Genomic DNA, 111714 nt, shown 5'->3' on the forward strand with positions numbered 1-111714 from the left:
CCAGCTCGGCCTGGAAGTCGACGTAGTGGGGCAGCTTGAGGTGCTCGACGAAGCCCGTGGCCTGGAGCGCATCGCAATGCGCCAGCACGAATTCCTGGTCCTGGGCCGGGGAGGCGACCGGCTCGCCGAGTTCCTCCGCCCGCAGCGCGCGGTCGACCAGCGCCATCGCCATCGCCTTGCGCTCGCACTGGCCGAAGGCGAGGCCGTAGCCGCGGGTGAACTGCGGCGGCACGGCGGCGCTGCCCTTGAACTGGTTGACCATCTGGCACTCGGTGAGCGCGACGCGCCCGAGCGGGACTGGGAAGCCGAGTTCCTCGGGCGTGAACTCCACCTCGACCTCGCCCACCCGCACCTCGCCGACGAAGGGGTGGGTGCGGCCGTAGCCGCGCTGGGTCGCGTAGCCGAGCGCGAGCACGAAGCCTTCGTCGCCGCGCGCGAGCGCCTGCAGGCGCACCGCCCGGTCGGCGGGATAATCCACCGGCTCGCGGGTGAGGTCGCCCACCGGAGCGCCCTCCTCGGGCGGCGAGGGCTCGATCAGGCCGTCGCCCGCCAGCAGGTCCGTGACCCGCGGCGCCGGGCCGGGTTCCGGCTCGGCCTGTGCGGCCGCCGGCACCTCGCCCCCGGCGGCGAGCGCGAAATCGAGAAGGCGGTGGGTGTAGTCGAAGGTCGGCCCGAGCACCTGCCCGCCGGGCAGGTCCTTGAAGGTGGCGGAGACGCGGCGCGCGAGCCGCATCGCCCCGGTATCGACCGGTTCGCCGGCGCCGAAGCGGGGCAGCGTGGTGCGGTAGGCCCGCACCAGGAACACCGCCTCGATCAGGTCGCCGCGCGCCTGCTTGAGGGCGAGCGCCGCGAGGCCGGGATCGTAGAGCGAGCCTTCCGTCATCACCCGGTCGACGAGCAGGCTCAGCTGCCCGGCGATCTGCTCCACCGCGAGGTCCGGCACCCCGGGGTCGCCCCGGCGCGCCTCGGCGAGCAGCCGGTGGGCGTTGGCGATGGCGGCCTCGCCGCCCTTCACGGCCACGTACATATCACGCCTCCGTGACGCGGGTGGAGCGCGGCAGGCCGGCGAGCCGGCCCGGCGCGGCGAGCAGGAGGTCGATGCCGAGCGGGAAGCGGGCATGGTTCGCGGCGAGCCGGGCGGCGCAATCCGGCGGCAGCGGTGCGGCGGACAGGTGCGCCCGGCCGCGGATGCCCGGCCCCTCCAGCACGAGCCGCCCGTCCTCCCCCAGCCGGTCGAGCGCGAGCACCAGGGTGGCGGAGCGGTCCGGATAGGCGGGCGTGCCCTGCGCGAACTCCGCGAAATCCGGGCAGCGCGCCGGATCGGAGACGAGGGCGAAGGCGGCTTGCCCGGGATCCGCCACCACGGGCGCTCCGGTGTGGAAGCGCAGGAAGGCGGCGACCTCCGGGCTGGCAGAGAGCGGCGCGTCGAGCCAGAGCGGCGCGTCCGCGTCGGCGAGCGTCAGCGCCAAGGCGGCGAGTTCGGGCGTGAGCGGCGCCGGGGGCGATAGCGTGAGGGTGAGCGCCTGCACCCGGCCCGGCCGGGCGAGCGCGTCCATCACGGCGCGAAAGACGCGCTGCGCGTCGTGCACGGGATCCCGCAGCCCGGGGGCGAGCGCCATCAATCCTCTCCCCGCACCATCGTGAAGAAGTTCACCTTGGTCGCCGCGCTCCGCCGCGCCGCTGCCGCGTCCTCGGCCGCGCGCCGGCCGGCCGCCGGCGCGAGCGCCGCCTCCACGGCCGCCCGCCGCTCCGGCCGCTGCCAGACCGCGTCGAGGATCGCGGCGAGGCGCGCCTTCTCGCGGTCGCGGCCGAGATGGTAGGCGAAGCCCGTCTCCCCGCCGGAGAGCCGGACCGCGGCGCGCGTCACCGTCATCTCGCCGAGGTTGAAGGCGCGCCCGTCACCGCCGATGCGCCCGCGCGCCATCACCAGCCCGGTCTCGGCCGGGCGCAGATCCTCCGCACCGTCCACCGGCCCGAGCCGGTCCAGGGCCGCCCGCAACTCCTCGCGCGTGGCGAGCGCGCAGCGGGCCATCACGGCGCGGCGCTGCTCGGTCTCTGGCGTTCGCGGCGGAGAGCGTGTTGAGGTGGCGGTCGGCATGGCGTCCGGTGGTCCTGACTTGTCTAATGGTATAGACAAGTGAGCGTGCGCGGGCAAATGAAGTTTGGATGACGGTATGGGCGAGGGCGGCGACATCCGGGTGACGGCGCTCAGGCGCGGCGAGGGGCTGGCCGCGTGGCGGCAGATCGCGGACGGCCTGGAGGCCGAGATCCGGACGGGCGCTCTCGCGGCCGGCGCGCAGCTGCCGACCGAGGCGGCGCTGGCGGCCCGCTTCGGCGTGAACCGCCACACGGTGCGCCGGGCGCTGGCGGTGCTGGCCGAGCGCGGCCTCGTGCGGGCGACGCAGGGGCGCGGCACCTTCGTCGAGGCGCCCCGTCTCGCCTACCCGATCGGCCCGCGCACGCGCTTCTCGGAGATCGTCTCGCGGGCCGGGCGCGAGGCCTGGGGCGACCTGATCGCGAGCGCCGAGGTGGCGGCGGAGGCCGAGATCGCGGCCGATCTCGGCCTGCCGCCGGGCGCGCCCGTGCTCGATCTCCTCACGCTGCACCGCGCGGACGGCACGCCGATCTCGACCGCCCGCACCTGCCTGCCGCTGCCGCGCTTTGCCGGCTTCGACAGGGCCTACGCGGCGCTCGGATCGATCACCCGGGCCTACGCGGCGTTCGGCGTGTCCGACTACACCCGCCTCTCGACCCGCATCGGTGCCCGCTTGGCCGCCGCCGAGGAGGCGGCCCGGCTCGACCTCGCGCCGGGCCGGGTGCTCATCAGCCTCGCGAGCGTGAATGCGGACGCGGCGGGCACCCGCATCCAGGCCACGCGCGGGCTGTTCGTGGCCGACCGGGTGGAGCTGGTGGTCGAGGGCTGAGCCGGATCAGGCCCCGTCCTTGAGGCTCTTGAGCCGTGAGAACGGCGTCTCGGGCGCGTCTCCGGCCGGGGGCTCGAAGGCGACGCCGGGCTTGCGCGGGTAGGGATCGAGCCCGAGCGCCAGGAACTCCGCCGTGAGGCTGCCGAGGTCGACGCGGCCGTTGACGATCGGGTCGGGAATTTCCGCGTCCTCGGCGGCCGTGCCCGCGAAGGCGTCGGGCGCGGCGAAATCCACGTCGACCTCCTCGCGCATCGTCGAGTCGAAGGGATCGAGCGTGACCACGCAGGTCTGCGCGATGGCCGCCTCGACGGTGCCGGTTACCTGCAGGCGGTGGAGCGAGCCGGCGAGGCGGAAGCGGCCGACGAGGCTGTGGATGGCCGGCAGGCCGAAGTCACGGGCGAGCGCCTCGCGCTCCTCCGGGCTCGCCTCGACCACGACCTCCTGCCCCGCCTTGAGCGCGCGCTCGACCGCGACCGGGCGGGACAGCGGGCCGACGGTGTCAGGTGTCATGGTGTCCTCCTCGTCTGAGCCTCATGCGCCGAATGGGCCGCCGGTTCTGCGGCGGCGATGACGCGAGAGCGGATGGCCGCGCCGACCTGACGATTCACGCGGGGCGGTGCCCCGGGTTCCCGGCCGGCGACGCGAAGGCGGCGGGGTCGGGCAGCACCGGGCCGTGGCCGAGAAGGGCATCGAGATCCTGCCGGCCCAGGGCCTCGGCGGCGGCGGCCACGTAGGCGGCGAGCGGCGTCCCCGCCTCCGCCTCGTCGCGCGCCAGCACGTTGCGGGCGAGCGCGACGGCGAGCGCCGGGCGGTCGCCCGCATCGAGCGCCGCGTCGTAGGCCCCTGCCCGGCCGTAGAAGGCCTGGGCGAGCTTCTTCATGCGCTTGGCGACCCCGAGATCGCCGACCCCGAGTTCGCGCAGGGACGAGTCGAGCTGGGCGAAGACCGAATCGACGAGATCCTGCGCCACGTCCTCGGCCGGTGCCGGCAGCTGCCGCAGCCGCCGCAGCACCAGGATCACGTGCAGGCACAGGGTCTCGAAGCGCCCCTCCACCGTGTCCGGCACCCCGAGGGCGAGGTAGAGGCCGGGCTGGCGGGCCGCCGCATTGATGCGCACGTGCAACGCCTCGATGACGCGGCGGCGCCCGTCGTCGCGCCGGAAGAGGTTGCGGATCATCATGCCTCCGTCGCCCAACCCGCTGGGCGGCCTGCCGGAATCCGCGCCGCGGCGGCCGCCGCAACGCCTGTGGCCGAACCTTGGCCGTGCCTTGCCAACGCCACAACCCCGGGGTACGGCAGCGGTCCGTCCCGGCGCAAGGCCGGCGTCCGCTTGCGTGTTCCAGAGGTCGCGATGCCGCGTCGCTTCTCCCCGTCGCTTCTCCGCCTCGCCGCGGCGGGTCTCCTCGGCCTGTCGGTGGCCGGCTGCGTGATCGGCGAGGAATTCCGCCGCGGCTACCTCATCGACGAGGCCGCGGTGGCCCAGGTGAAGCCCGGATCGAGCGCCGAGCAGGTGCTCCAGCTCCTCGGCACCCCGACCACCGTCTCCACCGTCGGCAACAAGTCCTGGTACTACATCAGCCAGAACACCCGCCGCACCGTGATGTTCTTGGGCGAAAGCACCCAGGATCAGCGGGTGCTCGCCGTCTACTTCAACCAGGGCTTCAAGGTGGAGCGCGTCGCGCTCTACGGCCAGCAGGACGGCCGGGTGTTCGACTTCATCTCCCGCACGACGCCGACCAGCGGCGGCGAGCAGGCCTTCCTCGGCCAGCTCCTACGGGGCCTGACCAAGTTCGAGCCCTTCCGCAACGCGCAGTAGGCGCGGCCGCCGCGGCCCCGTCTCGCGACGGCGGGGCCCCTACTCCGCCGCCTCGAAGGCCGGGTCCCCGGTCCCCAGGAACCCGCCGGACTGGCGCGCCCACAGCCGCGCGTAGAGCCCGCCGCGGCGGATCAGCTCCGCGTGGCGGCCCTCCTCCACGATGCGGCCGCGGTCGAGCACGATCAGCCGGTCGAGGGCGGCGATGGTCGAGAGCCGGTGGGCGATGGCCAGCACGGTCTTGCCCTGCATCAGGGTGTCGAGCGAGCCCTGGATCGCCGCCTCCACTTCCGAATCGAGCGCGGAGGTCGCCTCGTCCAGGATCAGGATCGGCGCGTCCTTCAGGATCACCCGCGCGATGGCGATGCGCTGGCGCTGCCCGCCCGAGAGTTTGACGCCGCGCTCGCCCACCTGGGCCGCGTAGCCGGTGCGGCCCTTGTGGTCCTCCAGGCCCAGGATGAAGTCGTGGGCGTGCGCGAGCTTGGCCGCCGCGACGATCTCCTCCTCGCCCGCCTCGGGGCGGCCATACGCGATGTTGTCGCGGATCGAGCGGTGGAGGAGCGAGGTGTCCTGCGTCACGACCGCGATCTGGCGCCGCAGCGAGTCCTGGGTCACGCCCGCGATGTCCTGGCCGTCGATCAGGATGCGCCCGCCTTCGAGGTCGTGCAGGCGCAGCAGCAGCGACGTGACGGTGGTCTTGCCGGCGCCGCTGGTGCCGACGAGCCCGACCTTCTCGCCGGGCGCGATCGTCAGGGTCAGGCCCTCGATCACGCCGCGGTCCTCGCGGCCGTAATGGAAGGTCACGCCCTCGAAGGCGATGCGCCCGCGCGGGACCGTCAGCTCCCGCGCGTCCGGCCGGTCGACGATGCCGTGCGGGCGGGCGATGGTCTGCATGCTCTCCTGGATCACGCCGATGTTCTCGAACAGGCCGCGCACGGTCTGCATCACCCAGCCCGACATGGCGATGAGGCGCAGCACCAGGGCGAGGCCCGCGGCCCCCTCCCCGGTCGTCATCTGCCCGCGCGACCACAGCGCCAGCACCGCCCCGGCCGTCGCCACGATGAGCACGCTGTTGAGGAGCGACAGGGTCCCGGTGGTCGCCGTGATGAGCCGGAACGAGTGCAGGTAGGCGTCGGTGTGGGCGGTGGTCGCCTCGCGCACCGCCGAGCGCTCCTCCCTGTCGCGGGCGAAGAGCTTGACGGTGAGGATGTTGGTGTAGCTGTCGACGATGCGCCCGATCAGGGTCGAGCGGGTGTCCGCCACCTTGAGCGAGCGGGCACGGGCGCGGGGCACGAAGTAGGCGGTGAGGCCGGCATAGGCCACGATCCAGAGCGCCACCGGCAGCACCAGCCACGGGCTGATCGAGGAGAACAGCCCGACCGCCGTGACGGCGAAGATCGCCACGTAGAGCAGCGTGTCGATGAACACCACCGCGAGTTCGCGCACCGCCGGGCCGACCTGCGTCACCCGGTTGGCGAGCCGCCCGGCGAAATCGGCCTGGAAGTAGGAGAGCGAGTGGCCGAGCGTGTAAAGGTGCGTGCGCCAGCGGATCATGTTCGTGGTCTGGGGCACCACGAGCTGGTTGGAGAGCGCCTCGTGCAGCCACGACAGGCAGGGGCGCACCACGAGGATCAGCGCGGCGGCCAGCGTGAGGCCGGTGGCGTGGTTCGCCCACAGGGTCGCCGGCTCCGACTTCGCCAGGATGTCGACGAACCAGCCCATCAGCAGGTAGAGCGACGCCTCGACGATCCCGGCCGCGAGCCCGACGAAGAACAGGATGACCAGGGCCGTGCGCACCGGGCGCAGGTAGTGGCCGGCGAAGCCCGTGACCGTGCCGGGCGGCTGGCGCCCCTCGTCGCAGGGCGCGAACGGGTCGATGCGGCGCTCGAGCCAGGCGAGGAACATGCGGGAGCCATCCGTGGGGGATCGGACCCGTTTAGGTATCGTGCGGCGGCGCCCTGCCAACCGGGGGGCGATGCCGCACGTCGTTGACCCTTGAACCACTCCACCCGATGCTGCGCCTCGCCCTCTACCAGCCCGACATCCCGCAGAACACCGGCACCATGCTGCGCCTCGCCGCCTGTCTCGGCGTGGCGGTGGAGATCATCGAGCCGGCGGGGTTCGACGTCTCGGACCGACACCTGCGGCGCTCGGGGCTCGACTACCTCGACCACGTGGCCATCACCCGCCACCGCTCGTGGGCCGCGTTCGAGGCGTGGCGGGCCGAGGCCGGCATCCGGCTCGTGCTCGCCACCACGGCGGGCGCCCTGCCCTACACCCTCTTCGCCTTCGCGCCCGGGGACTGCCTGATGGTCGGGCGCGAATCCGCCGGGGTTCCGGAGGCGGTGCACGCGGCCGCCGACGCCCGGGTGGTGATCCCGCTCAAGGCCGGGATGCGCTCGCTCAACGTCGCGGTGGCGGCCGGCATGATCCTGGGCGAGGCGGTGCGCCAGACCGGCGGCGTCGCACCGGGCTGACGCTCCGCGTCCCTCGACTCCGGTGCCTCGCAGATCGTGCCTCTTGGCCCAGGCGCGCCGGTGTGGGATGGAACGAGCCATGAGCATCGACGCCTCCCTCGACCTCGACGCCCTCAAGCAGGACGCGACCGCGTGGTTCGCCACGCTGCGCGACCGGATCTGCGCCGCCTTCGAGGCGCTGGAGGACGAGGCGACCGGGCCGTTCCCGCCGGAGACCGATGCGCCCGGCCGCTTCGTGCGCACGCCCTGGGAGCGCACCGACCATTCGGGCCAGCCGGGCGGCGGCGGCGTCATGGCGATGCTGCGCGGCCGCGTGTTCGAGAAGGCGGGCGTGCACGTCTCGGCGGTGCACGGCGAGTTCGCCCCCGAGTTCCGCGTCCAGATCCCGGGCGCCGCCGAGGATCCGCGCTTCTTCGCCACCGGCATCTCGCTGATCGCCCATCCCTGGAACCCGCACGTGCCGACCGTGCACATGAACACGCGCCTCGTGGTCACCACGAAGGCGTGGTTCGGCGGGGGCGCCGACCTCACGCCCGTCCTCGACCGGCGCCGCACGCAAGACGATCCCGACACGGTGGCGTTCCATGCGGCACTCCAGGCCGCCTGCGAGCGGCATCCGGGGGCGGATTACGCCCGCTACAAGGCGTGGTGCGACGAGTACTTCCACCTCAAGCACCGCAACGAGCCGCGCGGCATCGGCGGCATCTTCTACGACTATCACTGGACCGGCGATCCGGCGGCCGACCTCGCCCTGACCCGGGAGGTCGGCGAGGCGTTCCTGTCCGTCTATCCCGGCATCGTGCGGCGCAACCTCGCCACGTCCTGGACCGAGGCCGACCGGCGCGAGCAGCAGGTCCGCCGCGGGCGCTACGTCGAGTTCAACCTGCTCTACGACCGCGGCACCATCTTCGGGCTGAAGACCGGCGGCAACGTCGATTCCATCCTGTCCTCCATGCCGCCCACGGTGCGCTGGCCTTAAATCAGCCGGTGAAGCCCGCCTCGGACATCGCCGCCGCGATCCTCTGGATGGCGGGTGCCCTCCTGTCGTTCTCCGCCACCGCGCTCGCGGTGCGCGAACTCGCGCCCGCCCTCGGGCTGTTCGACATACTGGCGGCGCGCGCGGGCGCGGGCGTCGTCATCGTGGGTGTCGTGGCGCTCCTGCGCGGGGCCGGCGGGGTGCTGGTCCCGGTGCGGCGCTGGCCGCTGCACCTCCTGCGCAACGTCGTGCACTGGTTCGGCAACTACGCGTGGTCGCTCGGCGTCACGCTGCTGCCGCTCGGCATCGTCTTCGCGCTCGAATTCACCACCCCGGCCTGGGTGACGCTGCTCGCCGTGCTGATCCTGCGCGAGCGCCTGACACCGAGCCGGGCCGGCGCGGTGGCGCTCGGCTTCCTCGGCGTGCTGGTGATCCTGCGTCCCGGTCTCGCGGCGCTCCAGCCGGCGAGCCTGCTGGTGCTCGGGGCCGCGCTCTGCTTCGCGCTCGTCGCCATCGCCACCAAGGCGCTCACCCGCACCGAGCCGACGCTGGCGATCCTGTTCTGGATGAACGCGATGCAGCTGCCGATGAACCTCGCGGCCTCGCATCTCGTGCCCGCCGCGCCGAGCGCCGTGTTTCTGGCCGGCCATCACGGCCTCGCCCTGGCGGTGGTCTGCCTCGCCGGGCTCTCCTCGCATTGGTGCCTCACCAACGCCTACAAGCGCGGCGACGCGATCCTCGTCGTGCCGCTGGATTTCCTGCGCCTGCCGCTCATCGCGGTGGTCGGCTGGCAGGTCTACGGCGAGGCGCTCGACCCGTGGCTGTTCGTGGGCGCGGGCCTGATCGTCGGCGGCCTCGTCTGGAACCTCACCCGCGAGACGCGCCGCGCCCCGCCCGCCGCTCTGCCCGCGAGCCCGCCCGCGCGCGGGACTTGACCTCGCGCGCGACCTCGCGCGTTGATCGCGCATGCTGCTCACCTTCTTCACCGAACTGCGCGCCGCCAAGGTCCCGGTCTCGCTGCGCGAGTACCTGACCCTGCTGGAGGCCCTCGACCGCGACCTCGCCGACCAGCGGGTGGAGGACTTCTACTACCTGTCGCGCACCGCCCTGGTGAAGGACGAGCGCAATCTCGACAAGTTCGACCGGGTGTTCGGGCAGGTCTTCAAGGGAATCGAGTCCCTCGGCGAGGCCGTGGACCCGCAGGCGATCCCCGATGAGTGGCTGCGCAAGCTCGCCGAGAAGTACCTCACCGAGGAGGAGCGCAAGGAGCTGCAGGCGCTCGGCTGGGACAAGCTGTTCGAGACCCTGAAGCAGCGGCTCGCCGAGCAGAAGGGCCGCCACCAGGGCGGGTCGAAGTGGATCGGCACCGCCGGCACCTCGCCCTTCGGCGCCTACGGCTACAATCCCGAGGGCATCCGGATCGGACAGGACGGCAACCGCAACTTCCGCGCCGTGAAGGTCTGGGACCAGCGCACCTTCAAGGATCTGGACGACGCCGAGGAACTCGGCTCGCGCAACATGCGCCTTGCGCTGCGGCGGCTGCGCCGCTTCGCCCGCACGGGGGCGGCCGAGGAACTCGACCTCGACGGCACCATCCGGGAGACCGCGAAGGCCGGCTACCTCGACCTGCGCCTGCGGCCCGAGCGGCGCAACGCCGTGAAGGTGCTGCTGTTCCTCGACGTCGGCGGCTCGATGGACTGGCATGTCGGGCTCGCCGAGGAGCTCTTTTCCGCCGCGCGCTCGGAGTTCAAGCACTTCGAGCACTTCTACTTCCACAACTGCCTGTACGAGTCGGTCTGGACCGAGAACCGGCGGCGCCACACCGAGCGCACGCCGCTCCTCGACGTGATCCGCACCTACCCGTCCGATTACCGCGTGGTCTTCGTCGGCGACGCCTCGATGTCCCCCTACGAGATCGCGATGCCGGGCGGCTCGGTTGAGCACTGGAACGAGGAGGCCGGGCAGGTCTGGCTCGGCCGGGTCCTCGATCATTTCCCGAAGGCGGTCTGGCTCAATCCGGTGCCGGAGGCGCACTGGCCCTACACGCAGTCGATCGCGATGATCCGGCAGATCGTGTCCGGGCGGATGTTCCCGCTGACGCTGGAGGGGATCGACGAGGCGATGCGGGCGCTGGTGCGATAAGAGGCCGGCCCGCTTCGACCGGGGCGTGCCTTACCCCTGCTGACGCGGCGTCGTGACCTTCAGCCCGTCCAGTTCGGGCTTCACGCGGATCTGGCAGGAGAGCCGGGAATTCGGGCGCACGTCCGAGGCGAAGTCGAGCATGTCCTGCTCCATCGGCTCGGCCGGCCCCACCGCCGCCTCCCATTCGGGATCGACGTAGACGTGACAGGTGGCACAGGCGCAGGCCCCGCCGCACTCGGCGTCGATGCCCGGCACGTTGTTGCGGATCGCGGTCTCCATCACGGTCGAGCCGATCTCGCCCTGAACGCTGCGGGGCGTGCCTGCGGCATCGACGTAGGTGATCTGGACCATCGGGCTCTCCGCCTTTCGCACCTCGCGGCCCGTTCGGGGCGCCGCGGCGGTGACTGATTGGCGGGAGGTCGGGCGGAAAGCAAGCGCGCCATTCGCCGCCCGGGCAGGCTGAAGCGCGCGCGGGCGCGGACGGGCGCGGTTCATCACCGGCCTGCAGGCATTTGCCGCACGGGGAGGACGGATCAGAGGAGCGCGAGCGTCGCCGCGACCGCGTCCGCGAGATCGGCGAGCGGGGGCTCGGCCGGCACGTTCGTCCGCAGGGCCTCCTCCAGCGCCGCCGCCGCCGCCGCGACCCGGCGCGCGCCGATGCCGAGCGCGGCGCCCTTCAGGGTGTGGGCGAGGTCGGCGCGCTCGGCCGCCGGGCGGCCTGCCTCGGCCAGCGCCGGCAGCAGGCGGTCGCATTGTAGGCGAAACAGCACCAGCACCTCGGCGGCGAGATCCGCATCGCCGAAGGTCTGCCGGGTGAGGTGGTCGCGGTCGAGGAGCGGTTCCGGTTCGGTCATCGGCTCGCCTCCCTGTGCGGCGTCATCCACAGCCCGCTGCCCGCGCCGGCCGCCGCATGGATGCCGGGCGGAATCGTTGCGGGGCCGTGAGATAGCGGGGTCTCGGAGCCCCGTCCCGCAGCATGGTAACCATTCCGTTAAGGTTTTTGGCGGGCTTCGAGCCGATCGGGTATCCGGCTGGTACTCCTTGCGTCTAAGGTCCGCGTGGTAAACGGCGGAGCCTCGCGCCACGCCCCTGTTTCTCGGGGCAGGGCCGGGGGTCCCGGGATGGCGCGGCAGCGGCCTTCGTGGCGGCGCCCGCCGGCGTTGACGGCGTAACGAGGCGTTCGATGGCGACGGACAAGAAGCTCAAGGATCCGACGGAAGCGGCCCTGTCGGCGATTGAGCAGGCGCTGAACCTGGACCAGACGCCCGCCGGGCCGGAGAGCGCCCGCGTGGAACCGCGCCTTCCCGACGTGGAGGATGCCGATCCCCTCGCGACCTCGGCCCGCCGCCCCAACGAACCGGTGTTCGACGGCAGCGTGATGCCGGAATTCGAGCGCGAGGCGCGGCGCGAAGGCGGCCTGCTGCCGCCCGACCGCTCCCTCGTCGCCAACGACGACCGCCGCAGCATCGGCGCCATGCGCCAGAGCCTGCGGGTCAAGCCCTCGCGCACGCCCTACGTGCTCGCCGTCCTGGCCGCCGCCGTGTGGCTCGCGGGGTTCGCGGCGCTGGCCTGGGGCCAGGCGAACGGCGACATCCGCGGCTTCCTCGCCGGGCTCTCGGGCTTGCAGGGGGCGGTGGGCGCGGCCGCGGTGCTCGCGCCCGTGCTCCTGTTCTTCATCGCCGCCATGCTGGCGGTGCGCGCCCAGGAGATGCGCCTCGTGGCGCGGGCGGTGGGCGACGTAGCGATCCGGCTCGCCGAGCCGGAGGCGTTCTCGACCGACGCCGTGCTCACCATGTCCCAGGCGGTCCGGCGCGAGGTCGCGGCGGTGGGCGACGGTGTGGAGCGGGCACTCGCCCGGGCGGGCGAACTCGAGACGCTGGTGCGCGGCGAGATCTCCACCCTGGAGCGGGCCTATTCGGACAACGAGATCCGCATCCGCGCGCTCGTCGAGGAACTGGTCGCCCAGCGCGAATCCATCGTCGCCAATGCCGAGCGGGTGCGCGGTGCGATCCAGGGATCGCACCAGTCCCTCGCCCAGGAACTCGACACCGCCTCCGAGCGCATCGTGGCGGCCGTCACCGGGGCCGGCGAGCGCGTGACCGCCTCCCTCGGGAGCCGCGGCGACGAGATCACCGCGGCGCTCGGCCGCCAGGGCGACGCCGTCACGGCGGCGCTCGGCGAGACCGGCGAGCGCGTGGCCAAGGGCGTGGCGGCGCAGGGCGACGACCTCGTGCAGCGTCTCGCCGCGACCACCGAGAGCCTGACATCCGGCCTCGGCGAGGTCGGCGACGCGCTCCAGACCGCCCTGCAGGCCCGGACCCAGGACGTCACCCAGGCCATCGCCCACACCAGCGGCCTGCTCACCACCACCCTGGCGAACAATGCCGGCGAGGTCGCCCGCATGCTCGGCCAGACCGGGGCGGGCGTGATCGAGGCGCTCAACCGCGAGGGCGCCCAGGTCCGCGACACCTTCGAGCGCTCGACGCAGGCCCTGGAGGAGCGGCTCCTGGCCCGCGGCAACGATCTCACCGACCGCTTCGCCGAGACGGGCGACGCCATCACGCAGCGCTTCGCGGCCTCCGGCAGCGCCATCAGCGCCCACATCGCCGACCGCGGCGTGGTCCTGCGCGAGGAGATCGACGAGGCCGGCCGTCGCGTCGCGGCGCAATTCGAGGAGCGCGCGCGGGAGACCGGACAGGCGCTCGCCGCGGCGGGCGACGACGTGGTCGGCGCCTTCTCGGCGCGCACGCAGCTCCTGCGCGAGGAGGTCACCGCCCTGGTCGTCGAGGCCGCCCAGGTCATCGGCGTGCGTGGTGCCGACCTGACCGAGCAGCTCGAAGGCACGATCGGGCGCATCGAGGAAACCCTGACGACGCGCGGCGGGGCGCTGGAGCGCAGCCTCGCCGAGACCGGCGACCGCGTCACCGGCCTGATGGCCGAGCGCACCGCCGCCACCGCCGCCGCCTTCACGGCCGCCTCCGAGGCGCTGCACGGCACGCTCGACGAGCGGATGCAGGCCGCGGTGGCCGCGCTGCGTCAGGCCGCCGACGCCGTCGGGTCCGAGATCGACGCCCGGGCGGCCGAAGCCGTCGCGGGCTTCCGCCGGGCGGCGGAGGCGGCCTCGGGCGAGGTCGGGACGCGCACCGCCGAGGCGGTCGAGGCGTTCCGCGGGGCGTCCCAGACCGTGGCGGGCGAAGTCGGCACCAGCACGGCGGAGGCGATCGCAGCACTGCGCGGCGCGGCGCAGGCCGCGTCCGGCGAGGTCGGGACGCGCACCGCCGAGGTCGTTCAGGCGTTCCGCGGAGCCGCACAGGCGGCCTCGGGCGAGGTCGGGTCGAGCACCACGGAGGCGGTCGAGGCCTTCCGCGAGGCTGCGCAAACGGCCTCGGGCGCGGTCGGCGCGCGCACCGCGGAGGCGCTGGAGGCGCTGCGCGGCGCGGCCGAGACCCTGTCCGGCGAGGTCGGTACGCGCACGGTCGAGGCGGTCGAGGCCTTCCGCGAGGCGGCGGAGGCGGCGTCCGGCGCGGTCGGCATGCGGACCGCGCAGGCCGTCGCGGCGTTCCGCGACGCGGCCGAGGAGGCCACCGGTGCGCTCGGCGTGCATACGGCCGAGTCCGTCGAGGCGGTCCGCAGCGCCGGCACCGGCACGGCCGCCGCCCTGGCGGCGAGCACCGCGGCGGCGGCCGCCGCCTTCCGCCAGGCGGCCGAGGAGGGCACGCAGGCCGCGACCCTCTCGGGCGACAGCGCTGCGGCGGCGTTCCGCCGCGCTCTGGAAGAGGCGGCGGTCGAGCTGGACGGGCGCGCCGCGCGGGCCGTCGAGGCCATCCGCGCCGCCGCCGAGGCGGCGACCGGCGCGCTCGGCACCCGCACGGTGGAATCCGCCCACATCTTCCGCCGCACCCTGGAGGCGACCGGGACGGATCTCGGCGACCGCTCGGCGCAGGCCGCCGAACTCTTCCGGCAGGCCGCCGAGACCGCGACCGGCGAGATCGGCGTCCGCACCGCCGAGATGGCCGACGTGCTGCGGCGCGCGGCCGAGACGGCCACGGGCGCGGTCGGCGCCCGCACGGCCGAGAGCGTCGAACTCTTCCGGCAGAGCGCCGAGGAGGCCGCCGCGGCGCTCCAGGCCCGCAGCGACGAGGCGGCCCTGCGCTTCCTCGGCGCGGCGGACGAGAGCGTCCGGCTGATCGGCGAGCGGGTGGGCGGCACCGACGAGGCGCTGCGCACGCTGCTCACGGGCTTCGCCGCCCGGATCGAGGCGGCGACGAACACGGTGGCCCAGGTCGCCGAGGACGCGACGGGTGCCCTTGACGTGCGCACCGCCGGGGCGGCGGCGGCCTTCCTGGCGGCGGCCGAGGAGGCCTGCGCCCGCATCGGCACCCGCATGGGCGAGGCGGACGAGACGGCGCGCCTCGCGATGGGCGCGCTGGCGGCCCGGGCCGAGGAGGCCTCCACGGTCATCGCCCGCTCGGCCGACACCGCGACCGAGACGCTCGACCGGCGCCTGGCCGGTCTCGCCGTGAGCTTCGCGCAGGCCGCCGAGGCGGCCGGCGGCCGCATCGGCGACCAGACCGGTGCCGCCGACGAGGCGCTGCGCCGCTCGCTCGACGCGGTGGCGGCCCGGGCCGAGGCGGTGGCCGCGGCGATTGCCGAGGCCGCCGAGACGGCCGCCGGACGCATCGACCGGCGCAGCGTCGAGGCCAGCGCCGCCCTGCTCCACGCGGCCGAGGAAGCCGGCGAACGGCTCGGTGCCCGCACGGGCGAGGCGGATGCGGCCCTGCGCGCCTCCCTGGAGACCCTGGCGGCCCGGGCCGAGGAGGCCTCCGCCCTCCTGGCCCGGTCGGCGGACGGCATCGGCGGCGACCTCGCCGCCCGCCTCACCGCGGTGGCGGCCGCCTTCGAGGGACACGGCCGCGACCTCACCAGCCTGATCGACCAGCACGCCGACGAGACCCGCACGCGCCTTGCCACGGTCGGCCGGGACATCGTCCTGGCGGTCGCCCATCAGGGCGCGCGGGTCAACGACGCCCTCATGCAGACCGGCGAGGGCCTGACCAGCGCCGCCGAGACGAGCGGCCGGACCATCGACGCGGTGCTGACGAACCGTCTCGCCGCGCTGCAGGAGGTGATCGCCCGCGGCGACATCCTGGCCGAGCGCATCTCCCGCGACACCGGCGCGCTCACCGACACGGTGGCGACGCGGCTGGAGGAGATCGACCGCGTCATCACGGTCCAGGGCCGCGCCGTGGCCGAGACCATCGCGGACCGCACCCGCGAGGCCCGCGAGACGGTCGCGACGCAGCTCGGCGCCCTGGAGGAGCATTCCGCCAAGCGCAGCGCCGAGATCACCGCGACGGTCGGTACGCTGGTGGAGACCATCGACCGCGTCATCACGGTCCAGGGCCGTGCCGTGGCCGAGACCATCGCGGATCGCACCCGCGAGGCCCGCGAGGCGGTCGAACTGCAACTCGGCGCCCTGGAGGAGCACTCGGCCAAGCGCAGCGCCGAGATCACCGCGAGCTTCGGCACGCTGGTGGAGACCATCGACCGCAACCTCGGCGCCCGCGCCACCGCCCTCAACGAAGCCCTGATCGTGCGCGCCGGCGAGATCGCGCGGGCCATGGCGGAGGGCGGGCGCGAGGTGGCGCAGGCCCTGGACGCCCGCGCCGACGAACTCGGCCGGGCGCTCGGCGCCCAGAGCCTCGCGATGAGCGACGCGCTGACGGCCAAGGCCGGCGAGATCGGCAGCACCTTCGGTCGCCGCACCGACGAACTGGCCGACCACCTCGACGCGAGTGCGGCCCGCTTCGACGAGCGCGTGCTGGTGCGCCTGGAGGGCGTCGCCGAGGCGCTCGCCGAGCGCAGCCGCCTGATCGAGGAGACCTTCGGGGCTCAGGCCCGGGAGATTCTCGCGCGGATCGAGGAGCGCACCCGGGCCATCGACGAGGAACTCGCCGGCCGCACCCGCGATCTCGTGAGCTTCGTGGAGGCCCACGGCGAGGCGGCGACCCGCGACCTCGGCGGCCATGCCGAGTCGATCCGGGCCGCCTTCGAAGGGCGGGCCGACAGCCTCGGCCGCCTCGTCGAGGAGCGCACGGCGGCGCTGGCGGCGGAACTCGACGCCCGCGGCCAGGCGATGTTCGCCACCGTCGGGCAGCGGGTCACCGATCTCGCGCGCCTGTTCGACCGGGGCGGCGCCTCCCTGGCCGAGCTTCTGGAGCGCCGGGGCGAGACCATCATCGGGCGCCTGCAGGACGCCACCGCCGAGGCCGATCGCGTCCTCGATGCCGGCACGGCCCGGCTCGCGGCCGGGGCCTCCGAGCGCACCACCGCCCTCACGACGCTGCTCGACGAGCGGGCCGCGGCGGTGGACGGCCTGTTCGAGCAGCGCCTCAGAGCGCTCGCGGGCCTCGTGGACGAGCAGGCGGCGACGATCCACGCCGTTCTCGACGGCCAAGCCGAGACCCTGCGCGGCAGCCTCGACGAGCGGGTGCGGGCGATGCACGCCCTGCTGGACGAGCGCGCCGCCGAGGTGCGCGGCCTGCTCGACGGCCAGTCCGACGTGCTGCGCACGGTGCTGGACGAGCGCGTCGGCGCGCTGCAGGGCCTGCTCGCCGAGCGCGGGCGCGGTCTCGTGGAGGAGCTGGAGGCGCAGGTCGGCGGCCTCACCGGCGCGGTGGACGAGCGCACCCGCGCGCTGGGCTCGCTGTTCGACAAGCGTCTCGCCGCCCTCGACCTCCTGGTCGAGCGGCGCGGCACGGCCTTCGCCGAGATGGTGGAGGAGCGCGCGAACGCGCTTGCCGTGCTGGTCGACGGCCGCACCGACGCCTTCGCGCGCACGGTGGACGAGCGGACCGAGGCGCTGGCGCAGCGGCTGGCGGAGCGGATCGACGATCTCGGCACGGCGATCGAGCTGCGGGCGCAGGCCTTCGCCGGTCTCGTCGACGGCCATCGCGCCGCCATTGCGCAGGCCCTCGACGGCGGCGCGACGCTGAAGGAGGTGCTGGAGCAGAACGAGCGGGCGATCACCGCCCTCCTCGACGCGCGCCAGACCGCGCTCGCCCGCGAGATGAGCGTGCGCACCACCGCGCTCGCCGAGCTTCTGGACGAGCGCACCCGGGTCCTGTCGGGCGCCCTCGACGAGCGCGGCGACGCCCTGGCCGCCCTTCTGGCCAGCCGCGCCCAGATTCTGGCCGACGTGATGGGCGAGGGCGATGCCGCCGCCCGGCAGATGCAGGAGCGCGTCGCGGCCCTCTCGGACGCCGTCGCGCGCAGCACCGAGGCGCTCGCCGACCTGTTCGACGGCCGCGCCGCCGACTTCCTGCGCCTGATCGAGACCCGCGGCGGGGCCCTGGGCACCCAGCTCCAGGCCCGCATCGCCGAACTCGCCGCGGCGGTCGACCAGCGCAACGCCTCCGTGGCCGGCCTCATCGACGGCCGGATCGAGGAGTTCGGCCGCACGCTCGATGCCCGCGGCGAGGACCTTGCTGCGCGCCTCCAGGCCCAGATCGAGGCCCTCGGCGGCACCGTTGAGACCCGGGCGGAGGCCTTCGCGGCCCTGGTGGAGGATCGCGGCCAAGCGCTCGCGGCGCTGATGCAGGAGCGCAGCGAGGCTCTGTCGGGCGCGGTGGACGAGCGCAGCGCGGCCTTCACGGCGCGGATCGACGGACGGATGCGCGCCTTCGCGGCCCTGGTGGCCGCCCGGGGCGAGGCCCTGGCGGACGCCTTCGACGACCGCAGCGACGCCTATGCGGCGCTGGTGGATGCCCGCACCGCCGCGCTCACCGGCGCGCTCGACGAGCGCCTGACTTCGCTGCAGACCACGCTCGACGAGCGCCACGACGCGCTCGCCACCGGCTTCGACCGGCGGGCCGCGGCTCTGGCCTCCCTCCTCGACCAGCGCAGCGCGACGCTGGCCCGGGAGCTGGCCCAGGCGGCTCGGTCGCTCGCCGGGGCTCTCGACGGCCCCGGCGCCGACCTCGCCCGCACCCTGGGCGAGCGCATGGGCGAGCTGTCGCAGCTGATCGACGGGCGCGGCGGGGACCTCGCCCGCAGCCTCGACGACACGGCGCGCCGCCTCCACGACGCGATCGACGGGCGCGGCGCGGCGCTCGTCGCCAGCCTCGAATCGACCGGCGGCACGGTGGTGGAGGGCCTCGACCGGCAGGTCGCCTCTCTGCAGGCGGTGGTGGAAGGTCCCGGCACCGCCCTGGTGGCGACGCTCGGCGAACGCTCGCAGGCCCTGGAGCAGGTGCTGACCGAGGGGGTCGGCCCGCTGATCGACAATCTGCGCCGGAGCACGCAGGACCTCGCCGCCGTGGCGGCGCGGACCGCCGAGGAACTCGGTGCGGCGGCCGACCAGGGTGCCGCCCGGGCGGTGGCGGCCCTCACGCAGGTCAACAGCCAACTCGGCGGCGACCTCGGCGTCCTCCTCGGGCGGGTGGAGAGCGCGTGTCACGGCCTGCAGGACCTCCTCGGCAGCACCGGCGACAATCTCGCGGCGATCGAGGACGGGCTGTCGACCCGCATCCAGCAGATCCAGGCGGCGATCGCCGAGGTGGCGGGCGAGACCGGCCGCGCCTCCGATCAGCTCGCCGGACAGGTGGAGGCGCTGCAGGACGCCGCGACGGGCGCGCTGCGGCAGGCCGCGAGCCTCGCGACCTCGCTCGACGCCCGCGGCCGGGCGCTCTCCGATACGACGCGCCAGCACCTCGCGGTGCTGACCGATGCGGCCGGAACGCTGGAGGGCGCCGAGGGCCGCATGGCCGCCGCGCTCGCGGCGCGGCGCGGCGCGATCGAGGACCTGCTCGCGCGGATCGACGAGCGCTCCGCCGCGCTGTCGGGGGCGAGCGAGGGCCTCGGCGGACGGCTGGAGGAGACCCTGCGCGGCATCGAGGCCCGCACCCAGGCGCTGAGCGCAACGCTCGGCGAGAGCGCCCGCGCGGCCGGCGAAGCCCTCGCGCAAGCCTTCGAGCAGCTGCGTGCGAACGCCGACCAGGAGGGTGCGCGCGCGGCAGACACGGTGCGCGAGGCGGTGACGGGGGCGTCGGGCGAGCTGAAGGGCGCGCTCGGCGACGCCACGGGCCGGTTCCAGGAGACGGTGGAATCCCTGCGCGGCATGGCCGCCGACATCCGCCGCACCCTCGATGAGATCCGCGGCGACCTCCAGCGCGGGGTGGCGTCGATCCCGCAGGAGACGCAGGACGCGACGGGCGAGATGCGCCGCGTCGTGGCCGAGCAGATCAGCGCCCTCAACGAGCTGTCGGCCCTGGTGGCGCGCTCCGGCCGCAGCGTGGATGTGGCCGCCCCGAAGGCGGCCGCGGCCGGTGCGGCCAAGCCCGTCGAGGCGCGCCGGCCGGCCGCGCCCGCGGAACCCGTTCGCCCGGCGGCGGGTCCGGCCGTGCCGCCGGCGGCGCCCCCCTCGCCTGCTCCGGTGGCGCCCACGGCCGCGCGGCCCGAGGCGCCCGCGCTGCCGGCCCGCCCTGCCCTGCGCCCGGCCTCGGGTCCGGCGCCGGAGGCCGCCAAGCCGGCTCCGGTGAAGCCGGCCGCGCCGCGGCCCGGCCTGCCGAAGGCCGGCGGGGCCGGCTGGTTGTCCGATCTCCTGAACCGGGCCTCGCAGGAGGAGCAGGCCCCCACGGGCGAGGCGACCGAACCCGGCAAGGCGACGCAGGCCGGCAGCCTCGGGGCGATCGACACCATCACCGGCAACATCGCGCGGATGATCGATCACCCGGCGGCCGTGGAGTTGTGGGAGCGTTATCACCGCGGCGAAACCGGCGTGTTCAGCCGGCGGATCTACACGGCGCAAGGTCAGCAGACCTTCGACGAGATCCGCCGCCGCTATCAGGCCGAGCCGGAGTTCCGGCGCACGGTGGACCGCTACGTGCGGGAGTTCGAGCGCCTGCTCGGGGACGTGTCGCGCGCCGACAAGGATCCGAAGCGAGCGAACGCCTACCTGACCTCGGAGACCGGCAAGGTCTACACCATGCTCGCCCATGCGAGCGGGCGCTTCGAGGGCGCGTGAGCCCGCGCTGAGGAGGCCCTGCGCGCCTGTCCGGGACACCGGACGGGTCACAGGGGCTTCGTCATCGGGGCGGGGGCAGGAGGATCCGACACTCCTGCCGCTGTCCCGCTCTGACGTGCGGCATCACCGCCCGAGGTGAGCCGCATCTCCGCCGACGAGCGGATCCACGGCACCCTGTATCGCCGGGCGAAGCGCCGGCCCCAGCCCCTCCCCCGGGTGGGGCAGACGGGCAGGCGCGAGGGTCGGACGCTTCTGTGAGGAGCGGTGAGCGACGCGGAACGGATGAGGTTCACGCACGAACCTCGGGGCCGCTCACGGCAGCGCCCCCTGCCCTTGCTGATCCCTTGTCGGGCTGTCGCATTCACCCATCGTCGAGGAAACGCGGTTGGCTCCTGTCCCCGCAGGCGGGGAGAGGAGGTGCTCGCAACATCCGGCTCTTGAATCCGTCACGCGTGCGGCGAGAGGGAATGCCGCGCCTCCAGTCCAGAAGCCGATCGACCCGGACCGGCGTCGAGCTGCGACGGGGGCTGGGAAGAAGGCAGACGCGCGGCGGGGGCCGACCGCCGTAGGCGGCCGGGAGCGGATCCCGGTGCGCCTGGAGGAGGAGGAGCCGCGCTCAGCCCGCCCGCGCCTCCTCGCGGCCGGGCGGAGCCTGGGGCGTGCGGACCTTGGGGGCCGCGTCGTTGTAGGGCGCGTTGTAGCAGCGCCGCACCGAGGCCCAGTAGGCGTCGCGCTCGGTGGGAGAGAGGCGGCTGAGCGCCGCGTTGAGGGCGGCCTCGCCGGCGGCTTCCAGACCCTGGAGATCGGCGGGATCGAGATGGATCGAGGACATGCGGGGGCGCGTCCGGGTGGGTTGAACCGTGGCCGGATGATGCCACAGCGGCCGGGATGCTGCACGCGCGAACAGCCTGCGGCATCGCGCCGTGCCCGGCGCCTTCAGTCGGAGGCGGTCGGGCTGCCGCGGCGGCGGCCGGGGACGAGCCGCAGCCGGTCCTTCACCTCCAGGATGCGCTGCACCTTGGCCCCGAGGGAGAGGAGTTGCACCAGCCGGTCCGTGTCGAGCCTGCGCACGTCCGTGTACCAGCCGGAGAACAGCTCGAAGAGGTCGTGCATCTCGCGCAGGCGCGCCTGGGCGTGGCGCTCCTCGGGCGAACCCGGCTCCTGCATCAGGATCTCGCGCAGGAGGGTCAGGGTCGGGTCGACCTCGCGCTTCTTGCGCTCCTCCACCAGCGTGCGGACGATCTGCCAGATGTCGTCCGGCGTGGCGAAGTAGTCGCGCCGGTCCCCGGGCACGTGCTGCAGCCGGACGAGGTTCCAGGCCTGCAGCTCCTTCAGCCCCATGCTGACGTTCGAGCGCGACAGCCCGAGCCGCTCGACGATCTCGTCGGCGTTCAGGGCCCGCTCGGCGACGAAGAGCAGGGCGTAGATCTGCCCGACGGTGCGGTTGATCCCCCAGCGCGAGCCCATCTCGCCGAAATGCAGCACGAAGGTCTGGACGAGCGGCGGAAGCTGCACGGCGCCGGCCCTCACCCGCTCTTCAGCCATGCGCGCAGGGCGAGCGACACGAGGCCCAGGCCCAGCACGCTGCCGCCGTAGATCGCCACGAACCAGAGGAGGCGCTGCCGGAATGGTCCCGGCCTCTCGGGCGCGGGGGCCATCAATGGTAGCCCGTCGAATCGACCTTCCCGCGGAAGACCCAGTAGGAATACGCGGTGTAGGCCAGGATGATCGGGATCAGCACCGAGGCGCCGACCAGCATGAAGATCTGGCTGGAGCGCGGCGAGGCCGCCTCCCAGATGCTGACGCGCCCCGGCACGATGTCCGGGAAGATGCTGATCCCGAGGCCCGCGAAGGTGAGCAGGAACAGCCCGAGCGCGATCAGGAACAGCGCGGTGTCGGCGCCGCGGCGCAGCAGCAGGAAGAAGAAGTAGGAGGCCAGCGCGACGAGGAGCGGCACCTGCGCGGTCAGCAGCACGTTCGGCATCTCGAACCAGCGCTGCCAATACTTCTCTTCGAGGAAGGGCGTCATCGCGCTCACCGCGGCGATCGCCACCACGGTGCCGGCGCCGAGCCACAGCGACAGGCTGCGCGCCCGGTCCTGCAGGCTGCCCTCCGTGCGCATCACCAGCCACGTGGCACCCAGCAGCGCGTAGGCGCAGACCACGCTCACGCCCACGAGGAGGCTGAAGGGCGAGAGCCAGTCCCACCATCCGCCCGCATAGGCGCGGCCCTGCACCTCGATGCCCTGGAGCATGGCGCCGAGCGCGACGCCCTGCGACAGCGCCGCCACGACGGAGCCGCCCGTGAAGGCGACGTCCCACCACGCACGGTGACCGGGATCGCGCCAGCGGAACTCGAAGGCGACGCCGCGGAAGATCAGGCCGAGCAGCATCGCGATGATCGGCGCGTAGAGGGCGGGCAGCAGGATCGCGTAGGCGAGCGGAAAGGCGGCGAACAGTCCCCCTCCCCCCAGCACCAGCCAGGTCTCGTTGCCGTCCCAGACCGGTGCCACCGAGTTCATGGCGGTGTCGCGCTCGTGGCCCGGCCGGAAGGCCGGGAACAGGATCCCGATTCCGAGGTCGAACCCGTCCATGACGATGTAGGCGAAGACCGCGAACGCGATCACGAAGGCCCAGACCACCGTCAGATCGATGCCGTCGAGCATGCTCCCCTCCTCACTCGGCCGGCTGCAGCGTCCGGTCCGGATGGACCGAGGGGGCCGGGGTGATGCCGGCCGTGCGAATCGGCTGGCCGGCCTCCGGTCCGGGCTCGCCGCGATAGGGCGGCTTGCGCATCAGCGCCAGGATGTAGAGCACACCCATGGAGAACACCGCGAAGTAGATCAGCACGAAGGCGATCAGCGATCCGGCCACCGCGGGGGCGGAGAGCGGCGAGGCGGAGTCCGCCGTGCGCAGCAGGCCGTAGACCGTGAAGGGCTGGCGCCCGACCTCCGTGGTGATCCAGCCCGCCAGCACCGCCACGAAACCCGCCGGTCCCATCACCAGGGCGAAGCGGTGCAGCAGCACCCACTCGTAGAGGCGCCCGCGCAGCCGCGCCCACAGGCTCAGGAGGCCGAGGCCCAGGATCAGGAAGCCGATCCCGACCATGACACGGAACGACCAGAATACGACCGCCACCGGCGGCCAGTTCTCGCGCGGGACCGAATCGAGCCCCTTCAGCGGCGCGTTCAGGTCGTGCTTGAGGATCAGCGAGGAGAGCTTTGGCACTTCGAGAGCGTAGCGCACCCGTCCGGCCTCCTGGTCGGGCAGGCCGAACAGGATCAGGGGAGCGCCGGCCGGGTGGCTCTCGAAGTGGCCCTCCATCGCCATCACCTTGGTGGGCTGGTGCTCCAGGGTGTTGAGCCCGTGGGCGTCGCCCGCCGCGATCTGGATCGGCGCTACCAGGGCCGCCATCCACATCGCCATCGAGAACATGACCCGGGCGCCCTCGTTCGACGGCCCCACCGCCGCGAGGCGGTCGCGCAGCAGGTGCCAGGCGCCCACCGCCCCCACCACCAGCGCCGTGGTCAGGTAGGCGGCCAGCACCATGTGGACGAGGCGGTAGGGGAAGGACGGGTTGAACACGATCGCCCACCAGTCCAGCGGGATGAACTGACCCTGCGCGTTCATCCCGTGGCCCTGCGGCGTGTGCATCCACGAGTTCACCGACAGGATCCAGAACGCCGACACGAAGGTGCCGAGCGCCACCATCAGCGTCGCCCCGAAATGCAGCCGCGGCCCGACCTTGTTCATGCCGAACAGCATCACGCCGAGGAAGCCCGCCTCCAGGAAGAAGGCGGTGAGAACTTCGTAGGCCATCAGCGGTCCCAGCACCGGACCTGTCTTGTCCGAAAAAACCGACCAGTTCGTGCCGAACTGATACGACATCACCAAGCCGGACACGACGCCCATCGCGAAGGCGACGGCGAAGATCTTGATCCAGTACTTGAACAGGTCGAGATAGACCTGCCGCTTGGTGGCGAGCCAGAGCCCTTCGAGCACGGCAAGATAACTCGCCAGCCCGATCGAGAAGGCCGGAAAGATGATGTGGAACGCCACCGTGAATCCGAACTGGATCCGCGCGAGGAGCAGCGCGTCGACACTCGACAGCATGGCAACCCTCTCAGAGGCTGGTGATTGGGCCGGTGATTGCGGGTCTTATCGGATTTTCAGAAATTTCTGAAAACCCAGGAACGGCGCGGCGCATTGACGCGACGTCACCGTTCGCCTCGGCGTGGCGTCGGGGGCGCATCATCCAGGGCCCTGCCTGACGGTTCCGGCGGTCCGGCACCGCCCTCGTTCTCGCAACCGCGAGACATCACGAGGGTTCCCGGCGGACCGGTCAGGGGCGCAGCAGGACCTTGCCGACGGCTTCGCGGCGCGAGAGCACGCCCAGCGCCGCCTGCGCCTCCTCCAGCGGGTAGACCCCATGGACCTTGGCGGTGAGCCTGCCGGCGGCCACCAGGGCCAGCAGCTGGGCTTGGTTCTCCGCATGCGCCTGCGGCTCCTGGCGCACGAAGGCGCCCCAGTGCACGCCGAGCACGTCGATGCCCTTCAGGAGCACGAGATTGAGCGGGATCTTCGGGATCGGGCCGGCTGCGAAGCCGACGACCAGGAAGCGGCCCTTCCAGTTGAGCGCCCGCAGGGCCGGCTCCGCGAAGTCGCCGCCGACGGGATCGTAGACCACGTCGATGCCGGCCTCGCCCCCGAGCCGCCGCAGCCCCTCCCGCAGGTTCTCCTGCCCGTAATCGAGCAGCAGGTCGGCCCCGTGCGCCCTTGCCGCCTCCAGCTTGTCGGCCGAGGAGGCGCAGGCGATGACCCGCGCGCCCATCGCGTGGCCGAGCTCCACCGCCGCCAGGCCGACGCCGCCCGAGGCGCCCAGCACGGCGAGCGTCTCGCCCGGCTTCAGGGCGGCGCGGTCCTTCAGGGCGTGGAGCGAGGTGCCGTACGTGACGGTGAGGCCCGCCGCCTGCTCGTCGCTGACGCCGTCCGGCACGCGGCTGAGCGCGGCCGCCGGCACCACCACCGCCTCGCGGCAGGCGCCGTAGCCGAGATGCGCGATGACGCGCTCGCCCACCCGGAAGCCGGTGACGCCCTCTCCCAGCGCGTCCACCACCCCGGCCGCCTCGGCGCCCGGCGAGAACGGCAGGTCGGGCTTCACCTGGTAGCGGCCGGCGATGATCAGCGTGTCGAAGAAGTTGAGCGCCGCCACCGCCACGCGCACCCGCACCTCGCCGGGACCCGGCGCCGGCGCGGGCAGGTCCTCGATCACCAGCTCCTCCGGCCCGCCGAGCGTCTTGCACAGGAGCGCCTTCATCTCTCGTCCTCCCAAGCAGCCGCCGCGCGGCGGTCCCATGCCGCCTCCCTGCGGCAGGCGGCGACGCGTGGCAAGGCCGCCTCCACACGGCGGTAAGGCTTTCGGGTTACGAGGGGATCCGGATCGCCGGGAGAGGACCGTCGTGCTGGGTCAGGGCGTCGTGCTGGTCACCGATCATCCGAGCCGCAGCGCCGTCCATGCCGAGGCGCTGCGCAGCCTTACGCCCTGCACCGTGGCCGGCCCGGAGGTGGAGTGGTCCGCGCATGCCGGCGTGGCGGCGGTGGTGGCCGATCTCGACCTCAACCGCACCGCCGCGATGCAGTGCCTGCTCGCCCTGCGCCGCCAGCCCTGGGCGGGCGCCCTGCCGGTGCTCTGCCTCATGGTGCGGGGCTCTGACCGCGCGCTGCGGCAGGCGCACCTGCTCGGGGCGGCCGCCTGCCTGCCGTTCTACACCGAGCCGCACGTGGTGGTGACGGCGGTGCTCAACCTCGTGGATCCGGACCAGGGCGGCCTGAACGCCACCATCCGCCGCTGCGCCGCCCGGGCCGCCGGCGCCCTCGGCGACCTCTTCCACGCCGCCGCCCAGGCGGGGCGCCTCGACCTCGCCGCGGTGGACCGCTCGGTCGACCCGCTGCTGGAATCCCTGCGGGAGGGCGGTCTCGCCCGCTGGCTCAACACCCTCCGGGCGCATGACGACGTCACCTACCGGCACTGCCTCGTGGTGGCGGGGCTGGCGGCGCAGTTCGCCGCCCATGTCCGCTTTCCCCTCGCCCAGCAGCGCCGCCTCGTGCGGGCCGCCCTGGTGCACGATGTGGGCAAGGCGCGCATTCCCCGCAGCCTTCTGCTCAAGCGCGGCGCGCTCGACGCCACCGAAACGGCGGTGATGCGCAGCCACGTCGAACTCGGCCACGCCATCCTGCGGGCGAGCCCCGATGCGGATGCGGCGATGCTGGACGCGGCGCGCCATCATCACGAGCGGCTCGACGGCAGCGGGTACCCGGACGGCCTCTCCGGCGAGGCGATCAGCGACGTCGCCCGCTTCATCGCGATCTGCGACGTCTACGCGGCCCTCACCGAGCGGCGCCCGTTCCGGCCCGCGATGACGCCCGGGGAGGCGATGGCGACGCTCGCCGGTATGGGGCGCCAGCTCGAACCGGGCTTCGTGCAGGCCTTCGGCCGCGCCATCCTGGGCAGCGTCTGAGCGGACCCGTCAGGCGGCGGCGCGGTCCTCCCGCGGGCAATCGTCGAGGCCGACCGGCATCGCGTCCCGCAGGTCCGGCTCATAGCAGCACCAGTTGCACAATCCCTTAACGGCAATCTCCGGCGCGTTCTTCTGTGAACATAACGGGCAGACGTGAAGGACGATCCGACCCTGATCGAGCACTGCCTCGCCGCGGCCCTTGAATGTAATGGCCTGATTCATCCGTGCTACTCTACCCGTCTGCTGGAGCTGTGCGTGGGCTGACAACGTGGCCGCGGCGGGAAGGTTCAATCCGTCGCGCCCAGACTGCGACCCCGACCGCCTTTACAGCGATGTGCCCGCGCGCGACGGGAGCGCGCTTTCGTGCGAGAATCGGCACGGCCGACGCGCCCCGGACGGATCCCGCCACAGCCAGGGTCGTTAGAGACGCGGGCCTGCGGATCGCGCCGCGCCGGAGCGGTGGCCCGAGGATGGGAACGGATGAGCACCGAGGACGCCAGCGCCCGCTATGTCGACCTCGACGCCTGGGACAGCCTCGACATCCTGCGGGCGCTGTGGGAGGGGCAGCTCGCCGCGGTGGCCGCGGTCGGCCCCGCGCTGCCGGCGATCACGGCTGCCGCGGAGGCCGCGGAGGCCGGGCTGCGGCGGGGCGGACGCCTCGTCTATGTCGGGGCCGGCACCTCCGGGCGCATCGGCGTGCAGGACGGGGCGGAGCTGCCGCCGACCTTCGACTGGCCGGAGGAGCGGCTCGAATTCGGCATCGCGGGCGGTCCCACGGCCATCCTGCGGGCGGTGGAGGACGCGGAGGATTCGACCGCGGACGGCGCGGCGTGGATCGCCGAGACGGGGATCGGCGAGACCGACGTGGTGGTGGGCCTCTCGGCGAGCGGCACCACGCCGTTCACGCTCGCGGCGCTCAAGGCCGCCCGGGCGCGCGGCGCCGTTGCGGTGGGGCTGGCCAACAACCCGGGCACGCCGATCCTGGAGCAGTGCAGTCATCCGATCCTGGTCGCCACCGGCGGCGAGGTGATCGCCGGCTCGACGCGCATGAAGGCGGGCACGGCGCAGAAGATCGTCCTCAACCTGCTCTCGACCCTGATCATGATCCGGCTCGGCCGGGTCTACCGCGGCCGCATGATCGCCATGCGGGCCACCAACCGGAAGCTGCGGGCGCGGGGGGCCGCGATGGTGGCGGAACTGGCCGGCTGCGACGCCGACGCGGCGGGCCGTGCGGCCGCGGAGGCGGACGGCGACATCAAGCTGGCGGTGCTGATCGCGCGCGGCGTCAGCCGGGACGCGGCCGAGCGCCTGCTGGCGCGCCACGACGGCAACCTGCGCCGCGCGCTGGTCGACACGGAGACGAGGGCGTGAACCGCGACAGGATCGAGACCGGCGCGCCGCCGAGCTTTATGGCCCGCGAGACCGCCGAGGTGCCGCACGTGGCCGCGCCCCTCTGCGCGGGGAGCGGCGACGTGGCCCGCGTGGCCGGCGAACTGGCGCGCCGGGACTTTCCGCTCGTCGTCGTCTGCGGCCGGGGCAGTTCGGGGCATGCGGGCGTGTTTCTGCGCTACCTGATTGAGACCCGCCTCGGCCTGCCCGTCTCGGCCTCGGCGCCCTCGGTGGTCACCGGCTACGCCCGCCCGCCGCGCGTCGCGGGCGCGCTGTTCGTGGTCGTCTCGCAGTCCGGCCGCTCCCCCGACCTCGTGGCGGCGACCGAGGCGGCGCGGGACGGCGGCGCCCTGACCCTCGCGCTCGTCAACGACGCCGCCTCGCCCGCGGCCTGCGCCTCCGACCTCGTGCTGCCGATCGGGGCGGGGCCGGAGCGCGCGGTGGCGGCGACCAAGACCGTGGTGAACTCGCTAGTGGCGAGCGCGGCGCTCGCGGCGGCGTGGTCCGGCGACCGGGCCCTTGCGGAGGGGCTCGCCGCCCTGCCCGATCGCCTGGAGCGCGCGCTCGGCCTCGACTGGTCGGCCTGGACCGCCGACCTCGCGGCGGCGCCGGCGGCCTTCGTCACCGGGCGCGGGCACGGGCTCGGCACGGTGCGGGAGATCGCCCTCAAGCTCGCCGAGACCCTGCGGCTGCCCGCCCTCGGCTACAGCGCCGCGGAGCTGCGGCACGGGCCCCGCGCCTCCGTCTCGGCCGCAACCCCGGTCCTGGCGCTGCGGCAGGCCGATCCCGTCGCCGAGGGCATCGACCGGCTCGCGCAGGATCTGCGGCAGGACGGCGTGCGCGTTCACGCCTGCGGAGGACCGGCCGGCACGCTGCCGTGGCTCGGCGACGGGCACCCGGCCTGCGACCCGATCGCGATGCTGGTACCGGCCTACCGCGCCATCGAGCGGGAGGCGCGCCGCCGCGGCCTCGATCCGGACGCGCCGGCCGGCCTGACCAAGGTGACGGAGACGCTGTGACCGCCCCGCCCTTCGCCCTGCTGGCCGGCCGCGTCTTCGACGGAGAGGCTTTCCTGAGCGACCGCGCCGTGGTGGTGCGCGACGGGTGCATCGCCGATCTGACGCTCGCCCCGCCCGCCGGCCTGCGCGTTCACCGCCTGCCCGAGGGCGCGATCCTGGCCCCCGGTTTCGTGGACGTGCAGGTCAATGGCGGCGGCGGGGTGCTCCTCAACGACGATCCGAGCCCGGAGGGCATCGCCCGCATCGCCGCCGCCCACCGCCGGCTGGGCGGGACGACGGCGCTGCTGCCGACGCTGATCAGCGACACCCGGCCGGCGATCGGCACGGCGATCGACGGCGTGGCGGCGGCGATCGCCGCCGGGGTGCCGGGCATCCTCGGCATCCATCTCGAAGGCCCGTTCCTCAGCTCCCAGCGTCCCGGCATCCACGATCCGGCCCGGCTGATCCCGTTCGAGGCGGGCGACGTCGCGCTTCTCACCGGCCTTGGCGCCCGCGGCCTCACACTCGTCACCCTCGCGCCCGAGACGGTGCCGCTGGGCACCGTGGCGGCGCTCAGGGCCCGCGGCGCCCGCGTCTGCGCCGGCCACACGGCGGATGACGGCACCGCCCTGCGGCGCGCCCTCGACGAGGGGCTCGACGGGGTGACGCACCTGTTCAACGCCATGTCGCAGCTCGGCCCGCGCGAGGCCGGCGCAGTCGGCGTGGCGCTCGCCGATCCGCGCCTCTTCGCGGGCATCATCGCGGACGGGTACCATGTCGGCGACGCCCAGCTCGGCATCGCGCGGCGCCTCAAGGGGCCGGAGCGCCTGATGCTGGTGACCGACGCCATGTCGCCGGTGGGCGACCCCGAGGCGCGCCGGACTTTCACGCTGTTCGGCCGCACCATCCACCGGGACGGCGATCGCCTGGCCGGCGCGGACGGGACGCTCGCGGGCGCCTTCCTCACCATGGCGGGCGCCGTGCGGCACATGGCGGCCCGCGGGGGCGCCTCGCTGGAGGAGGCCCTGGCGATGGCCTCCCTGACGCCGGCCCGCTTCCTCGGCCTCGACGGGCGGCTGGGGCGCATCGCCCCGGGCTACGCGGCCGACCTCGTGGCGCTGGACGCCGATTTCGGCGTGCTCGGCACCTGCCTCGGTGGTGATCTCGCCTGGGCGCGATGAGCGGCAGCACGGGCTGCTGCCGCGGCGGGAGAGGCCGGCCGCGGGCCTTCGTTCGACGCTCAGGGGACACGGCAGCGTGCTGGTGCGGGCGGCGGGACTCGAACCCGCAAGCCTCTCGGCGTCAGATTTTAAGTCTGATGTGGTTACCGGTTTCACCACGCCCGCACGTGCGCACGGCCCCTGGGTCCGCCGCGCCGATCCGGGTTAGCCATAGGCCCCGGCGAGATCAAGCCGGACGCCAGCCGTAGAGCCACGCATAGCGCTCGGTCATGCGGTCCGGACCGAGGCGGGCCATCACGGCGTCGCGGGCGGCGGCGGCCAGCCCGCCCGCGTGATAGATGCGGCCGTTGCGCCGCGCCTGTCCCTGGATGGCGCGCACCCGGGCGGCCCGCGCGGCGGCATAGCGCGCGAGGGCGGACGGCACATCCGCCGCGTCGCTCAGGCAGGCGGCGAGCACGGCGGCGTCCTCGATCGCCAGCGCGGCTCCCTGCGCCAGGAACGGCAGGACCGGGTGGGCGGCGTCGCCCAGCAGCGCGAGGCGGCGGCGCGCCATCGGCGCGGCGGCGCGGCGGTCGACCAGCGACCACACCAGCCAGGATTCCGGCAGGGCGAGCAGCGCGGCGAGGTCGGGCGCCGCATCCGTGAAGGCGGCGCGCAGCCGGGCCGGATCGCCGGGCGCTCCCCAATCGCCATCGTCGCCGGGCTGCGGGAGCACCGCCACGATGTTCACCCGCTCGCCCCCGGCGATCGGGTAGTGCACCACATGCCGGCCGCGGCCGAGCCAAAGCCCGGTCTCCTCGCCGCGCAGCGCAGCGGGCACCGCGTGGCGCGGCACCATCGCGCGCCACGCCGCCTCGCCGACGGGGCGCAGGGGCCTGCGGTCGAGCCGCGCCCGCAAGGCCGAGCGCACGCCGTCCGCCGCCACGACGAGATCCGCCGCCAGGGTCTCGGCGCGCCCGTTCCCACCCTCCAGGGCGAGGCTGATGCCGGTCTCGCTCTCCTCCAAGCCGGCGGCGCTGCGCCCGACGAGGAGACGGATGCCCGGACGGCTGCGGACGGCGTCGAGCAGGATCGTCTGCAGGTCGGCGCGGTGGATGACGAGGTAGGGCGCCCCGAAGCGCTCGCGCATCGCCGCGCCGAGCCTCACCGCGCCGATCGACCGCCCCTGCCGCAGCGAGCGGATCGTCACGCCGGACGGTTCGGTCCCGGCGCGGCGCAGGGCCGGGCCGAGCCCGAGGTCGATCAGCACGCGGCTGGCGTTGGGCGAGAGCTGGAGGCCCGCGCCGACCTCGCTGAAGCCGGTGCGACGCTCGGCGAGCGTCACCGCGTGGCCGCGAGCGGCTAGCGCCAGCGCGGCGGTCAGCCCGCCAATCCCGGCCCCGACGACCGCGACCCGCAGGCCCGGCCTGTCGGGGGCGCGGCTCCCTGGCGGCACGCTACTCGGCGGCAAGGCGGGCGCGGTCGTCCCAGACGCTGGAGGCCGGGTCGGCGGTGCCGGCCTTCAGGTCGGACCGGTAGCGGTAGAGCGTCGAGCAGTACTGGCAGATGATCTCGCTCTCGGCGCCCATGTCGAGGAACACGTGCGGATGATCGAAGGGCGGCAGCGCCCCGATGCACATGAACTCTTTCGACCCGACGTGGATGACCCGGACGCCGTCCTGGTTGTGGAAGTGCGGAACCGCCTTGTCTGCCATCGCGCGAGGGTCCTGTGCCCGGGGTCGTCGGCTCCCTCTAGCGGCTTCGGGCCACGCCGCAAAGGTGGTCCGAAGCCGCCGCCGGCCGCCGTTTGGACACCTTTGGCGCCGAAACGCCCGCGGGATTCGGACGCGGGGGAGGATGCGGCCAGTGAGACGGATGCTGATCGGGGCCGCGCTGGCGGCCTGCCTGTGCGGGGCGCAGGCCGCCCGGGCGCAGAGCAACACCGCGGTCGGCGCGGGGGCGGGCGTGGTGGCGGGCGCCCTCGTCGCGGGACCGGTCGGCGCGGTGGTCGGCGGCCTCGTCGGGGCGGCCTGGGGCGAATCGACCAAGCCGCGCCGCCGCCATGCCGCCCGCCGCCGGGCCGTGCGCGCGAAGGCCGCGCGGGCCATTCCGGCGCCGAAGCCGGCGCCCCCCGCCCGGGTGGCGCAGCGCGCGCCCGCCGGCGGATCGGGCTGGGTCAATCCGCGCTGAGAGCGGCCGGTTCGCCGCTTGCGTGCGCGGGCCGCGCTTGGCTTCGGGGGCGGAAGCGCCTACATCCGGGCATGCGCCCGCAGATGATGCCGACCTCAGGCCGGACCTGGTTCCAAGAGTCGTGATCCATGAGTCGTGACGAACAGAAGGCGGCCCAGGACGGCCGCCGGCAGGAACCGCCGATCCACGGTCCCGAGGCCTTCGAGGGCATGCGCAAGGCCGGCCGCCTGACGGCCGAGGCGCTCGATCTGCTGATGGAGGCTGTGGCGCCGGGCGTCACCACCGAGGCGCTCGACCGTCTGGCCTATACGTTCGCGATGGATCACGGCGCCTACCCGGCCTCGCTGTTCTACCGCGGCTATCCCAAATCCATCTGCACCTCGATCAATCACGTCGTCTGCCACGGCATCCCGAACGACAAGCCGCTGCGCGAGGGCGACATCGTCAACCTCGACATCTGCCTCATCCTCGACGGCTGGCACGGGGATTCGAGCCGCATGGCCTATGTGGGCGAGGTGCCGCGCAAGGCCGCGCGCCTGTGCGAGATCACCCACGAGGCGATGATGCGCGGCATCGCTGCCATCCGCCCCGGCGGCACCACCTGCGACATCGGCGCGGCGATCCAGTCCTTCGCCGAAGGCGAGCGCTGCTCGGTGGTGCGCGATTTCTGCGGCCACGGTCTCGGCCGCGTCTACCACGACGCGCCGACGATCCTCCACTACGTCGAGCCGAGCTACAACGTGGTGCTGCGGCCCGGCCAGTTCTTCACCGTGGAGCCGATGATCAACCTCGGCCGCCCGCACGTGAAGGTCCTCTCCGACGGCTGGACCGCCGTGACCCGTGACCGCTCGCTCTCGGCGCAGTTCGAGCACACCGTCGCGGTGACCGAGACGGGCGTGGAGATCTTCACGCTGTCGCCCAAGGGGCTGGACATGCCGCGCCCCCAGCCGCAGAGCCCTGCCTGAGCGGGCGGATGGCCCGCCCCGGCGACCGCCCCGGCCTCGCCGACAGCGCCGGCGAGACCCCGCACTATCACGGCCACCGCGAGCGGCTGCGCGCGCGCTTCGCGCAGGGAGACACGCTGCCGGATTACGAGTTCCTCGAACTCGTCCTGTTCCGGTCGATCCCGCGGCGTGACGTCAAGCCGCTCGCCAAGGCCCTGATCCAGCGGTTCGGCAGCTTCGCCGAGGTGATCTCGGCGCCGCCCGACCTGCTCGCCGAGGTCGACGGCATCGGCCCCGCGGTCATCGGCGACCTCAAGATCCTGGAGGCGGCGGGGCGTCGGCTCGCCCGCGGCGCCGTGATGGAGCGCCCGCTGCTCACCTCGTGGAGCGCGGTGATCGATTACTGCCGGGCCGCCATGGCCTTCTCGCCCCGCGAGGAATTCCGCATCCTCTTCCTCGACAAGCGCAACCGGCTCATCGCCGACGAGGTGCAGGGCCAGGGCACCGTCGACCACACCCCGGTCTACCCCCGCGAGGTGGTGCGCCGCTCCCTCGAACTCTCGGCCACCGCGCTCATCCTCGTGCACAACCACCCGTCGGGGGATCCCACGCCCTCGCAGGCCGACATCCGCATGACCCGCGACATCGTCGCGGCCGCAGGCCCCCTCGGCATCGTGGTGCACGACCACATCATCGTCGGGCGCGACGGCCATGCGAGCTTCAAGGGGCTGAAGCTGATGTGAGGCCCCTGGCGCGGAGGAGTGGCCGACGCTACATGAGGTGGGCGGGGCTGCGGGGCGCGTCAGGAGACACATATCCCCGGGGCCTTATCGACTCCCTCGGGAGCTGTCCCCGCCCTGGTCCGTGGACCGGGGCACACGGCGCCCACCTACGCTGTAGGTTTCCCGGGATCGATTCTCCAACGGCTCTCGTGGCTCCGCGCTCCTTCATGACAGACAGACCGGCCGCATCTCCCGACAAGGCCTCCCTCCGCCGGGAGGTGCTGGCGCGGCGGGACGCCCTCGATCCGGCCTTCCGCGCCGCGGCCTCCGCCCGCATCGCGCAGGGCGTGCTGGCCCTGCCCGACCTCGCCGGCTTCGATCTCGTGAGCGCCTTCTGGCCGATCCGCAGCGAGGTCGACGTGCGCCCGCTGCTCGCGGCCCTGCGCGCGCGCGGCCAAGCGGTCGCCCTGCCGCAGGTCACGCCCGAGGGCTTGATCTTCCGCCGCGTCGATGAGGCGGATGCCCTCGCCTCCGGCGGCTTCGGGCTCAGCGAGCCGGGTCCCGAGGCGCCGGCGGTGCGCCCGCGCGCGCTCCTCGTGCCGCTCGCGGCCTTCGACCGGCGCGGCCATCGCATCGGCTACGGCAAGGGCTACTACGACCGGGCGCTGGCGGATCTGTCGCGTGACGGGCCGGTGCTGGCGGTCGGCATCGCCTTCGCGGCGCAGGAGATTCCCTTCGTGCCCGACACGCCCCACGACCGCCGGCTCGATCGCGTCGTCACCGAGGACGGCCCGATCACCCCGGCCGGAGCCTGACCATGCGCCTCCTCTTCCTCGGCGACGTCGTCGGGCGCCCCGGCCGGACCGTGGTGAGCGAGCGGCTGCCGGCTCTGCGCGAACGCTGGCGCCTCGACTGCGTGGTGATCAACGGCGAGAACGCCGCGGGCGGCTTCGGAATCACCGAGGCGATCTGCGACGAACTCCTCGATGCGGGCGCCGACGCGGTCACGCTCGGCAACCATTCCTTCGACCAGCGCGAGGCGCTGGTGTTCATCGAGCGCCAGCCGCGGCTGATCCGGCCGGCCAATTACCCCCCGGGCACGCCCGGCCGCGGCGCCACCGTGGTGGAGACCCGCGCCGGCGCCCGGGTGCTCGTCGTCAACGTGATGGGTCGGATCTTCCTCGATCCCCTCGACGATCCCTTCGCGGCGGCCGAGCGCGAGGTCTCCGCCTGCCCGCTCGGCGCGGCGGCGGACGCGGTGGTGGTCGACGTCCACGCCGAGGCGACGAGCGAGAAGGAGGCCTTCGGCCACTACCTCGACGGCCGCGCCACGCTCGTCGTCGGGACGCACACCCACGTCCCCACCGCCGATCACCGTATCCTGCCCGGCGGCACCGCCTACCTGTCGGATGCCGGGATGTGCGGCGACTACGATTCGGTGCTCGGCATGCACAAGGACGAGCCGCTGCGCCGCTTCCTGCAGAAGACGCCGGGCGCCCGCCTGGAAGCCGCGAGCGGCGAGGGCACGCTCTGCGGCATCGCGGTCGAGACCGACGACGTCACCGGGCTGGCCCGGTGCGTCTCGGCCGTCCGGCTCGGGCCGCACCTGGAGGAGACGTGGCCGCGCCACTGGGATTGACGGCGGATTCTCACGGTCAAGCTGCGGCTTGATCCTGCGCCGTCCAGTCGGCACAGTGCCGGCCGGCATCGATCCTCACACCGGCCGCGGGCGAATCGGCTCACCGCGCCGCCGAACCAGCGAGACCTGCGACGCGATGGCGGCGAGTGCTGCGTCCCCTCCCCTGACCTCGCCGCGGATCTTCCTCGTCCGCATGGCGGTGTTCCTGATCCTGGCGGGCTTCCTGGCCTTCGTCCTCTACCGCCAGATCGTCCCGGCCTTCATGTCCAATCCGGGCCTCAACGGCCTGATTCTCGGCATCCTGTTCGTCGCGGTGCTGCTCGCCTTCGGGCAGGTGCAGCGCCTCTTCCGGGAGATCCGCTTCGTCAACCGCACGGTGGCGGGCGAGGCGGATCCGGGCACGCCGCGCATCCTCTCGGCCCTGGCACCGGCCCTGCGCGAGACCGGCGCGGGCGGCAGCGTGGCGCCATCGAGCTTCCGCCCGCTCCTCGACACGGTGGCCTCGCGCCTCGACGAGGGCCGGGAGGCGTTGCGCTACATCGCCGGGATCCTGATCCTGCTCGGCCTGCTCGGCACCTTCTGGGGCCTCATCGAGACGCTCTCGGCGGTCGGCAGCGTCATCCGCACCATGCGGGCGGGCGGGGGCGACGCGGCCGTGATGTTCGACGAGCTGAAGAGCGGCCTCGCCGTCCCGCTCTCGGGCATCGGGCTCGCCTTCTCGGCCTCGCTGTTCGGCCTCGCCGGCTCGCTCATCATCGGCTTCCTCGATCTGCAGGCGGGGCAGGCCCATACGCGGTTCGTCAACGAGCTGGAGGATTGGTTCGTGGCGCGGGCCGGTCCGGAGGCGGTGACGGCCGCCCTGCCGGCGGGCCGCACCTCGGAGGCGTCGCTGCGCGACCTCACGGAGGCGGTGACGCGCCTCTCCAGCCTCGTCGGCGACAGCACCGGCAACAGCCGCGCCAGCACCCAGGCGATGGCGAACCTTGCCGAGGGCATCCAGGGCCTCGTGCAGCACATGCGGGCCGAGCAGCAGATGATCCGCGACTGGGTGGAGGCGCAGGCGAGCCGCGAGCGCGAGCTGAAGCAGGTGCTCGACCGCCTGGGCCGGGAGCGGGTGGAGTGAGACCGCTTCCGGACGATCCCTTCCGGAAGCGGTCTCAGACGCCCGCGCGGCGTCTGAGCGAAGCCGAAATCCGCATTGCGAAGCAATTAATCGGATTTCGTATGAGGCCGATGCGCCGGGGTGACGCCTGATGGCCGGCCGGGCCCTGCGGCGCGACCGCACTCTCAACGTCTGGCCGGGCTACGTCGACGCGCTCACCACCCTGCTGCTCTCGGTGGTGTTCCTGCTCACCATCTTCGTCACCGGGCAGTTCTTCCTCTCGCAGGAGATTTCCGGCCGCGACACGGTGCTCGACCGGCTCAACCGCCAGATCGCCGAACTGAACGACCTCCTCGCCCTCGAACGCTCCGGGCGGCGCACCCTGGAGGAGACGGCGGCGGCGCTGCGTTCGAACCTGCAAACCTCGGAGGCCGAGCGGCGGCGCCTGCAGGACGCCCTGGCGACCGACCAGGGCGCGCAGGGCAAGGCGAGCGAACTCGGGCGCCAGCTCGAGGTCGAGAAGGGGGCGACCAGCCGTGCGCTGAGCCAGGTCGAGCTCCTCAGCCAGCAGATCTCGGCGATGCGCCAGCAACTCGCCGCGCTGGAGGATGCGCTCGCCGCCTCCGAGACCCGCGACCGCGAGAGCCAAGCCCGCATCGCCGACCTCGGCAGCCGCCTCAACGTCGCGCTCGCCCAGCGCGTGCAGGAACTGGCCCGCTACCGCTCCGACTTTTTCGGCCGCCTGCGGCAGATCCTCGGCAACCGTCAGGACATCCGCATCGTCGGCGACCGCTTCGTGCTGCAATCCGAGGTGCTCTTCGCCGCCGGCCAAGCGACGCTGCGCCCCGAGGCCGGCTCGGAACTCGACCGCATCGCCGCCGCGATCGTCGAACTCAACCGGCAGATCCCATCCGACATCCCCTGGGTGCTGCGGGTCGACGGCCATACCGACGCCCGGCCGATCAGCTCCGCCGCCTTCCCGTCGAACTGGGCGCTGTCGGCGGCCCGGGCCATCGCGGTGGTGCAGTACATGGTCGGCCGCGGCATCCCGCCCCAGCGCCTGCTCGCCGGCGCCTTCGGCGAGTTCCAGCCCCTCGACGCGGGCACGACGGACGAGGCCTACGCCCGCAACCGGCGCATCGAGCTGAAGCTGACGGAGCGGTGAGTCCGCGGCCGTGATGGCGGGTCGCCTCGGCGGGCGAGGGGCAAAGGACGGGGAGCCCCTGTCTCTGTGGGCTGACGGGCCTTGGAGTGCGATTCGTGATCTTCCCGGCGACCACAGCCTTCTTCGCGGCCCTGCTCGCGCTCCTGTATGTCGGCCTGTCCGGCTGGGTCGTGGCCGGGCGCCTCAAGGCGCACGCGCTGCACGGGGACGGGGACGACCCGGACCTCCTCAAGCGCATCCGCAGCCACGGCAACTTCGCCGAGTTCGTGCCGCTCTCGCTGCTGCTGGTCGCGCTGCTCGAAGGCGGCGGCGCGAGCCGCACGCTGGTCACGGGGCTGCTCGTCGTCCTCCTCGTCGCGCGCATCCTGCACCCGTTCGGGATGCTCGCGCCGGCGGATTCGCCCCGCCAGTTCGCCTGCCGGGGCGGCGGCATCCTGGCGACGGTCGGGGTGATCGCGGTGGCGGCGGTCGCGCTCCTCGTCAGGGGGGCGTGATCCCGTCCGTCACACCGCGACGAGCCGCTCCCGGCGCCGGGCTTCGTCGGCGGCGACGTCGAACTGCAACGCCGCGAGCTGGGCGTAGAGGCCGTTGCGGGCCAGCAGGGCCTCGTGCGTCCCCTCCTCCACCACGCGGCCCTCGTCGAGGACGAGGATGCGGTCGGCGGCGCGGATCGTGGCGAGGCGATGGGCGATGACCAGGGTGGTGCGCCCCTTCATCAGGAGGTCCAGCGCGGCCTGCACCGCCCGTTCGCTCTCGGCATCGAGGGCGGAGGTCGCCTCGTCGAGGAGCAGGATCGGCGCGTCCTTGAGGATCGCCCGCGCGATGGCGATGCGCTGGCGTTGCCCGCCCGAGAGGGTGACCCCGCGCTCGCCCACCAGGGTGGCGTAGCCTTCGGGCAGGGTGCGGACGAACCCGTCCGCATGGGCCTGCTCGGCGGCGCGCACCACCTGCGCCTCGGTGGCCTCCGGGCGGCCGTAGCGGATGTTGTCGAGCACGCTGCCGCTGAACACGATCGGGTCTTGGGGCACCAGCGAGAGGCGGCGGCGCAGGGCGTCGGGATCGGCCGTCGCGATCGGGACGCCGTCGACGCAGACCCGTCCCGAATCGGGATCGTAGAAGCGCAGCAGCAGTTGCAGCACCGTGCTCTTACCCGCGCCCGAGGGACCGACCAGCGCGACCCGCTCGCCGGGCGCGACCGTGAAGCGCAGGTCGTGCAGCGCGGAGCGCTCGGGCCGCGCCGGGTAGGAGAAGGTGACGCCCTCGAACGCCACCTCGCCGCGCGGCGGTTCCGGCAGCGCCGCGGGCCGGGCGGGTGCGGCGATGGCAGGTTCAGTGCGCAGGATCTCGCCGAGCCGCTCGGCGGCGCCCGCCGCGAGCGTCAGTTCCCCGTAGACCTCCGAGAGCTGGCCGAGCGCGCTCGCGCCGAACACCGCGTAGAGCACGAACTGCGAGAGCTGGCCCGCCGTCAGGGCGCCGCTCGCCACCCCTTGCGCGCCGTACCACAGCACGCCGACCACGCTGGCCGAGATGAGGAAGATCGCCACGCCCGTGAGCAGCGCCCGCGCCCGCGCCGAGGCGCGCGCGGCCAGAAAGGCGTCCTCGGACGCCGCGGCGAAGCGCGAAGCGGTGGCCGGCCCCATGCCGAAGGCCTGCATGGTGCGCACCGCGCCCACCGCCTCGGTGGCGTACGCGGAGGCATCCGCGAGACGGTCCTGCGCGGCCCGCGAGCGGCGGCGCACGCCCCGCCCCGAGAGGATCAGCGGGAAGACGATCACCGGGATCGCCGCGAGCACCAGCACCGAGAGCCAGGGGCTCGTCCACACCATCATGCCGACGGCGCCCGTGAACAGCACCGCATTGCGCAGCAGGATCGAGAGCGAGACGCCGAACACCGCCTTCACCTGCGCGGCATCGGCCGTGAGGCGGGAGACCAGCTCGCCGCTGCGGGCCTGGTCGAAGAAGGAGGGATCAAGCAGCGTGAGGCGCGCGAACACCGCGGACCGCAGATCCGCGATCACCCGCTCGCCGAGCGTGACCACGAAGTAGTAGCGCGCCGCGCTCGCCGCCGCGAGCAGCGCCACAACGCCGATCAGCGCGCCGAAATAGGCGTCGATCATCGCGACGCCCTCCTGCGAGAAGCCGACATCGACGACGCGCCGGATGGCGACCGGCACCACCAGCGTCGCCCCGGCGGCGGCCACCAGGGCCACCAGGGCCGCGGCGATCCGCCCGCGATAGCGCATCGCGAAGGGAATGAGCGGTCTCAGCGCCCCCAGGGAGGCCCGGGAGCGGGGTTCGTCGGCACTGGCCATGTCGCGTCGGTCTGGTCCGTTGTGGCTGCGCTTGTTTGGCGCCGTCGGGTGAGGTATAGGCCGCCGCTCATCCGATTACGCGCGATCAATGGCCGCGGCCCACAGCGGAGCGTTCGGGGCGGGCCGCATCGAGGAATTTGTCATGGCGAAGAACACTGCCGGCAAGAAGGGCACCGAGCATCCCGAGTACCACTTCATCAAGGTGGTGATGACCGACGGGACCGAGTTCACCACCCGGTCGACCTGGGGCAAGGAGGGCGACACCCTCAACCTCGACATCGACCCGACCACGCACCCGGCCTGGACGGGCGGCGAGCAGAAGCTGATGGACCGCGGCGGCCGCGTGTCGCGCTTCAACTCGCGCTTCGGCAACATGTCCTTCGGCAAGAAGTGAGGGACGGCGCTGCGGCGCCTCCACCCTCTGCAGAACCCCGGCTGCTCGGCCGGGGTTTTTGTTTGCGCCCGCCGCGCCCGGCGGAGGATCAGGAGGCCGGCCGGAAGGCGGCCCGCAGCCGGTCCTGCTGGGCGAAGACCGGGCTCTCCCGCGGGGCCGGCGTCGGCCGGTCGTCCGAGATCAGCCCGTCGAGGTGCAGGATCCGCGCGTGCAGGCGCTTGGAATGGCCGATCAGCGCCTGCAGGGAGAGCGGCAACTCGCTGATCAGGACGGCCGCGTTCTCGCCCGCCTCGGTCGTGGTCAGGCGCACGCGGGTCTTCTCCTGCACCGCCTCGCTCAGGGACAATTCGCCCTCGGCCACCGCGCGCTGCACGAGGAGCCAGGAGGCGATCTGCATCAGGCGGGTGGTGAGCCGCATGCTCTCGCTGGCATAGGTGAGCGCGGCATGGCGGGGCAGCAGGCGCGACTCGTCGCGGCCCGGACCGTCGAGATAGGCGGCGGTCTCCTCGACGAGGGTCATGCCCTCGCGAAACAGCTCGCGGAAGGCCTCCGAGGCGACGAAGGTCTCGCCGAAATTCACGGTCTCGCGCACCTCGCGAAACACCACGTCCGTCCCGATCATGTGCCCTCCTGCGCGGTCCCGGCACCGTCCCTGTCCCGAGGCGGGACGCCGGCGGTGCACCTGCGCTATCGACCGCAAGTGTAGCGCCACGGCGGGGACGGCGCTTCCTTCAGGAAGCGTTAACCCTAACGGCAACGCGCGCGGGGGCCCGTGGCTCCCGGGCGACCGGACCGGCCGGGAGAGCAGCCGGCCCGGAGAGCGGCCAAAAAGAAAGCCGCCCCGGGAGGGGGCGGCGGGAAAGTCGTACAGGGAGGCATCAAACAGAGTGGACAGAGACCACTCGACATCCAGAAGGCTGGACGGCTCTGGTTATCGTCCGGAAAGCTTAAAAAATGGTTAACGGCGCCGCGCCGCGGGGCCGATCCCGCTGGCGCGCCCGGCATTTGCGGGCGCAGCCGGAGGCGCGGCGAACCGCCGGGGCGGCGCCTGCGAGGAGGCCTGCAAGATGTCGAGCGACGGCTCGGACGCTCAGAGCTTGAACACCGCGTGGGCGGCCGCCTGGGAAGCCTGCCGGTGGCGCCGCGCCTCCTCCAGCCGCTCGATCTCCCGGCGCAGCGTGGCGATGCGCGCGTCGAGATCGTCGATCGAGAGCGCCGCGAGGTCCTGTCCGATCACGTGAACGGGCGCCGGGCGCGGGCGGTCCTCGTCGTGAATCATCGGCTTCCCTCCCCTGGTCCGGCGGTTTCCTTAACGCGATTGACTCGCCCCGGCCATTCCGCCATACAGCGGCCCACGTGAGGCCGCCGCCCGGTGAGGGCGTGCGCTCGCATTCGCCTTGACACAATCTGAATTCCACGAGGGCTGCGGCGCTGTGCTCATCCGCGGCAGCGCCGGCCCCGGCCTTCGGAGACACCGCCGTGAAGAGAACGTACCAACCCTCGAAGCTCGTGCGCAAGCGCCGCCACGGCTTCCGCGCCCGCATGGCCACCGTCGGTGGCCGCAAGGTCATCGCGGCCCGCCGGGCCCGCGGCCGCAAGCGCCTTTCGGCCTGAAGGCCCGGCGGCGCGGGGCCGCATGAGCGCCGCGGACGAGCCGCCCCCGCCCCTCGGGCGGATCAGGCGGCGGCCTGACTATCTGGCGGCGGCCGCGGGCCGCCGTTTCCACACCGGGCGCCTGACGGCGCAGGGGCGGCTGCGCGAGGGGCCGGATGAGGCACCGGGCGAGACGGGTCTGCGGTTCGGCTTCACGGTCACCAAGCGGACCGGGCACGCCACGGAGCGCAACCGGATCCGCCGCCGGCTCAAGGCCGCGGTGGAACTCGCCGGGGCCGGCCACGCGGCCCAGCCGCTCGACGTGGTGCTGATCGGCCGGCGCGAGGCCCTGGGCGCGCCCTTCGCACTCCTCGTCGACGACATCCGGCGCGCCCTGGCCGCCGTGACGAAGCCCCGCCCGCCGGGCGGGGGGCGGCGCGGACCGAGAACTGATTCGTGAGGCGGGCCGGACGGTCCGCCTCGTCGTGGTGGTCGCAGGGCCGGTCGGAGGAACGCCGCCGCCGGACGGTCCCGCAGATGAGGCGGCAGGCGTCGCGGGACCTCGATGGGTAACGACAAAACCAACATGATCATCGCCGTCGTGCTGTCGCTGGCGGTGCTGCTCGGGTGGAACTACCTCGTCACCGCGCCGCAGGTGGAGCGTCAGCGCCAGCAGCAGGCGCAGACGAGCCCGGCCCCGAGCCCGCGCGAGGGCGGCCCTTCGGCCCCGGTGCCCGGGACCCTGCCGGGTGCCCCGGGCGGCAACCCGCGGGCGGCGGAGACCCGCGAGGAGGCGCTGGCCCGCTCGCCCCGCGTGCGCATTGACACCCCGGCGCTCGCCGGCTCGGTCGCCCTCAAGGGAGGCCGCATCGACGACGTCTCGCTGAAGGCCTACCACGAGACCGTCGACCCCAAGAGCCCGCGCATCGTGCTGCTCTCGCCGGCCGGCTCGGCCAATCCCTACTACGCGGAGTTCGGTTGGGTCGGCCAGAATGCCGGCCCGCTGCCGGGCGGGGACACGCTCTGGACCGCGGACGGCGAGGCCCTGACGCCCGAGAAGCCCCTGACCCTGACCTGGGACAACGGTGCCGGGCTGCTCTTCCGCCGCATCCTCAAGGTCGACGACAAGTTCATGTTCACGGTCGAGGATTCGGTCGAGAACAAGGGCTCGTCCCCGATCACGCTCTATGCCTACGGGCTCGTCTCGCGCTGGGGCAAGCCGACGACGCAGGGCTACTACGTGCTGCACGAGGGCCTGATCGGCGTCCTCGGCGACAAGGGCCTGCAGGAATACACCTACGACGCGCTGGCCAAGGAGAACCCGCTCGGCCCGGCCGGCACCCGCGGGCACAGCTGGCCCGGCGTCACGGGCGGCTTCGTCGGCATCACGGACAAGTACTGGGCGGCCGCGACGATCCCCGCCGACCAGTCCGCGCCCTATACCGGCAGCTTCACGGAACGCGACGAGGGCGCCACCAAGGTCTACCAGGCCAGCATCCTCGGCGAGGCCAAGACGCTGGCGCCCGGCGCCAGCGCGCAGGCGAGCCAGCGCCTGTTCGCCGGCGCCAAGGAGGTCTCGGCCATCGACGCCTACGGCCAGCGCCTCGGCATCAAGCAATTCGACCTGATGATCGACTGGGGCTGGTTCTATTTCATCACCAAGCCGATGTTCAAGGCGCTGGACTTCTTCTATCGCCTGTTCGGCAACTTCGGCGTGTCGATCCTGGTCGTGACGCTGATCCTGAAGCTGTTCTTCCTGCCGATCGCCAACCGCTCCTACGTCTCGATGGCCAAGATGAAGGCCGTCCAGCCGGAGATGCTGGCCATCCGCGAGCGCTACGCGGACGACAAGGTCAAGCAGCAGCAGGCGATGATGGAGCTGTACAAGAAGGAGAAGATCAACCCGATCGCCGGCTGCTGGCCGGTGCTGGTGCAGATCCCGGTCTTCTTCGCGCTCTACAAGGTGCTGTTCGTCACCATCGAGATGCGGCACGCGCCGTTCTTCGGCTGGATCCGCGACCTCGCGGCGCCGGACCCGACCTCGCTGTTCAACCTGTTCGGCCTCCTGCCCTTCGCGCCGCCCGAGTTCCTGCACCTCGGCATCTGGCCCATCATCATGGGCGTCACGATGTTCGTGCAGATGAAGATGAACCCGGCCCCGCCCGACCCGGTGCAGGCCCAGATCTTCACCTTCATGCCCATCATCTTCACCTTCATGCTGGCCTCGTTCCCGGCCGGGCTGGTGATCTACTGGGCCTGGAACAACCTGCTGTCGATCCTGCAGCAATACTGGATCATGCGGCGCAACGGGGTGAAGGTCGAGCTGTGGGACAACCTGCGGTCGACGTTCTCGCGGCGCAGCGCCGTCAAGGAGGCCAAGGGCTGAGCATGGCCTCCCCCGACGAGGAGGCGGCGCTGCAGGAGGCCGGGCGGCGGCTGTTCGCGGGCGCCGCCGATTTCGCGACGGCGGCGGACACGCTCGAATCGCTGCCGCCGATGCAGGGGCACGAGATCGCCTTTGCGGGCCGGTCGAATGTCGGCAAGTCGAGCCTCATCAACGCGCTCACCGGCCGCACCACGCTCGCGCGCACCTCGCATACGCCGGGGCGCACGCAGCAGCTCAACTTCTTCGATCTCGGCGGCAGGCTCACGCTGGTCGACATGCCGGGCTACGGCTACGCCGCCGTGTCGAAGGCCAAGGTCGCGGCCTGGACCGACCTGATCCACGCCTACCTGCAGGGCCGGGCGAACCTCGCCCGGGTCTACCTCCTCATCGACGCGCGCCACGGCATCAAGGCCAACGATGCCGAGGTGCTCGACGAACTCGATTCCGCGGCTGTGTCGTACCAGGTGGTGCTGACCAAGGGCGATGCCCTCAAGAAGGGCGAGGTCCAGGCGCGCCTCGATGCCACCGCCGCCGCCCTGGCGCGCCGGCCCGCCGCCTATCCGGAGATCATCCTGACCTCGACCCGCACGGGCGAGGGCATCGCGGATCTGCGCGCGAGCGTGGCGCGGCTCCTCGCCGAGCGCGGCTGAGCGATGGCCTTGTCTGAGATGCCTTTGCCCGACCGGATCATCCTGGCGCTGGGCAGCCTCGCGGGCCTGCTCGGCGTGGCGCTCGCGGCGGCCGCGGCCCATCTCGCGCCCACCGGCAGCCTCCAGACCGCGGCGCAGTTCCTGCTGGTCCATGCCGGCCCGCTCCTCGCCCTCGGGGGCTTGAGCGGCAGCGGTCGCCTGCGCACCGGCCCGGCCCGCCTCGCGGCGGCGGGCCTCGTCCTCGGCCTCGTGCTGTTCAGCGGCGACCTCGCGCTGCGCGCGCTCGCGCAGATGCCGCTGTTTCCGATGGCGGCCCCGACGGGCGGCATCCTCCTGATGCTCGGCTGGGCGCTCGCCGCCCTGGCGGCGCTCCTGCCCGCGCGGGCCTGATCCCTCACCGCACCTGCAGGAAGTCCATCGCCGGACCCTGCGCGTCGTCGAACACCCCCGCCGTGAGCGCGCCACCGAAGACCGCCCCGGTATCGAGGTTGGTGCGGTGGCGCCGCACGTCGGGGGCGGTGCCGCGCACCGGGGTGTGGCCATGCACCACGTGCTTGCCGAAATCATAGTCGGCCGAGAGAAACGGCTCGCGCATCCACAGCCGGGTCGCCCGGTCTGAGGCGTCGGCGGGCTGGCCGGGGCGGAACCCCCCGTGCACGTACCAGCGCCGCGCGTCCTCGTGGGCGCTCGGCAGGCCCTCCACCCATTCCGTCACGTCCCGCGGCAGGTCGCCGGCCCGGGTCACGCCGAAGGACGCGAGCGCGGCCCGGCCCCCGTTGGCGAGCCAGAGCGCCTCGTCCTCGCCGGCCCAGGCGTCGAGCAGCATCGCCTCGTGGTTGCCGGCCAGACAGACCACGTCCTCGGGCTCGCGCGCCTGGAGGGAACGGACCGTCCCGACCACCCGGGCGCTGTCCGGACCGCGGTCGACGTAGTCGCCGAGGAAGACGAGCCGCCGCGGGCGTCCCGCCCGATGCGCCTCGATCCGGTCCAGCAGCGCGTCGAGGAGGTCGGCACAGCCGTGCACGTCCCCGATCGCGTAGGTCAGCCCCTGCATCCACGCCTCCGCCCGGCGCATCCTCGCGCCCCGACGATAACGCGCCTGCGGGACGAAGGTCAGCGCCCGGCGGTCAGGAGGCTGGCTTGCGGCGGCGGGGCGGGATGGCCGCCATCGCGGCCGAGTCGAGGGCGTGGCCGGCGGGCTCGGGCGGGCGGGCCGCGGCGTCGCGGCGGCCCGTGCGGGGTCGCGCCGTCGCAGGCGCTGTCGCGGCTGCCTTCGCCGACGCCTTGCCGGCCGATCTGGCGGGCGCCGCAGGCTTGGCCACCGGATCGGTACCGGCCGCGAGCGCGAGCAGGCGGCGGCGGTGGTCGGTGGGTTTGGCCGCCTTGAGGTCGGGATCGTGATTGTCGAGCCGCACCGCCAGGGTCTTGACCTCGGCATCCTTCATGCCATCGACGATGAGCGCGAAGGGCTGCGGCCCGAGCGCGGCCTGAACCTGGCGCAGGCCCGCGACCGTGAGGCCGCGAGCCTTGATCTGCTTGGTCACCAGGGCCTGCGCGGCCTTGTTCACGTCCTGGCGGATCGCCGGGAAGGCCTGCGGCGTCTCGGCGATCGCGCACAGGATCGCGAGCCCGTCGATCTCAAGCGCCATGCAGGATCTCCTTCAGCTCCGCCGTCAGGGGCGCGATCGTGCCGCCGATGAGGTCGCGGCTCGCATCGTAGTACTTGTTGCGATAGGTCGTGTACTGCCGCGTCAGCGCGTTGGCGAGGGCCGCCGATTGCGGCACCCGGTTCCTGAACAGGCGGTAGGCCGGGTTCGGCAGCTGCGCCCCCTCCTCCAGGAGCTGCAGCGTGGCTTGGTGCTGCTTCACCGTCTCCTGCGCCCGGGTGATCAGGACATGCGGCAGCGACTTCGGCGCGAGCATGCTCTCGCCCCCGGCCCGCGGCCCCCAGATCAGCCGGTAGAAGCCCTTGAGCCCGTAGGTCGAGAGGAAGTCCGGAATGCAGGCGACGACCACGAGGTCGCAGGCGCGGATCGCCACCTCGGTCATCGGCGAGATGCCCGGGGCGCAGTCGAACAGGACGTAGTCGTAGGCGTCGCGCAGCGGCACGAAGTCGTCGTGAAACAGCCGCCACAGGTGGGCCTCGATGGCGTGCATCGAGAACTTGCGGGTGGTGAGCGCGTAGATGATCTCGCGCTCGACGATCCGCAGGTCCGGCCCCGAGGGCAGGAGCGCGACGGGCAGCGGCTCGTTCAGGTGCGTGGTGGTGCTGACGGAGCCGCGCACGAAATCGGGCAGCGACGCCCGGTCCCGGTCGACGATCCGCAGGCCGAGGTAATGGTCGAGGGTGCGGCCGCCCCGGATCATCTCGGCCAGGATCTCGTCGCCCGCAAAGCAGATCGAGGCGCTGGCCTGCGGATCGAGGTCGACCACGAGCACCCGCGCTCCGCTCGCCGCCAGGGCATCGGCCAGCATCACCACGGTGGTGGTCTTGCCGACCCCCCCCTTCATGTTGGCGACGGCGATCATCTTGCCGGTCATGCGCGCGTCTCCGCCACCATGCGTTCGAGCCGGGCGCGGCTCTCCGGTCCGAGGCGCGATTCGAGGAACCCGTCGATGACCGCCGGCGGCGTCGTCTTGCGCACGGGGTCGAGCAGGATCTCGCAGGCCTCCGGGTCGCCCGGGTCGCGCATCCGGATCAGGCCGATGCCGTGGTCCGTGCACTGGTCGCGGACCTCCGAGAGCCGCGCCTCGGCCCGCGCGCCCTCCGGCAGGTGCCAGACGAGGTGGCCGAAATGCGTGAAGCGCGTCTGCGCCAGCGCCTCGTGCACCGCCTGGACGCTGCCGCCGGACTCGGTCTTCAGTTCGAACCCGTGCACGTCGACCTGCGCGCCCGGGAGCAGGCGGAAGCGCATGGCGCTCACCAGCACGAAGTCCGGCCGCGCCCATTGTCCCTTCAGCGGGCCCCTGGTCGAGGTGTCCTCCACGAGGCAGAGCCCGTCCGGCGGCAGGTCGAGCCCCTTGCGGAAGCCGCCTTCGAGATAGGCTCGCAGCACCGGCATCAAGGCCGCCTCGGCCCGGCGCGCGGGAGCCGGCGGCTGCGCGCCCTCGGCCGGCATCAGGAAGATCCGCCCGCCCTGCCCGCGCAGCCGCCCGATCCGGCGTGCGGCGAACAGACGGTCGCGGGCCGCGAAGTAGGCCTCCGGCGGCACGGGCCGTTCGAGCTCGCGCGCGAGCATCACCCGCATGACCCGGTTGAGCACCGGGGTGCCGTCCCCCGGCAGCAGGGTCATGATTCGCGCGGCGAGATCGGATGATGGATCTGACGAGGGACCTGCCATGACCGGCCCTAGAGTTCGCTCCTTCCACCACCGTTGGGGGAAGTGCGTCAAGGGCGGTTGTGGTTCTTGCCCTGCGTCAGGCCCTGGCGCAGCGCACGTAGCTCGCCGCCCCGCGCTCGCTCGACCACGTCAGCCTGTTGCCGTCCACAGACAGGCGGACGTGCGAGGTCCAGCGCTGGCGGCCGTTGCGGCAGGCCGCCGCCATCGTCCAGGAATTGCCGGTCCGCCGCAGGTCGCTGAACGCGCAGGCGGTCTTGCCGGCCTGCGCGCTCGTGCTGCGGATGACCGCCGGCAGGTAGCCGCGCCGCTTGGCCCGGGCCGAGGCGCAGGCCGCGGCGGTGGGACCCCAGACGCCGACATAGGTCGCGGGCGATCCCTCCTCCTCGTCCTCGTCGGGCGGCGTGAACACAGGTGTGGCCGCGGCGGCGCGGGCGGGCGAGGAGGCGGTCGGGCGTGCCGCGGGCGGGGCCTGCGGGGCGGGGGCCGCCGCCTGCGCCGGGGGGGGACCCGGAACCGGCGCAGGAGCCGTTGCCGCCGCGGTGGGCAGGGGCTCGACGGGCAGGTCGCGGGGCGTCGCCTCGCGCGGCGGCCCCTCGCGGGAGGCCGCATCGCGGGCGGCCGCGTCGCGGCCGGGCGGCTCGCGCCACGAGTCGCCCTGCCTGCGGCGAAACTGCGGGATCGAGGAGCGGTAGGGTTTCGAGAGGACGGGCTCCTCCAGGTCGGATTGCGCCAGCGCCTCACCCGGAGGGGCGAACGCCAACCCGACGAGGGCCAGAGCCCCCGCCGCCGCACTGCGCACGCCATGCTGCCGGATCATCACACCCCTCGCTCCTCCGCCCGTCCCGGGCGTCATGTCCTGTACCGACGGTCCTGCAGGCGGAAGGCCCCGCCGCCCGGACCGTCGGGCCTCTCGATCGTCCGGCGCCGCGCACGCGGTCCGGCGGTCATATGGCGACGGATGCCGGAGGCCCCGGCGGGGCCTCGCGGCGTCAGCGGCCGAAGATGCCCTTCAGGAACTGCGCGGTGCGGTTGCGCTTCTTCTTGCGCTCGAGTTCGGCAGCGTCGCGCACCCAGGCGACCTGCACCACGCGCCGCTCGCCCTCGAAGGGCCGGTGGCCATGCCAGGAATTGTCGGCGCGCAGGAACGCGAACAGCGTGCCCATGGTCGGGGGCACCTCGACCGCGTAGGGCTCGAAGTTCTGCCCGTCGTAGAGCACCCGCAGACGTCCGCCCGCGGGCGCCTCCCAGGCATCGTTCATGTAGACGAGCAGCGTCATCACCTTGGAGGGGCCGTCCGTGTGGATCGCCCCGTACTTGGGCTGCGAGCGCTTCATGATGGTGGTCAGGCGCGGGCAGGAGACGAGGTCGATGCCGAATTTGTCGCTCAGCACCGCCGAGAATTCATCGCTCTCCAGTTCCTCGATCAGGTCCTTGAACCGTCCCTTGAGCTGGACCTCGTCAACCGTCAGGTAGCCGGGCTTGCCGATATCCGGGAAGTCGCGCCGCAGCGCATCCACGGCGTCGGGCCGCAGCACGCCGTCCCCCAGGATGTAGTGGTAGGGTTCTTGCGCGAGCGGCGCCGCGCGCACCGCATCGACGTTCAGGATCGAGAGGCCCGACATGCGTGTCCGTGTGTCCTAAGGTGACGGCCGGTCCGTCCCGGCGACGGCCTCCGGAATCCGGAGAACCGGCGCGGGGCAGCCGGCTGCGGCCTGTTCATCCCGCGCGATTGCGGCGAGCCCGGGGCATCGTGGCCGATATCCCTCTCGTCTCCCGGGACTTGGCCCGTCCGCGCGTTTGGGCCGGCCGCGCTGTCACGGTGCCGCCACGGAGCTGCGCCAGGGCGGCGGATCGGTCGCGGCCGCGCGGCGCCCCCTCCCCTTGCGGCGGGCCTGCGGCGGCGACATGAAGGCCCACCCGACGGTCGAGGGGGGCGCTGGAGACACCCATGCAGCGATTGAAGCAGGCACTCCTGCAGATCTGGCGGCTCACCTACCCGTACTACGTCACCCGGGAGGAGACCGAGATCCGCATCTGGCCCTTCGGGACGGTCCGGATGCAGGAGCGCTGGGTGGCGCTCACCATGGCGGCGCTGGTCATCGGCATCGAGTTCGCGCAGGTCGCGATCAACGTCCGCCTCTCCTACTTCAACCGCGACTGGTTCAACGCGATCCAGAACAAGGACGCGGCGGCGTTCTGGTCGCTGCTGTTCTGGGTGTTCTGCTTCTGGGCCGCGGTCTACGTGGCGAGCGCGATCATCCAGTACGTGCTGCAGTCGTTCCTGCGCATCCGCTGGCGGGCCTGGATGACCCGCCACTACGTCGACCGCTGGCTCGGGCGCAACAACCACTACCGCATGGGCCTCACCGGCGCGCAGGCCGACAACCCCGACCAGCGCATCGCCGACGACATCGACCAGTTCACCCAGACGACGCAGTCGCTCACCATCAGCTTCCTGTCGGCGGTGTCGAACCTGATCTCGTTCTCGGTCATCCTGTGGAACATCTCGGCCTCGTTCACGGTGCCGGGGACGGACTGGCACGTGCCGGGCTTCCTGGTCTGGGGAGCGCTGATCTATTCCGCCCTGGTGACGTGGCTGACGCACCTGATCGGGCGTCCGCTGATTCGGCTGAACTTCGAGCAGCAGCGGCGCGAGGCGGATTTCCGCTTCTCCCTCGCCCGCCTGCGCGAGTACGGCGAGCAGGTGGCGCTCCTGGGCGGCGGCGGCGCCGAGCGGGCCTCCCTGCGCGACCGCTTCGGCGCGCTGATCGCGAACTTCTATTCCATCGTCGACCGCCGCAAGAAGCTCGCGGCCTTCACGGTCAGCTACCAGCAGGCCAACGTGGTGATCCCCTACATCCTGGTGGCGCCCTACTACTTCGCGGGCCAGATCCCGCTCGGGGTGATGACGCAGACGGCCGGCGCCTTCGCGCGCGTCGAGAGCACGATGTCGTTCTTCATCACCTTCTACGTCACCCTCGCGGACTACAAGGCGCAGGTCGACCGCCTCACCACCTTCGATGCGGCGATGGACCGGGCCGAGGCGATGGAGACTGCAAGCCGCCTCGCGGTGGCCCCGGGCCGCGGTGACGCCCTGCGAATCTCGAATCTCCGCCTCGCCCTTCCGGACGGCCGGGAGGTGGCGGCGGTGGACGACCTCGCGCTGTCCCCCGGCGAGACGACGCTGCTCACCGGGCCCTCCGGCTCGGGGAAGTCGACCCTGTTCCGGGCGCTCGCGGGCATCTGGCCGTTCGGCGAGGGGGAGGTGCGCACGCCCGAGGGCGCACGCCTGATGCTGCTTCCGCAGCGGCCCTACCTGCCGATGGGCACCCTGCGTCAGGCCACGACCTACCCGGACGCCTCGGGCCGCCACGACGACGCGGCGATCCGCGCGGCGCTGGAGGCCGCCCGCCTGCCCTACCTCGCCGCGCGCCTCGACGAGGAGGCGCCCTGGGCGCAGACCCTGTCGCTCGGCGAGCAGCAGCGCATCGCCATCGCCCGGGCGCTGCTGGCGAAGCCCGACTGGCTCTTCCTCGACGAGGCGACGGCGGCGCTCGACGAGCCGACCGAGGCGGCGCTGTACCGGATGCTGCGCCAGCACCTGCCCGACACCACCCTGGTGTCGATCGGCCACCGCTCGACCCTCGAAGCCTTCCACCAGCGGCGGCTCGCCATGGCGGCGAACGACGACGGCGTGTTCGTGCCCCGCGACGTGAGGCACGAGCCGGTGGCGGCGCAATAGGGGCCGCGTCCCGCGGCCCACACCCGGGATCCCGGTCTGGCCGCGCATCCGGCGCGGCACCGGGCTGCCCTTGCGCGGGAAATGCCCTATCCTGCCGGCATGCGGGACGGCGAGGCCCTTGTCGGCGCGCTTCGGCAGGCGGGCGACCCTGCCGCGGTGCACGCGCTCGACCACCTGTTTCGGCACGGCGCCGACCACGAGCTGGCGCGCATCAACGCGCTCGCCCTGGCGCAGGCGTGCGGGCTCGGCGAGGACGCGGTCGTCGGCACGCTGCTGCACGCCGCCCGGCTCGGCCTCGTCGAGATGTCGTGGAACGTGCTCTGCGCGAGCTGCGGCGGCGTCCTCAACGCCAATCCCAGTCTGCGGAGCGTCCGGGGAGAGCCCTACCGCTGCGCCTTCTGCGCCCTCGACACGGAGCCGGTCCTCGACGACACCGTCGAGGTGAGCTTCGCGGTGAGCCCGCGCATCCGGCGCATCGCCGCGCACGACCCGGCCTCTCTGCCGTTCTGGGACTATTGTCGGCAGGTCTTCTTCGGCACCGGGGTCGCCTTCCCGGAGGCCGAGGCCTTCGCGGATCTCGCCCGGACGGCGTTGCTCGATGCGGTGGCGCTGCAGCCCGGCGAACGCCTGATCCTGGCCCTCCGGCTCCCGGCCGAGCCGCTGATCGTGTTCGACCCGGTGACCCATGCGGCGCAGCTCCTCGACGTGGCGGGCGAGCCGACCGCCGAGCGCCAGGACCTCGCCCTCGTGTACGACGGACCGCGGCCGGCGGTCGGGCGCACGGCCCTGCGGCCGGGCGCGCTGCGGCTGACCCTGGAGAACCGGGGATCGGAACGGGTGCTCCCGGGCATCTTTGTCGCCGGGGAGGCGCTCAACCGCCTGATCGGCGGGCGACGCGCCTTCCTCACGGCCAAGCGGCTCCTCAGCAACCAGACCTTCCGCGACATCTACCGCACCGAGACCCTGGCCATCGACCAGCGGCTCAAGATCCTGAGCCTGACCTTCCTGTTCACCGACCTCACCGGCTCGACCGACCTCTACGAGCGGGTCGGAGACCTCGTCGCCTATGATCTCGTGCGCGCGCATTTCCAGCGCCTCACCGACGTGGCGGCCGCCCACGGCGGCGCGGTGGTGAAGACCATCGGCGATGCCGTGATGGCGACCTTCCCGACGCCGGAGCAGGGCCTCGCCGCCGCGCTGGCGATGCGCGCGGCGATGCGGCGGCTCAACGCCGAGCGGCCCGGGGAGGACCTCGCCCTCAAGATCGGCCTGCACGAGGGACCCTGCCTCGCCGTCCAGCTCAACGACCGGCAGGATTATTTCGGGCAGACCGTGAACATCGCCGCGCGGGTGCAGACGCTCGCCGCCTCCGGGACGATCTTCGCCACCGGGCCGGTGCTGGGCCGGGAGGCGGCCGCGCAGCTGCTGGCGCGGGACGGCCTCGACCCCCGGCCGCACGCCTGCACCCTCAAGGGGATCGGCAGCCGCATCCCGGTCTTCGAACTCGCCTGATCCGGCGGCGCCTGCGACCCGGGCCGGGTTCCGGCGCGGCCGTCTCAGCGCAGCAGGGTGAGCGCCACCGGCACCAGCACGGCGGTCAGGAGCGCGTTGAGCCCCATCGCGATCCCCGCGAAGGTGCCGGCGACCTCGCTCACCTGGAAGGCGCGGGCGGTGCCGATGCCGTGCGCGGCGAGCCCCGCCGCGAAGCCGCGCGCCCGCCAGTCGGTGAGCCCGATCCGGTCGAAGAGCGGCGTGACCAGGATCGCGCCGATGATGCCGGTCAGGATCACGAGGACGGCGGTGAGCGTCGGATCGCCGCCGAGCGCGCCGGTGATGCCCATGGCGACGCTCGCGGTGACGGATTTGGGCGCGAGCGCGACCAGGACCTCCCGCGGGACGCCGAGCAGCGTGGCGACCGCGATGGCGGTGGCGACCGCCACCGTGGAGCCCACCGCCAGCGCCGCGAGCATCGGCAGCAGCACCCGCAGCACGGTCGCCCGGTACTCGTAGAGCGGGATCGCCAGCGCCACGGTGGCGGGGCCGAGCAGGAAGTGCACGAACTGCGCGCCCTCGAAATAGACCGCGTAGGGCGTGCCGGTGGCGAGCAGCACGAGGCCGATCATCCAGATCGCGTGCAGCACCGGATTGGCCAGCGGGTTGCGGTCGGTGGCGAGCGAGATCCGGTCAGCGACCGAATACGCGACGAGCGTCACCGTGAGCCAGAGCAGCGGCGAATGGGCGAGGAAGACCCAGAGGGCGAAGTCCCGCGTCATCGCCCCACCCGGCGCGCGACCCACACGAAGGTGACGGCGGTGGCGACGAGGGCCGCGACGGTGGAGACCACCAGAGCGACCGCGAGCGCCGGCCCCTGCGCGGCCAGCACGTCGAGCCGCCCGACGACGCCCACGCCCGCCGGCACGAACAGCAGCGACAGGTGCGCGAGCAGGCCCTTGCCCGTCGCCTCCAGGGTGCCGTCGACGAGGGGCGGCGGCAGGCCCCGCGGCCGCCGGTCGCGCAGCGCCAGCACGCCGAGGAGCAGCGCCATGCCGATCACCGGCCCGGGCACCGGCAGCCCGGCCCCGCGCGCGACGATCTCGCCGAGCAGCTGGCAGAGCAGCAGGAGCGTGAGGCTGAGGATCACGGCTGGAGGGCGAGCCAGTGGTCGAGGAAGGCGTCGAGCCAGCGCGCGACGTGGGGGTCGTGCATGTAGCGTCCTTCGAGCTGGCGCGTGCGGTCCTGCGCGCCCGGCAGCGCGAGGCGTTCGGCGGCCCGCACCGTCCAGCGGCACAGCATCGCGTGTGTCACCTCGGGGTGGAACTGCAGCCCGAAGGCGGCCGGCCCGACCCGGATCGCCTGGGTGGGGAAGTCGTCGCCGGTGGCGAGCGTCTCGGCCCCAGCCGGGCAGGTGAAGCCCTCGCGATGCCAGTGGTAGACGTGCGAGGGCCAGGGCTGGCCGATCTCGGCCGCGAAGCCCTGCCCCGCCGACGTCGGCAGCAGCGGGTAGTAGCCGATCTCGGCCCGGCCCTCCGGATGGGCGCAGACCGTGGCGCCGAGGCACTTCGCCAGCATCTGTGCGCCGAGGCAGAGCCCCAGGAACGGCCGGCGCTCGGCGAGCGGCACGCCGATCCAGTCGATCTCCGCCCGGATGAAGTCGTCGGGGTCGTTGGCGCTCATCGGCCCGCCGAAGATCATGGCTCCGGCATGGTCCGCCAGGGTGGCGGGCAGGGGATCGCCGAAGCGCGGCCGGCGGATGTCGAGGGGATGGCCGCGCTCCTGCAGCAGGCGTCCGACCCGGCCCGGCGTCGACTGCTCCTGGTGCAGCACGATCAGCACGGGCTTGCGCCCGCCCGCCTCCCCACCAGGATTCACGCCTGGGCTCCGCCCACGGGCGCGGCGAGCGCCGCGGCCCGGGCGGCCGTGATCTGTCCCTCGTCGAAGCCGAGCAGCTGCCCGAGGCGCCAGACGAGATCGTCCTCGAATTCCTGCACCCGCCCGTCGGCCGCCGCGACCGCCCAGGCCATCTCCAGAACGGTCCGGCGCTGGGCCTCGGGCGTGTCGCGGCCGATCAGCGCCACGAGATCGGCGACGTCGCGGGTCTCGTCGTCCATGCCGATGGCCCGGGCGATCAGGGCGTTCGCCTCGGCCTCGTCGCGGGCGAAGCGCCCTTCGAGCATCCGGGCGAGCCGCGTGCGCTCGACCGCGGCGAGCGTCCCGTCGACCCGCGCCACGTGAACGAGGAGCGCGATCGCCGCGAGATGACCCTCCGCCTGCGGATCGGAGGGCGGCACCGGCGCGCCGAACATCTCGGCGGCATAGGCGATGAGGCGGGTGATGAGGGACATGCGGGGGCGGGCGAGACGGTCCGGACGGCAACGGATGTCCGTCAAGCATTCCGCGTGCCGCGGCGCAAGACCCTCCCGCCGACCCCTGCCGCGGCGACCGCCTTGCCAGCCACCCGGCCAGCCACCTTGCCAAGTCCGAAGCCCCCGCGTATGAGGGCGCCGCAGCCCGACGCACGCCGTCGCCGGCCGCACGCCGCAATAGCTCAGCTGGTAGAGCATCTCATTCGTAATGAGAGGGTCGGGGGTTCGAATCCCTCTTGCGGCACCACTCTTTGTCAAGCACTTGGCCGACATCGCCGCGATCGCTGCCCTCAGGGGCTAAGCGACGGATCTGCGCTTCTGGCATGCCCGCCGGCGTAGCGGCCAAGCCACCGCGCCGGCCTGCACGCACTTACATGGTTGAATGCGTGTGCGAGAGGCGCGGCCCTAGCGTCACGGCATGACCGAGACGCCGTCCGACATCCTCCTGGCTGCCGCAGCGCAAGGGGCCAGCCATGCGCGCTATCGGCTGGCCGTCGCGTCGGCCCTGGCCGCCCTCGACGCCGAGTGCCTGAGCCGGTCGCAGGAGGCCGTCGCGCGGTCGCGGGAATTACTGGCCATTCCCGTCTATCCCCCGCTGCGGCGCGCGACCGGCACGCCGGCTTCCGCTCCGGTCGACTTCATCTCCTCTATACTGTGACTGCGTATTGTGCGGCATCCCGCGGGCCGGCCGATCGGGTATGGATGCGGCATCGGAACCGGGGATGCGGCCGGCCCGCCCCGGCATCCAGGGCAGCGCAGCGGAGACGGGGCGGTGGAGACGAACCGAATCGACGATCGGGCGCAGGGCGGCCTGGCCTGGGCTGCGCGTCCCGCGGCGTGGCGCCGGCCGTGGTGGCCGGGCGAGGCCGGGGTGCGGACCGTTCGCAGCGGCGCGGTGGTGGTGCGGGTCTGCCCGGCGGTGACCGCGGGCGAGATCTGGCCGGAGCCCGGGGCGGGGGTGGGCCATGCCTTCCAGTCCGCCGACCTGATCCGGGCCTGGATCGACACGGTCGGCACTGCCCGGGGCGTCGCGCCCTGGATCGCCGACGTGCGCGACCGCGCGGGTGCGCGGCTCCTCGTCCTGGCGCTCGGCATCGAGCGCCGGGCCGGCCTGCGGCTGCTGCGATTTCTCGACGGCGGCGTGATGGATTACACCCAGCCACTCCTGTTTCCCGCTTCGCGCGACCTGCCCGACGCCACGCTGGCGGCGATCTGGACCGGCCTCGTGCGAGGCCTGCCGCGCTTCGACGTGGCAATCCTCGACAAGATGCCGGCGGAGGCCGACGGCCTGCCGAACCCCCTTATTCGGCTCGGCGCGGTGCGGCACCCGCCCGACGGCTACGCCATGTCCCTCGGCGGGACCCCGGAGGCGCTCGCCGCGCGTCTGCCGCGGCAGCGAAGCCGGGCCCGCCATCGCCGCCAGCTCGCCCAGGCGGCCGAGAGCGTCGCACTGCGCATCGCCGCGACGCCCGCCGAAGCCGACGCGCTCCTGACGGCGCTTCTCGACCACAAGGAGCGCCAATTGCGGGCGATGGGCCGGCCGGGCCTGCGCGAGCGGCCTGGCGTGGAGGCCTTCTACCGCCGCGCCGCCGCCGATCTCGTGCCCTCCGGCCGGGTCGAAGTCTCGGCGCTCACGGCCGACGGCGCCGTTATCGCCGGGTGCTTCTGCCTCGTCGAGGCGGGGCGCACGACCATGCTGCTCACGGCCTACGCCGATGGCCCGTGGGAGCGCTTCTCCCCCGGCGGCCTGCTTCTCGACGACCTGATCCGCCGCAGCCATGCCCGCGGCGACGCGTGGTTCGACTTCGGGATCGGCGACGAGGCCTACAAGGCGGATTACTGCGACGCCCGCGTCCCGCTGCACCGGGCCGTGCTGCCGGGCAGCCTGATCGGGCGGGCGGTCCTGGCGGGCCGCGCCCTGCTGCGGCGCGGCCCGGCCCCGGCCTGACGCGCGCGGCCGCTCCCGCCGCCCGATGGGCCGGTCCGGGCGGATCTTCACCGAAGGGCCCTGTTCGCGCTAACACGCGATCGGAGGGGGGAGCGCGGCATGAAGGCGACGGACGATCCGGAGAGCGCGGTGCAGCGGAGCGCCGCCCAGACCCTGCGGCGGATCGCGCGGATCGACGCGATGTGGGAGCGCGACCTCGTCTGCCTTCTCCGCTCGGCCCAGGTGATCACCCGCTCGCGCACGCTCCTCGCCCAGCCCGTGCCCGCCTCGCGACGCCCGGCCGATCCGGGACGGTCGCCCTGACCGCGCGGTCCGCGGGTGGTCAGCCTCGCGCCCCGCGCCACATGGACGGGCGGCGGCACCGGGCCGAGGCGGCCGTGCTGAAGCTTGACCGAAAGCCTTCCGGGGCGCGCGCAGCGGTGTCGGTATGAATGCGTCAACGGCCGTCGGCCCCGACCCGCTCTCATCGCCTGATTTCCTGGCGGGCGGCGGCGAGATGGGCGCGCGGATGCGCGCCTTCGCCTGGGACCGGACGGCACTCGGCCCGCCCGAATCCTGGCCGCAATCGCTCAAGGTCGTCACCCGCATCCTGCTCACCTCGCGCTACGCGATGTGGATGGCGTACGGCCAGGACCTCACCTTCTTCTGCAACGACGCCTACCTGCCGACCCTCGGCGTCAAGGAGGCCTGGGCGCTCGGCTCGCCGTCGACGGCGGTGTGGGCCGAGATCTGGCCGGATATCGGCCCGCGCATCGATCGGGTGCTGCGCACCGGCGAGGCGACCTGGGACGAGGGGCTGCTCCTGTTCCTGGAACGCTCCGGCGCGCCGGAGGAGACCTACCACACCTTCTCGTACAGCCCGGTGCCGGGCGACGCGGGGGGCGTGGCCGGCATGCTCTGCGTCGTCACCGAGGAGACCGAGCGCGTGATCGGCGAGCGGCGGCTCAAGACGCTGCGCGACCTCGCCTCCCATCTCGCGGGCGCGCGGACGAGCCAGGAGGTCGCGGCCGCGACCGGCCGCAGCCTGGATGCCAACCGCCGCGATCTGCCCTTCGCCCTCACCTACCTGTTCGACGTGAATGGGCGCGCGGCCCACCCGGTCGGCGGCGCGGCGGAGGCCCCGGCGATGGACCCCGGCGGGCGGGGCGGGCTCGATGCGGCGGCGCGCGCGATCCTGGAGGGCAGCGCGGCCGTGCGGATCACCGATCTGGCGGCGCAGTGGGACGGCCCGGTGCCGCACGGCGAGTGGGACCGGGCGCCCGGTCAGGCGCTCGTGGTGCCGGTCTCGCTGCAGGGCGAGGCGCGGCCCGCGGGCTTCCTCGTCGCCGGCCTGAACCCGTACCGTCCGCTCGATGCGGCCTACACCGACTTCATCGGGCTCGTGGCCGGTCAGGTCGCCGCGAGCTTCGCGGGCGCCCGCGCCTACGAGGCCGAGCGCCAGCGGGCCGAGGCGCTGGCCGAGATCGACCGCGCCAAGACGCAGTTCTTCTCCAACATCAGCCATGAGTTCCGCACGCCGCTCACGCTGATGCTGGGCACGCTGGAGGAATCCCTCGCCGCTGGTGCCGGTCTCCCGGCGGCCGAGCGGGCGCGCGTCGCGGTGGTCCACCGCAACGGTCTGCGCCTGCTCAAGCTCGTCAACGCGCTCCTCGAATTCTCGCGGATCGAGGCGGGGCGGATCCAGGCGGTGTTCGAACCGACCGACCTGCCGGCCCTGACGGCCGAGATCGCGTCGAGCTTCCGCTCAGCCACGGACCGGGCCGGCCTCGCCCTCGTCATCGACCTGCCGCCGGTTCCGCTGACCGCCTATGTCGATCGCGGCCTGTGGGAGACGATCGTCCTCAACCTCGTCTCGAACGCCTTCAAGTTCACGCCTTCGGGCGAGATTCGGGTGGCGGCGCGGCGCGGGGCGGACGGCGCCTGCGTCGAGATCTCGGTCGCCGACACGGGCATCGGCATCCCGGCCGCAGAGCTGCCGCGCCTGTTCGAGCGCTTCCACCGCGTCGAGGGCGCACAGGGGCGCTCCTTCGAGGGCTCCGGCATCGGGCTGGCCCTGGTGGACGAACTGGTGCGGCTGCACGGCGGCAGCGTCGGCGTGACGAGCGAGCCCGGGCGCGGCAGTACCTTCACGGTGCGGCTGCCGATGGGGGACGCCCACCTGCCGCCCGAGCAGGTCCGGCACGCGGCGCGGGAGGGAGGCGGCGGCCTTCAGGCCCGGGCCTTCGTGGAGGAGGCCCTGCAATGGCTGCCCGAGGCGGGCCTGCCGCGCGACGGCGCGGCCGATCCGGTGCCCGGCGAGCGTGCCGTCGGGCGCGTGCTGCTCGCCGACGACAACGCCGACATGCGCGCCTACGTCGAGCGCCTGCTCGCCGGGCGGGGTCTCGCGGTCGAGACCGCGGCAAACGGCGCGGCGGCGCTCGCCGCCATCCGCCGTCACCCGCCCGACCTCGTGCTCTCCGACGTGATGATGCCGGTCCTCGACGGGTTCGGCCTCCTGCGGGCGCTGCGGGACGACCCCGCCCTGAGCGAGATCCCGGTGATCCTGCTCTCCGCGCGGGCCGGCGAGGAGGCGCGCGTCGAGGGCATCGATGCGGGAGCGGACGACTACCTCACCAAGCCCTTCTCGGCCCGCGAGCTCCTGGCGCGGGTCACCACCAACCTCGGTCTCGCGCGCGCCCGGCGCGAGGCCCGCGCCGCGCTCGCCGAGAGCGAGGAGCGCTTCCGGCAGCTCGCCGAGGCGATCGACGCGGTCTTCTACGTCGCCGACGTCGTGGACAACCGCCTGCTCTATCTCAGCCCCGCCTACGAGGCGATCTGGCAGCGGCCGGCGGCCGATCTGCTGGCCGATCCCGCCCGGTTCCTCGACGCGGTGCATCCGGACGACCGCGCGCGGGTGGCCGCGCAGGCGCCGCACCGCGCGACGAGCGAGGCGGTGGAGACCGAGTACCGCATCGTGCGGCCGGACGGCGCCGTGCGGATCATTCGCCATCGCGCCTTCCCGGTGCCGTCGAGCGGCGGGCGCCGCGCCGTCGGCCTCGCGGAGGACGTCACCGGCCAGCGCAAGGCCGACCTGCAACTGCGCGAGCGCAGCGAACTCCTGCGGGTCGCGCAGGAGGCCGGCAGCGTCGGTGCCTTCGAATGGTACCCCGAGACCGGCCGCTTCGTGGTCTCGGACGTCTACCGCCGCCTCTGGGGCCTGCCGCCCGACGCCGCCGTGACGGCCGACATGCTCCTCGCCAGGGTGCATCCCGACGACCGCGCCCGCTCGGCGGTGGCGCGGCTGCCCACCCACGACAACCCGCTCGAATACGCCGAGTACCGGATGCGCCGCTTCGATACCGGGGAGGAGCGCTGGCTCGCCCGCCGGGGCGAGATCATGCGCGTCGGCGACGGCCCGCGCCGCTTCGTCGGCGTCGCCTTCGACATCACCGAGCAGAAGCGCAATGCCGCGCGCTTCCAGGGCGTGTTCAACTCGGACCTGATGGGCTTCACCATCTTCGACCTCGCCACGGGCCGCACCCTCGCCATCAACGACCGCTTCCTGGCCATGACCGGGCACAGCCGCGAGGAGTTCGAGCAGGGCCGCTGGAACTGGCGCGACCTCACGCCTCCCGAGGATCTGGAGAAGGACGAGCGGGCCATCGCCCAGGCCCGCACGCGGGGCTGGTGGGACTCCTACGAGAAGACCTACCGGCTGCGGGATGGGCGGGAGCTGCCGGTGCAGATCGCCTCCGCGGCGCTCCCGGGCGAGCCCGGCCGGGTCGTGGTCTCGGTGGAGGACATCAGCGCGCGCCGCGCCGCCGCGCGGGCGCTGCGCGAGAGCGAGGCGCGCTTCCGCACCCTCGCCGACGCGATGCCGCAACTCGTCTGGACGGCCGAGCCGGACGGCCGCGTGGACTATTACAACGCGCGGCGGGAGGAGTATGCCGGGCTGAAGGAGGTGGCGCCGGGCCGCTGGGACTGGGAGGGGATCGTCCACCCGGACGACCGCGCGCGCACGCTCGACGCATGGCAGCGGGCGGCGGCGGGTGCCGAGACCTACACCTGCGAGCATCGGCTCGCCCGCCCGGACGGCAGCTTCGGCTGGCACGTCAGCCGCGCGACGGCCGCGCGGGCCGCGGACGGGAGCGTGCTGAAATGGTACGGCACCGCCACCGACATCGCCGATCTCAAGGCGGCGGAGGCGGCGCTCCAGGCGCTGAACGCCGATCTGGAGCGCGCGGTGGGCGAGCGCACCCGCGAGCGCGACCGGATCTGGCGCACCAGCCAGGACGCCTTCGTGGTGACCGATCCGGAGGGGCGTTATCTCGGCGTCAGCCCCGCCTGGGAGCGGCTGCTCGGCTGGAGCACCGCCGAGGTGCTGCACAAGCCCGTGATCCAGTTCGTTCACCCGGACGATGCCGCCGCCACGCGAGGCGCGCTCGGCCGCCTCGGGCGCGGCGAGATCGTCCACCGCTTCGAGAATCGCTTCCGGTCGCGCGCCGGGGAGTATCGCTGGCTCGCGTGGTCGGCGGTCCCGGAGGATGGCCTGATCTACGCGGTCGCCCGCGACGTCACCGACGAGAAGGCGCGGACCGAGGAGATCGCCGCCGCCAACCGCCAGCTGCTGGCGCAGATCGCGGAGCGCGAGCGGGTGGAGGAGACCCTGCGGCGCGTGCAGCGGCTCGACGCCGTCGGCCAGCTCACCGCAGGGGTGGCGCACGACTTCAACAACCTGCTCACCGTGGTGCTCGGCAACATCGCCTTCGTGGAGCGCGCCGTCGGCGCGGCGGGCCTCGACGGCCGGATCCTCGACCGGCTCGGCTACATGCGCGCGGCCGCGCAGCGGGGCGCCACGCTCACCGCGCAGCTCCTCGCCTTCTCCCGGCGCCAGCGGCTGGAGGCCAAGACGGTCGACCTCAACGAGACCGTCTCGGGGATGCGCGACCTGCTGCACAGCTCGATGAGCGGCGCGGTCCACCTGACGACGGTGCTGCAGCCCGACCTCTGGCCCGCCCTGGTCGATCCGACCCAGATCGAGCTCGTGATCCTGAACCTCGCGATCAATGCGCGCGACGCGATGGAGGTGGGGGGATCCCTCGCGGTCGAAACCGCCAACGTGGTGCTGGGGCCGCCGCAGGCGCCCGAGGAGCCGCAGGCGGGCGAGTACGTGATGATCGCGGTCGCCGACACCGGCACCGGCATGACGCCCGAGGTGCTGGCCAAGGCCTTCGAGCCGTTCTTCACCACCAAGGGCGTCGGCAAGGGCTCGGGGCTGGGGCTCGCGCAGGTCTACGGCTTCGCCAAGCAGTCGGGCGGCGGCGTGAAGATCGACACCCGGCTCGGCCAGGGCACGACGATCCGGGTCTTCCTGCCCCGCGCGGCCGAGCCGGCCCCGGCGGCGGATGCCGCCGCGCCCCCTCCGGACCCCCTCCCCTTCGCGGCGGCCACGCCCCGCGTCCTTCTGGTGGACGACGACACCGCGGTGCGTGAGGTGACGGCGACGCTGCTCGCCGAACTCGGCTGCGAGGTGGCGGAGGCCGGGAGCGGCGGCGCAGCCCTCGATCTCCTCGCCCGCGACCCGGAGCCGGTCGATCTCCTCCTCGTCGATTTCGCGATGCCCGGCATGAACGGGGCCGAGGTCGCGCGCGAGGCCGCGCAGCGCCGGCCGGGGCTGCCGATCCTGTTCATGACCGGCTACGCCGACCTCTCGGCCCTCAGCGGCGTCGGCGAGGAGCGGATCATCCAGAAGCCGTTCCGCGACGGCGAACTCGCCGCCAAGGTCCGGCGGGTGCTGCGGCTCGGCGAGGCGGCAGGACAGCTATCCTGATCGGCAACCCAGAAGCTGGGTTAAGGCTCTTACTACCTCATTCCGTCGCACAGTTTAAGTTGAGACTATTATCTCAACAGCGAACAAAATAATTATTCTTCTATAACAAAGAATCAGAACGATGTGTTTTATGTTTGTTTGAAAGAATTTTAAGATCTATGTATAAATCGGCAGAACTGCTACTGTGAATATTGGTTTGTTCACTTCAGATCAAATATATTATATTTCTAGCTTCTTGTGTACAGACTTTCTTATAATATGTCTGATACCACATCCGCTTGATCCCTTCGGGATGGCGGATGTGGGCTTCGCTCAGTCCGCGCGCGGGCTTGCTGATTCCGTCTCCACTTTGATCGAGCGGAGACGGTATGACTGATCGTTTCATGATGTTAGATTTGAGCTTCGCTCAGATTTTCCGAACCTTCGACTCCGCCGCGCTGGCTTGCTGATACAGCCTTCGCCCTAAACGAGCGGAGGCTGTGTTGAACTCAGATAAAGCTGTTTGCGATCCATTCGTGCTCAAAAGTCTCCTGCTTGCTCTTGAGTACGTTCTTCTGGTAATCCTTCTGGACTACCTTTGTCATCCCTTTTACCCAATTTGCATCCTTTAACTTTCTTCTATAATCAAAATTTGCCTCTTCTTCAGAAAATTTGGTTTCCATATTTATATCAATAATAATTCCAGCTATCCGGCCAGAAAAAATCCTCGAAAAGCGGGCTGCAAGCGCTTCGTCACGCATGTACTTCGACGGATTATTAGTTATTTTTGAGAATGCAGGATCTTCTGACAAGACTTCCTTCAGCATATACATAAGCATATAGCGCGTCAATCGATATTTCGCCAGGACTTCACTCTTAAAGCCCGACAGCTGCCCTTTTATTGCGTCATCAATTATGCTAAGCATAACGATACGATCAGCGGTGACGTGTGGTTTTCCGAAAAGTGTGCCATGTTTATCTTCGAAAACCTCGTACTTTCTATGAGTTCCCCAAGGCTCACCGAGGTCAAAAGCCATCATGTAAAGACCAGCTTCCTCGTTCGAAATCGAACGTCCTGGAGGCGGAGTTTCTCCCCGCTTGATTTCATAGCTAAAACGTCCTTTGTAATTCTGCACAAATTCCTTCTGCAAACGAATTTGTATAGCATCATTCGATTTGAAATCGCGCGATCTTACACCGTTCTGATTGTTTGAATATTCGGTTATCTGCTGAGATTCGGCCGATGATGGGTCCATTTGGATAAATTTCGTAAGTAACTTCAGCTGATCTGTAATGTGTGATCGATTCTTGTGTAGGGATGTGACGCTTTGGCATCCATTTACAACGTAGTAGCCGCCAATCTCAATTTTGTCTGATGTAACCTCAAGATGTTTTGCAATTACTGTAATTCCATTATGAAACAACGGACAGTGTTTGTGTGTACTCTTTCGCTTGATGCTTTTCTCTAAATCTTTATTGACACTTGTCCGGCCTAGTGGGCCACGCACGTTATAGGTGAAAAGTGATTGGTCCTCTATTCCATCAAGCTTAACTAATTCTGCCGCCCTGACCGGAGCTATGACCGCTCTTACGCCATCTTCCACCACATGTTCGGCACAACTTACGCCAAATACATCGAATGAAACAATTTTTTGTTTTGGTAGATCACGTTCGTCAGATATGTAGTTTGAAGTGAGCCATTTCTTTCCAATAAAAGTGATCTCGTCGCCATGTTGATCCAGAAAATCAATACCATTCTGATCGAGGTCAATATTTGTTATAAATTCTCCCCTAACGTCATACGAAAGTATCTTCTCAAGCAAGCCTGAGTCTCGAATGAGCCGAGCAACGTTTGTTCCAGACGCCGTGTTCATGAGATGCGTTGCTGACTCAACCGTTTGAAATTGCTTCAACGTACCAAGGAAGGCGCGTAGCGAAGAGTCGCCAACTGTTGAATTTGAGCGGTGCGAAAGTTTTGACTGAAATATAACAATAGTTTGATTATGATCATTGATGAAAATGCCGTCGACACCCTTGTCGCCCGGCTCATCACAGACCGCGTCGGTTGCTTCAACTTCGTCAAGACGATAATATTGTTCAAGATACCAAATCAGAAACGATGCACTCTCGCTTCGTTCTGTGGCCAAATGCTCACGAAAATTGTCAAGCAGGGCTGGATAATCAACATCGATAATCATCTCAACACCTAGAGATCGCTTCTCGTCGGCTGCGTTTGCCATATAATCATAGATCCCGGCAAGGCCCGAAATGGCTGCCTCCTCTAGTTTTTGCAATATGATAATATATTTATGCATCTCAAATTTAATCGCAAGATCTGACAATCTGCACATCTATGGCGACCGATAGTACTAAATAACCGGAGGTTCTTTGCGCAGAAGCGCATGTGGTTTTTCTTGGAGGCCCACGCGCGGCATGAGCCTCCAAGGGCGAATGAGGTCGTCCGGACGAGGATTAGCCGCGCCCTACGCGGTCGCGCCCTCGCGGGCCTTCTCGGTCGGGGCGCCGGCGGCCTTGGCCTCGCGGCGGCGGGCATGGAGGACCCACTCGGTGTAGCCGTTCGGCTGCGCCCGCCCCTTGAACACGAGATCGCAGGCGGCCTGGAAGGCCGGGCCGTCGAAGTCGGGCGCCATCGGCCGGTAGAGCGGATCGCCCGCGTTCTGGCGGTCCACCACCTTCGCCATGCGCTTCATCGTCTCCATCACCTGCTCCTCGCCGACGACGCCGTGGTGGAGCCAGTTGGCGATGTGCTGCGAGGAGATGCGCAGGGTGGCGCGGTCCTCCATCAGGCCGACATCGTGGATGTCCGGCACCTTGGAGCAGCCGACGCCCTGGTCGATCCAGCGCACCACGTAGCCCAGGATGCTCTGGGCGTTGTTGTCGATCTCCTGCTGCACGTCATCGGGCGCGAAGTTCGAGCGGGCGAGCGGGATCTGCAGGATCTCGTGCAGCGCCGAGCGCGGCCGGCGCGCCAGCTCCTCCTGCCGGGCCTTCACGTCGGTCTCGTGGTAGTGCAGCGCGTGGAGCGTCGCGGCGGTGGGCGAGGGCACCCAGGCGGTGCTGGCGCCGGCCTTCGGATGGACGCCCTTCTGCATCAGCATGTCGGCCATCGCGTCGGGAGCGGCCCACATGCCCTTGCCGATCTGCGCCCGGCCGAGCAGGCCGCAGGCGAGCCCGACATCGACGTTGTTCTCCTCGTAGCCCTTGATCCAGGGCGTCGCCTTCATGTCGTTCTTGCGGATGACCGGGCCGGCCTCCATGGCAGTGTGGATCTCGTCGCCGGTGCGGTCGAGGAAGCCGGTGTTGATGAACACCACGCGCTCGTCCGCCGCCTTGATGCAGGCCGCGAGGTTCACGGTGGTGCGGCGCTCCTCGTCCATGATGCCCATCTTGAGCGTGTTGCGCTCCAGGCCGAGCATCGCCTCGACGCGGCCGAACAGCTCCACCGCGAAGGCGACCTCCTCCGGCCCGTGCATCTTGGGCTTGACGATGTAGACCGAGCCCTTGCGGCTGTTGCGGATGCCGGACTCGCTGCGCAGGTCGTGGATCGCGATCATCGCCGAGACGGCGGCGTCGAGGATGCCCTCCGGCACCTCCTGGCCCTCCGCATCGAGCACCGCGTCGGTGAACATGTGGTGGCCGACGTTGCGCACCAGCATCAGGGAGCGGCCCGGCACCGTCACCTCGCCGCCGTTCGGGGCGGTGTAGTGCCGGTCGGGGTTGAGGCGGCGCTCCATCGTCCGGCCGTCCTTCTGGAAGGTGGCCGTGAGGCTGCCGTTCATCAGGCCGAGCCAGTTGCGGTAGACTTCGACCTTGTCGTCCGCGTCCACCGCCGCGACGGAGTCCTCTAGGTCCATGATGGTCGAGATCGCCGATTCGATCACGATGTCGGCGACGCCCGAGGCGTCGAAGCGGCCGATGCGGTGGGTGCGGTCGAGGACGATCTCGATGTGCAGGCCGTTGTGGCGCAGCAGCAGCGCCGAGGGCATGCTCGCCCGGCCGCGATAGCCGCGGAACATGTCGGGCCGCGCGAGCGGGATGGTCTCGCCGGTGTTCATGTTGCCGACGAGGCCGCCCTCCTCCACCGCGTAGGTGACGACGTCGGCGTGGCGCCCGCCCGCGAGCGGCACGGTGCGGTCGAGGAAGGCGCGCGCCCGGGTCACGACCCGCGCCCCGCGGGTGCGGTTGTAGCCCCCGCCGCGCGTCGCCCCACCCTCCTCCGAGATCGCGTCGGTGCCGTAATAGGCGTCGTAGAGCGATCCCCAGCGGGCATTGGCGGCGTTGAGCGCGTAGCGGGCGTTCGACACCGGAACCACGAGCTGGGGACCCGCGATCACCGCGATCTCGTCGTCCACGTTCTCGGTCCGGGCCTTCACCGGCCCCGGATCGGGCAGCAGGTAGCCGATCTCGCGCAGGAACGCCTCGTAGCCGGCTGCGTCGTGCGGCTTGCCGGCCCGCTCGCGGTGCCAGGCGTCGATGCGGTCCTGCAGCGCGTCGCGCTTGGCCAGCAGCGCACGGTTCTTCGGCGTCAGGTCGCGCAGGATCGCCGCGAGCCCGCCCCAGAACACCTCCGGCGAGACGCCCGTTCCCGGCAGCGCCTCCGACACGACGAAGTCGTGCAGCACCGGCGCCACCTTCAAACCGCTGACCGTCTGTCGATCCATCATCATCACTCCCGGCGGCGGGCCCGTCACGCGCGCCGCGCGCGCTCCTTAACAGGCAAGAATGGGGTCAGAAAGCCGCCCTGAGCGCGGGCGCGGCCCGCCCCGCCGGATCCGTGACGCCGCGTGCGGCGTTACGATCGTGCGCGGACGGGATGAGGAAACGTGACCAAAACGTAATCCTCCTGAGGGCGCAAAAGGCCGAGATCCGGCGCTTGCGCCCCGTGACAAACAGGGCAGTGCCACCCATCTGGAGACCGCCGGAGGGTGACACCTCAGGCACCGACGAGGAGTACGACTCCATGAACAGCGAAGAACGCGACGTCATCAACGGCATTTTCCAGCGTCTGGAGCAGGCCGCGCAGCAGCCCCGCGATGCCGACGCGGAGCGCTTCATCGCCGACAAGATCCGGGCGCAGCCCTACGCGCCCTACGCGATGGCGCAGCTGATCTACGTGCAGGAGGAGGCGATCAAGAGCCTCAACCAGCAACTGGAGCAGGCCCGTGCCGAGTTCCAGCGCGGTCAGGGCGCCGGTCAGGGCTCGGGCGGCGGCTTCTTCTCCAGCATCTTCGGCGGCGGCTCGCGCCAGGAGCCCCCGCTGCGTCAGGGTGCCTGGGGCGGCCAGCAGCCCGGTTACGGCCAGCAGCCCGGCTACGGACAGCAGCCCGGCTACGGACAGCCCCCGGGCTACGGCCAGCCGGGCTTCGGCGGGCCGCAGCAGGGCGGGCCGTGGGCGGGCCAGCAGGCGCCGCAGCGCGGCGGCTTCCTGGCCTCCGCTCTGCCGATGGCGGCGGGCGCGGCCGGCGGCATGCTGCTCGGCAGCGCGCTCGCCAACGCCTTCAGCGGCGGTCACTCGACGCTGGGCAGCCTCGGCGCGGCGCCGGCCGCGGCCGATCCGGGAGCCCTCGGCGGCAGCCAGGATTTCGGGTCCGCCCTCGGCGGCGGTGATGCGGGCTTCCAGGACGCCTCGTTCGACGACGGCGACATGGGCGGCGGCGGGGACGACGACTGGGTCTGATCCCGTCGGCCCTGGACCCAACGGCCCCGCCGCGGCGACGCGGCGGGGCGCGTCGCGTCAGCTCACCACCACCCTGGCTCCCACTGGCACCCGCTCGTAAAGGTCGATGACGTCCTCGTTCATCATCCGGATGCAGCCGGACGAGACGTTCTGGCCGATCGTGTGCGGCTCGTTGGTGCCGTGGATGCGGTAGAGCGAGGAGCCGAGATACAGCGCCCGCGCGCCGAGCGGGTTGCCGGGTCCCCCCTCCATGTGGCGCGGCAGGTCCGGCCGGCGGCGCAGCATCTCGGGCGGCGGCGTCCAGCCCGGCCATTCGCGCTTCTGGCTCACGGTCTTGATGCCCGCCCAGGTGAAGCCCGGCCGCCCGACCCCGATGCCGTAGCGGATTGCCTGTCCGCCGGGCTGCACGAGGTAGAGGAAGCGCGCCGAGGTATCGATCACCACCGTGCCGGGCCGCTGGCCGCCCTCGTAGGCCACCACCTGCCTGCGGTAGCGTCCGTCGAGGACCCGGCCGATCCCCTCCCCGTCCGGCTCCCCGACGGCCTGCGGCAGCGCGGCCATGCGGGTGCGCGGCAACGGATCTCCCGGCGCGGCCGCCGGCGGTGTGGCGTAGTAGGGTGAGACGAGGTCCCCGGAGCGCGGCGCCGCGTAGACGCCCGGATACCCCTGAGCCCGCGCCACCAGGGTGCCGTCCGGGGCCACCGGGGCGGCGCGATAGGGCCGCGCGACCTGACCGGGATCGCGGCCGGTCATCAGGAATTCGATGAAGCCGCCGCCGTACTGCCCTCGCGCCTCCTGCCGCGCCTCTTGGGCGACGGCCGCCCCCGAGACCAGGGCCGCCATGCAGGCGACCGCGTACGCATGAGCTCTCATGACCGAAACCTGCCCCGAACTGTCCTGCGGGCGGGAACGCCCAAGGGGACCTAGGTGTCGCGGATCGGGGCGAGCGGGCGGTGAAGGAACTTGGTGAGTCCTTGGCTAACGCTTCGGTTCGAGTTGTGAAATGTCCGTCAACGTAAATACTTTCTCACCCGGCCCGGCGCGCGGCGGCATCGGCCGGACCATTTAGCAAATCGCAATGAATTCAGGGGAGTTTGGCGGAAGTGCGCCGCGGATTGGGCCGCGGCACCAGGCTTCGTCGGCACCATGAAGAACAAGCGCTTCCGCATCGAAGAGAGTCTCGGCGCTGCCCCCGTCGCCGCCATGTTGGCTCCGGCCCCCGAGCCGGATGCCCGCATCGCCGAGATCCTGGCCACGGTCAACGAGCTGAAGCGGCTGACGCAGACCACGACCGGCGACGTCATCGAGGCCTGCCGCCGCGAGATCAGCGAGATCTACGGGCTCAAGGGCGAGCTCGACGTGATGAAGGAGGCGATCAACCGCACCAAGCTGGAGATCGCCGCCCTGCACCGCAAGGACAACGACGGCAAGGGCGTCCGCCGCGCCGCGGGCGAACTCGACGCGGTGGTCGAGGCCACCGAGCGCGCCACCACCACCATCCTGGCGGCGGTGGAGGAGATCGAGACCCACGCCTCGGTCCTGCGCTCCACCACCCGGGCCAGGAGCACGACCAACATCGACGCCATCCTGGAGCGCACGGTCGTTCTCTACGAGGCGTGCAACTTCCAGGATCTGACCGGGCAGCGCATCAGCAAGATCGTCAACGTCCTGAAGTTCGTCGAGGACCACATCGACCGGATGATCGAGGCGTGGGGCGGGATGGAGGCGTTCAAGGAGCTGATGGGTCCGGCCGCCGAGGCGAACCCGTTCGACGAGAGCAGCCTGCTCAACGGGCCGAAGCTCGACGAGGATCCGGGCCACGTCGATCAGAACGACATCGACGCCCTGTTCAACTGACCGGCCGCGGCCGAGCGGACCGCGGCCCGCGGACGCCTTCCCTCGCGCCCGCACCTTGCTTACATCGCGCGGCATGAGCCGCATGCCTGGGAACGACGTACCGCCGGACGCCCTCGACCTCGACGACGGGGGCGCCGACGCGGCGGTGGATGCCCGCGACGACGCGCCCGAGATCGATTTCGACCCGGAGGCCGGGGCCGGCCTCGTCAAGGCCGGCACGGAGGTGATCCGCCGCTTCTGGACCACCCTGCCGCCCTCCCCCGGCGTCTATCGCATGCTCGATGCGAAGGGCGACGTGCTCTACGTCGGCAAGGCCAAGAACCTGAAGAACCGCGTCGGCTCCTACGCGCGGGGCCAGGCGCATTCCAACCGCATCGCCCGCATGATCGCCGAGACGGCCTCGATGGAGTTCGTCACCACGGCGACCGAGACCGAGGCGCTGCTGCTCGAAGCCAACCTGATCAAGCAGCTCAAGCCCCGCTTCAACGTGCTGATGCGGGACGACAAGTCGCTGCCCTACATCCTGCTCACCGCCGACACCGAGGCGCCCCAGCTCGTCAAGCACCGCGGCGCGCGCCGCCGGCCGGGCCACTATTTCGGCCCCTTCGCGTCGGTCTGGGCGGTCAACCGCACCGTGAACGCGCTGCAGCGCGCCTTCCTGCTGCGCTCCTGCTCGGACAGCTACTACGAGAACCGCACCCGGCCCTGCCTGCTGTTCCAGATCAAGCGCTGCTCCGGGCCCTGCACCGGCGAGATCGCGCCGGCCGACTACGCAGCCCTGGCCGACGAGGCCCGGGCCTTCCTGTCGGGCAAGTCCACCACCGTGAAGGAGCGGCTCGCCGCCGACATGCAGGCGGCCGCGGAGGCCTGGGAGTTCGAGAAGGCCGCCCGCTACCGCGACCGCATCGCCGCGCTCGCCGCCATCCAGGGCGTGCAGGGGGTCAACACCCAGGACATCGAGGAGGCCGACGTCTTCGCCCTCGACGAGCAGGCCGGCCAGTTCTGCATCGAGGTGTTCTTCTTCCGCAACTGGCAGAACTGGGGCAACCGGGCCTACTTCCCCAAGGCCGACCGCAGCATGTCGGCCTCGGAGGTGCTGGGCTCGTTCATCGGCCAGTTCTACGACGACAAGCCCGCGCCGCGCCTGATCCTGGTCTCGCACGTGATCGAGGATGCGGAGCTGCTGGCCGCCGCCCTCTCGACCAAGTCCGAGGCCCGGGTGGAGATCCACCAGCCCAAGCGCGGCGAGCGCCGGAACCTGACCGACTACGCGGCCCGCAACGCCCGCGAGGCGCTGGGGCGGCGCCTCGCCGACACCGCGTCGCAGGGCAAGCTCCTGGGCGCTCTCGGCCAAGCCTTCCGGCTGCCCCGCGCGCCGCGGCGGGTCGAGGTCTACGACAACTCGCACATCATGGGCACGAACGCGGTCGGCGCGATGATCGTCGCCGGGCCGACCGGGTTCATGAAGACGCACTACCGCACCTTCACCATCAAGTCGCAGGAGCTGAAGCCCGGCGACGATTACGGGATGATGCGCGAGGTGCTGCACCGCCGGTTCAGCCGGCTCGTCCGGGAATCGCCCCGCAGCGAGCCCGAGCCCCAACCCCAGGACGCCGAGACCATCCCGGCCTGGCCCGATCTGGTGCTGATCGACGGCGGCAAGGGCCAGCTGGAGGCGGCCCGCGCGGCGCTCGCCGAGATCGGCGTGACGGACGTGCCCCTCGTCGGCATCGCCAAGGGGCGCGACCGGGACGCGGGACGCGAGACCTTCTTCGTGCCCGGCGAGCCGCCCTTCAAGCTGCCCCCGCGCGATCCCACCCTCTACTTCGTGCAGCGCCTGCGCGACGAGGCCCACCGCTTCGCCATCGGTGCGCACCGCGCCAAGCGCAAGCGCGAACTCACCAAGAATCCCCTCGACGAGATCCCGGGCATCGGGCCGACCCGCAAGCGGGCGCTCCTGCACCATTTCGGCACCGTCAAGGCGATCGAACGGGCGGCGCTCGAGGATCTGGCCCGCACCCCCGGCGTGAACGCCGCGACGGCGCGCGCGGTCTACGATTTCTTCCACGCCAATGCCTGATCCGGCCTCGTATCGGTTGACGCCTGCGCGGCCGGCATGGTTTCACCCCCCGGCATGACCATGGTGGTTCCCCGGCGCCGGTCGGCGGCCTTCACTCTCGCCAACCTGCTCACCTACGGCCGCGTGGCCGCGGTGCCGGTGGTGGCGGGCTTCCTGTTCTGGCCGCAGGATCCTTCGGCCCGGTTCGCCGCGCTCGCGGTCTTCGTCCTGGCGGCGATCACCGACTACCTCGACGGCTACGTCGCCCGGGCCTACGCGCAATCCTCGGCGCTGGGCCGCATGCTCGACCCCATCGCCGACAAGCTCCTGGTGGCCGCCTGCCTGCTGATGCTGGCGGCGGACGGCTCGATTCCCGGTCCCTCCCTGTGGGCCGCCATCGTGATCCTGTGCCGCGAGATCCTGGTCTCGGGCCTGCGCGAGTACCTCGCCGAGCTGAAGGTCGGGGTTCCGGTGAGCCGGGTCGCCAAGTGGAAGACCGGGGCGCAGCTCGTCTCGCTCGGCTTCCTGATCGCCGGGCCGGCCGGCGAGGCGATCCTGCCCGGCACGGTGATGATCGGCCTGACGCTGCTGTGGATCTCGGCCGCCCTGACGCTCTACACCGGGTGGGACTACCTGCGCGCCGGCCTGCGCCACATGATGGACGACGAGGTGCGATGAAGCTCGTCTACTTCGCCTGGGTGCGCGAGCGCATCGGCCGCCCCGAGGAGACCGTGGAGCTGCCCGCGGAGGTGGCGACGGTGGCCGACCTCGTGCGCTGGCTCAAGCAGCGCGGCGAGGAATACGCCTACGCCTTCGAGAACGAGGGCGTGGTGCGTGCGGCGGTCGACCGGGTCCACGCCAAGCCCGACACGCCGCTCTCGGGCGCCGCGGAGGTGGCGTTCTTCCCCCCGATGACCGGCGGCTGAGCCGGGTCGCCCGAGACGCGACGGCGCCCGGCGAAATCGTGCCCGACCGATCTTCCCTGCCGTCGTTCCCGGCCCCATGATGGGCGGACAAGCCGGGAGGACATCGATGATACGCCTGAGGACGCTCGTCTCCGCGCTCGCGCTCTGCCTGCCGGGTGCGGCCGCATGGTCGCAGACCAAGGCCGGGCCGGTGCTGGTCCATTGGGGCATCTGCGAAGCCTCGGCCGCCGTGCCTTACCCGGCCGGCAGCTTCGGAGACCGCTTCCTCGTCGTCAACGACGACGACAATGTGCTCCGGCTCTACAAGTCCGAGGAGAGCGGCGCCTTCCTGACCCTGAAGGACGCCGATCTCGACGCCGTGCTCGGGAGCGGCACCGCCAAGGGCAGGACCCCGAAGGCGGATCTCGAAGGGGCGGCGTGGCTCGGCGACGAGATCGTGCTGATCGGGTCTCACAGCCGCAACGAGGACGGCGAGCTGCGCGAGGGGCGTGGCGTCGTCGCGGCCTTCACGGTCGCCGGATCGTCCCCCGACGCCCTCGCGGTGAAGCCGAAGGGCAAGACCTTCCGTGGGCTCGCCAAGGCCCTGTCGGATCTCGACCCGCGGCTCGCGGCGCGCATCGCCCTCGACACGCAGACCAAGAAGGACCTCTCGCCCAAGCGTCGCGGCTTCAACATCGAGGGGCTGGCGGCGACAGCGGACGGAAAGGCGCTGCTCATCGGCCTGCGCAATCCGATCACCGCCGACAACGACGCGATGGTGGTGCGGTTCGAGAACCCGGCCGAGGTGCTCGCCTCGGGCGCCGCGCCGCGTCTGGCCAAGCCGATCGCCCTCGACCTCAAGGGCCGCGGCATCCGCGACATCGCCTATGCGCCGGGCGCCAAGGCCTACTTCATCGTCGCGGGCGGCTCGGGCGGCGGGGGTGAATCCGCCGACCTCTACCGCTGGTCCGGCGAGGCGTCCGCCGCGCCGGTGCGCGTCCCCGGCGCGGCCGAGGCGTTCGCGGCGATCCCCGACTTCCAGCCCGAGGGCCTGCTCGTCGCGCCCGACGGCAGCAAGGTACGGGTGCTCAGCGACGACGGCGAGGCCTGCGACGGCGCGAAGCCCGAGAAATTCCGCAGCGTCCTCCTCACGCTCGATCCGAGCAGCTGAGGCCGGCAGGAGCAGGGGCAGCAATGACGGCCGAGACCACGCCGGAGACGGTCCGCGCGCATTACGGCGAGCCCTCCGACCGGGCGCTCGCCAAGCAGCTCGTGCGGCTCGACGGGCATGCCCGCGCCTTCATCGCCCTCTCGCCCTTCCTGGTGATCGCCTCCTCGGACGCGGCGGGGCGCGGCGACGCCACCCCGCGGGGGGACGCGCCCGGTTTCGTCGCCGTGCTCGACGATGCCACGCTGCTGATCCCGGACCGGCTCGGCAACCGCCGCGCCGACACGATGCTGAACATCACGGAGAACCCGCAGGTCGGCCTGCTCTTCCTCGTGCCGGGCATCGACGAGAGCCTTCGGGTGAACGGCCGCGCCCGCTTCACCACGGATGCGGACCTGCTCGCGCCCCTGTCGGTGCAGGGCAGGCCGCCGGTGGCCGGCCTGATCGTGACGGCCGAGGAGGTGTATTTCCACTGCGGCAAGGCGCTGATGCGCTCGCGGCTGTGGGACCCGGACAGGCGGGTGGAGCGCGCGTCCTTTCCCTCGCTCGGGCGGATCCTGGCCGATCAGATCGCGGGCTCGGACGTGCGCGAGAGCGAGCGCTTCATCGAGGAGAGCTACCGCACCCGGCTGTATTGAACCGGAGCCCTACCCGGCGAGCGCCGCCGAGAACTCCCGCAGGTTGTTGCGCATCATCTCGATGTAGGTCGGCGCGGGTCCACCGGGCTCCGAGAGGGCATCCGAGAAGATCCGCCCGCCGGCCTTGGCGCCGCTCTCGCGCGCGATCTGCAGCATCAGCCGCGGGTCGGCGACGTTCTCCAGGAAAACCGCCGGGATCCGGTCGCGCTTCACCTGCCGGATGATGCGGGCGACGTCGCGGGCCGTGGCCTCGCTCTGGCTCGACACGCCCTGGGGCGCGATGAAGCGCAGGCCGTAGGCGCGGGCGAAGTACCCGAAGGCGTCGTGCGTGGTGATGACCCGGCGCCGCGCCTCCGGGATCGCCGCGACGGTGCGCCTGACCTCCGCATCGAGGGCGTCGAGATCGGCCAGGTAGGCGCTCGCCCGGGCCTCGTAGGTCGCCCGCCCCTCCGGGTCGACGCCGATCAGGCCGTCGCGGATGCTGGCGACGTAGCGCTTGGCGTTGGCGACGTTCTGCCATGCGTGCGGATCGGGCGCGTGCGCGTCGTGGCCCGCATGAGCGTGCCCCTCCTGCGCCTCCTCGATCGGCGTGACCCCGGAGGAGGCCACCACCACCGGGGCCTTCGTGCCCGACGCCTTCACGAGGCGGTCGATCCAGCCCTCGAAGCCGAGCCCGTTCACCACCACCAGCCGTGCGCCCGCCAGCGTGCGGGCGTCGCCGGGCGAGGGCACGAAGCTGTGCGCGTCGCCGTTCGGGCCGACCAGCACCGCGACGGACACCCGCTCGCCCCCGACCTGCCGCACGAGATCGCCGAGGATCGAGAAGCTCGCCACCACCTTCAGCGGCTCGGCCCTGGCCGCGGCGGCCCAGACCAGCGCCAGCAGCACCGCCGCAATCCTCGTTCCGCGCATCGTGCTTCCCCGTCCGACCGGGGCGCACCATACCGGCTCGAACCGGCGGCGCAACATTGTTACAAGGCCGGTCTCGTCACGCGGCCGTCCGCGTCAGGCAGCGGACGCCGCGCTCATTCCGCCGGCACCGCCTGCGGCACCGGCCGGGCGACCTCGCCCGTGCGGGACGCCGCGTAGAGGAGCACTGCCATCATCAGGTAGGCCACGGCCAGGCCGGGCTTGACCGCGAAGCCGACCGCCGGGCCGTGCATGAAGCCGAAGAAGGTGAGCACGCCGCCCGCGAGGGCGAAGCCGGCCGCGCGCCGGAAGTCGCGCTCGATGATGAAGACCGCCACTGCCCCGAGGATCAGGCCTCCGAGGATCGCCCCCTCCCCCAGCACCTCCAGCCCGGCATAGAGCACGCCGGCCTGGCCGAGCTTGGCGAGGCCGACGGCCGCCGCGCTGGTGCCGGCGGCCCCGAGCGCGCCGTCGATCAGGGTCTTGCCCCAGGCGGCGAGGTGCGGCGCGAAGGCGAGCACGATGGCGGGCGCGTGGGCGTGCGGGGTCTCCTGGAACGCCTGCGCGCCGATCAGCATGCCGATGTAGAGCAGGATCGGGGCGATCGCGACCACCGGCACCAGGCTCGACAGCAGCGAGATCAGGTTGAGCCAGGCCAGCACCAGCACGACGATGCCGGTGACGAAGGAATAGCCGATGCGCCCGCCCATCGACTTCCAGCCCGGATGGCCGATGTAGACCGCGTTGATGAAGGGGTTGCCCATCAGGCAGCCGATCAGGCTGACGGCGCCGTCGGCGGTGAGCACGCGGGTGGTCGGATAGGGATCGCCCGCGACCTCCGCGCTCTCGACGTTGTCCATCGCCTCGACGAGGTCGTAGATCCCGAACGGGATCGCCGTCACCAGGATGATGCCCAGGAACGCGAAGCCGCCGAACACGTGGTCCACGGCCGGCAGCGGCACCGAGAAGCCGATCCCGCCGATCGCCGCCAGGAAGCCCGACCCGCTCACGCCCCCGGTGTCGAGGCCGAGGAGCGCGGCCGTCCAGGCCACCACCATGCCGAACAGGATGGCGACGAGCCCGGCGGGCATGCGGCCCGGATAGCGCAGGCCCCCGAACCACGCCATCAGGATGATCGCGAAGGCGACGACGCCGATCACCGGCGTCATGATCATCTCGAGGGCCGGCCGCATGGCGATGAAGGTGACCGAGACCCCCGCCAGGGTGCCGAGCAGCGCCGCCCGCGGGGTGATGCGCCGGATCAGCGGCGCGACGAACCCGCCCGCCATCAGGATGAAGCTCTGGATGAACACCCAGGCGAGACCCGCCTCCCAGCCCTTCACCGGGTCCCCGGTCTGCAGCTTGATCGGCAGCATGATGACGAAGACGACGATGAACATGTGCGGCACGCTGATCCCGGAGGGCAGCGCGCAGACGTCCCGGCGCCCGGTGCGGGCGGCGAGCCGGTAGGCCAGCCACGCGTAATAGGCGGTGGACAGGAAGAGCATCAGGCCGACCGCCGGCAGGATCCGCCCGAAGGTGATCGCGTCCGGCATGCCGAGCACGAACCGCAGCAGCCCGGTGAGCACCAAGAGGTTGACCAGGATGTTGGTGCCGAAGCCGAACAGGGCGTTCCAGTCTCCCGGCACCCACAGTGCCGGCCGGAAGCCGGGGGGGGGCCGCAGGGGTCGTCGTGTGGGCCATCCGATCCTCCTCTGCGCGGTCAGGCCGAGCGGATCGCCGCGACGGCGGCATCCGTCGCGGCGACCCAGCCGAAGATGCCGCCCTGCGCCGCGATCATGGCGAGGCCGGTCTCGTGGAAGTGCGGGACGTAGGAGGCGCAGGCGTCGGCCAGCACCACGCAGCGATAGCCGCGGTCGTTGGCCTCGCGCACGGTGGTGTGCACGCAGACCTCGGTGGTCACGCCGCCGACGAGCAGCGTGGTGATCCCGTGCGCCTCCAGCACGGCGCCGAGCGGGGTGGCGTAGAACGCCCCCTTGCCGGGCTTGTCGATGACGATCTCGCCGGGCAGGGGCGCCAGGGCCGGCACGATGGCGTGGCCCGGCTCGCCGCGGATCAGGATGCGCCCCATCGGACCCGCCTCGCCGATCCGAGCGGTGGGCGCGCCCCGCTCCAGCTTGGCGGGCGGCGCGTCCGAGAGGTCGGGTTCGTGGCCCTCCCGGGTGTGGATCACCAGCATCCCGGCCGCGCGGGCGGCCGCCAGCACCGCCCGGCAGGGCTCGACGGCGGCGGCGAGCAGCGAGACGTCGTTGCCGAGGCTCTCCCCGAATCCGCCCGGCTCCAGGAAGTCCCGCTGCATGTCGATGAGGACCAGCGCCGTGCGGGCCAGATCGACGACCAGCGGTGCGGGCTTCGCCTCGATCAGGACCGGCATGCCGGATGTCCTCCGCGGGAGAGGTGCGCGGCCGGCCGAATGTGAGCTTGCGAAGACCCGGCCCGCCCGGGTCGCAGCATGGCAGTTTACGCTATGGAAGGCGTGCCGAAAGGTTGGCCGGACCTGCCCGGAATCCCGGCACCGGATGGCTGCCGCGTGGGCGCCGGCCGGGTCGCTCCGCGGCGGCCCGGCGGCCGCATCCTCGCGGTCGCGGGCAGGCCCAGAACCGGTGCGGCCGGGCGGGGTTGACGCTCGCGCCGGCCTCGGGTCACATCGATGGCCGATCCCATTCCGGGTCCGCTTCCCCAAGGCAGGTGCATGTCGCAGCGCGCCCCCCAGCTTCGGTCGAGGCCGGCGCCGCACCGGTTCATGATGAGCGCCGACGACGCGGCCTGCCGTGCCTGCCAGGGGCAGATGCGCTCGCGCGCCGAGGCGCTGCCCCACGCCCGCCTGATGGTGGTGGCCTCGACCCCGGTGATCGAGGCCTTCGGTGGCGGCGTCGAGACGCGCTATCTCTGCCTGGATTGCGGGCACACGCTGATGCACTCCACCGGCCGCTTCGGGCAGGGCTGGCACTGAGACGGCGCGCCCGCGCCGCCCTGGTCTGACCTGAGGCAGCGCGCCCGCGCTGCATGGCCGCCGTGCTCGCCCCCCGCGTTGTCGGCCCGCGGCCTCCGTGCTAGCGCCGTGGCCCGCAGCAACCTCGGTCAGGCCAGCATGGCGCGGCGCGCGCTCATCCGGGGCGACACGCTCCCCCTTCTCCTCCGGCTCTGGCGCGACTGGCTGCGGCCGCACGCGGCGACGCTCGCCGTGGTGCTGGTGCTGATCGTGGTGGTGGGCGGGGCGACCGGGTTCTATCCGGCCCTGATCAAGACCGCCTTCGATGCCTTCGACGCCAAGGATGCGGCGGCGCTGGCCTACGCGCCGGTGCTGGTCGTCGCGGTCACGGCCCTGCGCGGCTTCGCGCTGTTCGCCCAGACGGTGCTCACCAACCGGGTGGTCACCCGCGTCGAGGCCGACATGCAGGCCGCGCTCTACGGCCACATGATCGAGGCCGACCTCGCGCAGCTCGGCCGCGAGAGCCCGGCGAGCCTGACCCAGCGCTTCACCACCGATTTCGCCTTCATCAAGGAGGCGCTCACCCGCATCTCGACGGTCCTGCTGCGCGACGTGGCGATGCTGCTCGCCCTCGCCTGCGCGATGCTGTGGATGGATCCCTGGCTCACCCTCGGGGCGGCCGTCGTGGTGCCGCTGGTGGCCCAGCCCATCGCCCGCATCGGCCGCAAGCTGCGCCGGGTCTCGACCTCGACGCAGGAGCAGGTCGGGGCGACCGCGAGCCTCATCAGCGAGAGCCTCGCGGGCGCGCGCGTCGCCAAGACCTACGGCCTCGAAGGCTACCTCAAGGCCCGCACCGCCGCCGCCCTCGACGAGGTCCGCCGGCTCAAGATGAAGGCGGCCAATGCCCGCGGGCGGCTCGATCCGCTGCTGGAGATCGGCGGCGGGCTCGCGGTGGCGGGCGTCCTGCTGCTGATCGGCCAGCGCATCCTGTCAGGCGAGAAGACGGTCGGCGACTTCACCGGCTATGTGGCGGCGCTGCTGCTCGCCGCCCAGCCCGCCCGGGCGCTCGGCAACCTCAACGCCATCCTGCAGGAGGCGATGGCGGCGCTCGCCCGCACCTTCGCGCTGATGGACGAGGCGCCGCGGATCCGCGAGGCGCAAGGCGCCCGCCCTCTAGCCGTCGCGGGCGGCGAGATCCGCCTGGAGGGCGTCTGCTTCCGCTACCGCGACGACCAGCCGGCGCTGGAGGGCATCGACCTCGTGGTGCCGGGGGGCGCCACCACGGCGCTGGTGGGACGCTCCGGCTCGGGCAAGTCGACCCTGCTCTCCCTCGTGCCCCGCCTCTACGACGTCGGTGCGGGCCGCCTGCTCATCGACGGGCAGGACGTGCGCGACGTCACCCTCGCCTCGCTGCGCCGGGCGGTGGCGGTGGTGTCGCAGGACGTCGTCCTGTTCGACGACACCATCGCGCAGAACATCGCCTTCGGCCGCGAGGGCGCGACGCAGCCCGAGATCGAGGCGGCGGCGCGGGCCGCGGCGGCGCACGACTTCATCGCCGCCCGGCCGGAGGGCTACGCCTTCCGGGTCGGCCCGGGCGGCGGACGCCTCTCGGGGGGCGAGCGCCAGCGCATCGCGCTCGCGCGGGCCTTCCTGCGCGACGCGCCGATCCTGCTCCTCGACGAGGCGACCTCGGCGCTCGATGCGGAATCCGAGCGGCTGGTGCAGGCGGCCCTCACCCGGCTGATGCGCGGGCGCACCACGCTCGTCATCGCCCATCGCCTCTCGACGGTGCGGGAGGCGGACCGGATCGTCGTGATGGAGGCCGGACGGGTGGTGGAGACGGGCCGGCACGCCGAGCTGATCGCGCAGGGCGGCACCTATGCCCGGCTCCAGCGCCTGCAGCTCGCGGACGACCCGGCTCCCGCCGCGATCGGCGCCGCGCCGTGAAGCCCTTCCCGCCCCCAACCGTGAGCGAGGCCGCCGAGCGCAGCCGCCTTGTCGCGGGCGTCGCCTGGGCGCTGCTCGCGGTCACGATCTGGGGCGGCTGGTTCGTGGTCACGCGGCGGGCGGTCGGGGCCGGCGGCGTGCTCGGCCCCGCCGACCTCGTGGCCCTGCGCTTCGGGATCGGCGGGATCGTGCTGGCCCCGGTGCTGCTGCGCCTGGGGCATCTCACGCCTGCCCAGCGCATCGATGCCGTCTGGCTGATCGTCGGCCAGGGCGCGCCCTTCGCCCTCCTGATCTCGACCGGGCTGCGCTTCGTCCAGGCGGGCCACGGGGCGGCCCTCACCCCGGGCACGATGCCGCTCCTGGCGGCCCTGTTCGGCATGGTGTTCCTGCGGGACCGGCCGGGGCGGGTGGCGCTCGCCGGCCTCGTGCTGATCCTGGCGGGCGCCGTCACGCTCGCGGGCGCCTTCCAGAACGCCGAGGAACTGTTCGGCTACGCGATGTTCCTCAGCGCCGCGACGCTCTGGGCGATCGGGACGGTGCGGATGCGCCGCTCGACCCTGCGCCCGATCGAGGCGACGGCGCTGATCTGCTGCGCCTCCTTCGTGCTCTACCTGCCGCCCTACTTCGCCCTCGGCCTCTCGAAGCTCGCCGAGGCGCCCGCCGCCGAGCTGGTCCTGCAGCTCGTCTACCAGGGCGTGCTCGCGAGCGTCGTCGCGCTCATCGCCTTCAACCGCTCGCTCGCGCTGATCGGGCGGCGCACCCCGGCCTTCACGGCTCTCGTCCCGGTGATCGCGACGCTGCTCGCGATCCCGGTGCTGGGGGAGATCCCGAGCCTGCCGACCGCGCTCGCCGTCGCGGCGATCGCCTGCGGCGTGCTGCTCACCACGCGCGGGTAACGGGAGCAGGATCCGATCGCGCTGCCGTCGACTCCCGCTCTACCCGTCGGGCTCGGCGTCGATCACCCGGCGGGCAAGCGCCAGGGCGAAGCCGGCCCGCGCCATCGCGCCGATGTCGCGCTCGCGCGCCGCGGCCCGGGCATCCGGCCGGCGGAAGGGGCCGAGCCGGCGGCGGCGGGCATAGGCGCGGGCCGCGTCCTCCTCCCCGTTCTCCTCCGCGCCCGGATCGCGCTCGGCTTCCTCGGCGGCGAGCGCCGCCGCGACGACTTCGCGCTCCACGCCCTTGGCGGCGAGCTTGGCCTGGATCGCCCGGGCCGAGCCGCCCCGGCGGCGCAGCGAGCGGACCTTGGCGGTGGCGAACACGGTGTCGTCGATGAGGCCGGCGCCGACCGCCCTGGCGACCACCGCCTCGATCATCTCGGCGTAATCCGCCGGATCCTCCTCGCGCAGGCGGCAGCGCGCCGCCACGCGCCGCTGCAGCACCCGGCGCAGCATCTCGGTCGAGGCGCCGTAGCGTTCGAGATAGTGCAGAGCCGCCCGCTCCAGGTAGGCGGCCGTGACCGGCCGCGGCGGTCGGGGCGCTTCGGAGGGCGCCATCACCCGATCGCCGCGGGGTGTCGCGGCCGCAGACCCGCCACGACGCCGCGCAGACCCGCGATGTCGAAGCGCCACGCCAGCCCGGCATAGAGCGCCGCGCCGAGCGGCACGCTCGCGGCGAGCGACAGCCAGGGCGGGAGCCCGCGCAGCGGCAGGAGCGCGGCGGTCATCAGGCCGGTCGCCAGGACCGCGCCGACGAGATCGGCGAGCGGCAGGCGCAGGCGCTCCGGCCCGCGCAAGGCGCGCCAGCCGAGGTAGGCCAGCGCCGCGACGGCCCCGAGCGATTGCGCCGCCGCGATGCCGAAGGCCCCGAACGGCCCGGTCAGCCCCGCGATCGCCAGTGCATTGGCCGCAAGCCCGATGAGCGCGGCCACGATGACGGGCCGCGTGCGGCGGCGGATCTGAAACACCGGGTTGAGTCCGAACAGCAGGAGCGCGGTCGCGAGGAAGCCGGGCAGGAGCGGCGCCAGATAGGCCGTGAAGTGACCGCGATAGGCCGGCGGGATCGCGACGGCTTCCAGGGCGGGCGACACGGTCCAGAACCCGGCCGCGGTGGGCAGGAGGATCGCCGCCACGAGGGCGAGGTTGCGCGCGACCTGGGCCTCGCCGGCGGCGCGCCCCTCCGCCTCCTCGGCCCGGACGGCGAGCTGGAACAGCATGACGTCGAGGGCGGTGCCGAGCGTCATGAACACCCGCACGCCGATATCGGCCGCGAGCGCGAAGTAGCCGGCCTGCGAGAGGCCCGCGGTCAGCGCCACCGCGCCGCGGTTGGCGAAGGGCATGAGCTGGAACACGACGATGGCGGCGATGAGCGGCAGGCCGTAGGCCAGGAAGCGTCGCAGGTGCGCCCGTCCGCGGCGTGGCGCGGGGCGGTGCGGGGCATCGGCGAGCGCACCACTCAGGAGCAGGGCGGCCAGGAATTGGCCGATCCCGGCCGCGGCCACCACCGCGGCGGCGCTCCCGGTCGCCCAGGCCGCGCCGGCCATGAACACGACGGCGAAGCCGCATTTCGCCAGCACGAGCAGCAGGTAGAGGCGGCCGACGAACAGCGCCCGGGCGAGCGCGGTCTGGTAGTCGAAGACCCCGATCCCGATTGCCGCGAGGGCCGCGGCGCCGGCCATCAGGGCGGAGTCGCCGAGGAGCGGCCAGCTCGCGACGCACAGCAGCGCCGTGGCGCCGAGCCCCAGCCCGATCGCCCCGTAGGCGCGGTCCAGGGTCGCCCGAATCGACGGCTTGGCTTCGCGCACCCGCGCCGAATAGTGCCGCGTCGCCGACAGGCGCAGCCACTCGAACGACAGGGTGGTGAGCACCGTCGCTCCGGCGATGCCGAGCGCGAAGGCCCCGAACCCCTCGGGTCCCAGGATCTGCGCGACGAGCAGGCCGAGGGCGAGGTTCAGGATCGCATTGACCACGTAGGCTGCGACGACCGCCATCGAGAGGGATTAGACCGACCGCAAGGGCCGCTCAATGGCCGTCCCGGCCGCGCGTCGTCGCGGCCGGTCCTTGCCCCCGAACCGCACCGGAAGCAGGGCCGGTCGCATCACTCCGCGGAGGGCGTCCGGCCGGAAGGGGTCTCGCGGGACGCCCGGCCCTCGGCTCGGGCCGCCGCCTCGCCGCGCCTGCGGTCGCGGCGCAGCACCCAGAGCTGCCAGAAGCCGAGCCCCAGCACGATGCCGAAGACGAGGGCGATCTTCAGGAACGCGAAGACGGCGTCGCTCATGAGGGCGCCGGATCGCGGACGCTCTCACGCTCGCGCAGGATCTCGATGAGGTCGAGGAACCGCTCCGCGCGCGTGGCGAGGTCCCACCAGGGCAGGGTCGGCGCTGCGGCCTGGGGCAGCGCGGCGACGGCCTCGACCAGGAAGGCAGCCTCGGGCAGCGGCGGCCAGGGCACGCCGCCGGCCGCGAGAGGCAGCCCGGCGCGGGCGAGGAGCGCGGCCTTGCGGGGGCCCGTCACCCGGGCGCGCTGCGACACCGGATCGAGGCCCTGGCGCTCCAGCGACCGGCCGATCTCGGCGTAGATCAGCCGCGCCGCCCGCACGGCGGGGCGGCAGCCGGCCGGCAGCAGGGCGATGCCGGGCTCCGAGCGCAGGTAGAGCAGGTCCGCCGCGCGCAGGAGCCGCGTCACCACGGCGGCGAGGGCCGGGCTCGGGTGGGGATGGGCCAGGAAGGCGTCGGGGTCGAGGCCGGCCTCGCGCATCCAGCTCTCGGGCAGGTAGAGGCGCCCGGCCCGCGCATCCTCGCCGACATCCCGGGCGATGTTGGTGAGCTGCATGGCGATGCCGAGGTCGCAGGCCCGGGCGAGGGCGACGGGCGAGCGCTCCCCCATCACGACGGTCATCATCGCGCCCACCGAGCCCGCGACGCGGGCCGCGTAGGCGCAGAGCGCCGGCAGATCGGCGTAGCGGCGGCCCGCGGCGTCCCAGGCGAGGCCGTCGAGGAGGGCCGCAGGCAGGGCCTGGGGCATGGCGGTGCGGGCCACCACCTCGGCCAGCGCCCGGTCGGCCGGGCTGTCCCAGGGCCGGCCCGCATAGGCGCGGGAGAGCCGCTCGCGCAGCACCGGCACCGCATCCGCCCGCCGGGCTCCGGTGTCCACCGCATCGTCCGAGAGGCGGCAGAAGGCGTAGAGGGCGTAGGCGTCGCGCCGCACGGTCCGAGGCAGCAGCCAGGAGGCGGCGTAGAAGCTGCGCGAGCCGGTCCGGATCGCTGCCCGGCAGGCGGCGTGGTCGGCGGCGTCGGCGAGCGGCAAGTCAGGCGAAGAGCGCAGCATCCGGCACCACCCGATCGAGGATCTTCGAGGAGGAAAGGACGCCGGGCAGCCCGGCCCCCGGATGGGTGCCGGCCCCGACGAGGTAGAGGTGGCGCACCGGGCTCCGATTGTGCGGCCGGAAATATGCGCTCTGGGTGAGGATCGGTTCGAGGCCGAAGCCCGAGCCGCGATAGGCGAGGAAGTCGTCGCGGAAATCGGCCGGCGTCGTCACCCGTGAGGTCACGACGGCGTCGGACAGACCCGGCAGCAGCGTCGCGTCGAGCGCCGCGGCGATCCGGCGCCGGTAGGGCTCGGCCAGCGCCGCCCAATCCTGCCCGCCGTCGAGGTTGGGCACCGGGCTGAGCACGTAGAAGGCGTCGCAGCCCGGCGGCGCGAGGCTCGGGTCGGTGGCGGTGGGGCGGTGCAGGTAGAGACTGAAATCCTCCGCCAGCACCTTGCGCCCGAAGATGTCGGCCAGGAGGTCGCGGTAGCGCGGCCCGAGCAGGATCGTGTGGTGCGCCACGTCCGCATAGGTCCGGCGCGTGCCGAAGTACCAGACGAACAGGCCCATCGAGGAGTGCGCCCGGCGCATCCGCCAGTCGCCCCAGGGCGGCTTCGCCTCCGGTGGCAGGAGGTGGAGCGCCGTCCAGGCGGAATCCGCGTTCGAGACCACGATGTCGGCCGGGATCGATTCGCCGTCCGCCAGGACCACCCCGCGGGCGGTGCCGTTCGCGACCGTGATGCGCGACACCTCCGCCCCGAGGCGCAGGCGCCCGCCCTGCCCCTCGATCAGGCCCACGAGCCCGCGCACCAGCGCGCCGGTGCCGCCCATGGCGAAATGCACGCCCCAGCGCCGCTCCAGGGCGGCGATCAGGCAGTAGATCGCGCTCGCCCGGAACGGCGAGCCGCCGATCAGCAGGGGATGGAAGCTGAATGCGGTGCGCAGCCGCTCGTCGCGGAAGAAGCGCGACACCAGCCCGTAGACGCTGCGATGGCCGCCCAGGCGCAGGAGGTCGGGGGCGATCCGCAGCATGTCGGACGCGGCGCCGAACGGCACGTGCCCGAGCTCTTCGAAGCCGACGCGGCAGATCTCCGCCGAGGCCGCCATGAAGCGGGCATAGGCCTCCACCTCGTCGGGGGCGATGCGGGCCACCTGCGCCCGCATCGCCGCCTCGTCGTCGCTCACGTCGAGGGTGGCGCCGTCGTGGAAGCGGATGCGGTAGAAGGGCCGCATCGGCACGAGCGCGACATCCTCGGCGCGCCGCCGGCCGCACAGCTCCCAGAGTTCGTCGAACAGGAACGGCGCGGTGACGATGGTCGGGCCGGCATCGAAGGTGAACCCGTCCTGCCGGTGCACGCGCGCCCGCCCGCCGGGCTGGTCGAGGCGCTCCAGCACCGTGACGCGATAGCCCCGGGCGCCGAGCCGCACCGCCGCGGCGAGACCGCCGAAGCCGCTGCCGATCACCACCGCGTGGGGCCTGCGGCCGGCCCGGGAGAACCGGGGCCGCACATCGTCGAGTGTCAACATAAGTTGACACTATCGTCGCAGACCCGCCCCGAGGCAAGGCCCGTCAGGGGCCCTCCTGCGCCAGCGCCCGGATGCGCTCGGCCGCGAAGGCCTCGATGGAGAAATCGTCCGTCGGCACCCGGGCCATGAAGCGCTCGGCGATCTCGAACAGGAGGAGATCGGGCCGCACCGCCTCGACATAGGCCCAGTCGATGCTGGCCGACCAGACGAAGTGCAGCTCGCGGAAAGTCTCCGCCAGCGCGCCGCTCAGCATGCCGTGGACGTGACCCGAGCAGGACGAGCCGAACAGCACCACCCGGCGCGGATCGGCCTGCGGGCTCGGGTTGCGGAAGACGACGTGCGCGCCGACGTGCAGATCGTGACCGCGCCCGGCGGCCTCGTAGACCCGGGCCAGCGTGCCGGGCTCGCGCACCGCATCCCGCTGCAGGACGTGGCGCATCACCGTTTCCGGCTCCGGGAAGGGCAGCTTGGTCTCGATGTCCATCACCTGGGCGCAGGGGTGGGACGGACGCAGGGCGAGGTCGTCGCGCGGGGTGGCGCCGCAGGCCCGGCAAATCTCCCGGTAGGCCAGGAAGTAGCCCGGAAACGACCAGTGCGTGTCGGTGCGGAAGTAGAGGTCGGCCGCGTCGCGCCCGGCCCGCATCGGCCCGACGAGGTCGACCAGGAGGGCGCGGCCGGCCCGGGTCAGCGAGAGCAGGCGGGCAAGGCGCCGCGCCGGGGAGCGGCGCACCTTCACCCGCAGGCCGGCGAACTTGTTGTCGTAGACGGTGATCTTCTCCGGCACGACGACGTGGAGGTAGCGCGCGCCGAGGCCCTCGGCCCGCGCCGCCCGCGCCAGGGCGAGGTGGCGCCACGCCAGGAGCCGGGCCCAGACCTCGCGGCTGTTGCCGTACTGGGCGACGACGTCGTTCGAGCCGCCGGTGAGAAAGAGCCAGCCGTCCTGGCCGATATGGAACATCGGGGCTTCGGCTGCGCTAGCGCCCGTCGTGCCGCTGGTCCGAGGCGTCCGGCCAGCCGGCGGGATGCGACACGCGCGCCTGGCGGCCGCGCAGGCCGCGTGCGGCCCAGGCCGCACCGCTGCGGGCGGGCATGAGGGCCAGCGCGAGGGCGAGGCGGGCCTGCAGCCGCGGATCGTAGAGCCGCGCGCGGCGCATCTCGTCGAGAAAGCGCCGCATCTCGCCCCATGTGCGCCAGGGCCAGCGATGGCCGCGGCGGCTCTGCTTGACCTGCATGTAGATCAGGGCGTTGCGGTCGAGCTCGTCGCGGTAGTCTCCCGTATCGGAGGCGTCGACCGCCAGCTCGCTGCGCAGCAGATAGTAGAGCGGCGGCTCCGCGGCCTTCCCGCCGAACCCGGCCGCGAGCATCCGCTCGGAATGATCGCAATGCTCGTACCCGTAGCGGCCGAAGCGGGTGTCCATGTAGCCGACCCTCCGCAGCGCCGTGCGGCTGAACGAGACGCACTGGCCGGAGATGTCGGGGCTCAGCACCGGATCCTCCGGCGTGCCCGCGCCCGAGACGAACCGGTCGGCGAACCACTCGCCCGCGAAGTTCGCGTGACCCCAGCGCCGGGCGGCCTCGATCCAGGGCGCCTCCCAGCCGTCGCGCTGCGGCGCCGTGTCGTCCTCCAGCAGGATGGCGACGTCGCAGCGGGCGACCTCGTGCAGGTGGAAGAGCACCCGGTTCTTGTTCCAGGCCACGCCCCGGTTCGGCGCGCTCAGATGCGGCACCCGCAGGCGGCGGAGCAGGGCGGCGGTGTCGTCGCGCGACCCGTCGTCGGCGACGAACAGCGCGTGAGGCGTGGCGGTGTGGCGCGCCACGCTCTCCAGCGTCCGCGCCAGCGACCCGGCGCGATTGTAGGTCGTGATCCCGATTCCGAGACGCGGCAAACCGAACTGACTCCGGCGAGGACCACCGAACGGCCCGCCGGCCTCGCGGCGGCACCATAGGCGAACGCGTTCCGGGCGCAAAGCGGCCGCCGCGCCGGGGCTCACCCCTGCGTCACGCCCTCGCGCGCGGCCGCGGCCAGGATCAGGGCGGCGACCGCCTCCGGCCTCTCCTCGTGGGCGAGGTGGCCGAGGCCGCGCATCAGCTCCAGCCGTGCCCGGGCCCCCAGGCGCTCGGCCACGCGGAACGACACCTCGGGCGCGATGGTGCGGTCGTCCCCGCCGACGACGAGCAGCACCGGGACGGCGAGGCGCGGCAGGTCGCGGTCGAGGTCAACGAGGTCCCAGTTCGCCATCATGCCGAGCGCGCCGGCGATGTGGGAGGGCCGCTGGAACAGGCGCCGGTACAGATCGAGCCCCTGCCGGTCGAGGGTGGAGCCGGTGCCGCGGATCAGCCGCTCGACGGCGCTGCGATCGGCCGACCACGCGAAGACCCGGGGCGTGACCGGATTGAGGAACAGCGCCCGGGCCATGGCCGGGAAGATCAGCCCGGCCATGCCGGGGAAGGGCTTGAGCGCGGCGTTGACGCCGACGAGCAGCCGGGGCGCCAGCGCCACGTCGAGGCAGAGCCGGACCAGGATCGCGGCCCCGGCCGAGTGGCCGACGACGACCTGCGGGGCTGCGCCGAGGGCACCGAGGAGGGCGGCCAGCGCGCCGGCCATGCGCGGCAGCGAGGGGGTCGGGAGCGGATCGCTGAAGCCGTGGCCGGGCAGGTCGGGTGCGATGACGCGGAAGCGCGCGGCGAGCTGCGGCAGCAGCCCGCGCCAGGAATGCGTCGCCGCGCCGGTGCCGTGGACGAGGAGGAGCGCCGGCCCCTCGCCCGCCTCCTGCACGTGCCATGTCAGGCCGCCCGCCGCGACGAAGCGGCTGGCCGCGCGGTTCGGCCAGTCGCGGCCCTCGCGCTCGAAGGTGGGCCTGTCGTCGCTGAAGGGCAGCATCGGGGGGCGTCAGCCTCGCGCGGCAGTCTCGCGCCGCACCGCCCGGGAGAGCTGCGCGGCATCGGCCTGGGGCATCGGCAGGTAGTGCGCCGCCATCGCGGCGGCGAGCCGGCGGGCCGACTCCTGCGGCAGCGAAGCAGTGTCGATCAGGAGCGCCCGGGTGCCGTACGCCGCGAGCGCCTTGGCGGCGGCCAGGGCGTCCTGCGCGGCCTCCGCCCGGCCCGGCGCGCCGGAGCGCGAGACGTTCGCCCGTCCGTCGGTGAGCAGCACCACGACCGGCGTGCGTCCGCCGCGCCGGATGCCCTCGGCCAGGGCCGCGGCCGCGTCGAGGCCGGCGGCGAGCGGCGTGCCGCCGCCCCCGGGCAGGGCCGCCAGCGCGCGCTTGGCTCGCACCAGCGACCGGGTCGGCGGCAGGAGCAGGTCCGCCTCGCGGCCCCGGAACGCGATCAGCGCCACGCGGTCGCGCCGCACGTAGCACTCGGCCAGCAGCAGCTCGACCGCACCCTTGGCCTCCGCGAGGCGCTCCAGCGCCGCCGAGCCGGACGCGTCCACCGCGAACACGGTCGTCGTCTCGGTGCGCTGGACGAGGCGGCGGATGCGGATGTCCTCGGGCCGCATCAGGATCCGGCCGGGCGACGCGCCGCGCAGCCGCTGCCAGGGGGCGGCTGCCCGCAGGGTCTCGACGAGCGCGAGGCGCCCGCGGCGGGGATCGCCCGGCCGGGCGCCGACGGGCCGCCCGCGGCGCGGCTGCGCGGACGCGGCGCCGGCCCGGCCGGCCGACGGGGCGCGGGCGCGCGGCCCCTGCCCGGCGAGCAGCCGGGCGAGCAGTCCCGCGGGAAGCGCGGCCGCGGCGGCGGCGAGCACGCGGTCCTGCGCCGCCATCCCCTCGCCGGCGGCCGGCTCCGTCTCGGATTCGGGCGGGGTCTCGGCCGGTTCGGGCTCGGCGGGCCGGTGCAGGGCGCGCGGCGCCAGCACCAGGGCGGCGGCGGCCGCGAGATCGTCCTCCGCCACGGCCCGCCGCCCGCCGAGCGCCGCGTGCAGGCGCGCCACGCGCAGCGCCAGCACCGGTGCCCGCAGCGAGGCGATGCCGAGCGCCAGCGCGATCCGGCAGAGCCGACCGACCGCCTCCTCGTCGCAGGTCATGCCGTCGAGGCACGCGCGCGCCGCCTCGCGGTCGAGGTCGGGAAGCGGCGCGGCGAGGTCGGGCAGACGGACCGTGTCGAGATCGAGCCAGAGGGCGGCCCGGTCGGCGAGCGCGGCGGACACGGCTTCGTCGGCCTCCTCGCCCTCGTCGAGGAGCACGAGCCCGCAGCGCGCCGGCAGCCGGGCGGCGAGCCCGTCGCGCGCGATCTCGACCTCGCCCGTGTCGAGCGCCTGCGCGATCCGGACCGCGGTGCCGGCCGTCAGCCGCTCGGCCATCGGCACGATCACCACGCCGCCATCCGCCTGCGCCAGCAGGCCCGGCCGCAGCACCGCGTGCCCGGCGCGCAGCGTCGCGGGCAGATCGAGGCCGCCGAGCAGGTTCTCGTCGCCGATCCCCGCCGTCAGGCGCGGCATCGGCGTCTGCGCGGGCAGGAGCGCGCGCAACCGGGTGAGCCACGCCTCGCGCGCCGGACCCGGGCGGGCTCGCAGGACGACGCCGCCGCAGCCCGCCGGATCGAGGGCGAACAGGGCGGCGGCAAGGCCCGCGTGGAACCAGACCGTGTCCTCGGCGGGCGTGCTCACCCGAAAACCTCGTCAAGCGCGCGGGCGACGCGGGCGCCGGACCCGGCCTCGTCGAGCGGATTGCGGCGCAGGCGGTGGCGCAGCGCCGCCGGCGCGACGCCGCGCAGGTGATCGGTGGTGACCCGCCGCTGGCCCTCCAGGCTCGCGAGCGCCCGGGCGGCGCGCATCAGGGTCAGCTCGCCGCGCAGGCCGTCGGTGCCGAGGGCGAGGCACAGCCGCGCGGCCGCCTCCAGCGCGGCATCGGGCACCACCACGCCGCCGAGCCGGTCGCGGGCCGCCAGAATCGTCTCGCGCAAGGCCCGCTCCTCGCCCGCCCAGGCCGCGCCGAACCCGGCCGCGTCGCGCTCGTAGGCGTCGCGCCGCCGGACGATCTCGATCCGGGTCGGCAGGTCGGTCGGCGTCGTCACCTCGACCGCGAGGCCGAAGCGGTCGAGGAGCTGCGGCCGCAGCTCCCCCTCCTCCGGGTTGCCGCTGCCGACGAGAACGAAGCGCGCCGGATGGCGCACGCTCAGCCCCTCGCGCTCCACCGTGTTGACGCCGGAGGCCGCCACGTCGAGCAGCAGATCGACGAGGTGGTCCTCCAGCAGGTTGACCTCGTCGATGTAGAGAAAGCCGCGATTCGCCCGCGCCAGGAGGCCGGGCTCGAACGCCTTCTCGCCCGCCGCGAGCGCCCGGCCGATGTCCAGCGCCCCGACCACCCGGTCCTCTGTGGCCCCGAGCGGCAGGTCGACCACCGGCACCGGCACCGCCTGCACGGGCAGGCCGTGGGGCAGGCGCGCCTGGCAGGTGGCGCAGAGCCCGGCCGTCTCGGCCGGATCGCAGGCATAGGGGCAGCCCGCCACCGCCCGCATCGGCGGCAGCAGCGCCGCGAGGGCCCGCACCGCCGTGGACTTGCCGGTGCCGCGGTCCCCGAACACCAGCACGCCGCCGACCGACGGATCGATTGCCGCGATCAGGAGGGCGCGGCGCATCTCGTCCTGGCCGACGATGGCGGCGAACGGATAGGTGCCGGTGGCCGGGGCCCGGATCGCGGGCAGCGGATCCGGCTTCAAGGCCCGCCGGGACAGGGCCGATTGGGTGAGCGCCACGACGAAACCTCGACGAGCAGGGCCGGGCATCCGGAACCGGATCAGCATTCACCCGGGCAGGAGAAATGTCTAACGGAATTGACGCGCAACATGTCGTTACGGGATGACAATCCGACGTGAGACAGGGCGCCGAAGCAGCGCGGCGGCCCCTCATCCGCACGGGACAAGGGATCCCCGCGCTCCGCGTCGGAGCCGGCTGCCTACGCCGCCTTGGCGAGCCCGATCCGGGCCCAGATGGCGCAGAGCGCCGCCACCAGATGGTCGATATCGGCGTCGCTGTGCAGCGGGGACGGGGTGACGCGCAGGCGCTCCGTGCCGCGGGGGACGGTGGGATAGTTGATCGGCTGGACGTAGATGCCGAACTCGTCGAGCAGCATGTCGCTGATCTGCTTGCACAGGACGGGGTCGCCGACCATCACCGGGACGATGTGGCTCGGGTTGTCGAGGAGCGGGATGCCGGCCGCATCGAGGCGGCGGCGGACCTGCGCGACGCGGTCCTGGTGGCGGTCGCGCTCGGCGCCGCTCTGCTTGAGGTGGCGGATGGAGGCCGCCGCCCCGGCCGCCACGGCCGGCGGCAGCGAGGTGGTGAAGATGAAGCCCGAGGCGAAGCTGCGCACGAAGTCGCACAGGGCCGACGAGGCCGCGATGTAGCCGCCGCAGACCGCAAAGGCCTTGCCGAGCGTGCCCTCGATCACCGTCAGGCGGTGCATCAGCCCCTCGCGCTCGGCGATGCCGCCGCCGCGCGGGCCGTAGAGGCCGACCGCGTGGACCTCGTCGAGGTAGGTCATGGCCCCGTAGGCCTCGGCGACGTCGCAGAGTTCGGCGATCGGCGCGATGTCCCCGTCCATCGAATAGACGGACTCGAAGGCGACGAGCTTGGGCAGCGCCGGATCGACGAGCCGCAGCTTGCGCTCCAGGTCGGCCGGGTCGTTGTGGCGGAAGATGTGGCGCTCGGCGCGGCTGGAGCGGATGCCCTCGATCATCGAGGCGTGGTTGCCCTCGTCCGAGAACACCACGCAGCCCGGCAGTTTCGAGGCCAGCGTGCCGAGCGCCGCCCAGTTCGAGACGTAGCCCGAGGTGAAGAGCAGCGCCGCCTCCTTGTGGTGGAGGTCGGCGAGTTCGCGCTCGAGCAGCACGTGGTAGTGGTTGGTGCCGGAGATGTTGCGGGTGCCGCCGGCTCCCGCGCCGCAGCGGTCGAGCGCCTCGTGCATCGCCCGCAGCACCGTCGGGTGCTGGCCCATGCCGAGATAGTCGTTCGAACACCAGACCGTGACCTCGCTCTGGCCGCCGGGCGCGTGGTGCGTGGCGTGGGGGAAGCGCCCGGCCTGCCGTTCGAGATCGGTGAAGATCCGGTAGCGTCCTTCGCGGTGAAGGCCCTGGAGCTGCGCGGCGAAGAACGATTCGTAGTCCATGGCGCGTCACCTTCCTGTGGTGGGGCGGGCTCTCCGGGCCCGCTCAGGCGAGTACTCGGCCGGCGCTCAGCGCGCCGTGCGGGTGTCGGCGTCGCCGGCGGGCCGGCGGGCGGGCAGTCCCCAGCCCCAGAGGGCGGCGGAGGGCAGCGGCAGCATCAGGAACCCGTGTTCCAGGATGGCGAGCGCCATCAGCGTCGCCATCATGGTGTGGCCGGCGAGCGCGAAGGCGGAGGCGCTCTCGGTGACCGCCGGATGCAGCAGCACCAGCAGAATGGCCGTCGCCAGGGTCATCGCGACGGGAAACAGCGCGTTCATCGGCGCGCGCCGGAAGAAGCTGCCGAGGTAGCGCAGGTGCTCGGGCAGGAACTCGGCGTTGAGATTGCGCACGCCGAGATAGAGGTTGAGCCGGGCGCTGAGGTTCATCCCCCAGAGCACGAGGTAGGTCCAGAGGGCGATCCGATTCGGCCGTCCCTCGGTGAGCCACGCGACGGCGAGCGCGCCCAGGATGATCGCCGCCTCGTGCCAGAGGTTGGTGGCCGCCGCCTGCCCGAACCGGGCGAGGCCGCGGGCCGTGGGCAGACCGGCCGTGCGGCGCGGACCGGCGAGAAAGCCCATGTAGAAGGCCATCTCCTGCCAGCCCCACACGACCAGGGCCGCCGTGAAGGCCGCGTAGGCCCCCGCCTCGGTGGGCTCGCCCGCGCTCCAGGCGATCGCCCACAGGGCGCCGGCGAGCGCGAGGCTCGTCGCCCCGAAGCTCCAGGCATGGGTGCGCCGCGGCCGGTGGTTCAGCCAGAGGATGACCCCGGTGAGGAACCACCACATCACGACGGCGTAGAGGATCGGCGCGGCGTAGTCCGACATGGGCGGCTGCGCTACCAAGCGGGGCTGAGGCGGATCTGCGCGGGCATCGGGTTGGCCTTGGCGGGCATCAGCATCAGGCGCCCGAAGGTCAGCGCGGCCCGCGCCGCGTGGCCCGCATGCGCGAGCCGGCCCACGAGGCCGCCGCGGGCCTTCGCCTCCTCGATCCCCCGGGCGCTGGCGAGCAGCCGGTCGAGTCCGGCCTTGAAGGCCGGGTTGTCGAGATCGAGGGTGAGCGGGAAGACCTGCCGCGAGATCTCCGAGGTGATGGCGAACACTGTGAAGTCGTAGGCGGTGGGGTCGATCCCCAGCGCCTTGTGGAAGGCCGGGCGGCAATGATCGCGGACGTACATGGTGCAAAACACCGCGAGCAGGAAGAATTTGATCCAGTAGTAGTTGACTCCCGAGAGCAGCTTCGGATTGGCCCTCATCAGCAGCGCGAAGGCCTCTCCGTGGCGAAACTCGTCGTTGCACCACTTCTCGAACCACTTGAAGATCGGGTGGAAGCGATTCTCCGGCTTGCGCTCGAGCTCGCGGAAGATGGTGATGTAGCGGGCGTAGCCGATCTTTTCCGACAGGTAGGTCGCGTAGAAGATGAACTTCGGCCGAAAATAGGTGTACTTCTTCGCCTTGGTGAGGAAGCCCAGATCGACCCCGACCCCGAAATCCTTGAGCGTGTCGTTGATGAAGCCGGCGTGCCGGGCCTCGTCGCGGCTCATGAAGGCGAAGAGTTCGCGAATGTCCTTGTTCTTGGCGCGCTTGCGCATCTCGGCATAGAGCACGCAGCCCGAGAACTCGGCCGTGATCGAGGAGACGAGGAAGTCGAGGAATTCCTTGCGCAGCTCCGGATCGAGGCCGGAGAGGTCGAGATCGAACTCGTGGTTGCGCACGAAGTGGCGCTTGTTCGGGTCGGCGCGCATCTCGGCGATCAACACGTCCCACTCGGCCCGCACCGGCTCGACGTTCGTGCGGTCGAGTTCGTCGAAGTCGGTGGTGTAGAAGCGCGGGCTCAGGAAGGTCGTCTCCTGGGCGTGGCGGGTGCTCTCGTTCGGCGTGGGGAGGGCGGTCGCGCTCATAGCCTCGTCCTTTCAGAGAAGCTGACTTCGTAGAGTTCGGTGAGTTCGAAATGTCCGGCGATGCGGGTCCACAGGCGCTCGACAGCCCCCGCCCGCACCACCGTGGCGGTGCGCCGGACCACGATGCGCTCGCCGTAGGGCACCTCGGTCGGCGCATCGTGCACCGTCACCTCGTCGCCCGGCTCGATGGCGAGGCCGCCGTCGAGCGTGACGTGGGCGTGCAGGGATTCGGCGGTCTGCTCGATCTCCACCGTGCAGGGCACCTCGATGCGGCGTCGGCCGCCCAAACTCAGGTTCATCATGCGCCCCTCCCCTGGTGGAGCAGCCGCGCGAAGGCGGCCGCGTTGCTCGGCCCGAAGGCTTCGAGGTTGATGCGCCGGCCCGACGCGAGATCGTCGAGCGAGAGCGTGCCGTTGTCCCAGCGGGTGAGCCGGAAGGGCGGATCGCGCGGCAGGCCCTCGCGCAGGCGCGCCTGGGCCATCACCCGCAGCGCGGCGCGCAGGAACCCGTCCTGGCCGGGCTGCACGAGGGCGACGAGGCTGCCGTTGCGCGCGTCGCTCAGCGCCACCGCCCCGTCGCTGCGGTCCTGCACCGTGAGGTCGAGCACCTGCACGGCCTGGGCCTCGGGCAGCCGCGTCGTCCCGATGTCGCCGAGGCGGCCGATCGCCACGGCCGCGACGGCGAAGGCCATCAGGAGCATGGCCCTGACGATCTGCGAGCGCGGCACGTGGGTGGTGTGGTCGGGCATGGCGCGCTCCTCACGATCCGGCGGCGGCGAGGCGCCCCGGCAGTGCGGCGGGCGCTGGGGCGGGCGACCAGTCGGGCACCGGCCGGCCATGGGCGGCGGCGAGGGCGGCGGCGATGCGGGCCGCGGCCTCCTCGGCCTCCGGCAGCGCGCGCAGCATCGGCTCGGGCCGCGCGAGGCGCCAGGGCCGGGCATGAGGCCAGAGGTGCAGGTAGGCCAGCCGCGTCCCGGCCTTGAGCAGCAGCGGGATCTCGCCGCTGCCGTCCGGGAAGCGCCGCAGGCCCGCGGCCTCGATCTCCCGCAGCGGCAGGTTCACGGTGATCGGCAGCGCGATGCCGATGCGCAGCATCAGCCGCCGGTCGGTGAGGCTGTAGGTGGTGGTGCGGGCCGCGCACCACGCCAGGGTCAGCAGCACCGCAAGACCTCCGACGCCGAGGCCAAGGACGGGCAGCGCCGCGGCGGGACGGCCCGCGCTCATCGCCTCGACGAGCGCGAGGAGCGCGAAATACGACGCCACGAGGTCGAGATGGAAGGCGCGCCGGGCGAGGCCCAGCGGGCCGGGCCGCCCCTGCCAGATCAGCCGCTCGCCGGGCGGCAGAGGGGCGGGCAGGCCACGGGGAATCACGTCCTCGCTCACAGCAGCGGCTCCGTGCGGCCGGGCGTGGCGTAGAGCGTGCCGGCGCCGTAGAAGGCGATGACGCGCTCCTCCTCGAGCAGCGTGATGCTGTCGCGGTCGCGCAGCGGCGGCACGTCGGCGAAGTGCCGGGCGAGCAGCGCCTCGCAGACGACCGTGGCCTTGGCCCCCGAGACGTTCGCGAAGGTGACCGGCATCAGCACGGTGCGGCCCGGCGCGTCGGCCAGCTCCACCTCGTAGTAGCGGGGGAGCGATTCGCCCCGGTCGACCCAGATCTCCGTGACGGTGCCGGCCACCGCCCGATCGGCGCCCACCACGCGGAAGCCGCGCGGGTCGGCATCCTGCTCGGCCACCGCGAACTCGGTGGCGACGCGCAGCGGCACGATGCGGTTGTGCCCTTCCCAGGTGATGTCGGGCTTGTCGCTGCGCTGCGCGTAGGCGCCCGGCCCGACGCCGTCGCGCAGGCGCCCGTCGTCCGGGGTGGTCGGCTGGATCGGCGCGCCGGGCCAGGGTTCGAGCTTGACGGCCTTCAGCTCGCCCACCGGCCCCTCCTCGGGCCGCGGCGCCAGGATGGTGCGGCCGTCGGCCATGACGAAGGCCTTCGGCGTAGGCAGAAAAAGCCAGTCCCAGCCGGTGAGCCCGCCGCGGGTCTCGGATTCGAGAGGGTAGCCCTCCCGGCGGTCCTCCCGGCGCAGGTAGAAGATCAGGCCGGCGAAGAAGAACCAGAACGCGTAGAGCACCAGTTGGGCGACGTCGATGTAACTGGTGATGGCACCCTTGGGCATGACGGGCCTCCCTCAGAATAGGGCCGGGCGGGCGACGCTGCGGCGCGCGGGCGCGCCGCGCGGCAGGGGGGCGGCGGGATCGGCGGGCCGCACCAGCGGCCCGATCGCCACCAGGGTTGCGAACAGCAGCCCGATCTCGACGTGGTAGACGATGAGGTACCCGGTTGAGGCGTCGTTCAGCGCCTCGCCGAGATGGCCTGCGACCGCGAGGGCGGAACCGACATCCCGCACGATGCCGCTCGCCGCGATGGCCGCGCCGGCGGCGCTCGCCTGCACGGCGCCCCAGGCGCCGAGCGCGAGGCCGGATTCCTGCGGGGCGGCGCCCTCCATCGAGGCGGTGAGCGTGCCGTGGGCGAACAGGCCGCCGCCGAGGCCGATCAGCGCGACGCCGCCCGCGAAGAGCGGGCCGGAGGCGAGCGGCGCGGCGAACACCACCGCCGAGAAGGCGGCGATGCCGGTGACCGCGCCGCCGGCCGCGACCCGGAACGGATCGCCGCCGCGGCTGAGCCAGCGCGCGGCCGCGAGGAGGCCGATGCCGCCGCCCAGCGCCAACAATGCGGTGAGGGCCGTCGTGGCGGCGACGGGCAGGCGCAGGATCTGCCCGCCATAGGGTTCGAGCAGGATGTCCTGCATGCTGAAGGCCGCGGTGCCGAGCCCGGTGGCGGCCAGCCGCCGGCGCGCCCGCGGCGCCCGCGCGTAGGCCGCCCAGGCGGTGCGGAAGTCGGGCCGGGCCGCGGCGGTGCGGGCGGGATCGCGCGCCTCCTGCTTCCACAGGGCGATGCCGTTGAGGACCAGCGTGGCCAAAGCCGCGCCCTGGATCACCTGGATCAGCCGGATCGCCGAGAAGTTCGCCAACGCGAGGCCGAAGACGACGGCGCTGCCCATCATGCCGGCGAGCAGCATGGCGCAGAGCAGCGCCACCACCTTCGGGCGCGCATGGGCCGGCGCGAGGTCGGTGGCGAGGGCCAGACCGACCGTCTGCGTGGTGTGGAGCCCCGCACCCACAAGCACGAAGGCGAGCGCCGCCGCCGCCTGCCCGATCACGATCGGCCCGGTCGTGTCCCCCGAGAGGATCAGGAGCGCGAAGGGCATGATCGCGAGGCCGCCGAACTGCAGCAGCGTGCCGAACCACAGGTAGGGCACGCGGCGCCAGCCCAGCACCGAACGGTGCGTGTCCGAGCGGAAGCCGATCAAAGCCCGGAACGGTGCCGCGAGCAGCGGCAGGGAGAGCATCACGGCGACGATCCAGGCCGGAACGCCGAGTTCGACGATCATCACCCGGTTGAGCGTGCCGATGAGCAGCACCGCCGCCATCCCGACCGTCACCTGGAACAGCGACAGGCGCAGGAGCCGCCCGAGCGGCAGCTCCGCCGTGGCGGCGTCCGCGAAGGGGAGGAGGCGGGGCCCAAGCTGCGTCAGCGCCCGGGCGAGGCGGCTCGCATCGCTCATCGGCGCGCCAGCTCCAGGGCGTTGGAGAGGTAGAAGCCGCTGGTGATCCGGCGCGACCGCGCGAGCCCGAAGGGCGAGAGGGACTCCTCGCGGGCGATGCGGCGGCGCAGGGTCCGCTCGGTCACCGGCTCGATCGCGGGCGCCCGGTCGCCGCGCGGAAACAGCCGGCCGGCCGCGTGCATCAGCGTCAGCAGCGCGGTGCGGGGGGCGACCGTGAAGAGCAGCGAGGTCTCGGTGCGCCGGCCGAGCACCGCGAGCGCCCGGGCGATGTCGGCGCTGCGGTAATGGATCAGCGAATCCATCGCCACCACGTGGTCGAAGCGGCCGAGCGACTCGTCCAGCATGTCCCCGACCCGGAAGTCGAGGCGGCCCGGCAGCGCCAGCTCCCGGCTGCGCTCGCGGGCGAGCCCGATGAGCGTCGGCGAGACGTCGATCGCCACCACCTGCGCGCCGCGCCGCGCCGCCTCCAGGCTGAGCGCGCCCGTGCCGCAGCCGGCATCGAGCAGGCGCCGCCCGGAGAGATCCTCGGGCAGCCAGGACAGCAGTTCGGCCCGCATCGCGTCGCGGCCAGCCCGCACGGTGGCGCGGATGCGGCTGACCGGCGCGTCCGAGGTGAGACGCGCCCAGGCCTCGACCGCCGTGCGGTCGAAGTAGGTCTGGAGCTGCGAGCGGCGCGCGGCGTAGGTGGCGCTCGGCATCAGTCGAACCCCAGGAATTCGAACAGGTCGCGGTCCTTCATGGGCGTGGCGTCGAGGGGCTCGACGCCGGCCCACAGGGCCTCGGCGAGCTGCAGGTACTCGTTCTGCACCGCGAGCAGTTCGGGCGAGGGATCCATCTCGAACAAAGTCGCCTTCTTCAGGCGCGAGCGGCGCACCACGTCGAGATCGCGGAAATGCGCGAGGCGGCGCAGGCCCACCGCGGCATTGAAGCGGTCGATCTCGTCGGTGTTGGCCGAGCGGTTGGCGATGACGCCGCCGAGCCGGACGCCGTAGTTCTTCGACTTCGCGTGGATCGCCGCGACGATGCGGTTCATGGCGAAGATCGAGTCGAAGTCGTTCGCCGTGACGATGAGCGCCCGGTCGGCGTGCTGAAGCGGCGAGGCGAAGCCGCCGCAGACCACGTCGCCGAGCACGTCGAAGATGACGACGTCGGTGTCTTCGAGCAGGTGGTGCTCCTTGAGGAGCTTCACGGTCTGGCCGACGACGTAGCCGCCGCAGCCAGTGCCGGCCGGCGGTCCGCCCGCCTCCACGCACATCACCCCGTTGTAGCCCTCGGCCACGAAATCCTCGACGCGCAGCTCCTCGGAATGGAACTGCACCGCCTCCAGGGCATCGATGACGGTGGGCGCGAGGCGCTTCGTCAGCGTGAAGGTGGAATCGTGTTTCGGGTCGCAGCCGATCTGCAGCACCCGCTTGCCGAGCTTCGAGAAGGCGACCGAAAGGTTCGACGAGGTCGTACTCTTGCCGATGCCGCCCTTGCCGTAGACGGCGAAGACCTTGGCGGTCTCGATGCGGATGTCCGGATCGAGGGCGACCTGGAGGCTGCCCTCCTGGCGCCCGTCGGGCGCCTGCCGTGCCGTCACCGGGTTGCGGATCGCGATGTTCATGCGGCTGCCTCCGCGGTGATGCCTTCGAGCCGGTCCTCCAGGGCCTCCTCGGCCCGGTCGAGGGCGGCCCGCGTCTCGGGGTCGGGGGTCCAGAAGCCGCGCCGGTGGGCCTCGATCAGCCGGTGGGCGACCTTGGCGGAAGCGGCGGGATTCAGCGCCGCCATGCGCTCGCGCATGACTTCGTCGAGCACGTAGGTCTCGGTGATGCGCTGGTAGATCCAGGGTGCGACCTGATCGGTGGTGGCCGACCAGCCCACCGTGTTGGTGAGATGCTGGTCGATCTGGCGCACGCCCTCGTAGCCGTGGCCGAGCATGCCCTCGACCCATTTCGGGTTCAGCATGCGGGTGCGGGTCTCCAGCGCCACCTGCTCGGCAAGCGAACGCACCCGGCCTTCGCCCCGCGTCTGGTCGCTGATGTAGACCGGCACGCTCGTCCCGCGCGCCTTGGCCACCGCGCGCGCCATGCCGCCGAGCCCGTCGAAGTAGTGGTCGACGCTCGTGACCCCGACCTCGACCGAATCGAGGTTCTGGTAGGCGAAGTCGACCTTCGCGAGCACCGCCTGCATCAGCGCCCGCTGGGGCTGCGGCCGGCCCGTGCGGCCGTACGCGAAGCTCTTGCGGCGGGCGAAGGTCTCGCAGAGATCGGCATCGCTCTCCCAGCGCCCGCTGTCGATCAGGTGGTTGAGGTTCGCCCCGTAGGCGCCCTCGGCGTTGCTGAAGACGCGCAGCGCCGCCGTCTCCAAGTCGATCCCGTGCTCCGCCTGGTGCGCGAGGGCGTGCTTGCGCACGAAGTTGCGCTCCGGCGGCTCGTCCGCGCTCGCCGCCAGGAAGGCCGCCTCCGCCAGAAGCTTGGTCTGGAGCGGCAGCAGATCGCGGAAGATGCCCGACAGCGTCGCCACCACGTCGATGCGGGGACGGCCGAGATCCTTGAGCGGGATGAGCTTCGCGCCGCAGAGCCGGCCGTAGCCGTCGAAGCGGGGTGCTGCGCCCATCAGGGCGAGCGCCTGGGCGACCGGCGCGCCCTCGCTCTTGAGGTTGTCGCTGCCCCACAGGACCAGAGCGATGCTCTCAGGGCAGGGCGCACCCTCCGCGGCGTGGCGGGCGAGCAGCCGCTCCACCTGCGCGCGCCCGTCCGCCAGCGCGAAGGCACTCGGGATCCGGTAGGGATCGAACCCGTGCAGGTTGCGCCCGGTCGGCAGGATCGCGGGCGTGCGCAGCACGTCGCCGCCCGCGACCGGCGGCACGAAGCGGCCGTCGACCGCCCGCAGCAGGGCCGGGATCTCGTGGTCCTCCGCCAGCAGCCGGTTGGTCTCGGCCAGCGCCTGGAAGGCGGCGCGCGTCGCCTCCTCCGCCGGCAGGCCGGCCGCCGCCAGCGCATCGTCCACGCCAGCGCCCGCCGCCAGCCGATTGATGCCGGCGCGCGCCGGCGACACGCCGTGCACCGATTCGGCGAGCGCCATCAGCAGGTCGGCGCGCTCGGCCTCCGGCGTCCCCTCCCCCACCACGTGCAGCCCGTGCGGGATCAGGGTGTGTTCGAGTTCGACGAGCCGCACCGCGAGGTCGGCGACGCGCGCCTCCGCCCCCGGCCCCCAGGCGGGCTCGGCCTCGGCGAGATCGAGGCCGGCGGCCTGCCCCTGGATCAGGTCGGCGAGGCGGGCGCGCTCGGCCGCCTCCTCGGGCGCGAGGCCGCGCCAGCGCTCCACCGAGGCCTTGAGGTCGATCAGCCCCCGGTAGAGTCCGGCCTGGGCGAGGCTCGGCGTCAGGTAGCTCACCAGGGTCGCGGCCGCGCGGCGCTTGGCCAGCGTTCCCTCGGACGGGTTGTTGGCGGCGTACAGATAGACGTTCGGCATCGCGCCGATCAGCCGCTCGGGCCAGCAGGCGGCGGAGAGCCCGGTCTGCTTGCCGGGCATGAATTCGAGCGCCCCGTGGGTGCCGAAATGCAGCAGGGCGTCCGCGCCGAAATCCTCGCGCAGGTAGCGGTAGAAGGCCGAGAAGGCGTGGGTCGGCGCGAAGCCCCGCTCGAACAGCAGCCGCATCGGGTCGCCCTCGTAGCCGAAGGCGGGCTGCACCCCGACGAAGACGTTGCCGAACTGCGCGCCGAGCACGAGGAGCGCGGCGCCGTCGCTCTGGTGGCGGCCGGGGGCGGGTCCCCACTGCGCCTCGATCTCGGGCAGCCAGCGCTCGCGCCGCACGTGCTCGTCGGCCGGCACCCGGTGGGCGACGTTGGCCGCGGTGCCGAAGCGGGCGGCGTTGCCCTCCTGCACGGCCCGGCGCAGCGCCTCGGGGGTCTCGGGCACCGCGACCGTGTAGCCGTCGGCCCGCAGGCCCATGAGCACGCGGTGGAGCGAATCCCACACCGACAGGAAGGCCGCCGTGCCGACCGCGCCGGCATTGGGCGGGAAGTTGAACAGCACGACGCCGAGCCGGCGCTCGGCCTTCGGGCGCGCCCGCAGGGCGATGAGGCGGGCGACGCGGTCGCTCAGGCGCTCGGCGCGCTCGGGGTGGACCGCCATGTCGCGCCCGTGGTCGGTGCCGGCCCGGCCGCCGAACACCATCGGGGCGGTGGCCCCGTCGAGTTCGGGGATCGCCACCATCATGGTGGCCTCGACCGGCGAGAGGCCGCGCTCGGAGGCCTCCCATTGCGCGAGGCTCTGGAACTCCACCGCGTGGCCCGCGAGGTAGGGGACGTCGAGCCGCGCCAGCACCGCCTGGGCGGCGGCGGCGTCGTTGTAGGCGGGGCCGCCGACGAGCGAGAAGCCCGTGAGCGACACCAGCGCGTCGATGGCCGGCCGGCCGTCGCGCAGGAAGAACCGCTCGATGGCCGGGCGGTTGTCGAGGCCGCTCGCGAAGGCCGGCACCACCGACAGGCCGCGCGCCTCCAGGGCGGCGATCACGCCGTCGTAATGGGCGGTGTTGCCGGCGAGCACGTAGGAGCGCATCAGCAGGAGGCCGACGCGCCCGTGGGCGCCGGGCCGCTGCGGCAGCGCCTCGACCCGCTCGCCGACCCGGCCCGCGAGGCGGGGATGATAGAGGCCGGTCTCCGGGTACGAGAGCGGATCCTGCGGCGTCAGACGCTCGCGCCAGCCCGCCCGCGGCCCGGCCGCGTAGCGGGCGGCGAGGAAGCGCACGAGGTTGACGACGTTCTCGTCGGAGCCGGCGAGCCAATACTGCAGGATCAGGAAGTAGGCCCGCACGTCCTGGGCCGAGCCCGGGATGAAGCGCAGGATGCGGGGGATCTGGCGGATCAGCGCCATCTGGCGCGCGCCGCTGCCGCCCGATCCCGCCCCGCCCGGTCCCTTGCGCCCGCGCAGGCGCTTGAGGAAGTCGAGGGCGCCGCGCTGCGAGCCGTCCATCGCGAAGCGGTTCATGCGGGTGGTGCGCACCACCTCGGCGGCGGAGAGGCAGCCCACCATCGCGTCGCACGCGGCGCGGCGCGCCAGCAGCGCCGGCAGCACCGCCCGGACGTGCTCGTCCATGAACAGCATCGCCGAGAGCACGATGTCGGCCCGGGCGATGTCGGCGCGGCAGGCGTCGAGCGCCGCCGGGTCGGTGTCCCACTCCGCGGCCGCATGGAAGCCGAGGGTGAGCCCCGGGGCCGAGCGGGCGAGCGTCTGGCGCGCCCGCTCCACCGCCCCGGCGAGGTGGTTGTCGAGGGTGACGATGACGACGCGCAGCTCCGGCAGCGCGCCCGCCGCCTCACCGGCTGAAATGCGCCTTGGCATCGTAGAGGGTCTCGACGGTGATGAGGGGCAGCGCGCGCTCGCGGGCGAAGCGCTCGGTGTTGTGGCGGGCCTTGCCGCGGACGAAGAACGGCACCTTGCGCAGCTCCCGCTCGGCCTCGGCGGCCCAGGCGATCGCGGCGGCGGACGGCGTGGTGATGGACGCCGCGGCGGCAGGCGCGACGGCGACGGGCTCCGGCGACGCGTGCGGCCGGCCGCCGAGATGCGACGGGGCGACGCCGTCGTGGAATTCCGGGTCGTCCCGGAACATCGCCAGCAGGTGCTCCTCCAGGCCCATCATCAGCGGGTGGACGAAGGTGTCGAAGAGCACGTTCGCGCCCTCGAAACCCATCTGCGGCGCGTGGCGGGCGGGCACGTCCTGCACGTGCATCGGGGCCGAGATCACCGCGCAGGGGATGCCCAGCCGCTTGGCGATGTGGCGCTCCATCTGGGTGCCGAGCACGAGTTCGGGCTGGGCCGCCGCGATCGCCGCCTCGACCTCTAGGTAATCGTCGCTGATCACCGCCTGGATGCCGTGCACCTCGGCCTCAGCGCGCACCTCGCGGGCGAAATCCCGCGCGTAGGTGCCGAGCCCCACGACGCTGAAGCCGAGTTCGGCGCGCGCGACGCGGGCCGCCGCGATGGCGTGCGTGGCGTCCCCGAAGACAAAGACGCGCTTGCCCGTGAGGTAGGTCGAATCGACCGAGCGCGAATACCAGGGCAGCCGCGACTCGTCCGCATCGAGGACGGGGGCCGGATCGACGCCCGCGAGGTCCGCCACCGCCTTGACGAAGGCGCGGGTCGCGCCGACGCCGATCGGCACCACGTCGGTGAAGGGCTGGCCGTGCGCCTTCTGGAGCCAGACCGCGGCGCTGCGCGCGACCTCGGGATAGAGAACGACGTTGAAATCGGCCTCGCCCAGCCGCGCGAGATCCGCCGGCGTGGCGCCGAGCGGCGCCACGACGTTCACGTCGATGCCGAGACGGGCGATCAGGCCCCTCACCTCGCGCAGGTCGTCGCGGTGGCGAAAGCCCAGCGCGGTCGGCCCGAGCAGGTTGCAGGAGCGCCGCGCCCGCGCGGCACGCGGCGCCGGCGGCGCGCTGAGCGCGCGCACCAGCCGGTAGAAGGTCTCGGCGGCGCCCCAGTTCTCCTTCTTCTGGTAGGCCGGCAGGTCGAGGGGAATGACCGGGATCGGCAGGTCCAGCGCCCGGGCGAGGCCGGCGGGATCGTCCTGCAGCAGTTCGGCGGTGCAGGAGGCGCCGACGATCATCGCCTGCGGGCGGAAGCGTGCGTAGGCGAGGCCGACTGCCTCCTTGAAGATCTCGGCGGTGTCGGCCCCGAGGTCGCGGGCCTGGAAGGTGGTGTAGGTCACGGGCGGGCGGGCGTCGCGCCGCTCGATCATCGTGAACAGCAGGTCCGCGTAGGTGTCGCCCTGCGGCGCGTGCAGCACGTAGTGCAGGCCGCGCATCGCGGTGGCGATCCGCATGGCGCCGATATGGGGCGGTCCCTCGTAGGTCCAGAGCGTGAGCTGCATGCGCGTCAGACCTCCAGCCGGGAGCGGCGCACGAGCGGGCGGGCGAACAGTTCGGCGAGGTCGCCTGCCTGCTCGTAGCCCTGGATCGGCGTGAACAGCAGTTCGATCGACCACTTGGTGGGCCGATCCTCGGCTTCGAGCGGGTTGGCGAGGCCGAGCCCGCAGACGGTCAGGTCCGGGCGCGCCGCGCGGCAGCGGTCGAGCTGATCGTCGAGGCTCTGCCCCTCCACCACCGCCGTGCCGGCCGGCAGCAGCGCCAGCTCCTCGGCGAGGTGCTGGCGGTGGAGGTAGGGCGTCCCGACCTCGATCAGCTCCACGCCCATCTCCCGCGACAGGAAGCGGGCGAGCGGGATCTCCAGCTGCGAATCGGGGAAGAAGAACAGCCGCCGTCCCTCCAGCCGCTCCCGGTGCCGGTCGAGCGCCCGACCCGCCCGGGCGAGGCCCGGCGCCGTCACGGCCGCCACGCGCTCCGGCGCGATCCCGAACGCCTCGGCGGCGGCCCGCAGCCACAGGGTGGTGCCCTCGGCGCCGAGCGGAAACGGGGCCGCGATGCGCCGCGCGCCGCGGTTATCGAGCGCCCGGGCGGTGTCGGCCAGGAAGGGCTGTGCCAGCAGGTAGCGCGTGCCCCGCCCGACCGTCGCCTGCTCGGCGGCGCGGCGGCCCGGCAGGAAGCGGACCGGGCCGATGCCGAGATCGGCAAAGAGCCGCGCGAACTGGTCCTCAACCACGTCCGCGAGCGTGCCGACGACGAGGAGCGAGGTGTCGTCGCTCGTCCCCATGTCCGGCACCAGGGCGGCGAGGCAGGCATCCTCCCCTTGCGTGAACGTCGTCTCGATGCCGCTGCCCGAGTAGCTGAGCACCCGCACGGCAGGAGCGAACCGGCCCGACAGACGCGCCGCCGCGCGGCCGAGATCGAGCTTGATCACCTCCGACGGGCAGGAGCCGACGAGAAACAGCAGCCGGATATCCGGGCGCCGCTCCAGGAGGCGGCCCACCACCCGGTCCAGCTCCTCGTGCGCATCGGCGAGGCCCGCGAGGTCCCGCTCCTCGATGATCGCGGTGGCGAAGCGCGGCTCGGCGAAGATCATCACGCCGGCGGCCGACTGGATCAGGTGCGCGCAGGTGCGCGAGCCGACGACGAGGAAGAAGGCATCCCGGATCTTGCGGTGCAGCCAGACGATGCCGGTGAGCCCGCAGAACACCGCGCGCTGGCCGCGCTCCTGGCTTACGCGCGGACCGCAGGGGGGGAACGGCGCGTTCATGGCGCGGCTCCGGTCAGCACGGGCGCCGGGCGGGCCGGCGCGCCCGCGCGGGCGGCCCTGAGCTTCAGCAGGAACTGCGTGGCGTTGATCACGTAGGCGGCATAGGCGGCGAGCGCCAGCAGCATCAGGCCGCGCAGGTCGAGCGCGTCGACGGCCAGGGCCGCCAGGTAGGCGGTGTGGAGCGCCAGCACCAGCATGCTGACGACGTCCTCCCAGAAGAAGGCCGGCGCGAACAGGTAGCGCCCGAACACGGCCTTCTCCCAGAGGGAGCCGGTGATCATGATCGCGTAGAGCGCCAGCGTCTTGAGCACCACGGAGGCGTTGGCCACCGCCGCTCCCTCCCCCGTCGCCAGGGTGCGCAGGACCAGGAGCAGGCTGACGAGGAAGATCGCGAACTGGACGGGCGCCAGGATGCCCTGGACCAGCGTCCAGGGCGTGGCGTCGCGGCGCCGACGCTCCGCCTCGCTGTACAGATCCGGCCGGTCGTCGCGCCTCATGTCGCCTGCCCCGCCTCGCCCCGTCCGAGCCCCGCCTTGCGCCGCGGGGTTGTCGGTACGGGCAGCCTAGGACCGAGGCGGCAAGAGTGTCAACTCAAGTTGACAGTGCGACCACCTGACATTTCTCGGGACCGGCCGCGAATGCCGCTTGCCTGAACAGGAAGGACGGGTATCTTAGGTAAATGCCCGGACCCCAAGGGGACCTGTCGACAGAATACCTCGAAGAAAAAAGTCCTACAGGTGTCCAACATAACAGGCGGGGCCATTGTGCATCGGGGAGGTGCCGGTGGAGAACACAAGGCATTTCAGCGACACTGTGGATGGCCCTTCGCTCCTGCGCGACGGGGAACCGGCGCGGCCGGGCAGACGGCGACCGTCCCGACCGCAACCGTGGCGCGATGATCTCGCGCGCGTGGTGGAGGCGGAGATCATTCCCCGCCTGATGCTCGCCCACCGCACCGGCCGCCGGTCCTGCCTCGTCTCCGGTCCGCGGCCCGAGCCCGAGGCGATCGCCCGCTTCGCGGCCCTGATGCTGGCCTCCGCCGACGCGGATCCGATGGCCGAGATCCAGGACTTTCTCGACGGCGGCATGAGCTTCGACGGCCTGCTGCTCGAACTCCTGGCGCCTACGGCCCGCCATATCGGCCGGCTCTGGGAGGAGGATGCCTGCGACTTCGTGCAGGTGACGGTGGCGATGGCACGGCTGCGCCGGCTCGTGCACGACCTCGAAATGCTGTTCGTCGAGCCGCCCCCCGCCGATCCGGCGAGCCGGCGCGTCCTTCTCGTCCCGGCTCCGGGAGAGACGCACACGTTCGGGCTGACCATCGTCACCCACTTCTTCACGGAGGCGGGCTGGGACGTGGCGTCGGGCGTGAGCTGGCGCGAGACGAAGCCCCTTGAGCACCTGCGCGACGCGTGGTTCGACGTCGTCGGCATCTCCCTGTCCTGCGACGTCTTCCTGGAGGCGCTCGCCGAGGCGGTGCCGATCATCCGGCGCGCCTCCTGCAGCCGCGACTTGCGGATCCTGGTGGGGGGACCCGCCTTCGAGAACCGGCCGGACCGGGTCAGGCGCGTGGGGGCGGACGCGGTCGCGCTGGATGCGCGTGAAGCACCGGGAATCGCCGCCACCCTCCTTGATCTCAGGGTGAGAGCCTGCTGAAAGACCTGTTCGGTGTGGTCGAAGCGTCTGGTGACCCTTGAACAGTCCCGTCAGCCTTACTGCGAAGGAAGCGTTCGCGGTGTTACGAGACGCTGTCGCCCACCTCGACGCGGAGACGACGGGAATGCTCGTCGCGGCCGCGACGGATCTGTCGCTGGTCGTCGACCGCGACGGGGTGATCCGCGACGCGACGTTCGGGGCGGACGGCCTCGCGGATGACGGGGCGGCGCGCTGGCTCGGCCGGCGCTGGATCGACACCGTGACGGTCGAGAGCCGGCCGAAGATCGCCGAACTCCTCGGCGACGCGGCGCCCGGCACCGTGACGCGCTGGCGCCAGGTCAATCACCCGTCCGTGAGCGGCATCGACCTGCCGATCCGCTACTCGACCCTGCGCCTGCCCGGCGAGGGGCAGATCCTCGCCATCGGGCGTGACCTGCGGGCCGTCGCGGCGCTTCAGCGCCGCCTCGCCGAATCGCAGCAGGCCCTGGAGCGCGACTATGCCCGCCTGCGCAGCGCCGAGACCCGCTACCGCGTGCTGTTCCAGCTCGCGGGCGAGGCGGTGCTGATCGTCGACGCCGCGACCCGTCGCATCGCCGAGATCAACCCGGCCGCCGCGCGGCTGCTCGGCCGCTCCGCCAAGCGGATCGTCGGGCAGGATTTCGTCGATCTGTTCGAGCCGGAGGGCGGCAAGGCCGTGCAGGCCCTGCTGGTCGGCCTGCGCCTGACCGGGCAGGCCGAGGACCTGAGCGTCCGCCTCGCCCACCGCCGCGGCGAAGCCCGGGTCGCCGCGGCCCTGTTCCGGCAGGATGCCGGCACCAGCATCCTGGTGCGGCTCAACCTCGTCGCGCCCGTGGCCGCCCAGCCGGCCGCGGCGCGAACCGGCGCCCTCGACGTCATCGAGGCGATGCCCGAGGGCTTCGTCGTCACCGACCGCGACAGGCGCATCATCGGGGCGAATGCTGCCTTCCTCGACCTCGCCCAGCTCGCCGCCGAGCAGCAGGCCAAGGGCGAGCTGCTCGACCGCTGGCTCGGGCGCGAGGGCAGCGAGATCGGCGCCCTGTTCGCCACCCTCGTCGAGCACGGCTCCGTGCGCCACTTCACCACGGTGATGCGCGGCGAGTTCGGGGTCGTCGAGGAGGTCGAGGTCGCGGGCGTCTCGGTGCCCGGCGGCGAGAAGCCCTG

At 72.6% G+C, this 111714-nt stretch carries 103 protein-coding genes, 2 tRNA genes and 1 other RNA gene (2 of these 106 running past the window's edge); 45 read left to right on the forward strand and 61 right to left on the reverse strand.

Annotated elements, in window-relative coordinates:
- The 3 genes in view from MFF61_RS04770 to phnG are tightly spaced (at most 1 nt apart) and all read right to left on the reverse strand, a layout consistent with a single transcriptional unit that may run on beyond the window.
- A protein-coding gene (locus tag MFF61_RS04770; RefSeq protein WP_238233925.1) for a carbon-phosphorus lyase complex subunit crosses the window boundary here: on the reverse strand, positions 1-1027 show its 5' portion. The gene continues 119 nt to the left of window position 1, outside the view; only the first 1027 of its 1146 coding nucleotides appear in the window; its start codon is at positions 1025-1027; its stop codon lies off the left edge, out of view.
- A 1-nt stretch (position 1028) separates the two neighbouring features.
- The gene (gene phnH / locus MFF61_RS04775) at positions 1029-1619 is read right to left on the reverse strand and encodes a phosphonate C-P lyase system protein PhnH (protein ID WP_238233926.1); all 591 of its coding nucleotides are present in this window, start codon (positions 1617-1619) and stop codon (positions 1029-1031) included.
- Complete coding sequence (phnG, locus tag MFF61_RS04780; RefSeq protein ID WP_283205967.1) at positions 1619-2098, reverse strand: phosphonate C-P lyase system protein PhnG; 480 nt, start codon at positions 2096-2098, stop codon at positions 1619-1621. Before phnG ends, phnH begins: the two co-directional genes overlap by 1 nt.
- 76 nt (positions 2099-2174) lie before the next feature.
- Here phnG and phnF point away from each other — a divergent pair, with 76 nt between their 5' ends.
- On the forward strand, positions 2175-2924 hold the full coding sequence (phnF, locus tag MFF61_RS04785) for a phosphonate metabolism transcriptional regulator PhnF (RefSeq protein ID WP_238233927.1): 750 nt from the start codon (positions 2175-2177) through the stop codon (positions 2922-2924).
- Between the two features lie 6 nt (positions 2925-2930).
- On the opposite strand, the gene MFF61_RS04790 is transcribed toward phnF, so the two are convergent.
- Complete coding sequence (locus MFF61_RS04790; RefSeq protein WP_238233928.1) at positions 2931-3434, reverse strand: YceD family protein; 504 nt, start codon at positions 3432-3434, stop codon at positions 2931-2933.
- Between the two features lie 94 nt (positions 3435-3528).
- Positions 3529-4101 (reverse strand): ubiquinol-cytochrome C chaperone family protein, encoded by a 573-nt coding sequence (locus MFF61_RS04795; RefSeq protein WP_238233929.1) that lies wholly within the window; start codon positions 4099-4101, stop codon positions 3529-3531.
- 174 nt (positions 4102-4275) lie between these two features.
- Between MFF61_RS04795 and MFF61_RS04800 the strand changes: the two genes are divergently transcribed.
- Entirely contained in the window at positions 4276-4740 is a 465-nt protein-coding gene (locus MFF61_RS04800; protein WP_238233930.1) for an outer membrane protein assembly factor BamE, read from the forward strand.
- 39 nt (positions 4741-4779) lie between these two features.
- Here the strand turns inward: MFF61_RS04800 and MFF61_RS04805 are convergent, their stop codons facing one another.
- Entirely contained in the window at positions 4780-6642 is a 1863-nt protein-coding gene (locus MFF61_RS04805) for an ABC transporter ATP-binding protein (protein WP_238233931.1), read from the reverse strand.
- 107 nt (positions 6643-6749) lie between these two features.
- Between MFF61_RS04805 and MFF61_RS04810 the strand changes: the two genes are divergently transcribed.
- From MFF61_RS04810 to MFF61_RS04825, 4 genes are all read left to right on the forward strand, one after another.
- The gene (locus tag MFF61_RS04810) at positions 6750-7214 is read left to right on the forward strand and encodes a tRNA (cytidine(34)-2'-O)-methyltransferase (RefSeq protein WP_238234040.1); all 465 of its coding nucleotides are present in this window, start codon (positions 6750-6752) and stop codon (positions 7212-7214) included.
- A 79-nt stretch (positions 7215-7293) separates the two neighbouring features.
- Entirely contained in the window at positions 7294-8193 is a 900-nt protein-coding gene (hemF, locus tag MFF61_RS04815; RefSeq protein WP_238233932.1) for an oxygen-dependent coproporphyrinogen oxidase, read from the forward strand.
- A gap of 8 nt (positions 8194-8201) precedes the next feature.
- Positions 8202-9125: a DMT family transporter gene (locus MFF61_RS04820; RefSeq protein WP_238233933.1), complete on the forward strand. Its 924-nt coding sequence runs from the start codon at positions 8202-8204 to the stop codon at positions 9123-9125.
- Between the two features lie 31 nt (positions 9126-9156).
- Positions 9157-10332, forward strand: coding sequence for a vWA domain-containing protein (locus MFF61_RS04825; protein ID WP_238233934.1), 1176 nt, complete (start codon positions 9157-9159; stop codon positions 10330-10332).
- A gap of 30 nt (positions 10333-10362) precedes the next feature.
- Here MFF61_RS04825 and MFF61_RS04830 read toward each other — a convergent pair whose 3' ends face one another.
- Together MFF61_RS04830 and MFF61_RS04835 are read right to left on the reverse strand one after the other, a co-directional pair.
- A complete protein-coding gene (locus tag MFF61_RS04830) occupies positions 10363-10683 on the reverse strand; it encodes a 2Fe-2S iron-sulfur cluster-binding protein (RefSeq protein ID WP_238233935.1) in 321 nt (106 codons plus the stop codon).
- A gap of 182 nt (positions 10684-10865) precedes the next feature.
- Positions 10866-11186 carry an Hpt domain-containing protein gene (locus MFF61_RS04835; RefSeq protein WP_238233936.1) on the reverse strand — a complete coding sequence of 107 codons (321 nt, stop codon included), beginning with the start codon at positions 11184-11186 and terminating at the stop codon, positions 10866-10868.
- 329 nt (positions 11187-11515) lie between these two features.
- Here MFF61_RS04835 and MFF61_RS04840 point away from each other — a divergent pair, with 329 nt between their 5' ends.
- On the forward strand, positions 11516-20356 hold the full coding sequence (locus MFF61_RS04840; RefSeq protein ID WP_238233937.1) for an apolipoprotein A-IV repeat region-like domain-containing protein: 8841 nt from the start codon (positions 11516-11518) through the stop codon (positions 20354-20356).
- Positions 20357-20972: 616 nt separating this feature from the next.
- Here the strand turns inward: MFF61_RS04840 and MFF61_RS04845 are convergent.
- From MFF61_RS04845 to MFF61_RS04870, 6 genes are all read right to left on the reverse strand, one after another.
- Positions 20973-21188 carry a hypothetical protein gene (locus tag MFF61_RS04845; protein ID WP_238233938.1) on the reverse strand — a complete coding sequence of 72 codons (216 nt, stop codon included), beginning with the start codon at positions 21186-21188 and terminating at the stop codon, positions 20973-20975.
- Positions 21189-21292: 104 nt separating this feature from the next.
- Positions 21293-21871: a GbsR/MarR family transcriptional regulator gene (locus MFF61_RS04850; RefSeq protein WP_238233939.1), complete on the reverse strand. Its 579-nt coding sequence runs from the start codon at positions 21869-21871 to the stop codon at positions 21293-21295.
- A gap of 11 nt (positions 21872-21882) precedes the next feature.
- Positions 21883-22014, reverse strand: coding sequence for a DUF2474 family protein (locus MFF61_RS04855; protein WP_238233940.1), 132 nt, complete (start codon positions 22012-22014; stop codon positions 21883-21885).
- Complete coding sequence (gene cydB, locus MFF61_RS04860; protein ID WP_238233941.1) at positions 22014-23021, reverse strand: cytochrome d ubiquinol oxidase subunit II; 1008 nt, start codon at positions 23019-23021, stop codon at positions 22014-22016. The genes MFF61_RS04855 and cydB overlap by 1 nt, the downstream gene beginning before the upstream one ends.
- A gap of 10 nt (positions 23022-23031) precedes the next feature.
- A complete protein-coding gene (locus MFF61_RS04865) occupies positions 23032-24468 on the reverse strand; it encodes a cytochrome ubiquinol oxidase subunit I (RefSeq protein ID WP_283205968.1) in 1437 nt (478 codons plus the stop codon).
- Positions 24469-24697: 229 nt separating this feature from the next.
- Positions 24698-25672: an NADPH:quinone oxidoreductase family protein gene (locus tag MFF61_RS04870; protein ID WP_238233942.1), complete on the reverse strand. Its 975-nt coding sequence runs from the start codon at positions 25670-25672 to the stop codon at positions 24698-24700.
- Between the two features lie 142 nt (positions 25673-25814).
- Here MFF61_RS04870 and MFF61_RS04875 point away from each other — a divergent pair, with 142 nt between their 5' ends.
- Entirely contained in the window at positions 25815-26873 is a 1059-nt protein-coding gene (locus tag MFF61_RS04875; RefSeq protein WP_238233943.1) for an HD-GYP domain-containing protein, read from the forward strand.
- A gap of 9 nt (positions 26874-26882) precedes the next feature.
- Here the strand turns inward: MFF61_RS04875 and MFF61_RS04880 are convergent, their stop codons facing one another.
- Positions 26883-27095: a hypothetical protein gene (locus tag MFF61_RS04880; protein WP_238233944.1), complete on the reverse strand. Its 213-nt coding sequence runs from the start codon at positions 27093-27095 to the stop codon at positions 26883-26885.
- A 258-nt stretch (positions 27096-27353) separates the two neighbouring features.
- On the opposite strand from MFF61_RS04880, the gene MFF61_RS04885 reads away from it, so the two are divergent.
- From MFF61_RS04885 to nagA, 3 genes are read left to right on the forward strand one after another with little or no spacing between them, the layout of a single operon-like run.
- Positions 27354-28244, forward strand: a complete 891-nt coding sequence (locus MFF61_RS04885; protein WP_238233945.1) for an N-acetylmuramic acid 6-phosphate etherase — start codon at positions 27354-27356, stop codon at positions 28242-28244.
- A 38-nt stretch (positions 28245-28282) separates the two neighbouring features.
- On the forward strand, positions 28283-29281 hold the full coding sequence (locus MFF61_RS04890) for an SIS domain-containing protein (protein WP_238234042.1): 999 nt from the start codon (positions 28283-28285) through the stop codon (positions 29279-29281).
- Positions 29278-30441 carry an N-acetylglucosamine-6-phosphate deacetylase gene (gene nagA / locus MFF61_RS04895; RefSeq protein WP_238233946.1) on the forward strand — a complete coding sequence of 388 codons (1164 nt, stop codon included), beginning with the start codon at positions 29278-29280 and terminating at the stop codon, positions 30439-30441. Before MFF61_RS04890 ends, nagA begins: the two co-directional genes overlap by 4 nt.
- Positions 30442-30521: 80 nt before the next feature.
- On the opposite strand, the gene MFF61_RS04900 is transcribed toward nagA, so the two are convergent.
- The 3 genes from MFF61_RS04900 to MFF61_RS04910 all read right to left on the reverse strand — a co-directional run bounded on the left by MFF61_RS04900 (position 30522) and on the right by MFF61_RS04910 (position 32135).
- Positions 30522-30606: transfer RNA gene (locus tag MFF61_RS04900), tRNA-Leu, on the reverse strand.
- A gap of 61 nt (positions 30607-30667) precedes the next feature.
- Complete coding sequence (locus MFF61_RS04905; RefSeq protein WP_238233947.1) at positions 30668-31876, reverse strand: FAD-dependent monooxygenase; 1209 nt, start codon at positions 31874-31876, stop codon at positions 30668-30670.
- A 1-nt stretch (position 31877) separates the two neighbouring features.
- Positions 31878-32135 carry a zinc-finger domain-containing protein gene (locus MFF61_RS04910; protein ID WP_238233948.1) on the reverse strand — a complete coding sequence of 86 codons (258 nt, stop codon included), beginning with the start codon at positions 32133-32135 and terminating at the stop codon, positions 31878-31880.
- Positions 32136-32295: 160 nt separating this feature from the next.
- On the opposite strand from MFF61_RS04910, the gene MFF61_RS04915 reads away from it, so the two are divergent.
- The 9 genes from MFF61_RS04915 to MFF61_RS04955 all read left to right on the forward strand — a co-directional run bounded on the left by MFF61_RS04915 (position 32296) and on the right by MFF61_RS04955 (position 38676).
- The gene (locus tag MFF61_RS04915) at positions 32296-32610 is read left to right on the forward strand and encodes a DUF456 family protein (RefSeq protein ID WP_238234043.1); all 315 of its coding nucleotides are present in this window, start codon (positions 32296-32298) and stop codon (positions 32608-32610) included.
- 128 nt (positions 32611-32738) lie between these two features.
- On the forward strand, positions 32739-33575 hold the full coding sequence (gene map, locus MFF61_RS04920; protein ID WP_238233949.1) for a type I methionyl aminopeptidase: 837 nt from the start codon (positions 32739-32741) through the stop codon (positions 33573-33575).
- A gap of 8 nt (positions 33576-33583) precedes the next feature.
- Entirely contained in the window at positions 33584-34297 is a 714-nt protein-coding gene (gene radC, locus MFF61_RS04925) for a RadC family protein (RefSeq protein ID WP_238233950.1), read from the forward strand.
- 41 nt (positions 34298-34338) lie between these two features.
- Positions 34339-34496, forward strand: a non-coding RNA gene (gene ssrS, locus MFF61_RS04930) — 6S RNA.
- Between the two features lie 7 nt (positions 34497-34503).
- Positions 34504-35091 carry a 5-formyltetrahydrofolate cyclo-ligase gene (locus MFF61_RS04935; RefSeq protein WP_238233951.1) on the forward strand — a complete coding sequence of 196 codons (588 nt, stop codon included), beginning with the start codon at positions 34504-34506 and terminating at the stop codon, positions 35089-35091.
- A gap of 2 nt (positions 35092-35093) precedes the next feature.
- Complete coding sequence (locus MFF61_RS04940; protein ID WP_238233952.1) at positions 35094-35915, forward strand: TIGR00282 family metallophosphoesterase; 822 nt, start codon at positions 35094-35096, stop codon at positions 35913-35915.
- A gap of 136 nt (positions 35916-36051) precedes the next feature.
- Positions 36052-37038, forward strand: coding sequence for a MotA/TolQ/ExbB proton channel family protein (locus MFF61_RS04945; RefSeq protein ID WP_238233953.1), 987 nt, complete (start codon positions 36052-36054; stop codon positions 37036-37038).
- Positions 37039-37168: 130 nt separating this feature from the next.
- Complete coding sequence (locus tag MFF61_RS04950; protein WP_238233954.1) at positions 37169-38182, forward strand: peptidoglycan -binding protein; 1014 nt, start codon at positions 37169-37171, stop codon at positions 38180-38182.
- 95 nt (positions 38183-38277) lie between these two features.
- Positions 38278-38676, forward strand: coding sequence for an MAPEG family protein (locus MFF61_RS04955; RefSeq protein WP_238233955.1), 399 nt, complete (start codon positions 38278-38280; stop codon positions 38674-38676).
- Positions 38677-38685: 9 nt separating this feature from the next.
- On the opposite strand, the gene MFF61_RS04960 is transcribed toward MFF61_RS04955, so the two are convergent.
- Complete coding sequence (locus tag MFF61_RS04960; protein WP_238233956.1) at positions 38686-40494, reverse strand: ABC transporter transmembrane domain-containing protein; 1809 nt, start codon at positions 40492-40494, stop codon at positions 38686-38688.
- Between the two features lie 142 nt (positions 40495-40636).
- Here MFF61_RS04960 and rpmE point away from each other — a divergent pair, with 142 nt between their 5' ends.
- Complete coding sequence (rpmE, locus tag MFF61_RS04965) at positions 40637-40888, forward strand: 50S ribosomal protein L31 (RefSeq protein WP_238233957.1); 252 nt, start codon at positions 40637-40639, stop codon at positions 40886-40888.
- Positions 40889-40976: 88 nt separating this feature from the next.
- On the opposite strand, the gene rcdA is transcribed toward rpmE, so the two are convergent.
- Both rcdA and MFF61_RS04975 read right to left on the reverse strand, forming a co-directional pair.
- Complete coding sequence (gene rcdA / locus MFF61_RS04970) at positions 40977-41510, reverse strand: protease adaptor protein RcdA (RefSeq protein WP_238233958.1); 534 nt, start codon at positions 41508-41510, stop codon at positions 40977-40979.
- Positions 41511-41978: 468 nt separating this feature from the next.
- Positions 41979-42167, reverse strand: coding sequence for a DUF1192 domain-containing protein (locus MFF61_RS04975; RefSeq protein WP_238233959.1), 189 nt, complete (start codon positions 42165-42167; stop codon positions 41979-41981).
- A gap of 200 nt (positions 42168-42367) precedes the next feature.
- On the opposite strand from MFF61_RS04975, the gene rpmH reads away from it, so the two are divergent.
- From rpmH to MFF61_RS05000, 5 genes are all read left to right on the forward strand, one after another.
- Positions 42368-42502, forward strand: coding sequence for a 50S ribosomal protein L34 (rpmH, locus tag MFF61_RS04980; protein ID WP_010300405.1), 135 nt, complete (start codon positions 42368-42370; stop codon positions 42500-42502).
- Positions 42503-42524: 22 nt separating this feature from the next.
- The gene (locus MFF61_RS04985) at positions 42525-42941 is read left to right on the forward strand and encodes a ribonuclease P protein component (protein WP_238233960.1); all 417 of its coding nucleotides are present in this window, start codon (positions 42525-42527) and stop codon (positions 42939-42941) included.
- A gap of 105 nt (positions 42942-43046) precedes the next feature.
- Positions 43047-44867, forward strand: a complete 1821-nt coding sequence (gene yidC, locus MFF61_RS04990) for a membrane protein insertase YidC (protein ID WP_238233961.1) — start codon at positions 43047-43049, stop codon at positions 44865-44867.
- A gap of 2 nt (positions 44868-44869) precedes the next feature.
- A complete protein-coding gene (gene yihA / locus MFF61_RS04995; RefSeq protein ID WP_238233962.1) occupies positions 44870-45517 on the forward strand; it encodes a ribosome biogenesis GTP-binding protein YihA/YsxC in 648 nt (215 codons plus the stop codon).
- A gap of 18 nt (positions 45518-45535) precedes the next feature.
- Positions 45536-45907 (forward strand): DUF423 domain-containing protein, encoded by a 372-nt coding sequence (locus MFF61_RS05000; protein WP_238234044.1) that lies wholly within the window; start codon positions 45536-45538, stop codon positions 45905-45907.
- Positions 45908-45911: 4 nt separating this feature from the next.
- Here the strand turns inward: MFF61_RS05000 and MFF61_RS05005 are convergent, their stop codons facing one another.
- The 6 genes from MFF61_RS05005 to MFF61_RS05030 form a co-directional block, all read right to left on the reverse strand.
- Positions 45912-46571 (reverse strand): metallophosphoesterase family protein, encoded by a 660-nt coding sequence (locus MFF61_RS05005; RefSeq protein ID WP_238233963.1) that lies wholly within the window; start codon positions 46569-46571, stop codon positions 45912-45914.
- 73 nt (positions 46572-46644) lie between these two features.
- Complete coding sequence (locus tag MFF61_RS05010; RefSeq protein ID WP_238233964.1) at positions 46645-47166, reverse strand: hypothetical protein; 522 nt, start codon at positions 47164-47166, stop codon at positions 46645-46647.
- On the reverse strand, positions 47156-48058 hold the full coding sequence (locus MFF61_RS05015; protein ID WP_238233965.1) for a ParA family protein: 903 nt from the start codon (positions 48056-48058) through the stop codon (positions 47156-47158). Before MFF61_RS05015 ends, MFF61_RS05010 begins: the two co-directional genes overlap by 11 nt.
- On the reverse strand, positions 48055-48810 hold the full coding sequence (locus MFF61_RS05020) for a hypothetical protein (RefSeq protein ID WP_238233966.1): 756 nt from the start codon (positions 48808-48810) through the stop codon (positions 48055-48057). The genes MFF61_RS05015 and MFF61_RS05020 overlap by 4 nt, the downstream gene beginning before the upstream one ends.
- Positions 48811-48934: 124 nt before the next feature.
- Positions 48935-49675, reverse strand: coding sequence for a hypothetical protein (locus MFF61_RS05025; RefSeq protein ID WP_238233967.1), 741 nt, complete (start codon positions 49673-49675; stop codon positions 48935-48937).
- A gap of 172 nt (positions 49676-49847) precedes the next feature.
- Positions 49848-50480, reverse strand: a complete 633-nt coding sequence (locus tag MFF61_RS05030; protein WP_238233968.1) for a 2OG-Fe(II) oxygenase family protein — start codon at positions 50478-50480, stop codon at positions 49848-49850.
- A 326-nt stretch (positions 50481-50806) separates the two neighbouring features.
- Between MFF61_RS05030 and MFF61_RS05035 the strand changes: the two genes are divergently transcribed.
- Together MFF61_RS05035 and MFF61_RS05040 are read left to right on the forward strand one after the other, a co-directional pair.
- A complete protein-coding gene (locus MFF61_RS05035; RefSeq protein ID WP_238233969.1) occupies positions 50807-52600 on the forward strand; it encodes an ABC transporter ATP-binding protein/permease in 1794 nt (597 codons plus the stop codon).
- 99 nt (positions 52601-52699) lie between these two features.
- Complete coding sequence (locus tag MFF61_RS05040; RefSeq protein WP_238234045.1) at positions 52700-54112, forward strand: adenylate/guanylate cyclase domain-containing protein; 1413 nt, start codon at positions 52700-52702, stop codon at positions 54110-54112.
- 44 nt (positions 54113-54156) lie between these two features.
- Here MFF61_RS05040 and MFF61_RS05045 read toward each other — a convergent pair whose 3' ends face one another.
- The 4 genes from MFF61_RS05045 to MFF61_RS05060 are packed head-to-tail and all read right to left on the reverse strand — an operon-like array spanning position 54157 to position 56442.
- Entirely contained in the window at positions 54157-54873 is a 717-nt protein-coding gene (locus MFF61_RS05045; protein ID WP_238233970.1) for an LrgB family protein, read from the reverse strand.
- Positions 54870-55241, reverse strand: a complete 372-nt coding sequence (locus MFF61_RS05050; protein ID WP_238233971.1) for a CidA/LrgA family protein — start codon at positions 55239-55241, stop codon at positions 54870-54872. The genes MFF61_RS05045 and MFF61_RS05050 overlap by 4 nt, the downstream gene beginning before the upstream one ends.
- A complete protein-coding gene (locus MFF61_RS05055) occupies positions 55238-55969 on the reverse strand; it encodes a glutamine amidotransferase (RefSeq protein WP_238233972.1) in 732 nt (243 codons plus the stop codon). Before MFF61_RS05055 ends, MFF61_RS05050 begins: the two co-directional genes overlap by 4 nt.
- Positions 55966-56442, reverse strand: a complete 477-nt coding sequence (locus tag MFF61_RS05060; protein WP_238233973.1) for a tellurite resistance TerB family protein — start codon at positions 56440-56442, stop codon at positions 55966-55968. Before MFF61_RS05060 ends, MFF61_RS05055 begins: the two co-directional genes overlap by 4 nt.
- Before the next feature lie 192 nt (positions 56443-56634).
- On the opposite strand from MFF61_RS05060, the gene MFF61_RS05065 reads away from it, so the two are divergent.
- The 5 genes from MFF61_RS05065 (at position 56635) to MFF61_RS05085 (ending at position 64220) form a co-directional block, all read left to right on the forward strand.
- A tRNA-Thr gene (locus tag MFF61_RS05065) sits at positions 56635-56710 on the forward strand.
- 171 nt (positions 56711-56881) lie between these two features.
- Positions 56882-57121 carry a hypothetical protein gene (locus tag MFF61_RS05070; protein ID WP_238233974.1) on the forward strand — a complete coding sequence of 80 codons (240 nt, stop codon included), beginning with the start codon at positions 56882-56884 and terminating at the stop codon, positions 57119-57121.
- 114 nt (positions 57122-57235) lie between these two features.
- Positions 57236-58411, forward strand: coding sequence for a GNAT family N-acetyltransferase (locus tag MFF61_RS05075; protein WP_238233975.1), 1176 nt, complete (start codon positions 57236-57238; stop codon positions 58409-58411).
- 99 nt (positions 58412-58510) lie between these two features.
- Entirely contained in the window at positions 58511-58714 is a 204-nt protein-coding gene (locus MFF61_RS05080) for a hypothetical protein (RefSeq protein WP_238233976.1), read from the forward strand.
- 124 nt (positions 58715-58838) lie between these two features.
- Positions 58839-64220, forward strand: coding sequence for a PAS domain S-box protein (locus tag MFF61_RS05085; RefSeq protein ID WP_238233977.1), 5382 nt, complete (start codon positions 58839-58841; stop codon positions 64218-64220).
- Between the two features lie 488 nt (positions 64221-64708).
- On the opposite strand, the gene MFF61_RS05090 is transcribed toward MFF61_RS05085, so the two are convergent.
- Both MFF61_RS05090 and MFF61_RS05095 read right to left on the reverse strand, forming a co-directional pair.
- Positions 64709-66514, reverse strand: coding sequence for an AIPR family protein (locus MFF61_RS05090; RefSeq protein WP_238233978.1), 1806 nt, complete (start codon positions 66512-66514; stop codon positions 64709-64711).
- A gap of 168 nt (positions 66515-66682) precedes the next feature.
- The gene (locus tag MFF61_RS05095) at positions 66683-68881 is read right to left on the reverse strand and encodes a malate synthase G (RefSeq protein ID WP_238234046.1); all 2199 of its coding nucleotides are present in this window, start codon (positions 68879-68881) and stop codon (positions 66683-66685) included.
- Between the two features lie 299 nt (positions 68882-69180).
- On the opposite strand from MFF61_RS05095, the gene MFF61_RS05100 reads away from it, so the two are divergent.
- Complete coding sequence (locus tag MFF61_RS05100; protein WP_238233979.1) at positions 69181-69897, forward strand: DUF2076 domain-containing protein; 717 nt, start codon at positions 69181-69183, stop codon at positions 69895-69897.
- 57 nt (positions 69898-69954) lie between these two features.
- Here MFF61_RS05100 and MFF61_RS05105 read toward each other — a convergent pair whose 3' ends face one another.
- On the reverse strand, positions 69955-70770 hold the full coding sequence (locus tag MFF61_RS05105) for a L,D-transpeptidase (protein ID WP_238233980.1): 816 nt from the start codon (positions 70768-70770) through the stop codon (positions 69955-69957).
- A 273-nt stretch (positions 70771-71043) separates the two neighbouring features.
- Between MFF61_RS05105 and MFF61_RS05110 the strand changes: the two genes are divergently transcribed.
- The 6 genes from MFF61_RS05110 (at position 71044) to MFF61_RS05135 (ending at position 76524) form a co-directional block, all read left to right on the forward strand.
- A complete protein-coding gene (locus tag MFF61_RS05110; RefSeq protein WP_238233981.1) occupies positions 71044-71754 on the forward strand; it encodes a protein phosphatase CheZ in 711 nt (236 codons plus the stop codon).
- Between the two features lie 73 nt (positions 71755-71827).
- A complete protein-coding gene (gene uvrC, locus MFF61_RS05115; protein ID WP_238233982.1) occupies positions 71828-73834 on the forward strand; it encodes an excinuclease ABC subunit UvrC in 2007 nt (668 codons plus the stop codon).
- Positions 73835-73888: 54 nt separating this feature from the next.
- Complete coding sequence (gene pgsA / locus MFF61_RS05120) at positions 73889-74491, forward strand: CDP-diacylglycerol--glycerol-3-phosphate 3-phosphatidyltransferase (RefSeq protein WP_238234047.1); 603 nt, start codon at positions 73889-73891, stop codon at positions 74489-74491.
- The gene (moaD, locus tag MFF61_RS05125; RefSeq protein ID WP_238233983.1) at positions 74488-74739 is read left to right on the forward strand and encodes a molybdopterin converting factor subunit 1; all 252 of its coding nucleotides are present in this window, start codon (positions 74488-74490) and stop codon (positions 74737-74739) included. The genes pgsA and moaD overlap by 4 nt, the downstream gene beginning before the upstream one ends.
- Positions 74740-74845: 106 nt before the next feature.
- Positions 74846-75889: a DUF3616 domain-containing protein gene (locus MFF61_RS05130; protein ID WP_238233984.1), complete on the forward strand. Its 1044-nt coding sequence runs from the start codon at positions 74846-74848 to the stop codon at positions 75887-75889.
- Positions 75890-75912: 23 nt separating this feature from the next.
- Positions 75913-76524 (forward strand): pyridoxamine 5'-phosphate oxidase family protein, encoded by a 612-nt coding sequence (locus tag MFF61_RS05135; RefSeq protein WP_238233985.1) that lies wholly within the window; start codon positions 75913-75915, stop codon positions 76522-76524.
- A gap of 9 nt (positions 76525-76533) precedes the next feature.
- On the opposite strand, the gene MFF61_RS05140 is transcribed toward MFF61_RS05135, so the two are convergent.
- The 3 genes from MFF61_RS05140 to MFF61_RS05150 form a co-directional block, all read right to left on the reverse strand.
- Positions 76534-77436 carry a metal ABC transporter substrate-binding protein gene (locus MFF61_RS05140; RefSeq protein WP_238233986.1) on the reverse strand — a complete coding sequence of 301 codons (903 nt, stop codon included), beginning with the start codon at positions 77434-77436 and terminating at the stop codon, positions 76534-76536.
- Positions 77437-77549: 113 nt separating this feature from the next.
- Positions 77550-79082 (reverse strand): regulator, encoded by a 1533-nt coding sequence (locus MFF61_RS05145; RefSeq protein WP_373324579.1) that lies wholly within the window; start codon positions 79080-79082, stop codon positions 77550-77552.
- A 74-nt stretch (positions 79083-79156) separates the two neighbouring features.
- Positions 79157-79828: a cysteine hydrolase family protein gene (locus tag MFF61_RS05150; RefSeq protein ID WP_238233987.1), complete on the reverse strand. Its 672-nt coding sequence runs from the start codon at positions 79826-79828 to the stop codon at positions 79157-79159.
- 369 nt (positions 79829-80197) lie between these two features.
- Here MFF61_RS05150 and MFF61_RS05155 point away from each other — a divergent pair, with 369 nt between their 5' ends.
- The 3 genes from MFF61_RS05155 (at position 80198) to MFF61_RS05165 (ending at position 83229) form a co-directional block, all read left to right on the forward strand.
- The gene (locus tag MFF61_RS05155; protein ID WP_238233988.1) at positions 80198-80407 is read left to right on the forward strand and encodes a hypothetical protein; all 210 of its coding nucleotides are present in this window, start codon (positions 80198-80200) and stop codon (positions 80405-80407) included.
- A 138-nt stretch (positions 80408-80545) separates the two neighbouring features.
- Positions 80546-82333 (forward strand): ABC transporter ATP-binding protein, encoded by a 1788-nt coding sequence (locus MFF61_RS05160; RefSeq protein WP_238234049.1) that lies wholly within the window; start codon positions 80546-80548, stop codon positions 82331-82333.
- Positions 82330-83229 carry a DMT family transporter gene (locus MFF61_RS05165; RefSeq protein ID WP_238233989.1) on the forward strand — a complete coding sequence of 300 codons (900 nt, stop codon included), beginning with the start codon at positions 82330-82332 and terminating at the stop codon, positions 83227-83229. The genes MFF61_RS05160 and MFF61_RS05165 overlap by 4 nt, the downstream gene beginning before the upstream one ends.
- 39 nt (positions 83230-83268) lie before the next feature.
- Here MFF61_RS05165 and MFF61_RS05170 read toward each other — a convergent pair whose 3' ends face one another.
- The 24 genes from MFF61_RS05170 to bchF form a co-directional block, all read right to left on the reverse strand.
- The gene (locus tag MFF61_RS05170; RefSeq protein ID WP_238233990.1) at positions 83269-83826 is read right to left on the reverse strand and encodes a RecX family transcriptional regulator; all 558 of its coding nucleotides are present in this window, start codon (positions 83824-83826) and stop codon (positions 83269-83271) included.
- A complete protein-coding gene (locus MFF61_RS05175) occupies positions 83826-85259 on the reverse strand; it encodes an oligosaccharide flippase family protein (protein WP_238233991.1) in 1434 nt (477 codons plus the stop codon). The genes MFF61_RS05170 and MFF61_RS05175 overlap by 1 nt, the downstream gene beginning before the upstream one ends.
- Positions 85260-85366: 107 nt before the next feature.
- On the reverse strand, positions 85367-85546 hold the full coding sequence (locus MFF61_RS05180; RefSeq protein ID WP_238233992.1) for a hypothetical protein: 180 nt from the start codon (positions 85544-85546) through the stop codon (positions 85367-85369).
- Positions 85543-86595 (reverse strand): phytoene/squalene synthase family protein, encoded by a 1053-nt coding sequence (locus MFF61_RS05185; RefSeq protein ID WP_238233993.1) that lies wholly within the window; start codon positions 86593-86595, stop codon positions 85543-85545. Before MFF61_RS05185 ends, MFF61_RS05180 begins: the two co-directional genes overlap by 4 nt.
- The gene (locus MFF61_RS05190; RefSeq protein ID WP_238233994.1) at positions 86576-88102 is read right to left on the reverse strand and encodes a phytoene desaturase; all 1527 of its coding nucleotides are present in this window, start codon (positions 88100-88102) and stop codon (positions 86576-86578) included. The genes MFF61_RS05185 and MFF61_RS05190 overlap by 20 nt, the downstream gene beginning before the upstream one ends.
- Positions 88103-88145: 43 nt before the next feature.
- Positions 88146-89060: an alginate O-acetyltransferase AlgX-related protein gene (locus tag MFF61_RS05195; protein WP_238233995.1), complete on the reverse strand. Its 915-nt coding sequence runs from the start codon at positions 89058-89060 to the stop codon at positions 88146-88148.
- A 16-nt stretch (positions 89061-89076) separates the two neighbouring features.
- On the reverse strand, positions 89077-89988 hold the full coding sequence (locus MFF61_RS05200) for a glycosyltransferase family 2 protein (protein WP_238233996.1): 912 nt from the start codon (positions 89986-89988) through the stop codon (positions 89077-89079).
- A gap of 101 nt (positions 89989-90089) precedes the next feature.
- Positions 90090-90983 (reverse strand): alpha/beta fold hydrolase BchO, encoded by an 894-nt coding sequence (gene bchO / locus MFF61_RS05205; RefSeq protein WP_238233997.1) that lies wholly within the window; start codon positions 90981-90983, stop codon positions 90090-90092.
- Positions 90984-90992: 9 nt separating this feature from the next.
- On the reverse strand, positions 90993-92708 hold the full coding sequence (locus MFF61_RS05210) for a magnesium chelatase subunit D (protein WP_238233998.1): 1716 nt from the start codon (positions 92706-92708) through the stop codon (positions 90993-90995).
- The gene (gene bchI, locus MFF61_RS05215; protein ID WP_238234050.1) at positions 92705-93679 is read right to left on the reverse strand and encodes a magnesium chelatase ATPase subunit I; all 975 of its coding nucleotides are present in this window, start codon (positions 93677-93679) and stop codon (positions 92705-92707) included. The genes MFF61_RS05210 and bchI overlap by 4 nt, the downstream gene beginning before the upstream one ends.
- A gap of 317 nt (positions 93680-93996) precedes the next feature.
- Positions 93997-95208 carry a 5-aminolevulinate synthase gene (hemA, locus tag MFF61_RS05220; protein WP_238233999.1) on the reverse strand — a complete coding sequence of 404 codons (1212 nt, stop codon included), beginning with the start codon at positions 95206-95208 and terminating at the stop codon, positions 93997-93999.
- Positions 95209-95274: 66 nt separating this feature from the next.
- Positions 95275-96069 (reverse strand): putative photosynthetic complex assembly protein PuhE, encoded by a 795-nt coding sequence (puhE, locus tag MFF61_RS05225; RefSeq protein WP_238234000.1) that lies wholly within the window; start codon positions 96067-96069, stop codon positions 95275-95277.
- 11 nt (positions 96070-96080) lie between these two features.
- The gene (acsF, locus tag MFF61_RS05230; protein ID WP_238234001.1) at positions 96081-97142 is read right to left on the reverse strand and encodes a magnesium-protoporphyrin IX monomethyl ester (oxidative) cyclase; all 1062 of its coding nucleotides are present in this window, start codon (positions 97140-97142) and stop codon (positions 96081-96083) included.
- A complete protein-coding gene (locus tag MFF61_RS05235) occupies positions 97139-97444 on the reverse strand; it encodes an O2-dependent cyclase accessory protein (RefSeq protein WP_373324584.1) in 306 nt (101 codons plus the stop codon). The genes acsF and MFF61_RS05235 overlap by 4 nt, the downstream gene beginning before the upstream one ends.
- Positions 97441-97890, reverse strand: coding sequence for a photosynthetic complex assembly protein PuhC (gene puhC / locus MFF61_RS05240; RefSeq protein ID WP_238234002.1), 450 nt, complete (start codon positions 97888-97890; stop codon positions 97441-97443). The genes MFF61_RS05235 and puhC overlap by 4 nt, the downstream gene beginning before the upstream one ends.
- Before the next feature lie 10 nt (positions 97891-97900).
- A complete protein-coding gene (puhB, locus tag MFF61_RS05245) occupies positions 97901-98524 on the reverse strand; it encodes a photosynthetic complex putative assembly protein PuhB (protein WP_238234003.1) in 624 nt (207 codons plus the stop codon).
- On the reverse strand, positions 98521-99306 hold the full coding sequence (puhA, locus tag MFF61_RS05250; protein ID WP_238234004.1) for a photosynthetic reaction center subunit H: 786 nt from the start codon (positions 99304-99306) through the stop codon (positions 98521-98523). The genes puhB and puhA overlap by 4 nt, the downstream gene beginning before the upstream one ends.
- A 12-nt stretch (positions 99307-99318) precedes the next feature.
- Positions 99319-100755, reverse strand: a complete 1437-nt coding sequence (locus tag MFF61_RS05255) for an MFS transporter (RefSeq protein ID WP_238234005.1) — start codon at positions 100753-100755, stop codon at positions 99319-99321.
- Entirely contained in the window at positions 100752-101453 is a 702-nt protein-coding gene (gene bchM / locus MFF61_RS05260) for a magnesium protoporphyrin IX methyltransferase (RefSeq protein ID WP_238234006.1), read from the reverse strand. The genes MFF61_RS05255 and bchM overlap by 4 nt, the downstream gene beginning before the upstream one ends.
- Positions 101453-102361 carry a ferredoxin:protochlorophyllide reductase (ATP-dependent) iron-sulfur ATP-binding protein gene (gene bchL / locus MFF61_RS05265; RefSeq protein WP_238234007.1) on the reverse strand — a complete coding sequence of 303 codons (909 nt, stop codon included), beginning with the start codon at positions 102359-102361 and terminating at the stop codon, positions 101453-101455. Before bchL ends, bchM begins: the two co-directional genes overlap by 1 nt.
- Positions 102358-106083 carry a magnesium chelatase subunit H gene (locus MFF61_RS05270; protein ID WP_238234008.1) on the reverse strand — a complete coding sequence of 1242 codons (3726 nt, stop codon included), beginning with the start codon at positions 106081-106083 and terminating at the stop codon, positions 102358-102360. The genes bchL and MFF61_RS05270 overlap by 4 nt, the downstream gene beginning before the upstream one ends.
- Positions 106058-107614 (reverse strand): ferredoxin:protochlorophyllide reductase (ATP-dependent) subunit B, encoded by a 1557-nt coding sequence (gene bchB, locus MFF61_RS05275; RefSeq protein WP_238234009.1) that lies wholly within the window; start codon positions 107612-107614, stop codon positions 106058-106060. The genes MFF61_RS05270 and bchB overlap by 26 nt, the downstream gene beginning before the upstream one ends.
- 5 nt (positions 107615-107619) lie before the next feature.
- Positions 107620-108876 carry a ferredoxin:protochlorophyllide reductase (ATP-dependent) subunit N gene (locus MFF61_RS05280; RefSeq protein ID WP_238234010.1) on the reverse strand — a complete coding sequence of 419 codons (1257 nt, stop codon included), beginning with the start codon at positions 108874-108876 and terminating at the stop codon, positions 107620-107622.
- Positions 108873-109373, reverse strand: coding sequence for a 2-vinyl bacteriochlorophyllide hydratase (bchF, locus tag MFF61_RS05285; RefSeq protein ID WP_238234011.1), 501 nt, complete (start codon positions 109371-109373; stop codon positions 108873-108875). Before bchF ends, MFF61_RS05280 begins: the two co-directional genes overlap by 4 nt.
- 412 nt (positions 109374-109785) lie before the next feature.
- Between bchF and MFF61_RS05290 the strand changes: the two genes are divergently transcribed.
- Positions 109786-110532: a cobalamin B12-binding domain-containing protein gene (locus tag MFF61_RS05290; protein ID WP_238234012.1), complete on the forward strand. Its 747-nt coding sequence runs from the start codon at positions 109786-109788 to the stop codon at positions 110530-110532.
- A gap of 79 nt (positions 110533-110611) precedes the next feature.
- A protein-coding gene (gene ppsR / locus MFF61_RS05295; protein WP_238234013.1) for a transcriptional regulator PpsR crosses the window boundary here: on the forward strand, positions 110612-111714 show its 5' portion. The gene runs 310 nt beyond the window's last position; the window shows 1103 of its 1413 coding nt (coding positions 1-1103); its start codon is at positions 110612-110614; its stop codon lies beyond the right edge, outside the window.

Source organism: Methylobacterium isbiliense (assembly GCF_022179325.1).
GTDB lineage: Bacteria > Pseudomonadota > Alphaproteobacteria > Rhizobiales > Beijerinckiaceae > Methylobacterium > Methylobacterium isbiliense.

Excerpts from the sequence above, each read along its gene's own strand:
- phnH (WP_238233926.1), bottom strand. The coding sequence starts at position 1,619 with ATGGCGCTCGCCCCCGGGCTGCGGGATCCCGTGCACGACGCGCAGCGC.
- phnG (WP_283205967.1), bottom strand. The coding sequence starts at position 2,098 with ATGCCGACCGCCACCTCAACACGCTCTCCGCCGCGAACGCCAGAGACC.
- phnF (WP_238233927.1), top strand. The coding sequence starts at position 2,175 with ATGGGCGAGGGCGGCGACATCCGGGTGACGGCGCTCAGGCGCGGCGAG.
- MFF61_RS04790 (WP_238233928.1), bottom strand. The coding sequence starts at position 3,434 with ATGACACCTGACACCGTCGGCCCGCTGTCCCGCCCGGTCGCGGTCGAG.
- MFF61_RS04795 (WP_238233929.1), bottom strand. The coding sequence starts at position 4,101 with ATGATCCGCAACCTCTTCCGGCGCGACGACGGGCGCCGCCGCGTCATC.
- MFF61_RS04800 (WP_238233930.1), top strand. The coding sequence starts at position 4,276 with ATGCCGCGTCGCTTCTCCCCGTCGCTTCTCCGCCTCGCCGCGGCGGGT.
- MFF61_RS04805 (WP_238233931.1), bottom strand. The coding sequence starts at position 6,642 with ATGTTCCTCGCCTGGCTCGAGCGCCGCATCGACCCGTTCGCGCCCTGC.
- MFF61_RS04810 (WP_238234040.1), top strand. The coding sequence starts at position 6,750 with ATGCTGCGCCTCGCCCTCTACCAGCCCGACATCCCGCAGAACACCGGC.
- hemF (WP_238233932.1), top strand. The coding sequence starts at position 7,294 with ATGAGCATCGACGCCTCCCTCGACCTCGACGCCCTCAAGCAGGACGCG.
- MFF61_RS04825 (WP_238233934.1), top strand. The coding sequence starts at position 9,157 with ATGCTGCTCACCTTCTTCACCGAACTGCGCGCCGCCAAGGTCCCGGTC.
- MFF61_RS04830 (WP_238233935.1), bottom strand. The coding sequence starts at position 10,683 with ATGGTCCAGATCACCTACGTCGATGCCGCAGGCACGCCCCGCAGCGTT.
- MFF61_RS04835 (WP_238233936.1), bottom strand. The coding sequence starts at position 11,186 with ATGACCGAACCGGAACCGCTCCTCGACCGCGACCACCTCACCCGGCAG.
- MFF61_RS04840 (WP_238233937.1), top strand. The coding sequence starts at position 11,516 with ATGGCGACGGACAAGAAGCTCAAGGATCCGACGGAAGCGGCCCTGTCG.
- MFF61_RS04845 (WP_238233938.1), bottom strand. The coding sequence starts at position 21,188 with ATGTCCTCGATCCATCTCGATCCCGCCGATCTCCAGGGTCTGGAAGCC.
- MFF61_RS04855 (WP_238233940.1), bottom strand. The coding sequence starts at position 22,014 with ATGGCCCCCGCGCCCGAGAGGCCGGGACCATTCCGGCAGCGCCTCCTC.
- cydB (WP_238233941.1), bottom strand. The coding sequence starts at position 23,021 with ATGCTCGACGGCATCGATCTGACGGTGGTCTGGGCCTTCGTGATCGCG.
- MFF61_RS04865 (WP_283205968.1), bottom strand. The coding sequence starts at position 24,468 with ATGCTGTCGAGTGTCGACGCGCTGCTCCTCGCGCGGATCCAGTTCGGA.
- MFF61_RS04870 (WP_238233942.1), bottom strand. The coding sequence starts at position 25,672 with ATGAAGGCGCTCCTGTGCAAGACGCTCGGCGGGCCGGAGGAGCTGGTG.
- MFF61_RS04880 (WP_238233944.1), bottom strand. The coding sequence starts at position 27,095 with ATGAATCAGGCCATTACATTCAAGGGCCGCGGCGAGGCAGTGCTCGAT.
- MFF61_RS04885 (WP_238233945.1), top strand. The coding sequence starts at position 27,354 with ATGAGCACCGAGGACGCCAGCGCCCGCTATGTCGACCTCGACGCCTGG.
- MFF61_RS04890 (WP_238234042.1), top strand. The coding sequence starts at position 28,283 with ATGGCCCGCGAGACCGCCGAGGTGCCGCACGTGGCCGCGCCCCTCTGC.
- MFF61_RS04910 (WP_238233948.1), bottom strand. The coding sequence starts at position 32,135 with ATGGCAGACAAGGCGGTTCCGCACTTCCACAACCAGGACGGCGTCCGG.
- MFF61_RS04915 (WP_238234043.1), top strand. The coding sequence starts at position 32,296 with ATGCTGATCGGGGCCGCGCTGGCGGCCTGCCTGTGCGGGGCGCAGGCC.
- map (WP_238233949.1), top strand. The coding sequence starts at position 32,739 with ATGAGTCGTGACGAACAGAAGGCGGCCCAGGACGGCCGCCGGCAGGAA.
- radC (WP_238233950.1), top strand. The coding sequence starts at position 33,584 with ATGGCCCGCCCCGGCGACCGCCCCGGCCTCGCCGACAGCGCCGGCGAG.
- MFF61_RS04935 (WP_238233951.1), top strand. The coding sequence starts at position 34,504 with ATGACAGACAGACCGGCCGCATCTCCCGACAAGGCCTCCCTCCGCCGG.
- MFF61_RS04940 (WP_238233952.1), top strand. The coding sequence starts at position 35,094 with ATGCGCCTCCTCTTCCTCGGCGACGTCGTCGGGCGCCCCGGCCGGACC.
- MFF61_RS04945 (WP_238233953.1), top strand. The coding sequence starts at position 36,052 with ATGGCGGCGAGTGCTGCGTCCCCTCCCCTGACCTCGCCGCGGATCTTC.
- MFF61_RS04950 (WP_238233954.1), top strand. The coding sequence starts at position 37,169 with ATGGCCGGCCGGGCCCTGCGGCGCGACCGCACTCTCAACGTCTGGCCG.
- MFF61_RS04960 (WP_238233956.1), bottom strand. The coding sequence starts at position 40,494 with ATGGCCAGTGCCGACGAACCCCGCTCCCGGGCCTCCCTGGGGGCGCTG.
- rpmE (WP_238233957.1), top strand. The coding sequence starts at position 40,637 with ATGGCGAAGAACACTGCCGGCAAGAAGGGCACCGAGCATCCCGAGTAC.
- rcdA (WP_238233958.1), bottom strand. The coding sequence starts at position 41,510 with ATGATCGGGACGGACGTGGTGTTTCGCGAGGTGCGCGAGACCGTGAAT.
- MFF61_RS04975 (WP_238233959.1), bottom strand. The coding sequence starts at position 42,167 with ATGATTCACGACGAGGACCGCCCGCGCCCGGCGCCCGTTCACGTGATC.
- MFF61_RS04985 (WP_238233960.1), top strand. The coding sequence starts at position 42,525 with ATGAGCGCCGCGGACGAGCCGCCCCCGCCCCTCGGGCGGATCAGGCGG.
- yidC (WP_238233961.1), top strand. The coding sequence starts at position 43,047 with ATGGGTAACGACAAAACCAACATGATCATCGCCGTCGTGCTGTCGCTG.
- yihA (WP_238233962.1), top strand. The coding sequence starts at position 44,870 with ATGGCCTCCCCCGACGAGGAGGCGGCGCTGCAGGAGGCCGGGCGGCGG.
- MFF61_RS05000 (WP_238234044.1), top strand. The coding sequence starts at position 45,536 with ATGCCTTTGCCCGACCGGATCATCCTGGCGCTGGGCAGCCTCGCGGGC.
- MFF61_RS05005 (WP_238233963.1), bottom strand. The coding sequence starts at position 46,571 with ATGCAGGGGCTGACCTACGCGATCGGGGACGTGCACGGCTGTGCCGAC.
- MFF61_RS05010 (WP_238233964.1), bottom strand. The coding sequence starts at position 47,166 with ATGGCGCTTGAGATCGACGGGCTCGCGATCCTGTGCGCGATCGCCGAG.
- MFF61_RS05015 (WP_238233965.1), bottom strand. The coding sequence starts at position 48,058 with ATGACCGGCAAGATGATCGCCGTCGCCAACATGAAGGGGGGGGTCGGC.
- MFF61_RS05020 (WP_238233966.1), bottom strand. The coding sequence starts at position 48,810 with ATGACCCTGCTGCCGGGGGACGGCACCCCGGTGCTCAACCGGGTCATG.
- MFF61_RS05025 (WP_238233967.1), bottom strand. The coding sequence starts at position 49,675 with ATGATCCGGCAGCATGGCGTGCGCAGTGCGGCGGCGGGGGCTCTGGCC.
- MFF61_RS05030 (WP_238233968.1), bottom strand. The coding sequence starts at position 50,480 with ATGTCGGGCCTCTCGATCCTGAACGTCGATGCGGTGCGCGCGGCGCCG.
- MFF61_RS05035 (WP_238233969.1), top strand. The coding sequence starts at position 50,807 with ATGCAGCGATTGAAGCAGGCACTCCTGCAGATCTGGCGGCTCACCTAC.
- MFF61_RS05040 (WP_238234045.1), top strand. The coding sequence starts at position 52,700 with ATGCGGGACGGCGAGGCCCTTGTCGGCGCGCTTCGGCAGGCGGGCGAC.
- MFF61_RS05045 (WP_238233970.1), bottom strand. The coding sequence starts at position 54,873 with ATGACGCGGGACTTCGCCCTCTGGGTCTTCCTCGCCCATTCGCCGCTG.
- MFF61_RS05060 (WP_238233973.1), bottom strand. The coding sequence starts at position 56,442 with ATGTCCCTCATCACCCGCCTCATCGCCTATGCCGCCGAGATGTTCGGC.
- MFF61_RS05070 (WP_238233974.1), top strand. The coding sequence starts at position 56,882 with ATGACCGAGACGCCGTCCGACATCCTCCTGGCTGCCGCAGCGCAAGGG.
- MFF61_RS05080 (WP_238233976.1), top strand. The coding sequence starts at position 58,511 with ATGAAGGCGACGGACGATCCGGAGAGCGCGGTGCAGCGGAGCGCCGCC.
- MFF61_RS05085 (WP_238233977.1), top strand. The coding sequence starts at position 58,839 with ATGAATGCGTCAACGGCCGTCGGCCCCGACCCGCTCTCATCGCCTGAT.
- MFF61_RS05090 (WP_238233978.1), bottom strand. The coding sequence starts at position 66,514 with ATGCATAAATATATTATCATATTGCAAAAACTAGAGGAGGCAGCCATT.
- MFF61_RS05095 (WP_238234046.1), bottom strand. The coding sequence starts at position 68,881 with ATGGATCGACAGACGGTCAGCGGTTTGAAGGTGGCGCCGGTGCTGCAC.
- MFF61_RS05100 (WP_238233979.1), top strand. The coding sequence starts at position 69,181 with ATGAACAGCGAAGAACGCGACGTCATCAACGGCATTTTCCAGCGTCTG.
- MFF61_RS05105 (WP_238233980.1), bottom strand. The coding sequence starts at position 70,770 with ATGAGAGCTCATGCGTACGCGGTCGCCTGCATGGCGGCCCTGGTCTCG.
- MFF61_RS05110 (WP_238233981.1), top strand. The coding sequence starts at position 71,044 with ATGAAGAACAAGCGCTTCCGCATCGAAGAGAGTCTCGGCGCTGCCCCC.
- uvrC (WP_238233982.1), top strand. The coding sequence starts at position 71,828 with ATGAGCCGCATGCCTGGGAACGACGTACCGCCGGACGCCCTCGACCTC.
- pgsA (WP_238234047.1), top strand. The coding sequence starts at position 73,889 with ATGACCATGGTGGTTCCCCGGCGCCGGTCGGCGGCCTTCACTCTCGCC.
- moaD (WP_238233983.1), top strand. The coding sequence starts at position 74,488 with ATGAAGCTCGTCTACTTCGCCTGGGTGCGCGAGCGCATCGGCCGCCCC.
- MFF61_RS05130 (WP_238233984.1), top strand. The coding sequence starts at position 74,846 with ATGATACGCCTGAGGACGCTCGTCTCCGCGCTCGCGCTCTGCCTGCCG.
- MFF61_RS05135 (WP_238233985.1), top strand. The coding sequence starts at position 75,913 with ATGACGGCCGAGACCACGCCGGAGACGGTCCGCGCGCATTACGGCGAG.
- MFF61_RS05140 (WP_238233986.1), bottom strand. The coding sequence starts at position 77,436 with ATGCGCGGAACGAGGATTGCGGCGGTGCTGCTGGCGCTGGTCTGGGCC.
- MFF61_RS05150 (WP_238233987.1), bottom strand. The coding sequence starts at position 79,828 with ATGCCGGTCCTGATCGAGGCGAAGCCCGCACCGCTGGTCGTCGATCTG.
- MFF61_RS05155 (WP_238233988.1), top strand. The coding sequence starts at position 80,198 with ATGATGAGCGCCGACGACGCGGCCTGCCGTGCCTGCCAGGGGCAGATG.
- MFF61_RS05160 (WP_238234049.1), top strand. The coding sequence starts at position 80,546 with ATGGCGCGGCGCGCGCTCATCCGGGGCGACACGCTCCCCCTTCTCCTC.
- MFF61_RS05170 (WP_238233990.1), bottom strand. The coding sequence starts at position 83,826 with ATGGCGCCCTCCGAAGCGCCCCGACCGCCGCGGCCGGTCACGGCCGCC.
- MFF61_RS05175 (WP_238233991.1), bottom strand. The coding sequence starts at position 85,259 with ATGGCGGTCGTCGCAGCCTACGTGGTCAATGCGATCCTGAACCTCGCC.
- MFF61_RS05180 (WP_238233992.1), bottom strand. The coding sequence starts at position 85,546 with ATGAGCGACGCCGTCTTCGCGTTCCTGAAGATCGCCCTCGTCTTCGGC.
- MFF61_RS05185 (WP_238233993.1), bottom strand. The coding sequence starts at position 86,595 with ATGCTGCGCTCTTCGCCTGACTTGCCGCTCGCCGACGCCGCCGACCAC.
- MFF61_RS05190 (WP_238233994.1), bottom strand. The coding sequence starts at position 88,102 with ATGTTGACACTCGACGATGTGCGGCCCCGGTTCTCCCGGGCCGGCCGC.
- MFF61_RS05195 (WP_238233995.1), bottom strand. The coding sequence starts at position 89,060 with ATGTTCCATATCGGCCAGGACGGCTGGCTCTTTCTCACCGGCGGCTCG.
- bchO (WP_238233997.1), bottom strand. The coding sequence starts at position 90,983 with ATGCTGCCCTTCAGCGACGACAGGCCCACCTTCGAGCGCGAGGGCCGC.
- bchI (WP_238234050.1), bottom strand. The coding sequence starts at position 93,679 with ATGCGCCGCGCCCTCCTGATCGCGGCAATCGATCCGTCGGTCGGCGGC.
- hemA (WP_238233999.1), bottom strand. The coding sequence starts at position 95,208 with ATGGACTACGAATCGTTCTTCGCCGCGCAGCTCCAGGGCCTTCACCGC.
- puhE (WP_238234000.1), bottom strand. The coding sequence starts at position 96,069 with ATGTCGGACTACGCCGCGCCGATCCTCTACGCCGTCGTGATGTGGTGG.
- acsF (WP_238234001.1), bottom strand. The coding sequence starts at position 97,142 with ATGAGCGCGACCGCCCTCCCCACGCCGAACGAGAGCACCCGCCACGCC.
- MFF61_RS05235 (WP_373324584.1), bottom strand. The coding sequence starts at position 97,444 with ATGATGAACCTGAGTTTGGGCGGCCGACGCCGCATCGAGGTGCCCTGC.
- puhC (WP_238234002.1), bottom strand. The coding sequence starts at position 97,890 with ATGCCCGACCACACCACCCACGTGCCGCGCTCGCAGATCGTCAGGGCC.
- puhA (WP_238234004.1), bottom strand. The coding sequence starts at position 99,306 with ATGCCCAAGGGTGCCATCACCAGTTACATCGACGTCGCCCAACTGGTG.
- MFF61_RS05255 (WP_238234005.1), bottom strand. The coding sequence starts at position 100,755 with ATGAGCGATGCGAGCCGCCTCGCCCGGGCGCTGACGCAGCTTGGGCCC.
- bchM (WP_238234006.1), bottom strand. The coding sequence starts at position 101,453 with ATGCCGAGCGCCACCTACGCCGCGCGCCGCTCGCAGCTCCAGACCTAC.
- bchL (WP_238234007.1), bottom strand. The coding sequence starts at position 102,361 with ATGAACATCGCGATCCGCAACCCGGTGACGGCACGGCAGGCGCCCGAC.
- MFF61_RS05270 (WP_238234008.1), bottom strand. The coding sequence starts at position 106,083 with ATGCCAAGGCGCATTTCAGCCGGTGAGGCGGCGGGCGCGCTGCCGGAG.
- bchB (WP_238234009.1), bottom strand. The coding sequence starts at position 107,614 with ATGCAGCTCACGCTCTGGACCTACGAGGGACCGCCCCATATCGGCGCC.
- MFF61_RS05280 (WP_238234010.1), bottom strand. The coding sequence starts at position 108,876 with ATGAACGCGCCGTTCCCCCCCTGCGGTCCGCGCGTAAGCCAGGAGCGC.
- bchF (WP_238234011.1), bottom strand. The coding sequence starts at position 109,373 with ATGAGGCGCGACGACCGGCCGGATCTGTACAGCGAGGCGGAGCGTCGG.